This is a genomic window from Kaistia geumhonensis (assembly GCF_030815145.1).
Lineage (GTDB): Bacteria > Pseudomonadota > Alphaproteobacteria > Rhizobiales > Kaistiaceae > Kaistia > Kaistia geumhonensis.
In genome coordinates this window covers 3,582,482-3,697,824 of the sequence record NZ_JAUSWJ010000001.1, presented here as the reverse complement: position 1 = coordinate 3,697,824, position 115,343 = coordinate 3,582,482, and the positions used below count along the sequence as shown (strand labels likewise).

102 protein-coding genes, 1 tRNA gene and 3 pseudogenes (2 of these 106 running past the window's edge) are annotated in these 115,343 nt (G+C 67.9%); 39 read left to right on the top strand and 67 right to left on the bottom strand.

Annotated elements, in window-relative coordinates; all coding sequences use genetic code 11:
- The 10 genes from QO015_RS17430 to QO015_RS17385 form a co-directional block, all read right to left on the bottom strand.
- On the bottom strand, positions 1-319 hold the start of the coding sequence (locus QO015_RS17430) for a URC4/urg3 family protein (protein WP_307290705.1). 905 nt of this gene lie to the left of the window's left edge; only the first 319 of its 1,224 coding nucleotides appear in the window; it begins with the start codon at positions 317-319; the stop codon falls past the left edge of the window.
- A 200-nt stretch (positions 320-519) separates the two neighbouring features.
- On the bottom strand, positions 520-948 hold the full coding sequence (locus QO015_RS17425; RefSeq protein ID WP_266282671.1) for an NUDIX domain-containing protein: 429 nt from the start codon (positions 946-948) through the stop codon (positions 520-522).
- A gap of 19 nt (positions 949-967) precedes the next feature.
- Positions 968-2,224 (bottom strand): GTP cyclohydrolase II, encoded by a 1,257-nt coding sequence (locus QO015_RS17420; protein ID WP_266282672.1) that lies wholly within the window; start codon positions 2,222-2,224, stop codon positions 968-970.
- A gap of 109 nt (positions 2,225-2,333) precedes the next feature.
- The gene (locus QO015_RS17415) at positions 2,334-2,840 is read right to left on the bottom strand and encodes a hypothetical protein (protein ID WP_266282673.1); all 507 of its coding nucleotides are present in this window, start codon (positions 2,838-2,840) and stop codon (positions 2,334-2,336) included.
- Between the two features lie 76 nt (positions 2,841-2,916).
- Positions 2,917-3,927 carry an aldose epimerase family protein gene (locus QO015_RS17410; protein ID WP_266282674.1) on the bottom strand — a complete coding sequence of 337 codons (1,011 nt, stop codon included), beginning with the start codon at positions 3,925-3,927 and terminating at the stop codon, positions 2,917-2,919.
- Positions 3,928-4,014: 87 nt separating this feature from the next.
- On the bottom strand, positions 4,015-5,514 hold the full coding sequence (locus tag QO015_RS17405) for a phosphomannomutase/phosphoglucomutase (RefSeq protein ID WP_266282676.1): 1,500 nt from the start codon (positions 5,512-5,514) through the stop codon (positions 4,015-4,017).
- Between the two features lie 116 nt (positions 5,515-5,630).
- Positions 5,631-6,131 carry a retropepsin-like aspartic protease family protein gene (locus QO015_RS17400; RefSeq protein WP_266282678.1) on the bottom strand — a complete coding sequence of 167 codons (501 nt, stop codon included), beginning with the start codon at positions 6,129-6,131 and terminating at the stop codon, positions 5,631-5,633.
- Between the two features lie 117 nt (positions 6,132-6,248).
- On the bottom strand, positions 6,249-7,157 hold the full coding sequence (locus QO015_RS17395) for a polyprenyl synthetase family protein (protein ID WP_266282680.1): 909 nt from the start codon (positions 7,155-7,157) through the stop codon (positions 6,249-6,251).
- Between the two features lie 68 nt (positions 7,158-7,225).
- Positions 7,226-7,753, bottom strand: coding sequence for an alkylhydroperoxidase, AhpD family (gene ahpD / locus QO015_RS17390; protein WP_266282681.1), 528 nt, complete (start codon positions 7,751-7,753; stop codon positions 7,226-7,228).
- A gap of 71 nt (positions 7,754-7,824) precedes the next feature.
- Positions 7,825-8,376, bottom strand: a complete 552-nt coding sequence (locus QO015_RS17385) for a peroxiredoxin (protein ID WP_266282682.1) — start codon at positions 8,374-8,376, stop codon at positions 7,825-7,827.
- A 177-nt stretch (positions 8,377-8,553) separates the two neighbouring features.
- Here QO015_RS17385 and QO015_RS17380 point away from each other — a divergent pair, with 177 nt between their 5' ends.
- Both QO015_RS17380 and mtgA read left to right on the top strand, forming a co-directional pair.
- A complete protein-coding gene (locus tag QO015_RS17380; protein ID WP_266282683.1) occupies positions 8,554-9,471 on the top strand; it encodes a hydrogen peroxide-inducible genes activator in 918 nt (305 codons plus the stop codon).
- 56 nt (positions 9,472-9,527) lie between these two features.
- Complete coding sequence (gene mtgA / locus QO015_RS17375) at positions 9,528-10,283, top strand: monofunctional biosynthetic peptidoglycan transglycosylase (protein WP_370877467.1); 756 nt, start codon at positions 9,528-9,530, stop codon at positions 10,281-10,283.
- 35 nt (positions 10,284-10,318) lie between these two features.
- Here mtgA and QO015_RS17370 read toward each other — a convergent pair whose 3' ends face one another.
- The 15 genes from QO015_RS17370 to QO015_RS17300 all read right to left on the bottom strand — a co-directional run bounded on the left by QO015_RS17370 (position 10,319) and on the right by QO015_RS17300 (position 23,641).
- The gene (locus tag QO015_RS17370) at positions 10,319-10,810 is read right to left on the bottom strand and encodes a hypothetical protein (RefSeq protein WP_266282685.1); all 492 of its coding nucleotides are present in this window, start codon (positions 10,808-10,810) and stop codon (positions 10,319-10,321) included.
- A gap of 76 nt (positions 10,811-10,886) precedes the next feature.
- Complete coding sequence (locus QO015_RS17365; protein WP_266282686.1) at positions 10,887-11,513, bottom strand: hypothetical protein; 627 nt, start codon at positions 11,511-11,513, stop codon at positions 10,887-10,889.
- Between the two features lie 154 nt (positions 11,514-11,667).
- Positions 11,668-12,345 carry a GntR family transcriptional regulator gene (locus tag QO015_RS17360; RefSeq protein ID WP_266282687.1) on the bottom strand — a complete coding sequence of 226 codons (678 nt, stop codon included), beginning with the start codon at positions 12,343-12,345 and terminating at the stop codon, positions 11,668-11,670.
- Complete coding sequence (hpxZ, locus tag QO015_RS17355) at positions 12,342-12,743, bottom strand: oxalurate catabolism protein HpxZ (RefSeq protein WP_266283263.1); 402 nt, start codon at positions 12,741-12,743, stop codon at positions 12,342-12,344. The genes QO015_RS17360 and hpxZ overlap by 4 nt, the downstream gene beginning before the upstream one ends.
- A 16-nt stretch (positions 12,744-12,759) precedes the next feature.
- Positions 12,760-13,539, bottom strand: a complete 780-nt coding sequence (locus QO015_RS17350; protein ID WP_266282688.1) for a 5-formyltetrahydrofolate cyclo-ligase — start codon at positions 13,537-13,539, stop codon at positions 12,760-12,762.
- Positions 13,540-13,547: 8 nt separating this feature from the next.
- On the bottom strand, positions 13,548-14,951 hold the full coding sequence (locus QO015_RS17345) for an AtzE family amidohydrolase (protein WP_266282689.1): 1,404 nt from the start codon (positions 14,949-14,951) through the stop codon (positions 13,548-13,550).
- On the bottom strand, positions 14,948-15,130 hold the full coding sequence (locus tag QO015_RS17340; RefSeq protein WP_266282690.1) for a DUF4089 domain-containing protein: 183 nt from the start codon (positions 15,128-15,130) through the stop codon (positions 14,948-14,950). The genes QO015_RS17345 and QO015_RS17340 overlap by 4 nt, the downstream gene beginning before the upstream one ends.
- Before the next feature lie 14 nt (positions 15,131-15,144).
- Positions 15,145-15,810, bottom strand: a complete 666-nt coding sequence (locus QO015_RS17335) for a cysteine hydrolase family protein (protein WP_266282691.1) — start codon at positions 15,808-15,810, stop codon at positions 15,145-15,147.
- Between the two features lie 2 nt (positions 15,811-15,812).
- Entirely contained in the window at positions 15,813-17,357 is a 1,545-nt protein-coding gene (locus QO015_RS17330) for an ABC transporter ATP-binding protein (protein ID WP_266282692.1), read from the bottom strand.
- Complete coding sequence (gene atzD / locus QO015_RS17325) at positions 17,354-18,499, bottom strand: cyanuric acid amidohydrolase (RefSeq protein WP_266282693.1); 1,146 nt, start codon at positions 18,497-18,499, stop codon at positions 17,354-17,356. The genes QO015_RS17330 and atzD overlap by 4 nt, the downstream gene beginning before the upstream one ends.
- Before the next feature lie 97 nt (positions 18,500-18,596).
- Positions 18,597-19,283 (bottom strand): biuret amidohydrolase, encoded by a 687-nt coding sequence (gene biuH, locus QO015_RS17320; RefSeq protein WP_266283265.1) that lies wholly within the window; start codon positions 19,281-19,283, stop codon positions 18,597-18,599.
- A gap of 44 nt (positions 19,284-19,327) precedes the next feature.
- Positions 19,328-20,344 carry a formamidase gene (locus QO015_RS17315; RefSeq protein ID WP_266283267.1) on the bottom strand — a complete coding sequence of 339 codons (1,017 nt, stop codon included), beginning with the start codon at positions 20,342-20,344 and terminating at the stop codon, positions 19,328-19,330.
- A 27-nt stretch (positions 20,345-20,371) separates the two neighbouring features.
- On the bottom strand, positions 20,372-21,298 hold the full coding sequence (locus tag QO015_RS17310; protein WP_266282694.1) for an ABC transporter permease: 927 nt from the start codon (positions 21,296-21,298) through the stop codon (positions 20,372-20,374).
- The gene (locus tag QO015_RS17305) at positions 21,295-22,413 is read right to left on the bottom strand and encodes an ABC transporter permease (RefSeq protein ID WP_370877429.1); all 1,119 of its coding nucleotides are present in this window, start codon (positions 22,411-22,413) and stop codon (positions 21,295-21,297) included. Before QO015_RS17305 ends, QO015_RS17310 begins: the two co-directional genes overlap by 4 nt.
- A 112-nt stretch (positions 22,414-22,525) precedes the next feature.
- Entirely contained in the window at positions 22,526-23,641 is a 1,116-nt protein-coding gene (locus QO015_RS17300; RefSeq protein ID WP_266282695.1) for a BMP family ABC transporter substrate-binding protein, read from the bottom strand.
- A gap of 435 nt (positions 23,642-24,076) precedes the next feature.
- Between QO015_RS17300 and QO015_RS17295 the strand changes: the two genes are divergently transcribed.
- Positions 24,077-25,252 (top strand): fumarylacetoacetate hydrolase family protein, encoded by a 1,176-nt coding sequence (locus QO015_RS17295; RefSeq protein WP_266282696.1) that lies wholly within the window; start codon positions 24,077-24,079, stop codon positions 25,250-25,252.
- A gap of 158 nt (positions 25,253-25,410) precedes the next feature.
- Here QO015_RS17295 and QO015_RS17290 read toward each other — a convergent pair whose 3' ends face one another.
- The gene (locus QO015_RS17290; RefSeq protein WP_266282697.1) at positions 25,411-27,279 is read right to left on the bottom strand and encodes an ABC transporter ATP-binding protein; all 1,869 of its coding nucleotides are present in this window, start codon (positions 27,277-27,279) and stop codon (positions 25,411-25,413) included.
- 179 nt (positions 27,280-27,458) lie between these two features.
- Complete coding sequence (locus QO015_RS17285) at positions 27,459-28,853, bottom strand: glycoside hydrolase family 1 protein (RefSeq protein WP_266282698.1); 1,395 nt, start codon at positions 28,851-28,853, stop codon at positions 27,459-27,461.
- 192 nt (positions 28,854-29,045) lie between these two features.
- Here QO015_RS17285 and QO015_RS17280 point away from each other — a divergent pair, with 192 nt between their 5' ends.
- The 4 genes from QO015_RS17280 (at position 29,046) to QO015_RS17265 (ending at position 34,856) form a co-directional block, all read left to right on the top strand.
- The gene (locus QO015_RS17280; RefSeq protein ID WP_266282700.1) at positions 29,046-30,005 is read left to right on the top strand and encodes a ring-cleaving dioxygenase; all 960 of its coding nucleotides are present in this window, start codon (positions 29,046-29,048) and stop codon (positions 30,003-30,005) included.
- Positions 30,006-30,076: 71 nt separating this feature from the next.
- Complete coding sequence (locus tag QO015_RS17275; RefSeq protein ID WP_266282702.1) at positions 30,077-30,742, top strand: alpha/beta hydrolase; 666 nt, start codon at positions 30,077-30,079, stop codon at positions 30,740-30,742.
- A 164-nt stretch (positions 30,743-30,906) separates the two neighbouring features.
- Positions 30,907-30,996: transfer RNA gene (locus tag QO015_RS17270), tRNA-Ser, on the top strand.
- Between the two features lie 509 nt (positions 30,997-31,505).
- Positions 31,506-34,856 carry an autotransporter outer membrane beta-barrel domain-containing protein gene (locus QO015_RS17265; protein WP_266282704.1) on the top strand — a complete coding sequence of 1,117 codons (3,351 nt, stop codon included), beginning with the start codon at positions 31,506-31,508 and terminating at the stop codon, positions 34,854-34,856.
- A gap of 308 nt (positions 34,857-35,164) precedes the next feature.
- On the opposite strand, the gene QO015_RS17260 is transcribed toward QO015_RS17265, so the two are convergent.
- Both QO015_RS17260 and QO015_RS17255 read right to left on the bottom strand, forming a co-directional pair.
- Positions 35,165-36,577, bottom strand: coding sequence for a UdgX family uracil-DNA binding protein (locus tag QO015_RS17260; RefSeq protein ID WP_266283270.1), 1,413 nt, complete (start codon positions 36,575-36,577; stop codon positions 35,165-35,167).
- Entirely contained in the window at positions 36,574-37,788 is a 1,215-nt protein-coding gene (locus QO015_RS17255) for a putative DNA modification/repair radical SAM protein (RefSeq protein ID WP_266282705.1), read from the bottom strand. Before QO015_RS17255 ends, QO015_RS17260 begins: the two co-directional genes overlap by 4 nt.
- A 289-nt stretch (positions 37,789-38,077) precedes the next feature.
- On the opposite strand from QO015_RS17255, the gene QO015_RS17250 reads away from it, so the two are divergent.
- On the top strand, positions 38,078-39,679 hold the full coding sequence (locus QO015_RS17250) for a serine hydrolase (protein ID WP_266282706.1): 1,602 nt from the start codon (positions 38,078-38,080) through the stop codon (positions 39,677-39,679).
- Positions 39,680-39,845: 166 nt separating this feature from the next.
- On the opposite strand, the gene QO015_RS17245 is transcribed toward QO015_RS17250, so the two are convergent.
- From QO015_RS17245 to QO015_RS17225, 5 genes are all read right to left on the bottom strand, one after another.
- A complete protein-coding gene (locus QO015_RS17245) occupies positions 39,846-40,805 on the bottom strand; it encodes a nucleoside hydrolase (RefSeq protein ID WP_266282720.1) in 960 nt (319 codons plus the stop codon).
- 81 nt (positions 40,806-40,886) lie between these two features.
- Entirely contained in the window at positions 40,887-41,801 is a 915-nt protein-coding gene (locus QO015_RS17240; protein ID WP_266282722.1) for an ABC transporter permease, read from the bottom strand.
- Positions 41,798-42,889, bottom strand: coding sequence for an ABC transporter permease (locus QO015_RS17235; RefSeq protein ID WP_266282724.1), 1,092 nt, complete (start codon positions 42,887-42,889; stop codon positions 41,798-41,800). The genes QO015_RS17240 and QO015_RS17235 overlap by 4 nt, the downstream gene beginning before the upstream one ends.
- Complete coding sequence (locus QO015_RS17230) at positions 42,886-44,412, bottom strand: ABC transporter ATP-binding protein (RefSeq protein ID WP_266282726.1); 1,527 nt, start codon at positions 44,410-44,412, stop codon at positions 42,886-42,888. The genes QO015_RS17235 and QO015_RS17230 overlap by 4 nt, the downstream gene beginning before the upstream one ends.
- Positions 44,413-44,420: 8 nt before the next feature.
- Complete coding sequence (locus tag QO015_RS17225) at positions 44,421-45,542, bottom strand: BMP family ABC transporter substrate-binding protein (RefSeq protein ID WP_266282728.1); 1,122 nt, start codon at positions 45,540-45,542, stop codon at positions 44,421-44,423.
- 270 nt (positions 45,543-45,812) lie between these two features.
- Here QO015_RS17225 and QO015_RS17220 point away from each other — a divergent pair, with 270 nt between their 5' ends.
- Positions 45,813-46,814: a LacI family DNA-binding transcriptional regulator gene (locus QO015_RS17220; protein ID WP_266282730.1), complete on the top strand. Its 1,002-nt coding sequence runs from the start codon at positions 45,813-45,815 to the stop codon at positions 46,812-46,814.
- A 44-nt stretch (positions 46,815-46,858) separates the two neighbouring features.
- Here QO015_RS17220 and QO015_RS17215 read toward each other — a convergent pair whose 3' ends face one another.
- Positions 46,859-47,710: an isopenicillin N synthase family dioxygenase gene (locus tag QO015_RS17215; RefSeq protein WP_266282732.1), complete on the bottom strand. Its 852-nt coding sequence runs from the start codon at positions 47,708-47,710 to the stop codon at positions 46,859-46,861.
- A 379-nt stretch (positions 47,711-48,089) separates the two neighbouring features.
- Here QO015_RS17215 and QO015_RS17210 point away from each other — a divergent pair, with 379 nt between their 5' ends.
- The 10 genes from QO015_RS17210 to QO015_RS17165 all read left to right on the top strand — a co-directional run bounded on the left by QO015_RS17210 (position 48,090) and on the right by QO015_RS17165 (position 60,027).
- Positions 48,090-49,751: an ABC transporter substrate-binding protein gene (locus QO015_RS17210; protein WP_266282734.1), complete on the top strand. Its 1,662-nt coding sequence runs from the start codon at positions 48,090-48,092 to the stop codon at positions 49,749-49,751.
- Positions 49,752-49,826: 75 nt separating this feature from the next.
- Complete coding sequence (locus QO015_RS17205) at positions 49,827-50,858, top strand: ABC transporter permease (RefSeq protein WP_266282736.1); 1,032 nt, start codon at positions 49,827-49,829, stop codon at positions 50,856-50,858.
- Positions 50,842-51,750: an ABC transporter permease gene (locus tag QO015_RS17200; RefSeq protein ID WP_266282738.1), complete on the top strand. Its 909-nt coding sequence runs from the start codon at positions 50,842-50,844 to the stop codon at positions 51,748-51,750. Before QO015_RS17205 ends, QO015_RS17200 begins: the two co-directional genes overlap by 17 nt.
- 1 nt (position 51,751) lies before the next feature.
- Entirely contained in the window at positions 51,752-52,717 is a 966-nt protein-coding gene (locus QO015_RS17195) for an ABC transporter ATP-binding protein (protein ID WP_266282740.1), read from the top strand.
- A complete protein-coding gene (locus QO015_RS17190; RefSeq protein ID WP_266282742.1) occupies positions 52,714-53,730 on the top strand; it encodes an oligopeptide/dipeptide ABC transporter ATP-binding protein in 1,017 nt (338 codons plus the stop codon). The genes QO015_RS17195 and QO015_RS17190 overlap by 4 nt, the downstream gene beginning before the upstream one ends.
- Positions 53,727-54,734 carry a DUF6282 family protein gene (locus QO015_RS17185; protein WP_266282744.1) on the top strand — a complete coding sequence of 336 codons (1,008 nt, stop codon included), beginning with the start codon at positions 53,727-53,729 and terminating at the stop codon, positions 54,732-54,734. The genes QO015_RS17190 and QO015_RS17185 overlap by 4 nt, the downstream gene beginning before the upstream one ends.
- 11 nt (positions 54,735-54,745) lie before the next feature.
- Positions 54,746-55,741, top strand: coding sequence for a DUF6282 family protein (locus tag QO015_RS17180; RefSeq protein ID WP_266282746.1), 996 nt, complete (start codon positions 54,746-54,748; stop codon positions 55,739-55,741).
- On the top strand, positions 55,738-57,126 hold the full coding sequence (gene allB / locus QO015_RS17175; RefSeq protein ID WP_266282748.1) for an allantoinase AllB: 1,389 nt from the start codon (positions 55,738-55,740) through the stop codon (positions 57,124-57,126). The genes QO015_RS17180 and allB overlap by 4 nt, the downstream gene beginning before the upstream one ends.
- The gene (locus QO015_RS17170; RefSeq protein WP_266282750.1) at positions 57,126-59,399 is read left to right on the top strand and encodes a GAF domain-containing sensor histidine kinase; all 2,274 of its coding nucleotides are present in this window, start codon (positions 57,126-57,128) and stop codon (positions 59,397-59,399) included. The genes allB and QO015_RS17170 overlap by 1 nt, the downstream gene beginning before the upstream one ends.
- Positions 59,380-60,027: a response regulator transcription factor gene (locus tag QO015_RS17165; protein WP_266282752.1), complete on the top strand. Its 648-nt coding sequence runs from the start codon at positions 59,380-59,382 to the stop codon at positions 60,025-60,027. Before QO015_RS17170 ends, QO015_RS17165 begins: the two co-directional genes overlap by 20 nt.
- 25 nt (positions 60,028-60,052) lie before the next feature.
- On the opposite strand, the gene QO015_RS17160 is transcribed toward QO015_RS17165, so the two are convergent.
- From QO015_RS17160 to QO015_RS17140, 5 genes are all read right to left on the bottom strand, one after another.
- Positions 60,053-61,225 carry a serine hydrolase domain-containing protein gene (locus tag QO015_RS17160; protein WP_266282754.1) on the bottom strand — a complete coding sequence of 391 codons (1,173 nt, stop codon included), beginning with the start codon at positions 61,223-61,225 and terminating at the stop codon, positions 60,053-60,055.
- Between the two features lie 23 nt (positions 61,226-61,248).
- A complete protein-coding gene (locus QO015_RS17155) occupies positions 61,249-62,016 on the bottom strand; it encodes an ATP-binding cassette domain-containing protein (RefSeq protein ID WP_266282756.1) in 768 nt (255 codons plus the stop codon).
- Complete coding sequence (locus QO015_RS17150; RefSeq protein WP_266282757.1) at positions 62,016-63,053, bottom strand: ABC transporter permease; 1,038 nt, start codon at positions 63,051-63,053, stop codon at positions 62,016-62,018. Before QO015_RS17150 ends, QO015_RS17155 begins: the two co-directional genes overlap by 1 nt.
- A gap of 101 nt (positions 63,054-63,154) precedes the next feature.
- Entirely contained in the window at positions 63,155-64,132 is a 978-nt protein-coding gene (locus QO015_RS17145; RefSeq protein WP_266282758.1) for a substrate-binding domain-containing protein, read from the bottom strand.
- Between the two features lie 113 nt (positions 64,133-64,245).
- On the bottom strand, positions 64,246-64,896 hold the full coding sequence (locus QO015_RS17140) for a GDSL-type esterase/lipase family protein (protein WP_266282760.1): 651 nt from the start codon (positions 64,894-64,896) through the stop codon (positions 64,246-64,248).
- Positions 64,897-65,035: 139 nt separating this feature from the next.
- On the opposite strand from QO015_RS17140, the gene QO015_RS17135 reads away from it, so the two are divergent.
- The 5 genes and pseudogenes from QO015_RS17135 to QO015_RS17115 all read left to right on the top strand — a co-directional run.
- Positions 65,036-65,809, top strand: a complete 774-nt coding sequence (locus tag QO015_RS17135; protein WP_266282761.1) for a FadR/GntR family transcriptional regulator — start codon at positions 65,036-65,038, stop codon at positions 65,807-65,809.
- Positions 65,810-66,279: 470 nt separating this feature from the next.
- A pseudogene (locus QO015_RS17130) lies at positions 66,280-66,540 on the top strand (con-10 family general stress protein); the annotation flags it as partial.
- Between the two features lie 39 nt (positions 66,541-66,579).
- Positions 66,580-66,639 (top strand): annotated as a pseudogene (locus QO015_RS17125) (KGG domain-containing protein); the annotation flags it as partial.
- A 335-nt stretch (positions 66,640-66,974) separates the two neighbouring features.
- Positions 66,975-67,754 (top strand): endonuclease/exonuclease/phosphatase family protein, encoded by a 780-nt coding sequence (locus QO015_RS17120; protein ID WP_266282762.1) that lies wholly within the window; start codon positions 66,975-66,977, stop codon positions 67,752-67,754.
- Positions 67,751-68,629, top strand: a pseudogene (locus tag QO015_RS17115) (lysylphosphatidylglycerol synthase transmembrane domain-containing protein); the annotation flags it as partial. The gene QO015_RS17120 and the pseudogene QO015_RS17115, both read left to right, overlap by 4 nt.
- 76 nt (positions 68,630-68,705) lie before the next feature.
- On the opposite strand, the gene QO015_RS21795 reads toward QO015_RS17115, so the two are convergent.
- Genes QO015_RS21795 through QO015_RS17100 form a run of 3 tightly spaced genes read right to left on the bottom strand, consistent with a single transcriptional unit; the run spans position 68,706 to position 70,876 of the window.
- Complete coding sequence (locus QO015_RS21795; protein WP_370877428.1) at positions 68,706-70,172, bottom strand: phospholipase D-like domain-containing protein; 1,467 nt, start codon at positions 70,170-70,172, stop codon at positions 68,706-68,708.
- 50 nt (positions 70,173-70,222) lie between these two features.
- Positions 70,223-70,681, bottom strand: a complete 459-nt coding sequence (locus QO015_RS17105) for an NUDIX domain-containing protein (RefSeq protein ID WP_266282766.1) — start codon at positions 70,679-70,681, stop codon at positions 70,223-70,225.
- Positions 70,682-70,876: a DUF2188 domain-containing protein gene (locus QO015_RS17100; RefSeq protein WP_266282768.1), complete on the bottom strand. Its 195-nt coding sequence runs from the start codon at positions 70,874-70,876 to the stop codon at positions 70,682-70,684.
- Positions 70,877-71,005: 129 nt separating this feature from the next.
- Here QO015_RS17100 and QO015_RS17095 point away from each other — a divergent pair, with 129 nt between their 5' ends.
- On the top strand, positions 71,006-71,872 hold the full coding sequence (locus QO015_RS17095) for a mechanosensitive ion channel family protein (RefSeq protein ID WP_266282770.1): 867 nt from the start codon (positions 71,006-71,008) through the stop codon (positions 71,870-71,872).
- Between the two features lie 73 nt (positions 71,873-71,945).
- Here the strand turns inward: QO015_RS17095 and QO015_RS17090 are convergent, their stop codons facing one another.
- Positions 71,946-72,803 (bottom strand): glucose 1-dehydrogenase, encoded by an 858-nt coding sequence (locus tag QO015_RS17090; protein WP_266282771.1) that lies wholly within the window; start codon positions 72,801-72,803, stop codon positions 71,946-71,948.
- An 82-nt stretch (positions 72,804-72,885) separates the two neighbouring features.
- Complete coding sequence (locus tag QO015_RS17085) at positions 72,886-74,637, bottom strand: B12-binding domain-containing radical SAM protein (protein WP_266282772.1); 1,752 nt, start codon at positions 74,635-74,637, stop codon at positions 72,886-72,888.
- A 186-nt stretch (positions 74,638-74,823) separates the two neighbouring features.
- On the opposite strand from QO015_RS17085, the gene QO015_RS17080 reads away from it, so the two are divergent.
- The 12 genes from QO015_RS17080 (at position 74,824) to QO015_RS17025 (ending at position 87,767) form a co-directional block, all read left to right on the top strand.
- Positions 74,824-76,752, top strand: coding sequence for a DUF5054 domain-containing protein (locus tag QO015_RS17080; RefSeq protein ID WP_266282773.1), 1,929 nt, complete (start codon positions 74,824-74,826; stop codon positions 76,750-76,752).
- Positions 76,753-76,914: 162 nt separating this feature from the next.
- On the top strand, positions 76,915-77,844 hold the full coding sequence (locus QO015_RS17075; protein WP_266282774.1) for an aldo/keto reductase: 930 nt from the start codon (positions 76,915-76,917) through the stop codon (positions 77,842-77,844).
- 374 nt (positions 77,845-78,218) lie between these two features.
- On the top strand, positions 78,219-79,514 hold the full coding sequence (locus tag QO015_RS17070; protein WP_266282775.1) for an ABC transporter substrate-binding protein: 1,296 nt from the start codon (positions 78,219-78,221) through the stop codon (positions 79,512-79,514).
- 106 nt (positions 79,515-79,620) lie between these two features.
- Entirely contained in the window at positions 79,621-80,517 is an 897-nt protein-coding gene (locus tag QO015_RS17065; protein ID WP_266282776.1) for a carbohydrate ABC transporter permease, read from the top strand.
- Complete coding sequence (locus QO015_RS17060) at positions 80,514-81,377, top strand: carbohydrate ABC transporter permease (RefSeq protein ID WP_370877427.1); 864 nt, start codon at positions 80,514-80,516, stop codon at positions 81,375-81,377. Before QO015_RS17065 ends, QO015_RS17060 begins: the two co-directional genes overlap by 4 nt.
- Before the next feature lie 113 nt (positions 81,378-81,490).
- Positions 81,491-82,744 (top strand): extracellular solute-binding protein, encoded by a 1,254-nt coding sequence (locus tag QO015_RS17055; RefSeq protein ID WP_266282777.1) that lies wholly within the window; start codon positions 81,491-81,493, stop codon positions 82,742-82,744.
- 117 nt (positions 82,745-82,861) lie between these two features.
- Positions 82,862-83,761 carry a carbohydrate ABC transporter permease gene (locus QO015_RS17050; protein WP_266282778.1) on the top strand — a complete coding sequence of 300 codons (900 nt, stop codon included), beginning with the start codon at positions 82,862-82,864 and terminating at the stop codon, positions 83,759-83,761.
- Entirely contained in the window at positions 83,758-84,588 is an 831-nt protein-coding gene (locus QO015_RS17045; RefSeq protein WP_266282780.1) for a carbohydrate ABC transporter permease, read from the top strand. The genes QO015_RS17050 and QO015_RS17045 overlap by 4 nt, the downstream gene beginning before the upstream one ends.
- A complete protein-coding gene (locus QO015_RS17040) occupies positions 84,585-85,325 on the top strand; it encodes a PIG-L deacetylase family protein (RefSeq protein ID WP_266282781.1) in 741 nt (246 codons plus the stop codon). The genes QO015_RS17045 and QO015_RS17040 overlap by 4 nt, the downstream gene beginning before the upstream one ends.
- Complete coding sequence (locus tag QO015_RS17035) at positions 85,322-86,200, top strand: ROK family protein (protein WP_266282782.1); 879 nt, start codon at positions 85,322-85,324, stop codon at positions 86,198-86,200. The genes QO015_RS17040 and QO015_RS17035 overlap by 4 nt, the downstream gene beginning before the upstream one ends.
- Complete coding sequence (locus QO015_RS17030; RefSeq protein WP_266282783.1) at positions 86,193-86,939, top strand: GntR family transcriptional regulator; 747 nt, start codon at positions 86,193-86,195, stop codon at positions 86,937-86,939. The genes QO015_RS17035 and QO015_RS17030 overlap by 8 nt, the downstream gene beginning before the upstream one ends.
- Positions 86,940-86,972: 33 nt before the next feature.
- The gene (locus QO015_RS17025; RefSeq protein ID WP_266282784.1) at positions 86,973-87,767 is read left to right on the top strand and encodes a sugar isomerase domain-containing protein; all 795 of its coding nucleotides are present in this window, start codon (positions 86,973-86,975) and stop codon (positions 87,765-87,767) included.
- Positions 87,768-87,806: 39 nt separating this feature from the next.
- On the opposite strand, the gene QO015_RS17020 is transcribed toward QO015_RS17025, so the two are convergent.
- The 15 genes from QO015_RS17020 to QO015_RS16950 form a co-directional block, all read right to left on the bottom strand.
- Positions 87,807-89,021, bottom strand: a complete 1,215-nt coding sequence (locus QO015_RS17020) for a nucleotidyltransferase family protein (protein ID WP_266282785.1) — start codon at positions 89,019-89,021, stop codon at positions 87,807-87,809.
- Positions 89,014-91,389, bottom strand: coding sequence for a glycosyltransferase (locus QO015_RS17015; protein ID WP_266282787.1), 2,376 nt, complete (start codon positions 91,387-91,389; stop codon positions 89,014-89,016). The genes QO015_RS17020 and QO015_RS17015 overlap by 8 nt, the downstream gene beginning before the upstream one ends.
- A complete protein-coding gene (locus QO015_RS17010; protein ID WP_266282789.1) occupies positions 91,386-92,456 on the bottom strand; it encodes a phosphoenolpyruvate carboxykinase (ATP) in 1,071 nt (356 codons plus the stop codon). The genes QO015_RS17015 and QO015_RS17010 overlap by 4 nt, the downstream gene beginning before the upstream one ends.
- The gene (locus tag QO015_RS17005) at positions 92,453-93,094 is read right to left on the bottom strand and encodes a glycosyltransferase family 2 protein (protein ID WP_266283274.1); all 642 of its coding nucleotides are present in this window, start codon (positions 93,092-93,094) and stop codon (positions 92,453-92,455) included. Before QO015_RS17005 ends, QO015_RS17010 begins: the two co-directional genes overlap by 4 nt.
- A gap of 34 nt (positions 93,095-93,128) precedes the next feature.
- Positions 93,129-93,563 (bottom strand): PqqD family protein, encoded by a 435-nt coding sequence (locus tag QO015_RS17000; RefSeq protein ID WP_266282792.1) that lies wholly within the window; start codon positions 93,561-93,563, stop codon positions 93,129-93,131.
- A gap of 186 nt (positions 93,564-93,749) precedes the next feature.
- Positions 93,750-94,658 (bottom strand): S1C family serine protease, encoded by a 909-nt coding sequence (locus tag QO015_RS16995; protein ID WP_266282794.1) that lies wholly within the window; start codon positions 94,656-94,658, stop codon positions 93,750-93,752.
- 130 nt (positions 94,659-94,788) lie between these two features.
- Positions 94,789-95,901: a Gfo/Idh/MocA family protein gene (locus QO015_RS16990; RefSeq protein ID WP_266282796.1), complete on the bottom strand. Its 1,113-nt coding sequence runs from the start codon at positions 95,899-95,901 to the stop codon at positions 94,789-94,791.
- Positions 95,902-95,911: 10 nt separating this feature from the next.
- A complete protein-coding gene (locus tag QO015_RS16985) occupies positions 95,912-97,006 on the bottom strand; it encodes a Gfo/Idh/MocA family protein (protein WP_266282798.1) in 1,095 nt (364 codons plus the stop codon).
- Between the two features lie 28 nt (positions 97,007-97,034).
- Complete coding sequence (locus tag QO015_RS16980; protein ID WP_266282800.1) at positions 97,035-98,024, bottom strand: ABC transporter permease; 990 nt, start codon at positions 98,022-98,024, stop codon at positions 97,035-97,037.
- Entirely contained in the window at positions 98,021-98,995 is a 975-nt protein-coding gene (locus QO015_RS16975) for an ABC transporter permease (protein WP_266282802.1), read from the bottom strand. The genes QO015_RS16980 and QO015_RS16975 overlap by 4 nt, the downstream gene beginning before the upstream one ends.
- Complete coding sequence (locus QO015_RS16970; protein ID WP_266283276.1) at positions 98,992-100,503, bottom strand: sugar ABC transporter ATP-binding protein; 1,512 nt, start codon at positions 100,501-100,503, stop codon at positions 98,992-98,994. Before QO015_RS16970 ends, QO015_RS16975 begins: the two co-directional genes overlap by 4 nt.
- An 83-nt stretch (positions 100,504-100,586) precedes the next feature.
- Positions 100,587-101,627 (bottom strand): ABC transporter substrate-binding protein, encoded by a 1,041-nt coding sequence (locus tag QO015_RS16965; RefSeq protein ID WP_266282804.1) that lies wholly within the window; start codon positions 101,625-101,627, stop codon positions 100,587-100,589.
- A gap of 69 nt (positions 101,628-101,696) precedes the next feature.
- Positions 101,697-102,611, bottom strand: coding sequence for a sugar phosphate isomerase/epimerase family protein (locus QO015_RS16960; protein ID WP_266282806.1), 915 nt, complete (start codon positions 102,609-102,611; stop codon positions 101,697-101,699).
- Between the two features lie 46 nt (positions 102,612-102,657).
- On the bottom strand, positions 102,658-104,154 hold the full coding sequence (locus QO015_RS16955; RefSeq protein WP_266282808.1) for a mannitol dehydrogenase family protein: 1,497 nt from the start codon (positions 104,152-104,154) through the stop codon (positions 102,658-102,660).
- 138 nt (positions 104,155-104,292) lie between these two features.
- Positions 104,293-105,210, bottom strand: a complete 918-nt coding sequence (locus QO015_RS16950; RefSeq protein WP_266282810.1) for a MurR/RpiR family transcriptional regulator — start codon at positions 105,208-105,210, stop codon at positions 104,293-104,295.
- Between the two features lie 153 nt (positions 105,211-105,363).
- Here QO015_RS16950 and QO015_RS16945 point away from each other — a divergent pair, with 153 nt between their 5' ends.
- Positions 105,364-106,548 carry a Gfo/Idh/MocA family protein gene (locus QO015_RS16945; RefSeq protein WP_266282812.1) on the top strand — a complete coding sequence of 395 codons (1,185 nt, stop codon included), beginning with the start codon at positions 105,364-105,366 and terminating at the stop codon, positions 106,546-106,548.
- Positions 106,549-106,554: 6 nt separating this feature from the next.
- Here QO015_RS16945 and QO015_RS16940 read toward each other — a convergent pair whose 3' ends face one another.
- Genes QO015_RS16940 through QO015_RS16915 form a run of 6 tightly spaced genes read right to left on the bottom strand, consistent with a single transcriptional unit; the run spans position 106,555 to position 113,630 of the window.
- Positions 106,555-107,679 (bottom strand): zinc-dependent alcohol dehydrogenase family protein, encoded by a 1,125-nt coding sequence (locus QO015_RS16940; RefSeq protein WP_266282814.1) that lies wholly within the window; start codon positions 107,677-107,679, stop codon positions 106,555-106,557.
- 27 nt (positions 107,680-107,706) lie between these two features.
- Positions 107,707-108,474, bottom strand: a complete 768-nt coding sequence (locus QO015_RS16935) for an SDR family NAD(P)-dependent oxidoreductase (protein WP_266282816.1) — start codon at positions 108,472-108,474, stop codon at positions 107,707-107,709.
- Between the two features lie 3 nt (positions 108,475-108,477).
- Positions 108,478-109,785 (bottom strand): histidinol dehydrogenase, encoded by a 1,308-nt coding sequence (gene hisD, locus QO015_RS16930; RefSeq protein WP_266282817.1) that lies wholly within the window; start codon positions 109,783-109,785, stop codon positions 108,478-108,480.
- Positions 109,786-109,845: 60 nt separating this feature from the next.
- A complete protein-coding gene (locus QO015_RS16925; protein WP_266282818.1) occupies positions 109,846-110,877 on the bottom strand; it encodes an ABC transporter permease in 1,032 nt (343 codons plus the stop codon).
- Entirely contained in the window at positions 110,878-112,464 is a 1,587-nt protein-coding gene (locus tag QO015_RS16920) for a sugar ABC transporter ATP-binding protein (protein ID WP_266282819.1), read from the bottom strand.
- A 47-nt stretch (positions 112,465-112,511) separates the two neighbouring features.
- Positions 112,512-113,630, bottom strand: a complete 1,119-nt coding sequence (locus QO015_RS16915; RefSeq protein ID WP_266282820.1) for a sugar ABC transporter substrate-binding protein — start codon at positions 113,628-113,630, stop codon at positions 112,512-112,514.
- Positions 113,631-113,897: 267 nt separating this feature from the next.
- On the opposite strand from QO015_RS16915, the gene QO015_RS16910 reads away from it, so the two are divergent.
- A complete protein-coding gene (locus QO015_RS16910; RefSeq protein WP_266282821.1) occupies positions 113,898-114,974 on the top strand; it encodes a LacI family DNA-binding transcriptional regulator in 1,077 nt (358 codons plus the stop codon).
- On the opposite strand, the gene QO015_RS16905 is transcribed toward QO015_RS16910, so the two are convergent.
- Positions 114,971-115,343, bottom strand: the end of a protein-coding gene (locus tag QO015_RS16905) for a 3-hydroxyacyl-CoA dehydrogenase (RefSeq protein WP_266283278.1). It continues 554 nt past the right edge of the window; the window shows 373 of its 927 coding nt (coding positions 555-927); its start codon lies off the right edge, out of view; the stop codon is at positions 114,971-114,973. The genes QO015_RS16910 and QO015_RS16905 overlap by 4 nt on opposite strands.

The window sequence follows — 115,343 nt, the reverse complement described above, 5'->3', positions numbered from 1 at the left end:
CGAGCAGCACGCTGACGATGGCGAGATCATAGGCGGCGCGGCCGAAGCGGAGCGGATGCTCGGCAAGGCCCGAGGCATCGACGAGACCGCCCCAGCGGTTGATGTCGCCGGCCTCGAAATGGCGCCAGCGCGAATGATAGGGGATGTCGAGATCGGGATAGGCCGCGCGCATCGTCGAAAGCACGAAGTCGGCCGTCGCCGGCAGCCGGTCGAGCCGCACGTCGAAATGCTCGAGCTCGCCCTCGATGCCGAGTTCGTAGAGCCGATGCGCCCGCTCGCGCACGGCTGCCGCGGAAAGGAGCGAGGAAGCTGTGGCCAAGATAGAATTCCCTGAACTGAGCGACCCGGGCCTCATTGCACTACAGGCCGAGCCTGTAAAGGCGTCACTCGGTCGAAGACGGAAATGCGAGGACCGTGAAAACAGCAGTTGTCCCGGGTTGTCCTTTGCATCGCGAAGAGTCGCCCCTCAAGCTGACGCACCCGCAAGGCAGCGAGAGGATAAGCCAGCTCAATCCCCTCTCAAAGAGCGAGCCCCCTGAACACAGAACGGTATTCACTGAGCGCCAGGTCGGTCAGGTCACACGCCTCCGCCACCGTGAACCAGCGCAGCGCTGAATGTTCGTGGTTCGCGATTCTCGGCTGGCCGCCGGTCCAGCTGCGAACGGCGAACATATGGTAGATGACCGGCTCTTGTGTATCGAGGAGACTGCCGAGATTGTCCCAATTGACGGGCATGATCCCAAGCTCCTCGCGCAATTCGCGCGCAAGGGCATCCTCGAGCGCCTCACCGTCCTCGACACGGCCCCCGATCAAATCCCACTTGCCGGCATAGGCCTTGCGATGCGGTGCGCGCTTTCCGAGCAGAAGCCGATCGTCTTGGACAAGCATCGCGCAAGCGCAGATGCGCATAACCTTCACTCCACCCTGTTCGGCAAACCTGCCGATCATGGCCTTACGTCTGGCGAGCCTAGTATTTCTCCAGCGGCCGGCCGACCGTCTTCGTGAGGTCCTCGGTCGAGGGTGGCGGCGCGGCGCTGAAATAGCCGTGCGCCTTCTTGGCGTCGATCTCGACGCGGGCGTCCGGCGGGATCAGGTCCTCGGGGATCGGCACGCGCTCGACGATCTCGATGCCCGAGGCGATGATCGCGTCGTATTTCATGTCCGACATCGAGATGAAGCGGTCGATGCGGGTGATGCCGAGCCAGTGCAGCACGTCGGGCATCAATTGCTGGAAGCGCGCGTCCTGGACGCCCGCGACGCATTCCGTCCGCTCGAAATAGGTCGCCGCCTGATCGCCGCCCTCCTGACGCTTGCGCGCGTTGTAGACGAGGAACTTCGTCACCTCGCCGAGGGCGCGGCCTTCCTTCCTGTTGTAGACGACGAGGCCGACGCCGCCCTTCTGCGCCTCCTTCACCGCCTCCTCGATGCCCTGGATGAGGTAGGGCCGGCAGGTGCAGATGTCGGAACCGAACACGTCGGAGCCGTTGCATTCGTCGTGGACGCGGCAGGCGAGCGTGCGCGTCGGATCGGACAGCGCCGCCGGATCGCCGAAGACGTAGATCGTCGTGCCGCCGATCGGGGGGAGAAACACGTCGAGATCGGGCCGCGTCACGAGCTCGGGATACATGCCGCCCGTCTGCTCGAACAGCGTCCGCCGCAGTTGGTCCTCGGCGACGCCGAACCGCGCCGCAATGCCCGGCAGGTGCCAGACCGGGTCGATCGCCGCCTTCGTCACCGAGACATCGCCATTGTCGCGGACGATCGAGCCGTCGATGGCAAGGCGCTTCAGCCTGATCGCCTCGTGCAGCTCGGCCATGGTGAGCCGCGCCTTGGTGATGGCGATGGTCGGGCGGATATCGATGCCCTCGGCGATGAGACCGGCGAAGATCTCTTGCGCGCGATGGCCGAACGGATCGAGCGAGACGATGCGGCCGGGCTCCGACCATTGCGGATGCGGACCGATCTCGACGACCGGCGCCGTGTTGCGGAGGTCGGGCCGCTGGATCGGGTTGAGCGCGCCGGACGAGACGGCGAGCGCGCGATAGAGCGAATAGGAGCCGCCATGCGTGCCGATCGCGTTGCGGTCGGCCGGATTGGCGACACTGCCGATCACCGGACCTCGCTTCTGCGGGTCGCTCGCGCCCCAGCGGATCGGAAAGCGCACCGGCGCCTGGGCGCCGGGATGCGAGGTGAGGCGGATATGGGTCGAGCGGTTCGTGCTCATGCTGCGTGCGGCCCTTCCAAAGCCGACCGGCGCCCCGAAGGGAGCGCCGATCACCTAGAAATGCGCACTTTCGAACGAATTGCAAAGGCCGTGCGGCCGGCCTTCCGCCTCAGCAGAAATCGTCGTCCTTGGACGCGACGGCCTTCTGCCAGTTGGGGCCGAGCGTCGTACGGGCGGAGATCGCGCGCTCCGAGCCCGGATCGCCCATCCGGAACATCTGCACCGTCAGGACCTGATCATAGGAGCCGCCGATGATCGCCTGACCGCCGGTATAGGTCGTGGTCGAGCGGCCGGAGACGAAGGCCGTGTTGCCGGCGGTGGTGCCGAAACCGTCGGTCTGGGTCTGCGCCTGGACCGGGGTATAGCCGGTCACGCGGGTATTGTTGGCCTGCTGGATGCCGACGATGACGAAGTTGTCGAAGCCGCGGCGCAGCGTCTCGACGGCCGCTCGCTTGAGCGCCGCGGTCTGGGCGCCGGACGGGCCGCAATCGGGATCGGCCTGCGCGGTGACCTGGATCGTGTCGGCCGAGAGCGGCATCACGGAGGTACTCGCGCAACTGGCGAGCGAGACGATGGCGAGGAGGGAAGCGGCCACGCGGCCGGCGCGGTTCATCATGATTTGCCCCTGTTTATCTGGAAGGTGACTTCACAATCGACGTCGTGGCCGCGTCCCCGCGCGCGGCCCGCGCGCCTCACGCACGCGAGAAGACGAACAGCGTCTCCTGGCGGTAGATCTCGCCCGGCCTCAGCACGGCGCTCGGAAAGCCGGGCTGGTTGGGCGAATCCGGATAGATCTGCGGCTCGAGGCAGAGCCCGGCATTCGCGCCGTGCAACTCGCCGGTGAGACCGGGATCGCGGCAGGCGATCATCTGCCCGCCATAGAACTGGACGCCCGGCTCGGTGGAATGAACCTCCAGCGCCACGCCGCTTTTCGGCGAAACGAGCCGCGCCAGCAGATGCGGGATCGCCGTGCGGCCTTCGGTGACGTTGTAGTTGTGGTCGTAGGTATCGACGACGGCATCCGGATCGGTTCCGACCGGGCGCTCGGCCCGGAAATCGAACGGCGTTCCGGCGACCGGCCGGCGCTCACCGGTCGGGATCTTGGCGGCGTCGATCGGGAGATAGGTCTCGGCGGGGATCGTCAGGAGATGGTCGCGGATCGTGCCGCCGCCGGCGAGATTGAAATAGCTGTGCTGGGCGAGATTGACGATCGTCGGCGCGTCGGTCGTGGCGCGGATGCTGGTCCTCAGCGTCCCCGGCTCCTCGACCGAATAGGTCAGTTCCGTCTTGACGCGCCCCGGATAGCCGCTCGTGCCGTCCGGATCGTCGAGGCCGAGCGTGACACTGGCTTCGTCGATATCGAGGATCGACCAGACGCGCGCGCCATAGCCGTCGGTGCCGCCATGAAGATGGTTCTGGCCCTCGTTCTGCGAGAGCTGGAAGCTCTTGCCGTCGATCGAGAAGCGGCCGCCGGCGATGCGGTTGGCATAGCGGCCGGCTACGGCACCGAAATAGTTCGGATTGTTGAGATAGCCGGCGAGCGTCGGGAAGCCGAGCACGAGCGGATGCGGAACGCCCGCGAGCCGCACGTCCTGGATGATCGCGCCATAGGTGATGATCCGCGCGGACAGACCGCCCGCGGCGATCGTCACGGCCTCGACCCTGGTTCCGTCGGGCATGGTGCCGAAGGGCGTGGCGTTCATGATGGGCGTCTCCCGGTCCTGTTCTCTTCGAATGTCCCGCACACGGCTCACCGTCCGGCGGAGCGCCGCATGCGGTCTGCGCGGCCGTCAGATGGTCTGGTTGTAGGCGCCGACCTCGGGATTCTCGCGCAGCACGCCGTCGACGGCGTGGAACATCTCGCGCATGCGCGCCTCGGAGACCGGGCTCTCGACGACGACCACCAGTTCCGGCTTGTTCGACGACGCGCGGACCAGACCCCAGGTCCCGTCCTCGTTGGTGATGCGGACGCCGTTGACGGTCACGAGATCGACGATGGTCTGGCCGGCGACGGGCTCGCCCTTGGCCTTCATGTCCTCGAAGCGCTTCACGACCTTGTCGATGACGCCATACTTCACCTCGTCGTCGCAATGCGGCGACATGGTCGGCGAGCCCCAGGTCTTGGGCAGTGCGTTCTTGAGCTCGGAGAGCTTCTTGCCCGGATTGCGGTCGAGCATGTCGAGGATCGCGAGGGCGGAGACGAGGCCGTCGTCATAGCCGCGGCCGATCGGCTTGTTGAAGAAGTAGTGGCCCGACTTCTCGAAGCCCGCCAGCGCGTTCAACGCATTGACCCGGCGCTTGATGTAGGAATGCCCGGTCTTCCAGTAGTCCGCCTTGACGCCGTTCGCCTTCAGGATCGGATCGGTCGCGAACAGGCCGGTGGACTTCACGTCCACGACGAAGGTCGCGTTCGGATAGAGACCCGAGAGGTCGCGCGCCAGCATGACGCCCACCTTGTCGGCGAAGATCTCGTCGCCGGTATCGTCCACCACGCCGCACCGGTCGCCGTCGCCGTCGAAGCCGAGCCCGACCTCGGCGCCATGCTCGAGCACCGCATCGCGGATCGCGTGCAGCATCTTCATGTCTTCGGGGTTGGGATTGTAGCGCGGGAAGGTGTAGTCGAGATCGGCATCCATCGGGATGACATCGGCGCCGATCATCTCAAGGACCTTGGGCGCGAAGGCGCCGGCCGTGCCGTTGCCGCAGGCGGCGATGACCTTGATCGGCCGCGTGAGCTTCGGACGGTTGGTCATGTCGGCCATGTAGATGGCCGGGAAATTCTCGTGGAAGACATAGGAGCCGCCGCCCGAAAGATCGAAGGCGGCCGACAGCACGATCTCCTTGAGCCGGCTCATCTCGTCCGGGCCGAAGGTCAGCGGCCGCGCCGCGCCCATCTTGACGCCGGTCCAGCCATTCTCGTTATGCGATGCGGTGACCATCGCCACGGCCGGCACGTCGAGCTCGAACTGGGCGAAATAGGCCATCGGCGTCACGGCGAGGCCGATATCGTGCACCTTGGCACCGGCCGCCATCAGGCCGGTCACGAGCGCCAGCTTGATCGCCGAGGAGTAGGACCGGTAGTCGTGGCCGGTCACGATCTCCTTCTTGATGCCCATCTCGCCGAGCAGCGTGCCGAGGCCCATGCCGAGCGCCTGGACGCCCATCAGGTTGAGCTCGTCGTTGAAGAGCCACCGCGCGTCGTATTCCCGGAAGCCGGTTGGCTTCACCATCGGCTTCGATTCGAAGTCGTAGGTGTTGCGGAGCAGCTTGGGGACGGGCTTTGGAAACATACGGGAAGACTCCTTCGGGATGGCAAGCGAGAGATTTGCGCGGAAGCGGGCCGCAAAGCAACTCCCGCTTCCTCTAGAGGGCGCTCGATCACAGAATCACGACGGCGGGCGCGAGATCATGGCGAGAGCACCATCTGCCGGCCGCTGACGCGGATGCCGCCGAGCCGCGACAGGAAGCTCATGCCGAGGAGATCGACGCCGAGCGCACCCTCGGGCATCACGAGCGCATCGACGTCAGCGATACGCACCCCGCCCACCCGCACCTCCCCGAGCCGGACAGGAGCGGCCGAGACGGTGCCGTTGGCCGTTCTGGTGAGAGCGGTAAAGGCACTCCGATCGACAGAAAGACCGATGCGACGCGCTGTCTCCGCCGAAAGCGCGACACGCGTCGCACCGGTATCGACGACGAAACGGACGGGTCGGCCATCGACGGACCCGTCCACGAGATAGTGCCCGCTCGCATCCGCCTCGAGCACGACCGGTCCCCGCTCCGGCGTCGGCTCGGGAGCCGCCGCCCCGGTCAGCGCAGGGGCGAGCCGTTCCAAGAGCCCCGAGCCGGACAAGGCCCCGACGGCCACGAGGACGACTGCGGCCAAAATGACGACGCGCGCGAGCATGGCTTCCCCGGTTGATGCCCGAGGGATGGCGGTTCAATCCTAAAGCCGTGTGAAGAGCGCCGTCTTTTCGCCGGGAGACTGAACGAGTCGTGAAGACGCGACGGCGCGCCCGGCGCCTCAGCTCTGGCGCAGCGCCACGAAGCGGGCGGCGTCGGCCAGCGTGGCAGCGGCGGGGCCGAACGGCGCGAGCAGGGCCTCCGCCTCGGCGACGAGCGCATCGAGCCGCGCGCGGGTCGCCGCGATCCCGTAGAGAGAGACCAGCGTCGCCTTGCCCCTCCCGGCATCCTTGGCCGTCGCCTTGCCCATCGCCTCCGGCGTCGCAGTGACGTCGAGCAGGTCGTCGGCGAGCTGGAAGGCGAGGCCGACAATCTCGCCATAGCGGCGGATGCGGGCGCGCGCCTCGGCATCGGCGCCGCCGAGGATGGCGCCGGCCTCGCAGGAGAACCGGATCAGCGCGCCGGTCTTCATCGCCTGCAGCACGAGGATGCCGTCCTCGCCCGGCGCAGCGCGCTCGGCTTCGAGATCGAGCATCTGGCCGCCGGCCATGCCGCCGAGACCGGAGGCGCGCGCGAGGCCGAGCACGAGTTCGGCGCGGATGGTGGCGTCCGCGTCGGTCGCCGGATCGGCGAGGATGTCGAAGGCAAGCGTCTGCAGGGCGTCGCCGGCAAGGATCGCCGTCGCCTCGTCGAAAGCCTTGTGGACGGTCGGACGGCCGCGCCGCAGATCGTCGTCGTCCATGGCCGGCAGGTCGTCATGGACGAGACTGTAGCCGTGCAGGCATTCGATGGCGGCGCCGGCGCGGGTGACCCCCTCGTCGCCCCGGCCGAAAAGCCGCGCCACCTCGCGGGTCAGCGCCGGTCGGAGCCGCTTGCCACCGCCGAGCAGGGCATAGCGCATCGCTTCCCTGAGGCGCGCCGGCCGGGCGATCTCGCCCGGTGCAGGGTTGGCGGCGAGGAGACCGTCGAGACAGGCCTCGACGGAGCGGGCGGTCTCGGCGAGGCGGTCGGAAAAGAGGGTGGCGGGCAAGTCAGGCTCCGGCGTCGCCGGCCTCGGGGCCGGGCCAACGCCGGAATAGGCGGCGCGAGACCGGGCCGTCAAGCAGCCTCGGCGGCCTCGAGCGCGATCGCCGCCGACTGGATGATGGCGGCGTAGCGGACCGCGGTCTGCACGGCCTCGGTCGGGACCTCGGCCTTCTTCAGCACGGCCTCGTGGCTGTCCATGCACATGCCGCAGCCATTGATCGCCGAGACGGCGAGCGACCAAAGCTCGAAATCGGCCTTGTCGACGCCGGGATTGCCGATGACGTTCATGCGCAGCTTCGCCGGCAGCGTGCGGTACTCGCCGTTCGAGACGAGATGCGTGAAGCGGTAATAGACATTGTTCATGCCCATGATCGCGGCGGCAGACTTGGCGGCGGCGAGCGCGGCGGGCGAAAGGTGCGGCGTCGCCTCGGCAACGAGCGCCTCGCGGACGGCCGGATTGCGGCTCGCGATTCCGCAGGCGACCATCAGGCCGTATTTCTGCTGCGGCGTCAGCGTCTCGTCGCCGGCGAGCGTCGACAGGTTGAGGCGGACATCCTTGGCGAAATCGGGGATGCGAGACTTGAGGCTGTCGATCGACATGGCGTGTTCGGACTCTCTTCGGAGGAAGCGCCCCGGATAGTCCGGGGCGCCGATCGTCGGATGATGCGGGATCAGGCCGCGAGCGTGGTGCCGCCGACCTCGCGGTTGCAGGCGCAGAGCTCGTCGGTCTGCAGCGCGTCGAGAACGCGCAGCGTGTCCTTCGGATTGCGGCCGACATTGAGGTTGGTCGCGTAGACGTGCTGGATCTCGCCATGCGGATCCACGATGAAGGTCACGCGGTAGGCGACGCCGTCCGGCGAGCGCACGCCGAGGCCGTCGACGAGCGAGCCGTTGGTGTCGGCGAAGGACCAGATCGGCAGCCGGTCGAGGTCCTTGTGGTCACGGCGCCAGGCGAGCTTCACGAACTCGTTGTCGGTCGAGCCGCCGAGCACCACCGCGTCGCGATCCTCGAACTCGCCGGCGAGACGGGCGAATTCGGCGATCTCGGTCGGGCAGACGAAGGTGAAGTCCTTCGGATAGAAGAAGATGACCTTCCACTTGCCAGCGAAGCTGTCCTTCGTGATCGTCTCGAAGGCGCTCTCGCCATTTTCCTCGTGCTTGTTGAAGCCGGGCTTCACGCCGGTAACCGAGAAATCAGGCAGCTTGTCGCCGATGCCGAGCATGTCCTACTCCTGTCATGTCGAGACGGATGATTTCGCAGCGCACACAGAATGCCTGTCGGGCTGCTGCATGAGCGAGAAACTGCCATGCTGCAGCGCATCGGTCAAACCGTAAAAAACGCAGACCTTGATCGGTTTTACCGATTGCAGGCGGCGCCATCGCTCTTTAGTGCAGGGGGCATGCAACTTCCGACGCTCCGCCAGATGCAGTATTTCGTCGCCCTCGCCGAGACCGGGTCGTTCAGCCGCGCCGCGGCCTCCTGCGGGGTCACCCAGTCGACGCTCTCCGATGCGGTGCGGCAGCTCGAGGAGACCATCGGCGTCAGCCTCGTCGAGCGCGCCAACCGGCTCGTCGCACTGACGGCGGCCGGCGAGGCGAGCCTGCCCCGCATGAAGGCGCTGCTCGTCGATACGCGGGAACTCATGGACGCAGCGCGCAGCTCGCATGCGCCGCTCGCCGGCCGGATCCGCCTCGGCGTGATCCCGTCGATCGCGCCCTATTTCCTGCCACGCGTGCTGCCGCAGCTCCGGCAGGCCTATCCGGGCCTCAAGCTGCATCTGCGCGAGGATCTGACGCGGCCGATGCTGGACGACCTGCGTGCCGGTCGGCTCGACGCGGTGTTGATCGCCCTGCCCGCGCCGGTCGACGGCCTCGTGGTCGAAAAGGTGGCCGAGGACAGCCTGCTCGTCGCCGTCCCGGGCGAGCACCCGCTCGCCGGACGCCAGGTGGTCGGCGCGCGGGAACTGGCAGCGGAAACGCTGCTCCTGCTCGAGGACGGCCACTGCCTCAGCGATCACGTCCGCGCCGCCGCGCCGGAACTCGCGGCGCGGGAGAGCGACGAGATCCGCGCCTCCAGCCTGACAACGCTGGTCCAGATGGTCGACAACGGCCTCGGCATCACCTTCCTGCCCCGCATCGCCACCGAGGCGGGCATCCTGTCCGGAACGCAGATCGCCCTCATGAGCATCGAACAGCGCGAGGCGCGCCGAAGCCTCGCCCTTTGCTGGCGGCGCGGCACCAGCCGCGACCAGGATTTTCGCCTGCTGGCCGATCATCTCGGCCGCTTCGCGCTCGAACCGGTGCGGGCGGCGTCATGACGGAGGCGTCGGAGAACCGGCCAGGCGAGGCAGCGGGCACCGGCGTCGCGGCGGTGATGCCCCTCCCCGCCTATGCCGGCGAGCAGGTTCCGCCCGAGACGATCGAGCCGGTGGCGGCCCCGACCGCCATCCCCGAGGCCGACGCGAGGCAGCGCTGGAAGCGCTATGCCGTCCTCGCCGCGAAGATCGCGCTCGTCATCGTCGCACTGCCGCTGGTGCTGACGCCGATCTACTGGATCGTGCCGCCGGTCTCGACGCTGATGCTGTGGTCGGCGATCACGTTCCAGGGCATGGACCGCGACTGGGTGTCGTTCGACGACATCTCGTCCAATGTCGTCAATGCCGTGACGATGTCGGAGGATGGCCAGTTCTGCGCCCATTCGGGCGTCGACTGGAACCAGCTCGAAACCGTTCTGTCGCGCGAGGGCGGGCCGTCTCGAGGCGCGAGCACGATCCCGATGCAGACGGTCAAGAACCTCTATCTCTGGCCCTCGCGCAGCTATCTGCGCAAGGGGCTGGAGATTCCGCTCGCGCTCTATGCCGATTTCATATGGTCGAAGCGCCGGCTGATGGAGATCTATCTCAACATCGCGCAATGGGGCCCCGGCCTATTCGGCGTCGAGGCGGCCGCGCAGCACTATTTCAAGAAGCCGGCGAAGGCCCTCACCGCCCGCGAGGGCGCGCTGCTCGCCGCGGCGCTGCCCAACCCGATCCTGCGCAATCCCGGCAAGCCGTCACGCGCGCTTCAGGCGCATGCGCGCATCATCCAGCGCCGGGCTGCGCAGGCCGGACCCTATGTCGACTGCATGTGAGGCAACGCCGCCGCCGAGGACGGCGCCGGTCCGGCTCAATTGCCGGTGATCGCCTTGTCGACCTCGGTGGCGATCCAGGCCTGCGGCGTGATCTTCGCGGCACTCGCCTGCGACGTCACCTGATTGGCAATGGCAGCGGGAAGCGCCACGTCGAAAATGATCGTGTCCTCGCTTTCGAGCCCGAAGACGATGCGCGTGACGCGCGAGGCAAAGGCACGCATGCGGTCGGTCTTCTCGGCGTCGGAAAGCCAGCTCTCCTTGGCCATCACCGGGCAGTAGCGCGACACCAGCACATCGATGACCACGGCGCGCGAGACGCCGGAGGCGGTCATCGCGTCGATCGCGGCATTGAGCTTGGCGACATCCTCGAAGGCATTATCGGGCGGCAGCAGGGCGGCGAGCGACGCATCCACGGTCGCGCCGGCATCGGGAACCGGGCATTCGAACGCTGTGGCAGCCTCGGCCTGCATGGCCGGGAGGGCGGCCGTGACGGCCGCGGCGAGAAGGAACGAGCGAAGCTTGATCATCGGGGGACTCCGGGGATTCGCGGGTCCAGCCCCGCGCCGCGGGACTGGACGATCGAACGAGCTTTCGCCGCGGCGACTACTCGCGGACCAGCGGATCGGGATTGAAGTCGTGCAGCGGCACGTCGTCGACACCCCAGCTGCGCTTGATCGTATGCTGGTGGATGTCGCGGGCGCCGTGCTTCGCGACGATATCGACGATGCTGGCGTCCGCACCCTTGTCGGCCGAATGCACCCAGAGCACGAGGCCGCCGGCCTCGATCTGGCGGCCGATGAAGTCGGCATGGCGATGACCGAAGAAGCGCGCGAGCAGCATGCCGGCGCCGCCGCTGGCCAGCGTGCCGCCGACGGTCAGCGCCAGCGTCGGGATCAGCGAAAGGCCGGCCGTGCCAGCCGCCAGCGCCGCGCCGAGGCCGACGATCAGCGCCGGCGCGCCGACGAGCGCGGTCGCTTCCTCGGCCCGTGTCTCGGACGGCATATAGGCGGCCCGCGCGGCCTTGGGATCGTCCTCGATGCCGGAGACCGGCACGCCGAGCTCGGCGAGCTTGCCCGGATCGGCGAGGACGCTCATGTCCTCCCGCTCGAGACCGGCGGCGATGAGGTCGTCGACGGAGGCCTGAAGCGCCTTCTCGCTGTCGAAGACCGCGACGACCTCGCGGACCTCGTAGCTCGTCTCGCCGTCATCGTCGCGCACTTCAGACGCCATCCTCGCCTCCCGTGATTCGGTTTCTGGCCCCGGCCAACCGCCGTGCCGTTCCGGCTCCTACCATAGGTAAGGCGGGCTTCAACTCAACAGTCGGGAGAGGGAAAACAAAACGCGACGGATCGCCGCCCGCGCGCCGGGCAGGACGGGGCGAGGGTCAGCGCCCTTCCATGAAGCGGTCGAAGGCTTCCTTGACCGTGCCGATATGCTCGCGCATCGCCCGCGTGGCGAGATCGCGATCGCCGCGCAGGATCGCCTCGACCACCCGGTCGTGCTCGTCGAAGGAGAGCGCCAGCCGGCCGATGCGGCGGAACTGCGCCCGGCGGAACGGCGCCAGCCGCGCGCGGGTCGCGAGCGTCAGTTCGGACAGATAGCCGTTATGCGCGCCGGCATAGATCGCGCTGTGGAAGCGCTCGTTGGCCTCGGCATAGCGGGCGGGATCGCCGGACTTCACGAGTTCGCCGAGCGCCCGGTGCAGACGTTCCAGCTCGCGCCGCTCGAGAAGGCTCATCGCCTCGGCCGCCAGCCCGGCGCAGAGGCTCTCCAGTTCGGCCATCACGATGAACATTTCCATCAGCCGCGCCTCGGACGGGCGCGTGACGATGGCGCCGCGATGCGGGCGGATCTCCACGAGCCCGCTCGACGACAGCTGGCGCAGTGCCTCGCGCACGGGTGTGCGCGAGACGCCGTAGCGCGCGGCAAGGCCGCTTTCGTCGAGGGCGTCGCCGGGCGCGAAGACGCCACGGACGATCTCGTCGGCAAGTTGCACGCGCAGGTCTTCGGTCCGCGTGCGGCGGACGGGCGCTTCCCTTGTCCCGGCCGCCCGCGCGGTCACGTCTTTTCCCCGCCGGCCGGATCCGGAATGATGCTCACATGCGCCGCGGCGACGCGCCAGCCGGCGACCGTCTTCACCCAGGTCTGCATCTGGCGGCCCACCTTGCCGGGCGCGCTGTCGCGGTAGAACAGCGTCGAGGCGACGCCGAAGTCGCGGCCATAGGTGGTGATGACCGTGCGATCCAGCCGCCGCGCGAGGCCCGCCGGCGACCGCGCGGATCGGAAGGCGGCGATCTCGGCATAGCCGTACAGATTCTCGCCGCCGCCGTAGCGGATCGTGGTGGGTGCGACGAGGAAGAGCTCGTCGAGCACGGCGACATCGTTCTCGACCAGCGCCGTCTCGTAGCGCATGAACGCCGCCTGGAGCTCGGCCCTTGTCTCGGGATGATCGATCTCGATGGTCACGCCGCCGCCCTCACGCCTGCCTGGCCTCGATCCGCGCCCGAAGATCGTTCAGGAACGGGATCGATGCGTACTGGTCGGCCTGCACGAAGTCCCAGGCGACACCGGTCGGCCGCGTCATCGCCGTCTTCGTCTCGATGACGCCCTGCTCGGTCGCGATGTAGTCGAGCGGGGAATCATGGGCGAGCATCGGCAGCAGCACGTCGTCGACGAGCTGGACGGTGTGAACGGTCGTCGCCACGGGGGTGGTCGGCGTCACCTTGCCGAGCTCGCGGAAAATGCCGAGCTCGAGATCGGCGAAGCCGCCGCCCTTCCCGGTGCGGCCACCGGCCCGGCTGACCGCGACGCAGCCGACCACGACGAAATCGAGCGGCTCCATCTCCTCGAACTCGACCGGCTGGCCATGCTCGACGAAGCCCTGCGACGTGGCAGCGAGCTCGAACTGGACGCCCCTGGCCTCCAGCACGGCCGGATCGAGCCGCACGAAGGGGAAGCCCTTGGTCAGTTCGGGGACCGGGGCGTAGAGGATCTTGCCGTCATAGAGGGCGCGCAGGCGCACCGGGATCTGCGGCGGATCGGGATTGCACTTCACGACCTTCGCATTCTTCCACGCGTCGAGCCGCGAGAGATGCAGCGCGGCGAGATCGGCGCCGGCGAAATTCGGGATGCGGCTGTCGACGGGGCCGACATTGACGCCGTCGCTCATCAGCTTGCCCCAGATCCGGTCGCGAAGCCGGTCCTTGTCGTTGTTGCGGCCCGCCCAGCGGGCGCTCGTTTCGGTCTCGTTGATCATTCGCTCGTTCACGTCAGGGCGGCGACCGGCGCGGAGGTCGCGCCGGACTGGTGCAGGGCTTCGGCGACGCGCAGCGCGATATCCTCGCGCCAGGCGGGGGCGACGACCTGCACGCCGATCGGCAGGGCGGCGCCCGGCAGCCACACCGGAACCGCCACCACGGGCAGCCCGACGAAGCTGATCGGCTGGGTGAAGATACCGATATTCGGGCGCGCGGGCAGCGTCGCGCCGCCGATCTCCACCATCCGCGTGCCGGACTTGAGCGCCGGGAACGGCGTCGCCGGCGCGAGGATCACGTCCACCGTCTCGAACAGCGAAGCGAAGGCAGCCTTGGCCGCCGCGCGGAGACGCTGCGCGGCGAGATACCAGGGCGCCGGAACCATGGCACCGGAGAGGAAGCGGTCGCGCGTGTCGGGGTCGAAATCGCCCGCGCGGCTACGCAGGCGATCGAGATGCAGCGCCGAGGATTCGCTCGTGGTGATGAGATAGGCCGCCGACCGCGCCGCCGCCGCGATCGGAATATCGACCTCGCGCGTCGCCCCCAGGGCCTCGGCGACATGGGCGACGGCGGCGAGCGCCTCCGGCCCCGCGCCGGCACGGAAATAGCCACCCGCGACGGCAATACGGAGATCGCCGGTTCCCCCATCCAGCGCGTCTACGGCAGCAACGGGCGGGCGGTCGATCAGCGCCGGATCATCGGCGTCGGGCCCCTGAAGCGCATCGAGCACCAGCGCGAGATCGCGCGGGCTGCGCGCCAGCGGCCCCAGATGATCGAGGCTGTGCACGAAGGGAAAGGTCCGCGCCCGCGACAGGCGGCCGAAGGTCGGCTTCAGTCCGTAAAGGCCGCAGAAGGAGGCCGGGACGCGGATGGAGCCGTTGGTATCGGAACCGAGCGAGAGCGCCGCCATCCCGGCGGCGACCGACGTACCCGAGCCACCCGATGAGCCGCCCGACATCCGGCCCGGATCATGCGGATTGCGCGAGGCGCCGTCATGCGCGTTCTCGCCGGTGAAGTCATAGGCATATTCGCCCATATTGACCGCGCCGACGAGCACGGCGCCGGCCACCGTCATCCGCTCGATGAGGGCCGCGTCGCGGGCCGCGGGCGGCCGGTCGCGATTGATCTTCGAGCCCGCTCTCGTGGCGATGCCTTCGACGTCGAAGAGGTTCTTGACGGAATAAGGCACACCGGCGAGCGGCAGGCTCTCGCCGGCCGCGACACGCGCATCGACGCGGTCGGCCTCGGCGAGCGCGCGTTCGGCCGTGACGTCGGTGAAGGCGCCGAGCGCCTCGTTGCCCGCTGCGATCGCGGCGAGCGCCGCCTCGGCGACCGCTCGGGCCGAGAGACGCCGCGCATTCACGTCGTCGGCGATGGCATGGCCCGGACGGGCCAGGATGTCGGAGGTCGTCACGGCTCGAACACCATGGCCGGCTCGACGGTCTCGTCGAGCGGAACGGCGGCGACGATCCCCGCCATGCGCGCGGTCGCCGCCATATTGGCGACGACGCCCTCCTTCCAGGCCGGATCGATGGCGAGGCCGAGCAGATCGGCCATATGCTCGACATGCGCGGCGGCGTCGAATTCCTTCATCGGCATTCCTTCGCTCATGGCCCGACAGCCGCCTCGAGGGCGGCGAGCGGCGCCGTCCAGCCGACGATCGCGCCCTGCGCGCGGATCATGTCCAGCGTCGCCTGCTTGAAGGCCGGGAAGTAGCTTTCCGTCGCGTCCTCGATCAGCAGGCACTCGTAGCCGCGATCGTTCGCCTCGCGCAGCGTCGTCTGCACGCAGACCTCGGTGGTGACGCCGGCGACGACGAGATGGGTGATGCCGTTCGCCTTGAGATGCGCCTCGAGCGGCGTGTTGTAGAACGAGCCCTTGCCCGGCTTGTCGATGACGAGTTCGCCCGGTACCGGCTCGTTCTCGGCGATGATGTCATGGCCCGGCTCGCCATGAACGAGGATGCGACCCATCGGACCCGGATCGCCGATCCTGAGGCTCGGATTGCCGCGGTCGCGCTTGGCCGGGTGCAGGTCCGAGAGGTCGGGCTTGTGGCCTTCGCGGGTGTGGATGACCATCCAGCCCTTGCGGCGGAAGAGATCGAGCAGAGCGGCGACGGTCGGGACGATGGCCTGCAGCAACGACACGTCGTTGCCAAGCGTCTCGCCGAAGCCGCCGGGCTCCACGAAGTCACGCTGCATGTCGATCACGATGAGCGCCGTCTTGCCCGGCGGGAAACTGTAGGCGAACGGCTCGGCGGCGACGGTGATCATCCTCAATGCCCCGCCATGGCCTTGCCGATCGCGTTGCGGTCGGCTTCGGCGATCGGGACGACGTAATGGATGCCGCCCCCCGACATGACCGCGACGCGGTCGGAGAGTTCGAGCACCTCGTCGAGATCCTCCGAGACGAGCAGCACCGCGGCGCCGCGATTGCGCTGGTCCATGATCTGCGAGCGGATTTCCGACACCGAGGCGAAGTCGAGACCGAAGCAGGGATTGGCGACGATCAGCACCTCCACCTCGCCGGAAAGCTCGCGAGCCAGGATCGCGCGCTGGACGTTGCCGCCCGAGAGGTTCTCGATCGGCTCCTCGGTCGACGGCGTCTTGACGCGATAGGCGGCGATGAGTTCGCGCGCCTTCTTGCGCATCGGCTTCGGTGACATGAATCCGAAGCGCGAGGCGATCGGCGGCTCGTCGAAGGAGCGGAAGGCGATGTTCTCGGCAACCGTCATGCGCGGCACGGCGGCATTCTTGAGCGGCTCCTCGGGCAGGCCGAACACCTTGTATTTCGCCATCTGCTGGCGCTGCGGCACGAAATCCTGACCGTCGATGAAGAGCTGGCCCTCGGACATGTCGCGCTGGCCGGATAGAACCTCGATCAGCGCCGACTGGCCGTTGCCCGAGACGCCGGCGATGCCCACGATCTCGCCGGCATGGACCTTCAGATTGACGGCATCGACCGCCGGCAGCCCGGCATCGTCGAGCGCGCAGACGCCGGCGAGTTCCAGCGTCACCTTGGAGGCCTCGAAGCTCTTGCGCGCCGCACGTTCACGGATCTTGGTGTCGCCGATCATCATGCGGCTCATGTCGTCGACGGTGAGTTCGCCGACGCGCCCACCCCCGATCATGCGCCCGCGCCGCAGCACCGTGACGTCGTCGGCATAGGCCGTCACCTCGCGGAACTTGTGGCTGATCATCAGGATGGTGAGATCGCCCGCCTCGGTCATGCCGCGCAGGAGGCCCAGCACCTCGTCGGCCTCGCCCGGCGTCAGCACCGAGGTGGGCTCGTCGAGGATCAGGAAGCGCTGGTCGAGATAGAGCTGCTTGAGGATCTCCAGCTTCTGCTTCTCGCCGGCCGAAAGGCTGGCCACCGGCACCTGCAGCGGCACCTTGAACGGCATCTTCTCGAGGAAGGCCTCGAGCCCGGCGATCTCCTTCCGCCAGTCGATCACCGCCGGCGGATGGGCGCGCGAGATGACGAGGTTTTCCGCCGCCGTCAGCGAGGGGACCAGCGTGAAATGCTGGTAGACCATGCCGATGCCGTGCGCATGCGCATCGCGCGGGGTGGCGATGATCTCCTCCTTGCCGTTGATGAGCACGCTGCCGCGCGTCGGCTGGTAGAAGCCCATGATGCATTTGACGAGTGTCGACTTGCCGGCGCCGTTCTCGCCGAGCAGCGCATGCAGCGTCCCGGGCCGCACATGGATCGAGACATCCTCGAGCGCCACCAGCGAGCCGAAGATCTTGGTCATGCCGATGGTCTGCAACTCGATGGCGCGTCGGCCGGACGCGGCATGAGGATCGGGCAGCGCGCTCATGATTGCGGACCTCCTGATGCGGGGAACGAGGGAACGAGGCGGCGGTCGACGATGACGGCGACGGGGCCGCCGCCGTCGGGGCCCTGATGCTCGGCGCCGCCCGAGACATAGATGCCGGCATGGCCGACAAGCGAGCCGAGGCTGCCGGCGACGAAGGCGCGGGCATGGCGGGTGGACGAAATGTCGGAATCGTCGAGCATGGTGTGGCGGAGCCCGCGCAGCCGCCCCGTCGACGGCGCCTCGGCCTTGGCGAGCAGCGCCACCAGCGCCGGGCGCTCGGCGGCCGAGAGCTGGCCGTCGGCGGAAAGCCCGAGCCTCCGCAGCGCCGCGCGCACCGGCTCGATGTCGATGCCGTCGGCCATCACCGCATGGTCGATGGCGAGCGGCCCAGACCATTTCGCGCTCATGCCCATCACGACGATCTCGTGGTTCATGAGCTCGACCCCGGCCGAGGTCGAGGCCCGCGACGACCACAGCGACGGGTCACGGCCGATCACGGCATCCGTCATGGCCGCCGGCTCGATCTCGCCGAGCGCGAGAGCGACGCCGAGCGCCGAGGCGCCGCGCGACAGGCCCATGGATTTCAGCGTGTCGCGCACCGCGACGCTGCCGCCGCGCGCATCCACGGCGGCGATCCGCTCGGCGGTCAGCAGCGGGCATTTGATCTGCACGAAATGCACGTCGGCCGGATCGTCGATGCCGGCGTCGCGCATCGCGGCGCGCACGCCCTCGGCGACGAGGCGCACCTGGCCGAGGCGTCCGAGATCCTCGAAGGCCATGTCGGGCGTATGCGCGCCGCCGACGGCGAGTGCGGGCGACGATCCCGCAGCGGCCGCTTCGCCGCGGCCGAAGACGACGAGGTGGGGCGACATCGCACCTTCCGTACCGCCGGACATCACATAGGAAACCGCCTCGACCTCGGACGGCGACAGATGCGGCCGCAGCGCATCCTTGAGCGCTCGAACCGCGAAGGCCCGGGTGAAGTCGTTGACATTGCCGTTGCCCTCGGTCTTGCCGAGAATGGCGACGATGCCTCTTGCGTCGATGCTGCCATCGCCGAGCGCGGCTTCGAGCGCCGAGACATCGTCGGGCGCGGATGTGGCGAGGCGATGGACGAAGGCGGTGCGGGTCACGAGAGGCATCTCCGCGCAAGCTCCGGGAGCGCTCCGATCCGTGTCACGGCCGGACCTGACGGCCGGCTGGATCGGGGAGCAGGGAGAGCATTTCCGGACGAGCGCATCACAGCCCCGCGATCAGGGCGTCGGAGGTGGCGACGGCACCGAACACGCCGCCCTGCATCTTGATCATGTCGATCGCCGCGAGGTGGTTCTCCCGCTTGGTCGCGGCCGTGCAATCCGAAAGCAGCACGCATTCGTAACCGAGATCGTTGGCGTCGCGCATCGTCGTGTGGACGCAGACATCCGTGGTGACGCCGGTCAGCACAATGTTGCGGATGCCCTTCTGGCGCAGAACGAGCTCGAGGTCGGTGGCGACGAAGGAGCCCTTGCCGGGCTTGTCGATGATCGTCTCGCGCGCGATCGGCTGCAGCTCCGGGATGATCTCCCAGCCCGGCTCGCCACGCACCAGGATGCGGCCGCACGGTCCCTGGTCGCCGATGCCCGCGCCGATCCGCTGCGAGCGCCAGCGCTTGTTGGCGGGCAGGTCGGCGAGGTCGGGCCGGTGCCCCTCGCGGGTGTGGATGACGTGATAGCCCCTGCCCCGCATCGCATCGAGCACGCGGCGGATCGGCTCGATCGGCTCGCGTGTCTGCGAGATGTCGTAGCCCATCGAATCCACGTAGCCGCCCGGCGCGCAGAAATCGACCTGCATGTCGATGACGATCAGCGCCGTGTTTTCGGGCCGAAGGTCGCCGTCGAACGGCCAGGGGTAGGGATCGGAGGCGATGGTGCGCCCGCCCGGCTTCATGGCCGCGGCGACGCGCTCGTCGAGAGTTTCGGCCGTCATGATCCCTACTCCGCAGCGTCCCTGAATTTCTCGCCATAGCGGCGCGTCGGCGCCGGGAAGCCGCAGGACGTGCCGTCGGTGTGGACGACCTGATCCTCCCAGGGCAGGCGGTAGCGGCCGGCCGCGAGGTCGGTCATGTAGCTGTAGGGGCAGTCCTGCGCCCCGCCCTTCACCGCGACATAGGCGCGGTGGCCGAACTGGTAGATGTTGTTCTCGACGCCCCAGTTGATGCGCGCCTCGCGCACCAGATCGGGACGGACCTCGGCGGTGATGATCTCGTCCGGGCGCCCGCTGGTGCCCGAGGCGAGGATCTCGCCGTCGAAATTGACGATCATCCCCTCGCCCATGGAATCGAACGTGCCGTCGGAGCCCGACATGCAGACATTCGCCGTCACCATGAGGTTGCAGAAGGAATTGGACTGATTGGTGAAGCGCCAGGCCGAGCGGATCGGCGCTGTGTAGCCGGCGGTGCGGATCATGATCTCGGCGCCCTTGTAGGCGCATTCGCGCGCCATCTCGGGGAACATGCCGTCATGGCAGATGATGAGCGCGAGCCTGGCACCCTTCGGGCCGTCGATGACCGGAATGCCGAGATCGCCCGGCTCCCAGGGCTCGACCGGGACCCAGGGATGGAGCTTGCGATAGTAGAGCTTCAGCGCGCCGGTATCGTCGATGACGATGCCGGAATTGTAGGGATTGCCGCCCGGATTCCGCTCCATGATCGAGAAGCAGCCCCAGATGCGGTGCTCCGCGCAGGCCGCCTTGAAGGCGGCGACCTCCGGCCCGTCGAGATCGCACATGATCTCGGGATTGGTGTCCATCGAAAGGCCGTGCAGCGCATATTCCGGGAAGACCACGAGGTCCATGCCGGCATTGTTGCGCCGCGCCTTGCCCACGAGTTCGACGACCCGCGCCGTCTGGCGCTCGAGATCCGCCTTCGTGACCGTGACCGGCAGCTGGAGCTGCACGAGGCCGATGACGACGCCGTTCGGCGACTTGTTGAGACCGCCGAGACCGCTCACAGGCAAACCCCGCTCATGGCTGTACTCCTACTTGGTGATGGAAAGCTCGCCCGGCGCGCCCTTCAGCGAACGCTTGGGCGAGACCGAGGCGATCATGATGAAGAGCGTCAGCAGGTAGGGGGCGGCGTTGAAGAAGTAGTAGCCCTGCGTGATGCCGACCGATTGCAGCGCCGGCCCGAGCGCTCCGGCCGCGCCGAAGAGCAGCGCGGCACCGAAGCAGGCGAGCGGGTTCCATCGGGCGAAGATGACGAGCGCCACCGCCATCAGCCCCTGGCCCGAGGAAAGGCCCTCGCTCCAGGCGCCGGGATAATAGAGCGACAGGAACGCGCCGCCGACGCCCGCGAAGAAGCCGCCGACCGTGGTGGCGAGGAAGCGCACGAGATCGACCGAATAGCCCATCGCGCGCGCCGCCGCGGCGCTGTCGCCCGTCATGCGCACGATGAGGCCCCAGCGCGTGTTCTTGAACGCCCACCACATCACGACCGCGAGCAGCACGCCGATGAAGAACAGCGGGTTGATCTCCAGCGCCGACTGGACCTGCGGCAGGCTGGACCAGCCGCCGAGCGAGATCGAGGGAAGGTGCGGCGCCTGCGGCTGGATGAAGGGCTTGCCGAAGAAGAAGGCGAGGCCGGTGCCGAACAGCATCATCGCGATGCCGATCGCGATATCGTTCACCTTCGGCAGCTTGCAGATATAGCCGTGCAGCGCGCCGAAGAAGCAGCCCGAGATGCCGGCGGCCAGCACGCCGAGCCAGGGCGAGCCGGAAAGATAGGCGATCGCATAGCCGGCCATCGCGCCGAACACGAGCGTGCCCTCGAGGCCGAGATTGATGCGACCCGACTTCTCGGTGAGGCATTCGCCGAGCGAGACGAACAGGAAGGGCGTCGAGACGCGGATCGCGCCGGCGAACATGGCGAGCGGCACGCCCCAGAAGCCGATATCGGTCTCGTTCATCGGCGGTCTCCTTTCGGGCGGAAGAAGGGAAGGCGGCCATAGAGCGTCTCGCTCACTAGGAGCACGACGAACATGAGCCCCTGCAGCACCTGGACCGTGGCGTCGGGCATGCCCATGCGCCGCTGGATGAGGCCGCCGGCCGCCGCGATGCCGCCGAGGAAGATCGCGACCGGCACGATCGCGAGCGGGTTCTGGCGGGCGAGGAAGGCGACGAGGATGCCGGTGAAGCCGTAGCCGGCGGCGAGCGAGGCATTGGCCTTGCCCTGGATGGCCGCGACCTCGAAGAAGCCGGCAAGCCCGGCACAGGCCCCGGCGATGGCGCAGGCGGTGACGATCAGCTTGCCGACCGGAAGGCCCTGCGCCCGCGCGGCGCGGACATTGCCGCCGGTGACGCGGGCGGCGAAGCCGAAGGTCGTCCGGTTCATCAGCACCCAGAGGAGCACGGCGACGACAATGCCGACCGGGAGACCCCAATGGACGCCAAGACCCGGCACCTCGCCGATCATGTTGGCCTCGCCGATCGGCTGCGTCGACGGCTTGTTGGGATTGCCGGGATCGCGCAGCGCGCCCTCGACGAAGAAGTTCATGATCGCGATGGCGATGTAGGACATCAGCAGCGAGGCGATCGTCTCGTTGATGCCGCGATAATGGCGGAGCGCCCCGACGATTCCGATCCATACGGCACCGGTCACCACCGAGGTCACGAGCATGCCGCCGAGCACGAGAAAGGGCGGCGCGCCGGCATTGACGAGCGGAATGGACGCCACGGCGCCCGTGAACGCGCCAAGCACCAGCGCGCCCTCGCCGCCGATGATGACGAGGCCGAGACGGGCGGGAATGGCGACGCAGAGCGCCGTCAGGATGAGCGGCGCCGCGCGGACCAGCGTGTTCTGCCAGGAAAAGGCCGTGCCGAAACCGCCCTTCCACAGCAGCGAGAAGAACATGGCCGGCGACTGGCCAAGCGCGAGGAGGAAAAGGGAAAAGAGAAGACCCGCCACGACCAGCGCGAAGAGCGGGATGACGACATATTCCGAGGATCGTCGGAGCCGGTCCATCGTCTCGGCGAGGCCGCCGGCCATCGCCGGTACGCCATCCTGCTGTGCGATATCCGCCATCGAAGGATCTCCAGTCGCGCTGTCGCCGCGGCGCCCATGCCGCGGGGGGCTGCCGCCCCGGCCGGAGCCGGAGCGACGATGCGAGGGCGGGTATCGGCCCGCCCGGATTCGCTCAGGTGATGGAGCCCGTCACGCCTTCGACGAGGAAGTTGATCTGGTCGATCCACGGGTCATAGGGCGCGTGCTCGGCGCCGGCCGCGATGACCTCGTTGCCCTTGTTGTCCTTGAGCGGACCGACATAGATCGCCTTCTTGGCCTTCATATCGGCCTTGGCGGCATCGGCCGCCTTGATCGCCTCGGGCGTCGCGCCGGCGCCGTAGGGCGTGTTCTGCACGAAGTCGAGATCGTAGCCGCCGGCGAGGAAGTTCGGCAGCGTGCCACCCTTCGAGAGCGTATCGGCGAACTGCTTGTAGATCGTCTCCCACTTGTATTCGGCGCCGGTGATGAAGCCCTTCGGCGCGAGATCGGCCTGCGAGGCGTTGTGGCCGCAGCTCTTCACGCCGCGCTGCTCGGCGGTCTGGATGACGGTCTTCGGGCTGTCGACATGGCAGGTAATGACGTCGCAGCCGGCATCGACGAGGGCGTTGGTGGCCTCCGCCTCGCGGACGGGCATCGACCAGTCGCCGGTGAAGATCACCTGCACCGTCGCGTTGGGGTTGACGCTGCGGGCGCCGAGCGTGAAGGCGTTGATGTTGGAGAGCACCGTCGAGATCGGCTTGGCGGCGACGAAGCCGAGCTTGTTCGACTTGGTCGAGAGGCCGGCGGCGACGCCGTCCACGTAGTGCGCCTGGTCGAGATAGCCGAAATAGCTGCCGGCATTCTTCGGGTCGCCCTCCTTCCAGAGCGGCGCCGCATGGCGGAACTGGACGTCCGGATACTTCTTCGCCGCATCCAGCATGAAGGGCGAATAATAGCCGAACGAGGTCGCGAAGATCAGGCCGGCGCCGTCGAGCTCGACCATCGATTCCATCGTCTTGGCGACGGCGATCGTCTCGGGGACGTTCTCCTCCTCGACGACCTTGACGCCCGGCACCTGCGCCAGCGCCTTGGCGGCGACCGCATGGGCCTGGTTCCAGCCATAGTCGTCGCGCGGGCCGACATAGATGATGCCGATGGTGAGATCCTCGGCAAAGGCAGGGCGCTGCGTCAGCAGGCCGGTGGTGAGACCGAGCGAGCCGATGGCGGCGCTCTTCAAGAGGGTTCTGCGGGACAGCAGGAAGCTGGACATGGACGATTCCCCAATCGCAAAGGTCTCGGCGCCGCGTGTTCGCGCGCCGGGGTTCTCCCGGGGATATCTTCGCAACTGCTGTGCCAAGCGCGCCGTCGGAGCCAGACGATTTCGCACATCTCTTCGCAAGCGATTGGTACCGCTTACGAAATTCGAACGTCTGCTCAGGCGGTTGGGGCGCGAGCGATGCGACCCGCCCGAAGCGGACAGCAGCGCCGCTGCGCCATTGCATACAATTCTGCTCGATTGCATACAATTTAGCCAGACATGGCATCACGCGGCCACGGACGACCAGAAAAGCGGCAGCCGTCCCGCCGCGAACTTGTCAGATGAGTTGAGGCGCGCATTGGCACGGGCGGACAGGCGCTATACGCTGCCGGTCCCGACTTTCCGGCCATGCGTCGGCTCCCAAGAAACGAACCGAGGAAACATTCGATGCCGCTCGACACGACCCCTGCTTTCGCGCTGCCCCAAGATGCGGGCGAGGCAACGCTGGTCGGCCGCGTCTTCCGCCCCGATCTCGACGGCCCGTCCGTCGTCGTGCTGCGCGGCGACGCCGTGATCGACATCACCGGCGAAGTCCTGACCATGCGCGACCTCTGCGAGGCCGAGGATCCTTCCTACCGGGCGCGCGGCGCCGAGGGCGAGACGATCGGCACGCTCGCAGACCTCCTCGCCAACACCCCGCGCGCGACGCGTGACCCCTCGAAGCCCTGGCTGATCTCGCCGATCGACCTGCAGGCGGTGAAGGCGGCCGGCGTCACCTTCGTCGTCTCCATGCTGGAGCGCGTCATCGAGGAGCAGGCCCGCGGTCTGCCGGAACGCGCCGCGGCGATCCGCTCGGAAATCCAGACCACGATCGGCGACGACCTCGCGAAGCTCAAGCCGGGCTCGGAGCAGGCGATGGCGCTGAAGGCGCTGCTCATCGAGAAGGGCATGTGGTCGCAATATCTCGAGGTCGGCATCGGCCCCGACGCGGAGATCTTCTCCAAGGCGCAGCCGATGTCGAGCGTCGGCCATCTCGCCGAGGTCGGCATTCACCCGATGTCGACCTGGAACAATCCGGAGCCGGAAGTGGTGCTGGTCGTCTCGTCGAGCGGCCGCATCGTCGGCGCCGCGCTCGGCAACGATGTCAACCTGCGCGATGTCGAAGGCCGCTCGGCGCTGCTGCTCTCCAAGGCCAAGGACAACAACGCCAGCGCCTCGGTCGGCCCGTTCATCCGCCTCTTCGACGCCTCGTTCTCGCTCGACGACGTGCGGGCGACCGAGGTGAGCCTCACGGTGACCGGCGAGGACGGCTTCCGCATGGAAGGTTCGAGCGCCATGTCGAAGATCAGCCGCGATCCGGAGGACCTCGTCCGCCAGACGGTCGGCAAGAACCACCAGTATCCGGACGGCTTCGTGCTTTATCTCGGCACGATGTTCGCACCGGTGCAGGACCGCGGCGGTCCCGGCCAGGGCTTCACGCACAAGATCGGCGACATCGTTACCATCGGCGCGCCGAAGCTCGGCCAGCTCTCGAACCGCGTCGTGCTGACCTCGGACGCCGAGCCATGGACCTTCGGCACCACGTCGCTGATGAAGAACCTCGCCGGCCGCGGCCTGCTCTGAGCGGCGGCGGACCCGTCAGCTCTCCCGCCTCGCGGGAGAGCGATGGGACGGGGACCGACACGACGAGGGGCAGCGGAGACGAGCTGCCCCACACAGGCCCGCCCCCTTCTGGAGGAAAGACGGGCCGGAGAGCGATGGAGAGGGGGGTGAATCCCCTCTTACGCGCTCTGGCGCTCCAGCGTCGGGTCTTCGGCGAACTGGTAGCGGTAGAGCTTCTCGTAGAGCCCCGCCTTGCGGACGAGCTCGGCATGAGTGCCGCGCTCGAGCACGCGGCCATGCTCGATCACCGCGATCTCGTCGGAATTCAGGATCGTCGCCAGGCGATGGGCGATGACGATCGTGGTGCGGCCCTCGACGAGCCGGTCGAGCGCCGCCTGGATCATGCGCTCCGACTCCGAATCGAGCGCGGAAGTCGCCTCGTCCAGCAGCAGGATCGGCGCGTTCTTGAGGATCGCGCGGGCGATCGCGACGCGCTGGCGCTGGCCGCCCGACAGCTGGACACCATTCTCGCCGACCGTCGAGTCATAGCCGTTCGGGAGAGCCGTGATGAACTCGTGCGCGAAGGCGTCGCGCGCCGCCGCCTCGACCTCGGCATCGGTCGCATCGAGCCGGCCGATGCGGATATTGTCGCGCACCGACCCGGAAAACAGGAACACGTCCTGGCTGACGAAGGCGATGTGCTGGCGCAGCGAGCCGATCGAGACGGTGCGGATATCCTGATCGTCGACGCGGATCGCGCCCTTCTTGACGTCGTAGAAGCGCTGGATCAGCGACAGGATGGTCGACTTGCCGCCGCCAGACGGGCCGACAAGGGCGAGGCGCTTGCCCTGGTCGACGCTGAGCGTGATGCCGTGCAGCACCTCCTCGTTGGCCCGGTAGCCGAAGGAGACGTCGTCGACATCGATGCGGCCGCGCTTCAGCACCAGCGGGGGATGCTCGTCCGCCTCGGTGACGCTGATCGGATGGTCGAGCACGCCGAACAGGGCCTTCACTGCGACGAGGCTCTCGGCAAGGCCGACCTGGACGCGGGCGAGGCGCTTGGCCGGCTCATAGGCGAGCAGCAGCGCCGTGATGAAGGACATGAACTCGCCCGGCGTCTTGCCGGCCGCGATCGTGCTCCAGCCGGCATAGAAGATGACGATACCGATCGAGATGCCGCCGAGCGTCTCCATCAGCGGGCTGGTCCGCGCCTGCAGCTTGGCGATCTTGTTGGCGCGCGTCTCGACGGCGTGAACCGCGTCCGACATGCGGCCGCGCATATGGTCGCCGAGGCCGAAGGCCTTCACGATCTTGGCGCCATGCACCGTCTCCTGGATCATGGAGATGATCATGATGCTGGAGGTGAATTCGGCGCGGGCGATGCCGCGGATGCGCTTCACGAGCTTGGTGATGCCGATGATGGCGATCGGCGCGATCAGCAGCGCGAACACCGACATGATCGGCGCCTGGTAGACCATCACGAAGACGAGGCCGATCAGCGTCACGAAATCGCGGCCGACGCTGAGCACGATCGTGTCGATGACGCTGCGGATGCCGTTCGCGCCCGCGGTGATCGACATGATGAGCTCGCCCGAGGCTCGCTCGTTGAAGAAGTTCAGGCCGAATTTCAGGACGCGGTCATAGAAGCGCTTCTGGTTCTCCGCGACGATGCGGTTGCCGATGCGGCTCTGGATGACGATCTGCCCGTAGGTCGCGAGCCCCTTCACGACGAAGATCATCATGACCGCCGTCGAGAGCACGACCAGCATCTCGCGGTCCTGCTTCACGAAGATCTGGTTGACGACGTCGCTCATGATCCACGCGGACAGCGACGTCATGCCGGCGACCACGAACAGCAGCGCGAAGGAGACGGAATAGCCCTTCCAGTGCGCCTTGTAGTTGCCGCGCAGGATGCGCGAAATCATCGCGACGGTGCCGTCCGGGTCCGCCATCGAGGCCCGGAAATTCTGCCAGCGCTTCGCGAACCCGCGGGGGACGATCGCGGCGGCCGGCTTGTCGGCGTCGGCCTTCACTTCGGTTTGTGCCATAGAAACATGAGTCCGTCGCCTCGATGTGCAACGCGATCGGACACTGCTCCGCTTGTTGACGATGGGGTCCTTGTAGCGATTGCGCGCCGCGGTGTCCATGGAAGCGCCTTGCGGCGAATTCGAGCAGCGCCCGGCCCTTGCGCCAGAGTAACCGCGACACCAGACGCCGGCCGGCCGCCCTATGCGGCCTCGCCGCCGCCGGCGCCGCGCGCGATCAGCCGGCGATAGGCGGCAAAGCTCTCCTTCGGCGTGCGCTTCTGCGTCTCGAAATCAACATGGACGATGCCGAAGCGCCGCCCATAGCCCCATAGCCACTCGAAATTGTCGAAGAGGCTCCAGACCATGTAGCCGCGGAGATCGACGCCCCGCGCCCGCGCCTCGAGCGCCGCCTCGACATGGCGCTCGATGTAATCGGCGCGAAGCGGATCGGCGACGATGCCGTCGCGAAACACCTCGTCGCCCTCGCCGAAGCCGGCGCCGTTCTCGGTGATGTAGACCGGCGGATTGCCGTAGTCGTCGCGGATCCGCTCGAGCAGCGCGGTGAGATATTCCGGCCGCACCGGGCCGTTGAAGGCCTGCGGCGCGGGATCGGGGTTGGTGTCGTGCCAGCGGAAGCCGAACGGCGCCGACGCATCGTGCTCGACATAGGTCGGCGCATAGAAATTGACGCCGAGGAAATCCGGGCGGTTGGCCGCGAGCACCGCGAAATCCTCCTCCGCGATGCGGAAGGCGGGATCGAGGCCGCCGATGATGCGCATCACGGCCTCCGGATAGCGGCCCTTGAACATCGCATCGAGGCACCAGCGATTGATGATCGCGTCAGCCCGCTCGGCGGCGGCCGCGTCCTCGTCGGTGCCGCGCGCATTGAGCGTCGGCATCAGCGGCAGAGCGAGCCCGATTGTGCCGTCGAAGCCGGCGGCGCGGAAATCGCCGATCGTCATCGCACTGGCCATCATCCAGTGATGCAGCGCGAGGCCCTGCCGCGCCATCATCGCCTCGGTCACCGTCCCGCCCGACTTGATCGCGGCGATCATCGGCCGGAACAGCATCAGGTCGATGAAGGGCTCATTGAAGGTGATGTATTTCGAGACGCGGGCGCCGAGCGCCTCCCGTACCACGCGGGCATAGCCGCGATACCAGTCGACCGACTCGCGCCGGTGCCAGCCGCCCTGCTCTTCCAGCGCCTGCGGCAGGTCCCAATGGAACAGCGTCACGACCGGCTCGATGCCGGCGGCGATCAGGTCGTCGCAGAAGCGCTGATAATGCGCGATGCCGGCCGGATTGACCGCCCCCGTCCCCTCAGGCAGCACGCGCGACCAGGCGATGGAGAAGCGGTAGCAGTCGAGGCCGAGCTGCTGCATCAGCGCGATATCGGCGAGATATTGCGTGCGGTCATAGGCGTTGATCGCGACATTGCCCGTCTCGACCTTGCCGGTCAGCGGCAGCGTGACCTTGTCGTCATTGGTCCAGACGTCCCAGTTGCTGAGGCCCTTGCCGTCGGCGCGCCAGGCGCCCTCGACCTGAAAGGCGGCGCTCGCCGCGCCCCACAGGAAATCCTTGGTTCCCACCGCCATCGCCGTCTCCCTCGCGCGTCGCCCCGCTTTCCGATCCATGCCATGATCCGCCTCGCGGCGCGATGGAGGACTGGATCGCCGCGGCGATTGTCCACCTGGGGTAGACAACCTTGTTCCGGGAGGCCGATTGTCAACCGGCGACGCTATGACGATCTTTGCGTCAGACATTCGACGCATGGGGAGACAAAAACCATGACCGACCTGACGCTCGGCGGCTTTCACCATTTGACCGCCATCACGGCCAACGCGCCCGGCAATCTCGACTTCTATACCCGCGTGCTCGGCCTTCGCCTCGTCAAGAAGACCGTGAACCAGGACGACACGACCGCCTATCACCTGTTCTACGGCGACGGCGACGCGACGCCCGGCTCCGACATCACCTTCTTCGACTGGCCGGCCGCGCCTGCCCGCCGCGGCACGCATTCCGTGACCCGCACCGGCTTCCGCGTCTCGCCCGCCAGCATCCCGTGGTGGCACGCCCATCTGGTCGCGTCCGGCGCCAAGGTTTCCGAGCCGAGCGAGGCGAGCGGCCGCCTCACGGTCGCCTTCGAGGACCCCGAGGGCCAGCGGCTGTCGCTGGTCGCCGACGAGCGCAATCCGGCGCCGCATGTCTGGTCGAAGAGCACCGTGCCGCCGGAGCACCAGATCCTCGGCCTCGGCCCGATCACGATGAGCGTGCCCGATCTGGCGCCGACCGAGATGGTGCTGACCCGCGTCATGAACATGCGCAAGGTCCGCGACTATCCGGTGAGCGCGATCTCGGCGGACACCGTGCATGTCTTCGAGATGGGCGAAGGCGGCCCCTCGGCCGAACTCCATGTCGCGGTCGAGCCCGGCCTCGCCCCGGCCCGCGAGGGCGCGGGCGGCGTGCACCATGTCGCCTTCCGCACGCCGGATCACGCCGGCCTCGCGGCCTGGGCGGAGCGGGTGCGCGGCTTCCGCATCCCCTCCTCCGGCGAGGTCGAGCGCTTCTATTTCCGCTCGCTCTATTTCCGCGAGCCGAACGGCGTCCTGTTCGAGATCGCGACCGACGTTCCCGGCTTCACGGCCGACGAGCCGCTGGAGACGCTCGGCGAGCATCTGTCGCTGCCGCCCTTCCTCGAGGCACGTCGCGCTTCGATCGAGAGCCGGCTGCAGCCGCTGGGGGACTAGGCGACGACCCGATCAATGCGCGGCGGCCAACCCGGCCGCCGCGTCCCTCCCCTCTTCCGGATGATCCGATCATGAGCCTCACCACGACCAGGGCCGGCGCTCCGCATGGCGGGCGCCCCGTGCTCGCAGCCGGCGCCCCGCTCGAGGCGGCGCGCGGCGCCGTCGTCATGCTGCACGGCCGCGGCGGCAGCGCCGCCGATATCCTCTCGCTCTCCGCCTATTTCCGTGCTGGCGACATCGCCTTCCTGGCCCCGGAGGCGGCGGGCAATGTCTGGTATCCGCAGCGCTTCATGGAGCCGCGCGCCGTCAACGAGCCGGCGCTTTCCTCCGCGCTCGCCACCGTCGCGACGCTCGCCGACGATCTCAACGCCGCCGGGCTCGGCGACGACCGCATCGTGCTGCTCGGTTTCTCGCAGGGCGCCTGCCTGGCGCTTGAATCGGCCGCGCGCCGGCCGCGCCGCTATGGCGGCGTGGTCGCGCTGTCCGGCGGGCTGATCGGCGCCGACGCGGAGCTCTGGCAGGGCGACGCCGCCCTCGCCGGCACCCCGGTCCTCTTCGGCTGCTCCGAGCGCGACGCCCATATCCCGCTCGCCCGCGTCGAGGCTTCGGCCGACCGCTTTGCGAAGAGCGGCGCTCTCGTGACGAAGCGCATCTATCCCGGCTCCGGCCATGGTGTGAACGACGACGAAGTCGGCCTCGTCCGCGCGATGCTCACCGGCCTCGGCGCAGCGGCCTGAGGCTCCGCGGGCCGAAACGGATTCGGCCTGCCGAGAGCCGCTGTGGCCAACAGGCGAAGGCGCCGCGCCGCCTTCGCCCCGAATGGCTGGGGAAGCAGCGCGGCGGGCCTTGCAAGAGCCGCCGCGTCCATGTATTCACCCCATCGCGCGAACGGCGCCACCGCGGAGAGGTGGCAGAGTGGTCGATTGCACCGCACTCGAAATGCGGCATACTCGCAAGGGTATCGGGAGTTCGAATCTCCCCCTCTCCGCCACTTTCATTTTCCAAGACCTGGAAATCGCTTGAGCCTTGCCGGGGTTAGGCAGGGCGCTGGACGATCGCCCCCCCTTTTTCGCCCTGGTTGATCCTCCCGACTTCAGGCCGCGCGATCGACCGTACCAATGCGACCGAAGCCCCGTTTCAGGCGCTCGCCCTCTGGCAAGTCAGCGAGCCGGCCGACGCGTTCTTTGCCGCCTCGCGTTCCCATCGCGATACACCGATGTTGCGCCGATGTGACGATCGCATCGTTTCGTCTCGATGCGATTGCGTGTGCTCTCCTCCTCCCGGACAGTCGGACGAGATGGCCTGATTCCCGTGCATCCGGCCGAACGGTCTTTTTCGTAACTGACGAACTGCGTTCGGCCTTCGTGCAGGCGCGGCGTGTGGAAGGGCACCATGGCATCGCATTCCATCCCTCCTTGCTCGGAGGCCCTCCTCCCGCGGCGGCTGTCCCTCCCTGTCGCATCGGGCGCGCTGGCCCTTCTCGGTCTGACGGCGCCGGAGATGGCACTGGCTGCGGGCTGGAGCCTCTACGACGGCTACACGCAGTCCTACTCGGTCGAGTACAAGAACTCGCTGCAATCGGCGCTCGCCCAGGAAGGCACCCTGCTCGTCGGGCTCAATGTCAGCGGCAGCCCCGTCACGGTCACGATGGATACCGGTTCGGTCGGGCTCGTGCTTTCGGCCAACTACTTCCAGAGTTATTCGACGGCCGGAACGCCGGGCTGGGAATACTACAATAGCTCGGGGCTGCTCCTCACCGGCTATTTCAACGATTTCCAGGTCGAGCTCGACAACGGCAGGGACGCGAACGGCAACCCGACGAAGGTCAGCGCGACACTGCCGGTTCTCGTCGTCACCGAGGCCTATTGCCTCGGCGTCGGCGCCGATCCCTGCGATGCGGAATACGCGGTCAACCATGTCAGCATGATGGGCGTCGGCTACGACCGCAACACGATGGGAACGGGCACGCTCGACCTCTCGCTGACAGGCAAGGAACTCAACAAGCTGCTCAAGGCCGCGCCGACGACGTCGGAGGCCTACAACCTCTTCCTCAATATCGACGGAATGGCGGAAGGCGCGCTGCGCCGCGGCTACATCATCACGCCAAATGGCGTCGAGCTCGGCCTCACCGCGGCCAACACCTCGGCTTCGGCCTTCACCTATTCGCAGCTCGTTCTCCAAAGCGCCGGCGTCGATGGCGCCGCTCCCAACTGGCAGTCGGTCGTCGCCGATGTCACGCTCGCCGGCACGTCGAGCAACGCCAATCTCCTGATGGACACCGGCATTCCCGGCTCGTTCTTCGAGGTGCCGGGCGGCAACAAGGGCCCTGCCCCCGCCGGCACCGAGATCACCATCAGCCTCGCCGGCGGCAGCGCGACCTACAGCTTCATCGTCGGCGACATGAGCAATCCGCAGACGCCGTCCTTCGTCAGCATCGGCTCGCCCGAAAGCGGCTTCGTCAATTCCGGCCTTCACAGCTATGCCGGGCTGAATGTCCTCTTCGACGCCGATGGCGGCTTCCTCGGCGTAGCGGCGAACGGCTTCAGCGACGCGACCAATGTCAGCGTCAACCAGCTGATCGCCGCCACCGGCCCGCTGGTGCTGACGCAGGACTTCGCGACCGACCTGCCGGTGCTGCTCGTCGGCGACAGCACGATCACCACCGCCGACACCGCTACCTTCGACGCCGCCATCTTCGGCCCCGGCAGCCTGACGCTCGCCGGGGGTACGGTCATCCTGAACGGCGCCGTCACCAATGACGGCGGCGTGACGGCAGCCTCGGGGACCACGATCCTGAACGGGTCGATGACAGGTGACCTCACGGTGGCGACCGACGCCCGCTTCGCCGATTACAACAATGGCTATGCCGTCGCCGAAGGCAGCACGCTCGTGAACGACGGCGTCTTCGTCGGCGCGGGCTCCGGGGCGGCCTTCGTCAATGCCGGAACCGTGGAGAACGCGGGAACGGTTCTTGCGGCCGTCGACAACAGCGGCACCTGGACGAACGAAAACGGCGCCAGGCTCTCCGGCGCCGTCGTCAACTCGGGCACGCTCACCAATAGCGGCGAGATCGACACCGGCAGCGCTGCGACCTTCGTCAACACGGGCACGGTCGACAATTCCGGGACGGTCACCGCCAGCGTCGACAACAGCGGGACCTGGACGAATGGCGGAACCCTGATCGGCGCGCTCGCCAATTCAGGGAGCTTCACCAATAGCGGCCTTGTCGAGGGCACGGTCACCAACACGGGCACCATCACCAATACCGGCACGATCGACGGCGACGTTACCGCCTGGGGTCCCTTCGCCAACCAGGGCGCGGTGTCCGGAACGCTGACGCTCTATGGCGCACATCACGGCAATGGCAGCGTCGGCGGGCTCGTCGTCAAGGCGGGCGGCATCGTCTCGCCCGGCAACTCGGTCGGCGCCATCGCGGTGTCGGGCGACGCGGTGTTCGAACCGGGCTCGTATCTGGCGGCCGAGATCGGCCCGAACGGCGTTTCGGACCTCCTGAGTGTCGGCGGCACACTGACCGCCGGCGGCGCGACGCTCCTTCTGCTGCCGACCAACGACTTCCTGCCCTCGCTCGGAAACACCTATGCCGTCGTCGAGGCGGGGTCGATCGCATCCGCCTTCACGGTCGCGTCGCCGCTGTTCGGCACCGCCGATGCGCCCCTCCCCTTTCTCGGAGCAAGCCTCGACGAGAACGGCGTGCTGACGCTCGGACGCAGCGCGGTGAGCTATGCCGACTATGCGACGACACAGAACGCCCGCAGTGCCGCGCTGGCGGCCGACAGCCTCGGCCTCGGATCACCGCTCAACCAGTCGCTGGCCCTGATGGGGGCAGCGGAGGCGCCGGGCGTCCTCGCGAGCCTGTCGGGCGAAGTGAGCGCATCGGCCGAATCCACGCTGCAGCAACAGTCGATCTATCTGCGCGACGCCGTATCGCGCCGCGTCCGGCAGGCCTTCGCCGATACCGACGGCGCCGCCGGCACGGGCAATCAGACCGCGCGTCTCGCCCCGGGCCTCGATGCCACCGCCTGGTCGCAGGCCTATGGCGGATGGGGAGATACCTCCTCCGACGGCAATGCCGCGGCGCTGTCGCGATCGATCGGCGGCTTCCTGCTCGGCGCGGATGCCGCGCTCGGCGCGGACTGGCGCGTCGGCGTCGCCGGTGGCTATAGCCGGTCGGATTTCTCGCTGGGCGGCATCGGCGGCGGCGGATCGAGCGACAATTACGACGTCGCGCTCTATGGCGGCACACGGCAGGGCGCGATGAGCCTGCGCTTCGGCGCCGGCTACAGCTGGCACGACATCGCCACGTCGCGCGCAGCGCTGACGCCGGAGGCGGAGTTCCTTTCCGCCGATTATGGCGGTGGCACGGCCCAGGCCTTCGGCGAGGCGGCCTACGGCTTCAGCGTCCAGAACGGCACGATCGAACCCTTCGCCAATCTCGCCTATGTCGATCTCGCCGTGGACGGCTACTCGGAATCCGGCGGCCCGGCGGCGCTCGCCTTCGGCGAAGGCGGCATGTCGACCACTTACGGCGTGGTCGGCATCCGCATGGCGCAGAGCTACGACATCCAGGACGGCATGAAGCTGCTCGCGCATGGCGGCATCGGCTGGCAGCATGCGTTCGGCGATGTCGTCCCGGAAGCGACGGCAGCCTTCGCGGGCTCTTCGAGCTTCACGGTCGCCGGCGCTCCGATCGCCCGCGACGCGGCGCTGATCGATGCCTTCCTCGGCCTGCGGCCGAGCAGCCAGCTCGATCTCGGGCTGCGCTATTCCGGGCAGATCGCCGACGCCGCGACCGACAACGCCGTCGAGGGCACGCTCGAGGTTCGCTTCTGAAGCCGGCGAATCAAGGGGATTCGATCCCGCCGGTCGGAGCCGCACGGCGTTCCAGCGCCCGATCGAAGAGAGCGCCGGGCAGCCGGCGACGATATCAGCGAGGCGCGGATTGCGCCGCAATCCCGGGCGCCCGCCATGCCTGTCATCGGCGGCGCAGCTCGGCGCGCGCGATGCCGTTCGGTTCGTTCAGGATTTCGGCCGCCTGCATCGGATCGGCGCTGAAATGGCGAAAGCCTTGCCTCAGCTCGCGGCAACTATCTTGGGGCCGTTGGGCCCCGCACGTCTCGATTTCCTCTGCCTATGCACCCTCACCGCTCTACCTCCGCCGACAGCGCCCTCACGGCGCTGAGGTCGTCGAGGAATTGGGCGTAGGCGGCTTCTTTGGCGGAGGGGTCGGGGATGCGCAGCAGGTAGGACGGGTGGACGGTGATAAAGCCCTTGTGGCCGCCGAGCTCGTGAGGACCGCGCATCCTGGTCACTGGCAACGCCTTTCCCGTCAGCGCGAGGACGGCGGTCGCGCCGAGCGCCACCACCAGCTTCGGCTCGACGAAAGCAAGCTCGCGCATCAGCCACCAGCGATAGTGCTTCACCTCGCCGGCCGTCGGGGACTGGTGCAGCCGCCGCTTGCCGCGCTGCTCGTACTTGAAATGTTTCACCGCATTGGTGACATAGACCCTGGAGCGAGCGATGCCGACCTCACGCATCGCACGATCGAGCATCACGCCGGCCGGCCCCACGAACGGCCGCCCCTCGATATCCTCCTGATCGCCCGGTTGCTCGCCGACAAAAGCGATGTCGGCCCCGATCGGCCCCTCGCCGAGCACGGCGCGCGTCCCGCCCTTTACCATTGGTTCGGAAGCTGCGATCAGGCTGTTGAGCGCCTCGAGCGTCTTGGGGTCCTGGTCCGACATGGCTGCCACCGCCTTTTCCGGATTGCGCTTGGCGGAGGGCACGGCCGCGCGCTCCGTCATCTCCCCAACGCGTGAGGCGGCCGATCGGACGAGGCCCGGGATGAGGTTCGCCTCCGGCAGGTTGCGCCAATAGCGCTTCGGCATCTCCGCTCGCATCAACGCCGGATTGACCCGGGCCGGGTTGAAGGCGCTTTCGTAGTAGCCGCGCCAGCTTTCCTCGATAATGTCCCCGCCCGCCGCATCGCGCCGATCCGCCGCCGGGCCGATCGCCAGCGCGACGGTGTCCCAATGCAGCGAGCCCACGGGGGTCAGGATCGACCAGCGCATGCCGCGGAAGCGATCGACGAAGAAAGGCGCGGCGAGCGCGAGAACAAAGTGATCGGGCTCGAACCAGGCGACGAAATGCTCCCCGCCATCGGCCGGGACGGCGCGGAAGCGGACGAAGGCATGCATCTTGTGCACATCGCGCCGGATCGTCTTCGCCATCATCGCCAGGCGATGGACGAGAGGATCGCTCGCGAGTGTGAGCAAGTCGCGCTCTCCGTGCAGCACCCGCCAGATGAGCGCATAGAGGAGCGCATACCGCTCGGGATCGCGATGACAGACGACGAGACCGACGAGATCGGCGACCGCGCGCGGAAGCGCCAACCGCGGCGCCTCGGGTACCTGTCCCTCGCCAAACAGGGCCGGAATGCCGCCTGTGGTCCATACGATGTCTTCAGGCGGCACCTGCCCGGCGAAGAGGGCCCGGGCGGCGCGCCGGAACCCGTCGAGATCGGCGCCCTCCTGAAGCTCGACGCGCCGCTTCATTCGAAGAGGTTCAACTGCCGCGCCGGCGGCGTCAGCCGGTCGCGGAGATCCGCCCGGTCGATCAGTCGGGCGGGATGATGGTCGGCCGTCACCAGGAATACCCTGGCGCGGCGGAGGCCGCCGCTGAGCCGCGCGACGTCCTCCCATCTGAGCCGGGTCTGGCGCCGGCTGGCGATGATCTTATCAACCGCGCGGCTGCCGAGCCCGGGAACGCGCAGGAGCAGTTCGCGATCAGCGCTGTTTACATCGACCGGAAAGCGCTCTCGATGCTTGAGGGCGTAAGCCAGCTTCGGGTCGATGCGCAGATCCAGCATACCCCCCTCGCCGCCGGCCGCGATCTCCTCGACTGTGAAGCCGTAGAAACGGAGCAGCCAGTCGGCCTGGTAGAGGCGGTTCTCGCGACGAAGCGGCGGTGCCTTGACCGGCAGATTCGGGCTCGCTTCGGGAATCGGGCTGAAGGCGGAATAATAGACGCGCTTCAATCGGTATTCCGAATAGAGCGTGGCGCTGGTGCGCAGGACCGCCTCGTCGGTGGTCTCGTCGGCGCCGACGATCATCTGCGTGCTCTGGCCGGCCGGCGCAAAGGAGCGCCGCTCCTCGCGCGCCTCGGCGATGCGCTCGCTCATCTGGCCCATGGCCGAGCTGATCGAGCGGCTGTCCTTCTCGGGAGCCAGCCTCTTCAAGCTCACATCGGATGCGAGTTCGATGTTTACGGACATCCGGTCGGCAAAAAGGCCGGCCTGTTCCAGAAGCCAGGGGCTCGCTTCAGGGATGGCCTTCAGATGAATATAACCGGCGAAGCCATGGTCGCGACGCAGCTTCCTCGCCACCAGCATCATCTGCTCCATCGTATAGTCGGGCGAGCGTATGATACCGGAGGACAGGAAAAGCCCCTCGATATAGTTGCGCTTGTAGAAGCCGAGCGTCAGATCGACGACTTCGTCGACGCTGAACCGCGCCCGCCGCACATTCGACGAGCGGCGGTTGATGCAGTACGCGCAGTCGAACAGGCAGTAATTGGTGAGCAGGATCTTGAGGAGCGACACACAGCGTCCGTCCGGCGTGTAGGAATGACAAATGCCGCTGCCTGTCGTCGAGCCGATACCGCCGGGCTTCGCGATCCGCTTCTCCGCCCCCGACGAAGCGCAGGAGGCGTCGTATTTCGCTGCATCGGCGAGGATGCGGAGCTTGTCGAGGCTGCTCTGTGCCATCGGCCCACCTTTCTATGTTCATGTTTTGTTCTAACAGCCTCGCGCGTCGGTTTGGAGTCACTTGTGAACAGAGAGACGACAAGCTTTCGGTCGGGTGCCACCGGCATGGGACACCATCGTCTAAGCACGGCTGATTGCCGGCGCGTGTATCCGGAGCGTCTGACCTGATGGCCGAGTCTTGTCGGCGCAGGCGTATTTCGCGCTAGAGTTCCGATCGCGACATGTCGTCGAATGCACCGATAGACCGGTACGGGCGCTTCGCATGATGACCACCGGGGGAGGACCTGACATGATGAATGACCGCGCCCCAGGTTCGGACGGATTTGCGTCGCGCGCCATCGATCGGACGCTGAAAGCGTCCCTCGTAGCGCTCGCCCTTCTCGCAAGCCCGGTGCTCGCTGCTGCGGTTCTTGCCGATGTGCTGCCGCCGCAGATATCGGCCGTTCCCATTCCCGACGGACAGATCGATAAGGCGGTCGCCGGCCTCGACGCGATTGCTCAGTCGATCATGAGCCGCACCGGCATTCCGGGTCTGGCCATCGCCGTCGTCCATGACGGGCGAACCGTCTACGCCAGAGGCTTCGGCGTGCGCAAGGTCGGCGACCCGGCTCCCGTCGATGCCGACACGGTCTTCCAGATCGCCTCGCTGTCGAAGTCGCTCGCCGGCAGCGTGGTCGCCCACGCGGTCGGACGTGGCGTCGTCGCATGGGACACGCCGGTCGTCACCCACCTGCCCTGGTTTGCGCTGAAGGATCCATGGGTGACGCAGCATGTCACGATCGCCGATCTCTTCAGCCACCGCTCGGGTCTGCCGGATCATGCCGGCGACGATCTGGAGGATATCGGCTTTGATCGGCGAGCCGTCCTCGAGCGTCTGCGCCTGTTGCCGCTCGACGGCTTTCGCGACACCTATGCCTACACGAATTTCGGACTGACGGCGGCCGCTGAATCGGTTGCCGCCGCGGCGGGGAAGCCATGGGAGGATCTCGCCGAGACCGCCCTCTACGAACCTCTCGGCATGACCTCGACGAGCTCCCGTTTCGCCGATTTCGAGAAGCGGCCGGATCGCGCCTTCGGCCACGTGAAGGTGGGCGACGTCTACCAGCCGAAATACCAGCGACAACCGGATGAGCAATCGCCTGCCGGCGGCGTCAGTTCGTCGGTGAACGATCTGGCGCGCTGGATGGCGATGATCCTTCAGAAAGGCGAGTTCGGCGGCCGGCGGATCATTCCCGAGGACGCGCTGCTTCCCGCGATTACGGCTGAAATGATCTCGTCGCCGTCCTACGCCGTCGACGCGCGGCCAGGCTTCTATGGTTACGGTTTCGGAGTGGGGATCACGCCGGCCGGCCGGACGCTGATCAGCCATTCGGGCGCCTTCGCGCGCGGAGCCGGCACCTATTATGCCATGCTGCCCTCGGCCGATGTCGGCATTGTCATCCTGACCAACGCGGCATCGACCGGCGCGGCCGAGGCCATCGGCGCATCGTTCATGGATCTCGTCCAGTTCGGCGACATCACGACGGACTGGTTCGCCCTGTACGGGCCGCGTCTCGGCGCGCTCTCGAAGCCGGTGGGCGATCTCGTCGGAAAGCAGCCACCGGAACATCCGACCGCGGCCGCGGCACTCTCGAGCTATGTCGGCGTCTATGCCAATCCCTATTTCGGCGAGGCGACGATCACGGAGGTCGGCGATCGTCTCGAGCTCTCGATCGGTCCAGCGCGCCAGACCTACCCGCTGCGCCATCGGGACGGCGGGACGTTCGCGATCAGCCCTTCCAGCGAAAACGAGCCGGACGGCTCGCTCTCGTCGGTCGCCTTCGGGCCGGCGGGCGAAATGAGGATCGGCTATCTCGGCGGGAACGGCTTCGGCCTGTTCATCCGGCGCTGACGGACTCGGGGTCCGCGGACCGGGAGGATATGACGGTCGCCGAGAGACCCCTTCTCACCTCGCCCGGGGGTGCCGGGGACGACGCGCTGCGCTTGCTCGATGCCCGAATTGCAGCTTCCGAAAGCAGAAGAGGCCGGCCGGGATCACCGGCCGGTTGCCGCCGTCCTCAGGCTGCGGTGATCGTGTCGCGGTAGAGCGACAGCAGCCGGGCCGTATCGACGTCGATGCAGACGGCGTGCGAGGGGCGGTCGTCCCAGGGCCCGGGCGGGAAATTGTACTCGTCCGGCTTCAGCATGGTCTGGCCGGTCGCGATCCCATCGGTGACGACGCGGATCGATCCGCGCCGCGTCGTGAAGAGCGACGGATCGATGAGATAGGCGACGGCGGAGGAATCGTGGACGAACATGTCCGCGACGCCTGCCGCGTGATGGAACGCCACGTAGAAGCGCGTGATGTCCCAGATGAACCGCCCCGCCTCGCCGCCATCCCGCGCGAGCGCACGAAGATAGTCGGTCGTCATCTGGGTGCGCTGCGTGACGTCCAGCCCGACCACGGTGATCCGCCAGATGCCGCCGAACACCTCGTCGGCGGCGAGCGGATCCCCATGGATATTGGCCTCGGCCACCGGCGTCACATTGCCGTGGAAGCCGTTATGGCCGAAGGCGCCACCCATGATGACGATCTCGCGGACGAGGCCGGCGATCGCAGGGTCCTCGCGAAGCGCCAGGGCGAGATTGGTCATCCGCCCGACCGCGACGATGGTGATTTCGCCCGGATGGGCACGGACCGTGTCGATGATGAAGCGATGTGCCGGCCGCGGGTCGGCTTTCCGGCGGAGAGTTGCCGGCAGCGGGATGTCGCCGAGGCCGTTCGCGCCGTGGACGAAGTCCGTCGGCGGCGGCGCCGGCCCGACCAGGGGCGCCGCCGGGCCGCTGGCGACCGGTGCGTCGATGCCGAAGCGCTCCGTCAGGTAGAGCGCGTTCCAGGTCGTCGTATCGATCCGGCCGTTGCCGAAAGTGGTCGTGACGCCGACGATTTCCACCTGCGGTGCGCGATGCAGGAAGAGGAGCGCCATGGCATCGTCGACGCCGGGGTCCGTGTCGAAGATGACCTTGATCGTTTCCATCAGCGAAGCGTCCTTTCTGTCCGCCGCGGCCGGGGCCCGGCGATGCGTATGAATCTTGGGTAAGGTGGGGATCGCGGCGGGTCAGGCTCGCGCGAGAAGGCGCTGGCGGCGCCTTGCATAGACGACGAGCGCGACAACCGGCACGACATAGGGCACGGTCTGCATCAGTTCGCTCGGTAGCCCCCTGCCCTGCAGCGCGACGGCGATGGCCTCGGCCGCACCGAGAAGCAGCGAGGCGAACATCGTTCCCGAGGCCCCGCCATGCCCCATGACCTCGGCGGCCAGCGCGATGAACCCGCGACCTGCGCTCATGTCCTGCGAGAACCAGCTGACATAGCCCATGGAGAGGAAGGCGCCGCCCGTTCCGGCGAAAGCCCCGGACACGATCAGCGCCATGACCTGAACCCGAACGACGTTGATTCCCGCGATGGCCGCCGATTCCGGGCTCTCGCCCACGGCGCGAAGGCGAAGGCCGAGGGGCGTGCGCGTCAGGAAGATGCCCACCCCCGGAACCGCCAGGAAGGCGGCATAGGTGAGGACGTGATGGCCGGACAGAAGCGTGCCGAGAACGGGTACGTCGGCGATCCAAGGAATGGCGACATTCGGCAGGACCTTGCTCGCCAGCGAGCCCGACATGCCCTTGTCGCCGGTCATCAGGAAGAGGAGCAACGTGGTCCCCGCCGCAGCGGCGATGTTGAGGGCGATGCCGGAGAGGATGAGGTCGGACTTGAGAATCTGCACGGCGGCGGCGAGCACGGCGCCTAGCAGGCCGCCGGCAACGATGGCCGCGAGGAGGCCCGCCGTCGCGCTGCCGGTGGCCGCGCTCGCGACGACGCCCGCGAAGGCGCCCGACAGCATCATGCCCTCGACGCCGATATTGAGGACGCCGGCGCGGTCGGAGATCAGCACCCCGAGCGCGGCGAGGAGGATCGGAGTCGTGACGCGGAGGACCGCCGGGACGAAGTCGACGAGGCCCATGAGATCGAGCTCGGTCATGCGGGGCTCCGTTCGGCGGCCTTCGGCTCGCCCGTCTTGGTCGCAGCATTGCTGCGTCCCTGGATGAAGCGCATGAGGCGTGGATTGCGCATGATCGCCGAAGAGGTGACGACCAGCAGCACCAGCGCCTGGATGAGGCCGACGGCTTCGCTCGGCACGTCGAAATTGCGCGCGATGAGGTCGCCGCCTACCTGGAGGTAGGAGAGGAACAGCGCCGCGGGGATGATCAGGATCGGGTTGTCGCGGGCGAGGATGGCCGCCACCACGCCCGTCCAGCCATTGCCGGGCAGCGATTGCCACGAGAAGCGCTGATAGATCCCGAGCATCTCGATGCCGCCGGCGCCGGCCGCGATCAGGCCGCCGATCAGCTGCGCGCGCAGCGTGATCCAGCGGATGGGCAGGCCGAGATGCGCTGCGAAGCCGGGATTGAGGCCGACGATCCGCGATTCGAAGCCGCCGCGCGTCATGAAGAGATAGACGGCCCCGATCAGGCAGGCGGCCACGGCGACAATCGTGCCGAGATGAATGCGCGTTCCGCCGACGAGGCGCGGCAGTCGCGCGTCCACCGGGATCTTGTAGGAGACCATGGCCCCGGCCGCCGGATCGCGCAGGAAATAGTTGACGATGAAGAGCCCCAGGAAGAGCGCCGCGAAGTTCAGCATCAGCGAGGAAACGAGTTCCGAAGCCTCGTAGCGCGCCTTGAGATAGCCGGGCACCGCGCAGATGCTGGAGCCGACGACGGCGCCGACGAGGAGGCCGACCGGCGCCATCGCCCAGCCGGGCAGCGGCACGACCAGCACCGTCGCCACCGTCGCGAGGCCGCCAAGGAAGAAGGCGCCCTCGACGCCGAGATTGAACATGCCGGCTCGGAACATGATCGCCACGGCGAGGCCGCACATCATGGCCGGCGTCGCCATCTCGACGATGTTGCCGGTATGGCGCGGATTGCGGAACGGGCCGAGCACGAACATGTCGAGCACCGCGAGCGGATCCGGCAGGCGCATCGCGATCGGCACCAGCACGACGCCGACGACGAGCACGAGCAGGAGGGCGGTGAGGACGAGGGAAGCGAAGGCGGAGCGGATCATGCCGCAGCCTCCAGTCCGAGCATAGAGGGGCCGAGCCGCTCCGGCGTCAGGTCGGGGCCGTTCACCATGCGGGCGACGATCCTGCCGGCATGGAGCACGACGATCCGGTCCGAAAGCTTCAGCAGTTCGTCCAGATCGGCGGTGATGAGGAGGATGGCGCAGCCTCTTCCGGCGAGTTCCGACAGCCGCTCGTGCAGGAATGCCGCGGCGGCGACATCGATGCCGCGTGTCGGCTGGTCGGCGATCAGGAAGCGCGGCTCCGTCGCGAACTCACGCGCCGCGATCAGCTTCTGCGCGTTGCCGCCGGATAGCGCCGAGAGCGGCGCCCTCGGTCCCGGCGCGCGGACATTGTACTGCTCGATCATCTCGGCGGTCCGCGCCTCCATCGCATGACGCTTCAGAAAGGGGCCCGCTGAAAAGGCTGCGAGGCGGTGCGCGCCGGCCATGGCGTTCTCGACCAGCGACATCCGCTTCGATCCGCCGTCATGGAACCGGTCGGCCGGAAGATGGGCAAGCCCGCGCCGGCGCAGCGCCGCGGTCCCAAGGCCGGCGATCGGAAAGCCGTGATAGGCGATCGCGCCGCCGCTCGGCTGCAGACGGCCGGTCAACAGCGAGACGAGGCCGCGCTGGCCGCTGCCGTCGACGCCGGCGACGCCGAGGATCTCGCCGGCATGGATGGCGAGTTCGATGCCGTGCAGGCGGTCGGCCGCGTCGCGGGCGGCAAGGGAGACGCCGGCGAGCGTGACGGTGGCGGCGCCCGCCGCGCGGCCGCCGCGCTTCGGTTCCGGCCGCGCCGCCTGGCCCATCACGAGGCGGGCGATCGCATCGTCACCGATCGCGGCGAGCGGGTCGTCGCCGGCAAGCCGGCCGGCCCTGAGCACGGTGACATGGCTCGCGAGCGCCCGCACCTCGCGCAGCTTGTGCGAAATGAACAGGATGGTGAGCCCGGCCGCGCGGAGGTCGCGCAGCCGCTCGAAAAGCTCGTCCGTCTCGGGCGGCGTCAGGACAGCGGTCGGCTCGTCGAGGATCAGCACGCGCACGTCGCGCGACAGCGCCTTGAGGATCTCGACCTTCTGCTGCGCGGCGACCGAAAGCGTGCGGACGACGGCGTCGGGATCGACGTTGAGATTGTAGCGTTGCGCGAGATCGACGACCCGCTGGCGCGCGCCCGCCCGGTCGATGAAGGCGCCGCGGCGCGGCTCCTGGCCGAGCACGATGTTCTCGGTGACGGTCAGCGAGGGCACCAGCGAGAAATGCTGGTGCACCATGCCGATGCCCCTGGCGGCGGCGATGCGGGGCGACGTGATCGCCGCCACCTCGCCGTCGATCATCACGGTGCCCGCCGAAGGCTGCTCGAGCCCGAACAGGATCTTCATGAGGGTCGACTTGCCCGCCCCGTTCTCGCCGCAGATGGCGTGGATCACGCCAGCCGCGATCGAGAACGAAACCGCGTCGAGCGCGAGTGTGCCGTTGCCATAGGTCTTCGAAACGCCTGCGAAGGCGACGACGGGCGGGCTGGTCATTGCGAGGCTCAGGGACGGACGCTGTCGCGCAGCGTGTTCAGCGTGTCGGTGTCGAGACCGAAGCCGGACGTCACCTTGATCGAGCCGTCGATGATGCCGGCCTTCGCGGTCGCAATCTGCTCCTTCAGCGCCGGAGAGGCGAGCTTCGCCATATTTCCGGTCTCGACCAGACCGACCGCATCCTCGGCGAGGCCGAGCGCCTCGACCTTGCCCACCGGCAGCTTGCCTTCGACATAGAGGTCATAGGCCCGCAGCATGGCGACATCGACCTTCTTGACCATCGAGCTTGCCACCCAGGCGGCCATGGCCGGATCACTGTCCTTGAAGATCGCCTCCTGGTCGGAATTGACGCCGAGCGCCCACTTGCCGACTTCCTTCGCGGCCGCGAGTTGGCCGAGGCCGGTCTGGCCGGCGACGTTGAAGCCGATCGCCGTCCCGGACCGGTACTGCGCCAGTGCGAGTTCCTTGCCCTTGGCCGCATCGTCGAAGGTGCCGGCATAGGAGATCGCGACCTTGATATCCGGATTGACCGAACGCGCGCCCTCGATATAGCCGGTCAGGAAGTCGTTGATGCCGGGAATGTCCATGCCGCCGAGAAAGCCGATCGACGTGCCCTGGTCGGCGGGAATGGTGCCGTCGTTCAGGAGGCCCGCCGCGAGGATTCCCGCGAGGTAGGAGCCTTCGTTCTGCTTGAACGAGACGGCGTAGATATTGCCGAGATCACCCTGCTCGAAGGGTACCACGGCGTCGATCACGGCATAGGTCTTGTCCGGATGGTTCGGCGCGACCTCGGCGAGGATGTCCGAGATTTCGTAGGTGCACGCGAAGATCAGGTCCCAGTCCTGTTCGGACACGTCCTCGAAGGCCGGCTGCCACTTGGTCTGGTCGGTGCCCATCTCGAGGATCTTCGTCTCGACGGCATCGCCATATTTGGCCTTGATCGCCTCGATTCCGGCGGCGCCGAGATCGAAATAGGACTTGTCGCCGAGCGTGCCGTTGACGAGGAAGATGACCTTCTTCGGCTTGTCCGCGGCGGCGGCGGGGCCGCTCGCGACCGCGAGGCCGACGGTGGCGATGCTGGCGACGCCGAGGAGGAGGGTCGCGAGACCCCGGCGGGTGATGGTCGACATGGCTGTGACTGTTCCCTGAATCACTGGTTGCTGATCGCTCTGGATGGACGCGCCGTTTGGCCAGGCCCTTTCGGGGGGCGAGAACGTCGACGCTGTTTTCGTTGGCTGGTTAAACGTTTTCCATTACCTTAGTCGGCGCCGCTCCGGCGTCAAGACCGTTTGATGGGCGGAGCGTGATGTGGAATGAGGCGGCGATCGGCCCTCGGGATCGGCGCGGGCGCTGGACAGGCGCCGCCGCGCCTGCAAGATCGCGGCAGGGAGCAGGACGGTATGGCGACGATCAAGGACGTCGCGGCGCTGGCGAACGTATCGATCGCCACGGTGTCGCATTACCTCAACAAGACCAAGGCCGTCAGCACCCCGACGGCCGAGCGGATCGGCAAGGCGATCGCGGCGCTCGACTATCGCAAGGACAGTCTCGCGGCCTGGTTCAAGACGGCCGAGGTTCCCGTCATCTTTCTCGCCACGCCGCACGCCGACACATCCTTCTTCGACGACCTTTCGGCCGCGATCGAGAAGGGATTTGCCGATCGCGATCTGAACGTGCTGCGGGTGCAGCTCGCGACGCTCGAGCGCATGCGCCAGGGCGGGCCGCTCGCGTCGTTCCTGCAGCGCGCCGCCGGGGTTGTCGTGCTCGGCCACTCGGACGAGTGGATCGCCGACGAGGCCGGACTTGCCGCCCGGATGCCGAGCGTGCTGCTGAACTGGGACAGGCCGGGCGAATTCCGCAAGCAGGGCGTCGTCGAGCATCTCGAACGCGGGGCCGAGATGGCGCTGACCTATCTCGCCGAACGCGGCCATCGCGATATCGGCCTGATGACGGGACCGATGCTCCAGCGCGCGCAGGGCCTGCTGGCAGGAACCCGCCAGACGGCGGCCCGTCTCGGCCTCAACATCGATCCGCGCTGGACCGTCGAGACCAGCTATGCGTTCGGCGACGCGCGCGACAAGGCGCTGGCGATGCTCGAACGGCAGCCGCGGCCGACCGCGATGTTCACCTTCGGCACGCAGTTCAGCTTCGGCGTCCTGCAGGCGGCGTATCAGCTCGGCATCGACGTTCCGGGCGAATTGTCGGTGCTGAGCTACATCGAATGCAAGCAGGCGGAGTTCTGCGCGCCGCGCATGACGACGGTCTCCCCGTCGATCCCCCAGGTGGCGGCCCATGTCGTCGACCGCATCCTCGCGCTGATGGCCGGACGCAAGGTGCCGCTCGTGACCTCGCTCGGCGTGGAACTCATCGAGCGAGACAGCGTGCGCACGCTGGAGTCCTGACAGGCCGCCTGGAGCCTCGGATACCTGTCAGCGCTCCCCCGCCCTCAGCGCCCACGGATTTCCCGCAGCCTTTCGTCGAGATAGGCGCCGGCCGTGTAGCGCGCGGAGAGCACAACATCGGCGCGCGGCTGCAGGAAGAGCGGAATCGAGACACGCGAGCGTCGTGCGCCTTCCCCCGCGGGGTTCACCACGCGATGAGTCGTGGATGTGTAGTAGCCGCCGGACGCTTCCTGCAGCATGTCGCCGACATTGATGACAAGCGAGCCGAAGTCGGACGGCACATCGGCCCATTCGCCCTTCTTCGTCAGGAGTTGCAGGCCGCGCTCGTTGGAAGCCGGCAGAACCGTCAGCAGATTGATGTCCTCGTGCGCCGCGGCGCGGACCGCGCCCGGCTCCTCCTCGCCGGTGAGCGGGGGATAGCGCAGCACCCTCAGCAGCGTATCCGGGCTGCCTTCGATCATGCGCGCCAGCGGCATCGAGAAGCGGTCCCGGACGTCGGGCGGCGTATTGGCCTCGACCCAGGACAGAAGTTCCCCGGCGAGCGCACTCGCCAGATCGTAATAACGGCGCGCAGCGTCGGACAGTTCGGCCGGATAGCGTCCCCACGGGAAGATATGGAAGAACTCCTTCAGATCGCGCTTTGAATTGCCCTTGGCGATTTCGGACACGGAGGGCGAGAAGAAGCCGTCATGGCTGCCGGCCCCCGACGCATAGGCATGCTTCGCATCGCTGTCGAAGAAGGCGAGCCATTCGGCGTAGATCTCCTCGACCAGCGCCTGCGGAATCGGATGATCGCGGATCACGCCGAAGCCCGTGCGGCGGAGCGAATCCGCGAAAAGCGCCGGCGCCGCCGGATCCAGATAGGAAACGGCGGCCACGCCGCTCGCTGCACTCATTTCATCCCTGGCCAAGCTCGAGCCCTCCGATGGTAATCGTTTCACCTCCGGCATGCGGCAGCATTTTCGGACGATTTGCAAGGGGGCAGAGGACGAGCCGAGGGGTCTTGCGGGCCGATCCCGGCGCGAAGGCCCACGAGTCACCTTGTGGCGGTCCCGCGTCGGCGCGCTGGCTTCGGCGTCCTCCCGGGAAGGCGGCTGGAGGCGCGCCTTCGATACGTTCGTATCCGCGTTTGCGCCGAAGGTGAACTTGTGAGGCGCGCCGCGCGAAACCTACCCTCGACCCATCACAAGACAGGGTCCGGACGCATGGTCCGGGCCGTGCCGACGGCACGGCGACACCTGCCAATCCAGAGGGTGACGAATGCCAGGATCAATCATGAAAAGAGACCGGGGGCCGACGCGCCGGGAGACGGCGAGGCATCGCCTTTCCTTGCTCGCAGCCGTGATGACGGCCGCGGCGCTTTCAGGACCGGCGACCGCCGCGGAGCCCGTCTTCGCGCCGAAGCCGCTCGCGGCCGACCAGATCGGCGCCGGGCCGCGGCTCATCTACCTGCACCACGAATATCCGGCGACGCTGGATCCCCAGAACACCTCGGCTTTTGTCGGCCAGATGGCGATGGAGCTGTTCGACACGCTGGTCACCTACGAGATCGACCCGGCGACCGGCATCGCCGACCAGACGAAGATCGTCCCCCGCCTCGCCACCTCCTGGGACATCTCGCCCGACAACAAGACGCTCACCTTCCACCTGAACCCCGCCGCCAAATTCTGGGACGGTACACCCGTCACGGCCGATGACGTCTACTGGTCGATCCAGCGGGCGCTCGAGGGCCGCATGGGCTGGGGCACGACGCAGATCGAGACCGGCGGCATCTTCAAGACCGATCAGATGAAGGTGATCGATCCGCACACGATCGCGATCACCTATCCCGATGGCATGGGACGCTACTCGCTGCGCAACTTCGCCTCTATGTCGCTGACCGTGATGTCCAAGGCCGCCTGCGAGAAGGGCCGCGCCGAGGGCGACACCTGGTGCGTCGACTGGATCAAGAAGAACGCGATGGGCTCCGGCCCCTACAAGCTCGGCGAGCAGCAGAGCGGCGAGGCGATCACCATCACGGCCAACAAGGACTACTGGGGCGACGCGAAGCCCTATTACTCCGAGGTGATGTTCCGTGTCGTTCCGGATGCGCAGACGCGCGCGCTGCTCATGGAGAGCGGCGAGGCCGACTTCGCCTTCGTCACCGCCAACGAATATGCGACGCTCGCGAAATCCGGCGCCGTCAAGGTGTTCAGCGTCCCCTCGCAGCAGGACGTCACCGTGCTGCGCTGGAAGCCGGACATTCCGCCCTTCGACGACGTGAAGATCCGCGAGGCCGTGATCAAGGCGATCCCCTATGACCGCCTCGTCAAGGAAGTCTGCAAGGGCTTCTGCACACCGGTGCAGAACCTCGTCGGCGTGACGACCCCCGGCTATGTCGCGGATCCCTATTTCACCACCGATGTCGAGGCGGCCAGGAAGCTCGTCGCAGAGAGCAAATATGCCGGCAAGGTGCCGCCCTTCGAGGTGCCGGTGGTGCAGGGCTCGACCAACATGGCCGCGGCCGTCATCATCCAGGATGCGCTGCGCGGCATCGGCGTCGACATGCAGATCAAGCCGCTGACCCAGAACGCGTTCGACGACGCCGCCTGGGGCAACCGCGATCTCAAGGTCTCCATCCACGCCATGGGGCCGTGGTGGAACGACTTCATGTACTGGGCCTACTGGATGTATCGCAGCGACAGCGCGACCAACCACATCCAGTTCGCCAATGCGACCCTCGACAAGGACGTCCTCGCGGCACTTCTGATCCCGCAGAGCGACGAGGCCAGCTACATGAAGCTGCAGGACGAGGTCCTCGGCATCCTCAACGGCGAGCATCTCGCGGCGCCGCTCTTCCAGGTCAACTGGAACGCCGCCGTCTCCAGCCGCGTCTGCGACGTGAACAAGTTCCCCTGGGGAACGATCGCCTTCTCCTGGCTCCGTCCCTGCAACTGACGCGCTTCCCCGCGCATCGCCGCGCGCCGCCTCCCCGGCGCGCGGCTCCCTTCTTTTAGGAAATCGACGAGACCGATGCGGCTTCCTCCCGTCCTCGCCTATGTCCTGCGACGCATCGCGATCAGCGCGGTGGTGCTCCTCGGCATCAGCGCCGTCGCCTTCTCGATGGCCTATCTGTTGCCGTCGGACCCGGTGACGAGCCGCTATCCCGACATCACCAACGAGCAGCGCGCCGAGATGCGCCGCCAGATGGGCCTCGACCAGCCGCTCATCGTCCAATATGCGCGCTATATGGGCTCGGTGTTCAGCGGCGAATTCGGGCGCTCGCTCGGAACCGGAAACAGCGTCGGCGAGGACCTCGCCCGCCGCATTCCGGCGACGCTGGAACTCGCGATCTATGGGATCCTGCTCGGGACAGCGATAGGCATCCCGCTCGGCATGGTGGCCGCGATCCGCCGCGGCCGGCCGACAGATCATCTGCTGCGCATCGTCAACATCGCCATCCAGTCGGTTCCCGCCTTCTGGCTCGGCATCGTCCTGATCTTCGTCCTCTTCTATCAGCTGCGCTGGGTGCCGACGCCGGTCGGCCGCCTCTCGCCACTCTATTCGCCGCCGCCCTTCGTCATCGGCTTCTATACGATCGACGGCCTGCTCGCGGGCAAGCTCGACGTCGCGCTCGCCGCCGCGCGGCAGCTCGTCCTCCCCGTCCTCGTGCTCGGCCTCGGTGTCGTGTCGCCGCTCGCCCGCATCACGCGCGCCGCGATGGGGGAATCGCTCGGCGAGGACTACGTCACCTTCGGCCGCGCGCTCGGCCTCAGGGAGCGGCAGGTCGTTCTCGGCGATGCGTTTCGCGGCGCGCTGGTTCCGATCGTGACGACGCTCGGCTTCGTCATCGGCAATGTGCTGGCCGGCGCCGCCATCGTCGAAACGGTGTTCTCCTGGCCCGGCATCGGCCGCTACGCCGTCACCGCGATCACCACTTCGGACATGGCGCCGGTCTCGACCTGCATCCTGCTCGTCGCCTCCGGCGTCGCGCTCACCAATCTTCTGGTCGACCTCTCCTATGCGCTGATCGACCCCAGGATCCGTCATGGCTATGGCAAGTGAGACCGTCGTGACGAAAGAGCGCGCGACCAAAGCCCCAGCCGGGCGGGCGGCAGGATGGCGCGCCTTCTACGTGCGCGTCTTCGCCGGCGATCCGCTCGGGCTCGCGGGCGTCACGATGCTGGCGGCTCTGCTGCTCGTCGCGCTCTTCGGGCCGCTGCTCGTCACGCATGACCCCATCCTGACGACCCCAGGCACGCTGCTGCCGCCCTCGGCCGAGCACTGGTTCGGGACAGACGATTTCGGCCGCGACGTCTTCTCGCGCACCCTGGTCTCGCTCCGGATCGATTTCATCGTCGCCGGCGTCGGCGTTACCGGCGCGATCCTCATCGGCTCGCTGATCGGTCTCGTCTGCGGCTATCGCGGCGGCTGGCTCGACGACACGCTGATGCGCTTCGTCGACATCATCCAGTCCTTCCCGCTGATCCTGGTCGCGATGGTGCTCGTTCTCGCCATCGGGCCGAGCGTCGGCAGCATCGTGATCGTGACGGTGCTGATCAATATCCCGCTCTATGCGCGCGTGATCCGTGGCCAGACGCTGGCGGTGAAGCATCTCGACTATGTCGACGCAGCCCGCTGCTCGGGCGCGACCGAGTTCGGCATCATGTTTCGCCATGTCCTGCCGAACACGCTGAACCCGATCGCGATCCACGCGAGCCTCAACCTCGCGGCGGCGGTCGGCAATGTCGCCGTGCTCTCCTTCCTAGGCATCGGCATCCGCCCGCCCACCCCCGATCTCGGCGTCATGGTGGCGGAGGGCACGAGGTTCCTCGTGCAGGGCGCGTGGTGGATGAGCGTTTTCCCCGGACTCGTCCTCTCGGCGACGATCTTCAGCCTGAACCTGCTCGGCGATGCGCTGGAAAGCGGGCTCGATCCGCGGCGGCAGGAGCGTTGAGATGAGCGATCCGGCCCTGTTCGAGATACGTGACCTGACGATCGAGACCGTGCGCGAGGGCCATCGCCGCCGCATCGTCGAGGGCATGAGCCTTTCGGTGCGGCACGGCGAGATCGTCGGCCTCGTCGGCGAGAGCGGCTCCGGCAAGTCGATCTCGATGATGGCCAGCGTCGGCCTCGCCGCCGCGAGCCTCGACATCACCGCCGGCGAGGTCGCCTTCGCCGGCCGCCGCTTCGCAGCATCCGACCGGAGGGCGCTGCGCTCCAATCTCTCGCACGGCGTCTCGCTGCTCTTCCAGAACGCCAAGGGCGCCCTCAGCCCGTTCCTCACCGCCGGCGCGCAGGTCGAGCGCGTGCTCGCGGGGAGACTGCCGAAAGCGGCGCGGCGGCGGGAGGCGATCGAACTCTTCCGCGTCTGCGGCCTCAACCATGCCGATCTCGCCGACAAGTTTCCGCACCAGATCAGCGGCGGCCAGGCGCAGCGCGTCGCCATGGCCTGCGCCCTGGCGACCGAGCCGCGCCTCCTGATCGCCGACGAACCGACGACGGCGCTCGACGTGACGACCGAGCGCGAGCTGCTGCGCTTCCTGACGCGTCTCTGCCGCGAGCGGGACCTCGCCATCGTGCTGATCGCGCATAATCTGTCGCTGGTGGCGGAATACTGCTCCGGCCTCACCATCCTGCATGCCGGCCAGATCGTCGAGCGTGGGCCGCTCGCCTCCGTCTTCGCCGAGCCGCTTCATCCCTATACGCAGGGCCTGATCGACGCCGTGCCCGACATTGACGATCCCCACGAACTGGCGCCGCTCGCGGGCAGCGTCTGGGGCGGACGAAGCGACATCGAGCGCTGCCGCTTCTCGCATCGCTGCCCGTTCGCGCGGCCGGACTGCGAGGCTGGTGTTCCCGCGCTGCTGCGACGAGCGGGGCATGAGGTGCGCTGCGTGCTCTACCAGGAGGATGCGGCATGAACGCTCACGTCATGAATGCTCCCGCTCTGTCCGTGCGGCGGCTCATGCGGCTCTTCCACAATGCTGCCGAGCCCGATGCGATGCCGGTCGGGGTGCGCGACGTCTCGCTCGAGATCGCCCCCGGCGAGGTCGTCGGGCTGATCGGGGAGAGCGGCTGCGGAAAGACGACGCTCGGTCGCTGCATCGTCGGGCTCGAGCGCCCGGACAGCGGCGACGTGCTGGTCGGCGGCGCCGACTTCACCGCCCTCGCGGGACGGAAAAAGCGAGCCTTCCGCCGCAACGTCCAGGTCGTGTTCCAGAAGCCCGAGACGTCGCTCAATCCGCGCATGACTGTGGCGCGCTTCGTCGGCGAGGCGCTGGCGAATTTCGAGATCGTGCCGCGTGCCGCCCGCCGCGAGCGGCTGGAAATGCTCGCCAGCCTCGTCGGCCTCCATGCCGCGGCGCTCGACCGCTATCCTCACCAGCTCTCCGGCGGCGAGCGGCAGCGGGTCGCCATCATGCGCGCCCTCGCCTCCGAGCCGCAGGTGATCGTGCTCGACGAGCCGACCTCGGCGCTCGACGTTTCGGTTCAGGCGCAGGTGCTGCGGACGCTGAAGGCTCTGCAGGCCGAGGTCCGCACGGCCATGCTGTTCATCAGCCATGACGTGGCGGTGGTCCGCTATGTCGCGAGCCGCGTTCTCGTCATGTATCTCGGCGTCATCGTCGAGGAAGGGCCGGCGGATTCCGTGTTCGCATCGCCCTCGCACCCCTATACGCGCGCCCTGCTGGCAGCGGCGCCACGGCTGAAACCGCGTCGCGACACGGTGCCGCCGATGCGCGGCGAACTCGATCTGCGCGCCGTCAGGCCCGGCGAGTGCCCGGTGCGACCGCGCTGCCCGCTGGCGCATGACCGCTGCCGCGCGGCGCCGCCGATGATCGATCTCGGCACCGGCCACAGGGCGGCCTGCTGGCTCGCCGAAGACCTCGAGACACAGAATTCCCAACAGACAGACCGGGAGAAAACGGCATCATGACCGTGAGCGAGAGTTTCTACGACCGATCGATGGAGCTGCCGTCGGAACTTCTGGTCGGCGCCATCGACAGCCACGTCCATGCCGGGCCCGTGCTGCGCTCCAATCCCGGCCACCAGGATCCGTTCGAGGTGGCGATCGAAGCGCGCGAGGCGGGCATGCGTGCGATCGTCTATTACGACGTCTTCGGCTGGGCCTCCGGCACGGCATGGATGGTCAACCGCCATGTGCCGGGCATCCGCACCTTCGGCGGCTATCTCATGAACTCCTGCCATGGCGGGATCAATCCGCGCTCGGTGCGCACCGCGCTCTACATGGAGGAAGGCTGCCGCTTCATCTCCTTCGGCTCGCACTGCACCTATTTTTCCGCCTCGCGCGAGTCGACGCTGATCGACGGCGAGCTTGTGCCGTTCAAGGACGCCTTTCCGGAATTCGAGCGCGAGGAGCTGTCGCGCGCCGTGCGCATTCCGACGGAAGGCCCCATCTCGGACGACCTTGCCGAAATCCTGCAGATGGTCGCCGACCATCCCGACGTCTATCTCAACACGGGCCATGTGTCGGGGCCGGAGGTGATGCGCATCCTCGACCTCGCCGAGGAGTTCGGCATCCGCAAGGTGCTGATCGCCCATCCGGCGCGCCAGCAGCTTTCGATCGAGCAGCAGAAGGACGCCGCCCGGCGCGGCTTCTTCCTCGAAGGCTGTCTCGTCGACTGGCTCTATCCGCATGCGCCGCGCACGCATTACTACGTCGAGAAGAAATACATGGACCGCTCTGGCGACGTACCGCGACCGCGCCGGACGGCGGCGCAGTGGATGGCCGATATCCGCGAGGTCGGGCCTGAGCATTTCGTGCTCGGCACCGACTACGGCATCCGCGCTGCCTCCACGCCGGTACAGGGCATGCGCACGCTCATCACGACGCTGCTCGACTACGAGTTCAGCCCCGACGAAATCCGCACCATGACGGCGCACAATCCCGCCCGTCTCATCGGCCTCGACCCGGTCTAGGAGCAAAGCCCGTGGCAACCTACGAGCCCTTCTACAACCGCACCATGGAACTGCCCGAGGAACTCCTCGTCGGCGCCATCGACAGCCATGTCCATGCCGGACCGGTGCTGCGCTCCAATCCCGGCCATTTCGACCCCATCCAGGTCGCCGAGATGGCGCGCGCCGCCGGCATGCGCACCATCCTCTACTACGACGTGTTCGGCTGGGCGTCCGGCACGGCCTGGATGGTCAACCGCTACATGAAGGATTTCCGCACCTATGGCGGATATCTGATGAACTCCTCGCATGGCGGCATGAACCCGCGCGCGGTGCGCACGGCCCTCAATCTGGGCGAAGGCTGCCGGATGATCTCGTTCGGCTCGCACTGCACCTGGCATTCGGCGACGACCGAATCGACGCTGGTCGACGGCAGGCTCGTCCCCTTCAAGGACGCCATCCCCGGCTTCGCGGAGAAGGAGCTCTCCCGCGCCATCCGGATTCCGCTCGACGGGCCGGTGCCGGACGCGCTGAAGGAAATCCTCGACATGGTCGCCGAGCGGCCGGAGGTCTATCTCAACACCGGCCATGTCTCGGGACCGGAGGCGATGCGCGTCGTGGAGCTCGCCGAAGAATGGGGCATCCGCAAGGTGCTGGTCGCCCATACGGCACGCGCGCTGCTCACGGTCGAACAGCAGAAGGACATCGCGCGGCGCGGCTTCTTCCTCGAAGCTTGCGCCGTCGATTTCGGTGGGCCATGGATGCCGCAGACGCACTACTATGTCGAACGCGAGCTGATGGACATGAGTTCGCTGGTGCATGGCCGTGCAATGAGCTGGCTGCAGGGCATCCGCGATGTCGGACCGGAACAGTTCGTGCTTGCGACCGACTATGGCGTGCGGGTGCTCCCCTCGCCGATCGAAGGCATGCGGATGATGATCTCGATGCTGCTTTATTTCGGCTTCTCGATCGAGGAGGTTCAAATGATGACCGCGACCAACCCGGCGCGCCTGATCGGGCTCGACGGATGACGGAGACGTTCGATCTCGTCATCCGCAATGCCCGCGTCGTCGGCGAGGATCGCGACGTCGCGGGCGGCCTCGCCGTGAGAGAGGGGCGGATCGCGGCTTTCTTCGAAGGCGGGACTGCTCCTGAGGCGACGGAGACCATCGATGCGGCGGGCCGCGTGCTGATGCCCGGCCTCGTCGATGGGCATGTCCACTTCTCCGAGCCCGGCCGCGGCCATTGGGAGGGTTTCGAGACCGGCAGCCGCGCCGCGGCGGCAGGCGGCATCACCACCTTCGTCGAGATGCCGCTCAACGCGCATCCGCCGACCATCCATGCCGAGGCGCTGCGTCTCAAACAGGCAGAAGCCGCGAAGAGCATCGTCGACTATGCGCTGTGGGGCGGCCTCGTCGACGACAATCTCGCCGATCTCGAGGACCTGCAGGCGGGCGGCGTCGCCGGCTTCAAGGCCTTCATGTGCACGGCGTCCGATTTCCCGAGGGTCGATGCCCGCCTGATGCGCGCCGGCATGACGACTATCGCCGGCTTCGGGTCCTTTCTCGCGGTGCATGCCGAGGACGAGGTCATGACCGGGCGTCTCGCCGCGGCGCTCAGGGCCGCCGGCCGGCGGGACCGCGCGGCCTGGGGCGAATCCCGGCCGATCGCGGCCGAGCTCTCCGCGATCGACGAGGCGATCGGCCTCGCGGAGGAGACGGGCGCACGCCTCCACATCGTCCATGTCTCCTCGGCGGCCGGCATCGACCGGATCAGTGCCGCCAAGGCGCGGGGTGTCGCCGTTACCGCCGAGACCTGCCCGCACTACCTCTTCTTCGACGAGACGGATCTTGAGCGCCTCGGGCCGGTCGCCAAATGCGCGCCGCCGCTGCGTGCCCCGTCCGAACGCGAGGCGTTGTGGGATCGCGTCCTTGCTGGCGCCGTCGATGTCATCGCGTCCGATCACTCGCCCTGCCTCTGGTCGGAAAAGGCGGCCGGCGAGGACGATATCTTCGCCGCCTGGGGCGGCATCTCGGGTCTCCAGTCGACGCTGCCCGTTCTGCTCACCGAGGGGCCACGACGGGGCCTTTCGCTCCCGGACATCGTCCGCATGACCGCGTCCAATCCGGCCCGCCTGTTCGGCCTCCATCCGAGGAAGGGCTCGCTGGCGATCGGCAGCGATGCCGATCTCGTGCTGGTCGATCCGGAAGCAAGCTTCACGCTTCGTGAGGACGACCTCTTCTATCGCAACCGCCACAGCGCCTATTGCGGTTCGGCCTTCCGCGGCCGCGTCGACCTGACGATCTCGCGCGGGACGGCCGTCTATCGGGACGGCGACATCCTCCCGCATCGCGGCGCGCGGCTCGACGGCGCAGGTCTCGGGCGCGTTCGCCAGCCGCTGGGCGAGACGGCCTGATGGGGTTCCCGGTCGGCGATCTGGCGGAGACGGCGGACCAGCCTCTGGCGCGGCCGCTCTATCGCGACGATGACGGCACGCACATGCTGCGCCTGCAGCGCATTCTCGCAGTCGATCTCGCCCCTGCCGATCGCGGACGCCTCGACGAGAGGCTCCAGCGCGCGCTCGCCGTCACCGGCGCCGGCTGGGCGGCCGTGCTGCTCTCCAGCGATCGCGGCGCGGAGATCCTCGTCGCCGGCGACATCCCGCCCCTGATCCACCGCCATCTCGGCGATCTCCGCCTCCAGGCCGCTGGCGCCGTCACCATGCCGACCTTCATGGTCAACCGGGCCGCCAGCCAGGGCTTCGCGGTCGAGGCGGCGCCGCTCGCAGGCCGCGACGGGCCGCGCGGTCACGTGCTGCTCGGCTTCCCGCGTTCGGAACGAGCCCGGCCCGAACGCGCGGAACTGGTGCGCCTCGTCGCCGACGATCTGGTCGGGTTCCTCGACAGCAACAGCCTCGCGGCGCAGATCGAGCGCATCAGGAGCCATCTGGCACTGGTGCACCGGCTCGGCCAGCAGGTGACGTCGATCCATGATCGAACCGAGCTGTTCGGTGAGATCACGCGCCTGATCCATCATTCGCTCGGCTACGACCATATCCAGCTGCTGCTGGTGGACGAGGAAACGCACCGGATCGAACTCGTCCACGCCTCCGGGCCCTTCGCCGACCAGCTCCTCGCCGCCGGATTCAGCGAGGCGGCCGGCCGCGGCATCATCGGCCGCGTCGCCGAGACGGGCCAGTTGCGCATCTCCGCCGACGTGACGCAGGACAGCCACTTCGTCTCGCATGTGATGCTGCCCAACACGCAGTCGGAGCTGGCGCTGCCGCTGCGCCTCGGCCAGCGGGTCATCGGCGTGCTCGATATCCAGAGCGACCGCCGCGATACCTTCCGCCGCGATGACGTCATCCTGCTCCAGACGATCGCCGACCAGATCGCACCGGCGATCGAGCAACACCGCCTGTTTGCAGCCGAGCGGCACGAGCGGGCGCTGGCCGACACGCTGGCCGATGTCTCGCGCATCATCTCGTCGAGCCTCGATCCGGATCAGGTGCTCGAGGCCGTGCTGAAGGAACTGGAGCGCGTCGTGCCGCATCGCGGCTGCCGTGTGACACTGCGCGGCGAGGACGGACTGATGCGCGTGGTGGCCGCCAAGGGCTACCCCGACAACGACACGGTGCGCGCCGTCACCTTCGACCCCGCCGAGACGCCGCTGTCGCGCCCAGTGCTGGAGGAGCACCGCACCATCATTCTCGCCGATGTCACCCGCGAGGCGGACTGGGTGGTGCAGGCCGGAACCGAGCAGGTCCGCTCCTGGTGCGCCGCGCCGCTGGTACTCGGAGGCGAGTGCCTCGGCTGGCTGTGCATCGACTGGCCTGAGCCCGGATTCTATGGGCCCGAGAGCGGCCGCATTGTGCGCACCTTCGCCGATCAGGCGGTGGTCGCGATCGCCAATGCCCGCCTGTTCGCCCGCGTCCGAGACCTCTCGGAGGCGCTGGAACAGAAGGTCGCCGACCGCACCATCGAGCTGCGGGCCGCGCGCGACGAGATCGAGCGCAAGGCGGTCGAGCTGCGGGCGCTGCTGCGCCGACTCGTCGGCGTGCAGGAGGAGGAACGGCGGCGCATCGCCTATGACCTGCACGACAGCGTCGCCCAGTCGATCCTCGCCTCGACCTACGAGTTGCAGGCGCTGCGCCGACGCGTCGTCGACCGCCCGGATCTCGACGCGCGGCTGAACGAGTGCCAGCGCATGCTCGACACGACGCTCCGCGAGATGAAGCAGATCATCTATGCGCTGCGCCCGACGGTCCTCGACGAACTCGGCCTCATCCCGGCGCTCGAAAACTATCTCGCTTCGCTGCCCTCCAACGTGCCGCTCAATGCCGAGATCCGCGTCGACGGAACGCCCTTCGCGCTGGGACCGGAGGTCGACCTCGCCATCTACCGGATCGTGCAGGAAGCCTCTCAGAACGCGGTGCGCCATGCCGGCGCGCGCAATCTCAACCTGACGCTCGCCTTCGGCCCCTCGCGCCTCGACGTCGCCATCCGCGACGACGGACGCGGCTTCGCGCTCGACGCGGCGGAGCTCGGCCTCGGCCTGGTCGGCATCCGTGAGCGCGCCCATGCCGTGGGCGGCGACGTCGCGATCGAAAGCCGTCCCGGCGGCGGCACGTCGATCCTGATCGGGGTCGGGGGCATCATCGGAGCATCGGATGGAACAGCCGCGCATTAAGGTGATGATCGTCGACGATCACGAGATCTTCCGCCGCGGCGTGAAGAGCCTGCTCGGCGACGAGGAGGACATGCGCGTCGTCGCGGAGGCCGGCAACGCATCCGACGCCCTCGACGAACTGGCGCGGCGGCGCCCGGATGTTGTCACCATCGACATCCGCCTCGGCACCATGGACGGCATCCAGCTGACGCGGATCATCAAGGCGCGGCCCGACGCGCCGAAATGCATCATCCTGTCCACCTATGACGACCGGCAATATCTCGTCGGCGCGCTCGAGGCGGGCGCCGACGCCTATCTGCTCAAGACCAATTCCTACGAGACCCTCGCCAAGGCGATCCGCGCCATCCATGGCGGCCAGCGCATGCTCTCGGCCGAGCTCATCCCGACCATGATGGAGGAATATCGGCGTGTCGCCGCGCAGCAGATCCAGCGCGACAGCGGGTTGACGGCACAGGAGGTGCGCATGTTGCGCCTTCTCGCCGATGGCGGCCGCACGCAGGACATCGCCGAGGAGATGGCGCTGACCGAGATCACGGTGAAGCGCAAGGTCCAGGAGATCACGACCAAGCTCAATGCCAGCAACCGCGTCCAGGCGGTGGCCGAGGCTGTTCGCCGCGGCGTGATCTGAGGGCTTCGGCCTTGCTGTCGGGCGACTAGCCGACGATCTCGTGGAGGCGCTTCAGGATATGGCGCGTCCTGAGGTCTTCGACGTCGGCGCGCATCTCGTTCATCACATAGCTGAATCCGACCTTTTCGGTCGGCCAGGCGCCATGGATCGAGCCGCCCGCGCCGGCATGGCCGAAGGCGTCGCGCGGCGGGCCGAACCGGCCCTGCGGAGTTTGCAGCGCCCAGCAGACGCCGAAGGCCATCGCCTCGGCGATATAGGGGTCCATGAAACGCGAGCGCTCCGCCCGGCCGAGCGCGACCGTCTCGGGCTGGAGAACGGTGACGCCGTCGATCGAACCGCCGAGTGCCATGCAGCCATAGTAGCGCGCCATCGAGCGGGCGGTGGCGATGCCGCCGGCGCCGGCGATCTCGGCCGCGTGATAGGCGCGGCTGTTCCAGGGAAGTTCGTCGGGAAAGAGCGGCGGGTTGCCCCAGGCCGAGACGAAGGTGGGATCCTGCCGGGTGGCGGCGGAGAATGCCGTTTCGTAAGGCAGCATGTCGGCGCCGACTTCCAGCCTGCCGACGCGATGCTCCTCGCTCTCGGGCAGGCCGATACAGGCGTCGAGCCCGAGCGGGCCGGCGAACTCCTCCGCGAAGAAGCGGCCGATCGTGCGCCCGTCGATGCGCCGGACGAGCGCGCCGACCAGCCAGCCGATCGTCACAGGATGATAGCAATGGAACGCGTTCGGATCGGGCGGCAGCGGCTGCGCCGCGAGCAGCGCCTCCATCTTTTCATAGTCCGTATAGTCGGCCGAGGTCAGCGGAGCGACAACGCCGGGAAGGCCCGCCGAATGCGAAACGACATGGCGGACGCGGACGCGCCCCTTGTCCGCCGCGCCGAATTCCGGCCAGTACTCGGCGACCGGCGCATCGAGATCGAGCGCTCCACGCTCGACGAGCTTCAGCACGCAGGCGGCCATGAGCCCCTTGGTGCCGGAATAGATCACCTGAAGCGTATCCTCGACCCACGGTCTGCCCGGCGCGGCGCTCCCGCCCCAGACATCGACGACCGTCTGCCCGTGATGGGTCGCGGCGAAAGCCGCGCCGAGATCGCCGCGGATGGTGAAGTTGCGCGCGAACTCCTCGGCGACCGCCTCGAAGCCTGGCGCGACGAAGCCCTGCGCCGGCGCGCTCTGCGAGTTCCAGTTGATCGTGCTCACGTCGAAGTCCTCAGTCGCCGTTCTCAGTCGCCGTGGCCGATCGCGTCGAATTCCTCGCCGCCCGCCATCAGGTTCAGCACTTCCTCGCGTGTCTTCTCGCCGCGCCGGAACTGGCTGGCGATCCGCCCCTGGATCAGCACCGTGAAGCGGTCACCGACCTGCAGCGCATGCGTGGCGTTGTGGGTGATGAAGACGAGCGCGATGCCCTGCGCCCGCGCCTTGATCATCAGGTCGATGACGATCTTGCTCTCCTTGACGCCGAGCGCGGCGGTCGGCTCGTCGAGGATCAGCAGCCGCGCGCCGAAATAGAGCGCCCGGGCGATGGCGAGGGCCTGTCGCTCGCCGCCCGACATCGTCCCCACCAGTTGGCCGGCATCGTTGATGCGTCGGATGCCCATCTCGCGGATCTGCTCGAGCGCAATCCGGTTTGCGGTCGCGTGGTCGAGCCGGCGGAACGGCCCCCAGCCCTTGGTCGGCTCGTTGCCGAGGAAGAAGTTGCGCGCCACCGAGATGAGCGGGATCGAGCCGACATCCTGGTGCACGGTGCCGATGCCGTACGCCTTGGCGTCGCGCGGCGAGCGGAAGGCGACCGGACGGCCGTCGAAGGTGAGGGTTCCCGAGCTCGGCGGGGTGACGCCCGACATGATCTTGATCAGCGTCGACTTGCCGGCACCATTGTCGCCGAGCAGGCAGTGCACCTCGCCGGGATAGGCCTCGAGGCTGACATCGTCGAGCGCGAGATTGTTGCCGAAGCTGCGCGATACGGACTGAAGGGTCATCAGCGCGGGCATCAGGACTTCCTCTTTCCGCGATTCAGCGCCAGCTCACGCACGAAATTGTTGGTGAGCACGGCGATCACGAGCAGCGCGCCGATGAAGGTCGCGAGCCAGTCCGTGGGCCAGCCGGTGTAGAAGAGGCCGAGGCTGACGATGCCGTAGATGAAGGTGCCGAGCACGATGCCGGTCACCGAGCCGAAGCCGCCCTGCAAGAGCACGCCGCCGATCACCGCGGCGATGGCGCTCTGGAACACATAGCCCTGGCCCTGCGCGGCATTGCCCTGATTGTACATCACCGCGCTCATAACGCCGACGAAGGCCGAGGAAACGGCGGTCCAGATGAAGAGAATCAGCTTGACCCGGGCGACCGGCACGCCGGCCCGGCGCGCCGCGTCGACATTGCCGCCCGTCGCGAAGATCCAGTTGCCGAACGGCGTCTGCTTCAGCACCCAGGCGGCGATGAAGATGGCGACCGCGTACCAGAGCACGGAGACGTTGAAGAACATCCACTTCGAGCCGAACACCACCTCGGCCCATCCCGCGTCCTTGAGCGATACGTTGGAGGAGCCCGAGATCAGCCGCGACAGGCCGAGCGAGGTGCCCGCGAGGATGAAGTTCGACGCCAGCGTGACGATGAAGCTCGGCAGGCGCGTGACGCTGACAAGCAGCGCATTGAAGCAGCCGACGGCGATGCCCATCACCAACGCCATGCTCATGGTGAGCGCGATCGGCAGGCCGTAGAAGCCGGTTCCGAGGGCGACGATGATCGCCGCCGCGCCAACGACCGAGCCGGTGGAAAGATCGAACTCGCCGGCGATCATCAGGAGGCCGATCGGCACGGCGATGATGCCGAGTTCGGCCGCCGTGTTGAGCCAGCCGGCCGTGCCGGGGATGGACAGGAAGCCGGAGGCGCCGCCGACGATGACGAAGAAGATATAGATGACGACCGCCGCGATCGCGGGACCGATCCAGACGATACCGAGCAGCCGCTCGATCAGGCCGTGGCGCCGCGCAGGGCCGGCGGGCGTCGAAGTCTCAAGGGTTGCTGTCATCGGCAGGTTTCCGGACGCGATGCGGGACGGCAGACGCAAGAAGAACGGTGAACATGGGGCAGCAAGCAAAGGCGGCGGCGCCTGGCCGCCGCCTCGCGCCGTCAGTTGGCGCCGCGCGAGCCGGGAATGGTCTTGTTGACCTCGAGCACAGCGGCGGCATTGTCCTTGGTCACCATGTAGGGACCGACGCCGATCGCCCCCGACGGCGCCATCTTGTACTTGTTGTACATCATCGGGATCATCACGCCGTAATATCCCTGCAGGAACGGCTGCTGGTCTGACGCGAAGCTCATGTCGCCGGCCGCGACGGCCTCGAGCACGGTGTTGCCGAGATCCATCGTGCCGAGATCGACCGAGCGGCCGGTGGCACGAACCTGCTTGATGGACTCGAGCGCGTCGACGCCGACCGCGACGCCCAGCGTCACCACGCCATCGACGGTCGGGTCCTGCATCAGCATCGCCGAGACCGCCGCCTGCACCTTCTGCGAATTGCCGATGTCCTCGGAAGCGAGGATCACCATCTTGGCCTTGCCACCGGCTTCCGTGACGGCGTCGATATAGCCCTGGCAGCGCTGTTCGAGCACGGGATTGGCCGCGATCTGGTTGATGCAGAGGCCGTTCTTGACGCCCTTGCCGACGGCGACCTTCCCGCCCTGATAGCCCATCTGGTAGCTGTCCTCGCCGATGAAGGCGATGGCGCCGAGATCCTTGTACTTCGCGCCGCCCGAATTGATGATGACGACGGGGATGCCCTCGGCGGCAGCCTGCTTGATCAGCGGCTCGGTCGGCTCGGGGAAGAAGTTCCCGACGGCGATGGCGGCCGGCTTGCGGGCGATCGCGGCCTCGAACATCTTCGTATAGACGGGCACGATGTCGTTGAAGTCGGCCGGCGCCGACCACTGCGTCTTGACGCCGAAATCCTTGGTCGCTTGGTCGAAGCCCTGCTGGACCGCGCCCCAGAAGGGGTCGGAGCTCGGGCCGCCGAGCATGATGATCACGTCTTCCTCGGCATGCGCCGCGAACGGCGCAGCCGCCATCATGGCCGCGAACGCGAGCGCGCCCAGCTTCTTGATGCTCATAGCTTCCTCCCACTGCGAAGGCGTTGCGCGTCCTCCCGACGTGCATTTGCCCCTGGGGCGCGACTGACGCCCTCAACAGGATTATTATGTAATATGTATGATGTAAAGAGGCGCTATCGAACGTTCCGCAACGCGAGCATCGCGCTGACCTTGCGTGCGAGCGCGCGACCGAGAATCTCGTGCGCCGCCTCGTCGAGATGGATGCCGTCGATGCCGGCCGCGACCACCTTGTTGGCGTCGAAATGGAAGCATCCGGTGCGGTGCGCCACCTGCTCGAGGTAATAGGCATGGTCGCGGCAGCGCCGGTGACCGTCGCCCCAGATCGCCGGCTCGGCCGCCTCCGTGATCGCGGGCGGCGTGACGATCAGCACCTCCGGCGGATGCTCGACCATCGCGTAGTGGCCCTTGACCATCTGGATCAGGGTCAGCATGCCGCGCGCCGAGTTGTAGGCGCTGATGGAGAGCTGGTCCTTGAAATCATTGGTCCCCAGCATCAGGATCAGCACGTCCATCGGCGCATGCGACTCGAGGATCGGGATCAGCGTGCGCGAGCCGTTCTTGTGGATGCCCTCGATCGGGTCGTCGAACACGGTCGTGCGGCCAGAGAGGCCCTCCTCGACGATCCAGGTGGCCGGACCGAGCGCGCGACCCATCACATTCGCCCAGCGACGCGCGGGCGCGATCCGGTCAGGCGTCTGCGCGATATTGGCGAAGGGCGGGCACCCCCAGGTGTTCGAATCCCCGAAGCAGACGATGGTGGCCATGTGAAGGGCGGTCCCGGAGACAGTGGCGCAGAGTTGCGCTTGCGCCTGTATCTGAGGTATAAGTCCTACATATCCCCTATTGCAATCCGGCGTCTTGGTCGAACAGCGCGAAGTGCCGGCTCGCAGCTGGAGCAGTACCGTGACCGTTTATCGCCGCCCAGACCCGATCCCGCTGCGCAGCGCTACGGCGACGCCGAGGGTGGCGGGCCTGGTGCCGGTCCGGGCCGAGCCGGACAGCCTCAACCGCCTCGTGGCGCGCGATATCTTCCTCGCGATCGTCGAAGGCCGGTTTCCGGCGGGTAGTATCCTGCCCAACGAGCACGAACTCGCGGCCAGCCTCGGCGTAAGCCGCACGGCGCTGCGCGAGGCGGTCAAGGGCCTCGCGTCCAAGGGCCTGCTCGAGACGCGTCGCAAGCGCGGGACCCAGGTGCTGGAGCGCGAACACTGGAACCTGCTCGACCCTGAACTCATCGCCTGGTCGCGCCGGGAAAACAGCGCCCGGACAAGCCGCGAGCTCTGGGAAGCTGCCGCCGCCGTCCAGGCTTCGCTGGCCTCCGACGTCGCGCGGGCTGGCCACGGCGCAGCGCTCTCGGACGCCGCGGAGCGGCTCCAGGCCGCGAGCGGCACCGAGCAGCGGCGGACGGCGTTCTGCCAGCTCCTGTTCGCCGTCGCGGCGGCGGGCAACCCCTATCTGCGTGCGCTGAACGCCGCCTGTCTCGGCAGCCTGATGAAGGAGGATCCCGCCTTCCTCGACGGGCAGATCGGCCGCATCCGCGGCGAGACCGTGCGCGCGCTCACCGACGCCATTCGCGAGCGTCGCCCCGACGCGGCATCCCGCGCCATGCAGCGCCTCTTGTCGAGAGGCGAAGAACTCGCGGGGGAGTTCGCATCCGACCGGGTGCTCGGCGCCTAGCAGCCCAGTCCCGGTCGCAAGATCCAGTTTGCGCCTCCTTCTTGAGGGGCCCCGGAGCTGGCTTCCGGACCCAAGCCTCATCTTCCGCAAGCGCCGGCGAACGCGTGAACACATCGCAGGTTCGGGTGTTGTCAGAGTGTGGCCGGTCCCCCTCCGGCCACAGGCGGCGGAGCAATCCGTCGGGGGCGTCGGCCATGCCGCGTCCTGCTGCCCGGCGCGGCCCCCAACAACCAGCCGGGCAGTCCGCCGGCCGCGATCACGAAAGCGAAAAACTTCTTGTCGCAGCGACCGATAGCCCCCACGGCCTTCGCAGAGGAACACGTCCGAAGGGAACAAGTTCCGATTGTCGAAGTTTGTCGGCCTTCAAACAAAAGCCAAGCCTAAGCTGATTAAAATCAACAAGTTAATATGAAACCCGACATGGCGTCAGTCGTTGTCCGGTCGTCCCGTCCCAAAGGAGGATGACAACAATGGCCAACAATCAGGATACCTCGAACCGCGGCTTCGCATCGATGGACGAAGGCAAGCAGCGCGACATCGCCTCGAAAGGCGGCCAGAGCGTGCCGGACGAAAAGCGCAGCTTCTCGAAGAACCGCGAACTCGCCGCCGAGGCCGGCCGCAAGGGTGGGCAGAGCGTACCGGACGAAAAGCGCAGCTTCTCGCAGGATCGCCAGCTGGCCGCCGAAGCCGGCCGCAAGGGTGGCGAGGCCTCACATGGCGGGCAGCAGCAGGCTTCCGGCAGCGGCGGATCACAACAGGGCGGCGGCGGCAACTTCGCCAACGACCGCGAACGCGCGTCCGAGGCTGGCCGCAAGGGTGGCCAGAGCTGAACCTGACGCAAGCTCCGGCACGTAGCGACCTCCCGGCAGGAGACGGCGAATGGCGACCGGAAGAACGAGCGGCGGCACGCATGACCGTCATGTGAACGCTGGACGGCAGAGCGCCCGGAGCTCCTGACCAAGCATTTCACAGACAAGGACGAGGATCGGCCGGTCGACACGGCGCGGCCGATCCCGAAGCCCTAAGGGCCGTGTGCCGACCATCCGGCGCCCGGCCGACAATTGGAACCTCGCCTCGACCCGGTTGCGGCGGGGTTCTTTCGTCTGGAACGTGGCGCGCCGGGCGACGTTGGCTCGACGTCTTCCGGCCACCGAACGGCAGAGATTTGCTCCGCGTCCTCACCTACAACGTCCATTCCTGCATCGGCACCGATGGTCTCCTCTCGATCGAGCGCATCGCCTCGGTGATCGCGGCCGAGGCGCCGGATGTCGTCCTGTTGCAGGAGATCGATGTCGGCCGCCTGCGCACCGGGCGCCACGACCAGGCGCACCGGATTGCCGAGGCGCTCGACATGACGCGCCATTTCCACGCCGCGCTTACCTTCGCCGAGGAAAGCTATGGCGATGCGATCCTCTCCCGCCTGCCGATGACGCTGGTGAAGGCCGGCCCGCTCGTCGGCCCCCGTCACTTCACCGGGGAAAGACGGGGCGCGCTTTGGGTACGCGTCGAGACGGAAGGGCGGCACATCGATGTGCTCAACTGCCATCTCGGACTGCTGCCGCACCAGCAGGCGGCGCAGACCGCCGATCTCTCCGGCCCCGACTGGTCGGCCTCGCCATCGCTCTCCACCGCCGCCGTGCTCGGCGGCGACTTCAACGCCCCGCCCGGCACGCCGACCTATCGGCGTCTTGCCGCGAACTGGACGAACGCCTTCCGGGGCGAGCCAGGCGACCGGCGAGGCGCGACCTTTCCCAGCCGCAGGCCGTTCCTGCGGATCGACCATCTATGGCATCGCATGGGACTGCGCGTGACGGGCTGCCGTGTGGTGCGAACGCCGCTCGCCCGCCTCGCCTCGGACCATCTGCCGCTCGTCGCCGAATTCGCCTTCGCCGACCACGACGGGGATGGAACGCTCGCGCCCGCTGCGCCGTTCAGAGGATCATGACAAAGCCCGCCGCCGCCGATTCCCGCCCGAGCCGAGTTCCAGAGACCGAAGCGCGGCGGAAGCCGCGCATCAATCCCGACATCAAGCGATGGATCATGCGCGCCTTCTGGCTGCTCGGCCTCGTGGCGGCGGGCGTGCTCGTCTGGCTGACGCTTCGCAACTACAGCCTCGGCGAGATCGTGGCGGCGATGAAGGCCGTTCCGCCGGCGAGCATCGCGCTCGCCCTCCTGTTCGCCGCGGCGAGCTATGCGACGCTCACGCTTTCCGACCGGATCGCGCTCCGCCATCTCGGCCACCGCATCCGCTATCCCTCCGTCGCCCTCGCCTCCTTCGTCAGCCTGTCGATCGGCCATACGGTCGGCTTCTCGGGGCTCAGCAGCGGCGCGATCCGCTATCGCTTCTATCGCCGGCACGGCGTGCATCTCGCCGATCTCGCCAAGCTGACGGCGCTCTGTGGACTGACCGTCGCGCTCGGGCTTCTCTCTTTGTCGATCGCGCCCCTCCTGATGCATGGCGAGCTCTCCGCGCGGCTGCTGGGCAGCGCCACGCTCGGGCGCACGGTCGCAGCGCTGGCAGCCCTGGCGGTGGCGGTCTATCTGCTGCTGGCCTGGCGCTTCGGCGGCCGAACCATCACCCGCTGGAAGATCGGCGTTCCCCACCTTCGCACCGCGGTCGCGCAGACGCTGGTCGGCGCGGTCAATTTCGCGCTCGTCTCGGCCTGCCTCTTCGTTCTGGTGCGCACCGCCGGCGATGTCGACTATCTCGATGTCGCGGCGATCTTCGTGCTCGCCAATATCGCGACGCTCGTCACGCATGTTCCGGGTGGCATCGGCGTCATCGAGAGCGTGGTGATCCTGCTGCTGCCGGGCGAAGCCGTTGTCGGCCCCGTCCTCCTGTTCCGGATCGTCTATTTCCTCGTGCCGCTGGCGATCGGCGCCGTGCTGCTCGCCGTCACCGAGCTGGCAGCAGCCCGGGCGCGCGACGGCGATACGCGCCGAGACGGAGCAGCCAACCCGGCTCGAACGGCGCCTCGGGATCGAGAAAGCGCGTCCCCCAGACGAAATGAGCGGGTCCCGGCGTCACCGGGAACGGCCGCAGTCCGCGCGGGGAGCGGTTGAGCCTCTCGATCGCGCGGATGAGCGATCCGGTCTCGGCGACGACGGCGGAGACCGCCGCGGGCTCGACACCGAGATGCTCGGCGAGAAGGCCGTGGCGGATCGCGGCGATCCGTTCTCGGTCACCGTCATCCGATGCCTCGAGCGCGAGGTCGCATTCGGTGTCGAGACCGACCGATCGGTTGTTGAGATTGGCCGATCCGATGCGGATCACCTGATCGTCGGTGATGATGAGCTTCGAGTGGACATGCACCGGCTCGTCGCCGTTTTTGCCCGGAACGACGGGGTAGAAGATCGCGAGACGGCCATAGCGATCGGCCTTCTTCAGCGCGCGCACCATGCGCATGCAATTCTCGCCCATCACCAGCCGCTCGACGAAGACATCGGGCATGCGATTGAGGACGATGACGATTTCCGGCCCCGTCTGACGGCGCAGCAAGCGGCGCAGCGCGGTGCGCACATAGCGCGCACTGAGATATTGCGCCTCTATATAGAGGTGCCGCTTCGCCGCCATCAGCATGTCGCGGATCATCGCCTGGCTCTCATAGGCCGGCGGGCGCGTGCGCCAGCGCGGCCATGTGCGGGCGATGGCGACGGGAAGCCCCGCGAACTCGGCGGGAAGTTGCGGCGGCCAGAGCGCGTCGAGATCAGCGGCATCCATCGGGCGCGGCAGGCTCTCGCCGGTCGCCACCAGCCAGCGATCGCGCGCGATGACGCCGAGCGCCGCGGCGGCCGGGCCGCTGACGGCCATGTGGACGTCATGGACCGGCTCGGCCGGCTTGCCGTCGGGTCCGGCGCGGCGGGGTTCGTCAGGCCGGTGCTCCGGCGTGTCGCGCCGGCCATTGGTCATGTCGATCCCGCCGACAAAGGCGAGCGCATCGTCGATGACGACGATCTTCTGGTGATGCGCGGCATAGAAGGGGTGCGCGGTATCCAGCCGGACGCTGATGCGCGGATGCTGCTGCCAGGGCGAACCGAACAGCAGCGGCATCACCGGGCTCGGCGCATGCAGCACCGCGACGCTCCAGACGAGCACGCGCACCTCGAGAGCCGGCTTGTCCTCGACGAGGCCGCGCAGCAGCTCGCCGAGCGGCGGCCCGTCATCGGTGAGACGGATCGAATCGTCGAAATCCCAGCCGATGACCATGATCGAGCGCCGGGCGCGACGAAGCGCCTCTTCGAGATGCCGGAAATAGTCGAAGCCGTCGACGATCACCGCCGTGCGTGCCGAGATCTCGCTGCGCCAGGCATTGCGTCCCGGCGCGAGAAGCCCCGTGGCGACCGGATGAAACCGTGTCGACACTCCTTCGGCCGCCTCATTCGCAGCGGCGACCCGTTCACTCGTCAGCGTGGTCAATTGCGATCGAACCCCTTGTCGGCGCCATCGCCGAGCATCGCGTCTGTATCGGCGGCGAATTCCTCGACCAGTGGCGCGAGATCGCGCGACACCAGCCGCGATACTTCCTCGGCCCGCGCCCAGCGGCGACGGCGGCGATCGGACTCAGGCCAGGCCGCAGCCTCCTCGGCGACGCCGAGCGGATAGACGAGGACGTGTTCCGTCCCGCCCTCCCCGGCATGGTCGAAGCCACCGATGGGGAGCACGTCGATCGAACCCCGGACACCCGCCTCCTCCCAGGCCTCGCGCTCCGCCGCCTGAAACGGGGCTTCGCTCGGGCGCATATGGCCCTTGGGAAGGATCCATCGCCCGGCGCGATCCGTGATGAGAAGGATTTCGACGTGATCGCTGCGCAGCCGATAGGGCAGCGCGCAGCAAAGCCTGGCCGGAGGATCGGAGCCCGGAGGAATGGTCATTCAGGCAGCGCGCCCGTCGGCGCCGGAGGCCACCGTCAGCTCCACGGCGTAGCCTTCGGCCATGGCGCGGCCCGCGGTGCTCACCGCGGCGTCGAAAGCGGCCTGCTTGGTGATGTACGGCCCGGCGACGTCTTCGTCGTGACGAACGACCCAATGGTCCTCGCGCGGCAGAACCTGATATCTGGCAACAGTCATGACCCGCCCTCCGACGATCGGTTGCGATATGCAGCCAACATCGTCACCGCCGGCTGGTTCCCGCCGGAGGCGGGATCGATCGCGGCCATGCTGCGTTGCGGGATAATCCACGCAGCGGAGCTAGAACCCTTGGACCCGATCGTCACACCGCCTGATCTCAATGCCGGCGCCGCCATGGCCTGGACCTGGAGCGTCGCCTTCCTTCCACGCCTGCTCACCGCGCTCATCGTTCTCGTCGCCGGCATCACCCTCGCCCGCTTCGCCGGCCGCTTCGTTTCCGGCTATGGCGGCACCGTCGCCCATATCGACCGCACGGTCCGGCCGGTGCTGGGCGCCGTGGTGCGCTATGCGATCATCGTGCTGACCGCGATCGCGACGCTTGGCCAGCTCGGCGTGCAGACCGCCTCGCTGCTCGCCGTGCTCGGCGCCGCCGGCCTTGCGATCGGCCTCGCGCTTCAGGGCACGCTCACCAACATCGCCGCCGGCATCATGCTCCTCTGGCTGCGCCCGTTCCGGGCCGGCGACTATATCGAGCAGGTCTCGGGCAACATCGCAGGCACGATCGAGGAAATGGGCCTCTTCGCCTGTCGCCTCGTCACCTATGACGGCGTGGTGATCTTCGCGCCCAATTCGACCATCTGGAACGTGGCGCTGCGCAACCACAGCCAGTCGCGGGCGCGATTGATCGCCTATCAGGTCAACCTGCCGGCCGGCGCCGATGTCGAACTCGCCCGCGCGACGCTGCGCGAGGCGACGCTCGCGGCGCCCGACGTCAGCCAGCAGCCGCCGCCCGAGGTGGCGCTCGACAAGGCGACGCAGTCCGGCCTCGTCCTGCTCTGCCGGTTCTGGGCCGAGCGCGGCAAGGCGGGCGCGGTGCAGCGGTCCTGGCCGGAGCTCATGCGCGAGAAACTCTCGGCGCGCCTTGCAACCGAGAAGCCGGTCGAGATCGTCCGCATCCTGCCGACCGACGCCGATCCGTCGCGGCTGATCGCCTGACGGCGCCCGCGCAAAATGAAAGGGCCGCCGCACCCGTTCAGGGATGCGGCGGCCCGGCCGAGGCGATCGGCGGTCAGAGGATCGGCTTGCCGCCCGTCACCGCGATGGTGGCGCCCGAAACATAGCTCGACTGAGGATCGGCGAGCATGACATAGGCGGTCTGCAACTCGGCCGGCTGGCCCGGCCGCTGCATCGGAACCTGCTTGCCGAAGTTCTTCACCTTGTCCTCGGGCATGGTCGATGGAATGAGCGGCGTCCAGATCGGCCCCGGCGCCACGCAGTTGGCGCGGATGTTCTTCTCCGCGAGCATCTGTGCGAGCCCGGCGGTGAAATTCTGGATGGCGCCCTTGGTCGTCGCATAGGCGAGGAGATGCGGGCTGGGCGAATCCGAGTTGATCGAGGCGGTGTTGATGATCGACCCGCCCCTGGTCATATGCGGGACCGCGGCCTTGGTCAGGTAGAACATCGCGTGGATGTTGACGCGGAAGGTCAGGTCCCATTCCTCGTCGCTGATCTCCTCGATCGAGGAGAAGCTCGCCTGATGGGCGGCGTTGTTGACGAGGATGTCGATGCCGCCGAGTTCCTTGACCGCCCTATCGATGATCGCCCGGCAATGGGCCGGATCCTGGATGTCGCCCGCGACGAGCACGGCCTTGCGCCCCTCCGCCTCGACCAGCTTCCGCGTCGCTTCCGCGTCCGCATCCTCGTTGAGATAGGAGATGAGGACATCGGCGCCCTCGCGTGCATAGGCGATGGCTACGGCGCGTCCGATGCCGCTGTCGCCGCCGGTGATCACGGCCTTGAGGCCCTTGAGGCGGCCGGAGCCCTTGTAGCTCTCCTCGCCATGGTCGGGGATCGGCTTCATGGCGGCGGTGGTGCCGGGCATGGGCTGGGGCTGCGTCTCGAAGGGGGGAGTGGGTCGCTCGTTCATGGGAAGCCTCTTTCGTCGGGGATGGGTCACGGACGTAACCCTCCCGGGAGAGGCATGTTCCAGAGCGCGTCGCCCGGCGGCGTCAGCCGTGCTGCGTCACCTCGGCGAGGTGGTGCGCGTGGCGCACGGCATTGCGCGCCGCGTCGTTCTGGTTGAACAGCTCCAGAACCTCGGTCTCGTCCTCCGCGACCGGCATCAGCGCCTGGTCGCGATACGCCCTGCGCTCCGGATCGGCCTCGATGCGGCGCCTGACGCGATCGAGCCGGGCATAGAGGGCGAGGAGCCGCGCCGATTTCGTAACGATCCCCCACGCCTCGCGCGGATAGAACCGCCAGGCCGGCTCGAGGCCGAGCGCCGGGCGGCGGTCGCTCCGATGGCGAAGGCGCAGGACCCCGCCCTGCAGCGGATGGACCTTCTCGACCGCGACCGAGGTCGAGAACCACATCAGGAGCTTGGCGATGCTGCTGGTCTTGACCCCGGTCGCCGCGGCGCGTCTCAGGATCGTCGTCATGTGCTCCGGCGTGTAGAAGAGCGACCAGGCTTCGCCATAGATGCCCTCCCACTCCGCCTGGCTCATGCGCGGATGGGCCGTCACGGCATGTTCGAGGTCGTATTTGTTGAGATCGGCGTCCATCGCAACGCCCTTGCGATGCAAGGTCTGGTGATCCTCCGAGCCCGGCAGCGGCGTCAGGAAGAAGAACTCCAGGATATCGAGCGGCAGTTCGCGCTGGATGATGCCGATGTCGCGGCGGATGCTGTCCGGCGTGTCGTTCGGGAAGCCGAGGATGTAGCCGGCATAGGTGATGATGCCCTGCGCCTTCCAGGCGAGCAGCATCGTCCGGTATTCGGTGATCTTGTTCTGCCGCTTCTTGGCGGCCATCAGGTTGTCGGGGTTGATGTTCTCGAGCCCGATGAAGACGCGCGTGACGCCCGCCCGCTTGCATTTCTCGATGAAGTTCGGAATGCGGTGGCAGAGCGTATCGACCTGGACCATGAGGCCGATCTTGAGACCCTGCTCCTCGCGCATCTTGATGATGCGGTCGAGGATGATCTCCCAGTCGCGGTTGCGGGCGAAGTTGTCATCCGTAATGAAGTAGTTGTGGATGCCCTGCGAGAGGTTTTCGCGGATGAGGGCCTCGATGTCGTCCGGCGAGCGGCGGCGCGACTTGCGGCCCTGCACGTTGATGATCGTGCAGAACGAGCACTGAAAGGGACAGCCCCGCCCGGCATCGAAGCTGGTGTTCCCGCCGAGGGTCTTCGTCACATAGCTCGCCGGCAGGAAAGGCGGCGGCGTGCCGTCGATGCCGGGAAGATCGTCCATGTGGTTGTAGAGCGGCTCAAGCGTGCCGGCCGCCGCGTCGAGCAGCACGCGATCGAGCCGGTCTTCCGCCTCGCCTGCGAAGAGGCTGACGCCGAGATCGAGCGCCGATTGGAGGTCGACATGCAGGTCGGGCAGCATCGCGAGGCAGCCCGAGACATGAAAGCCGCCCATGGCGACCGCGATCCCGGCTTCGCGCAGCGGCCGCGCCAGGTCGAGCGCGCGCGGATACTGGTTCGACTGCACGCCGACGAGGCCGACCAGTCCGAAATTGCCGTTGGCCGCGAAGTCCCTGACGATCTCGTCGATACGGACGCGCGTATTCGTCTCGTCGATGGCGGTAATGGCAATCGAGACATCGTCGCCGAGCACGCCGCGCCGGTCGCAATCGAGCGCGAGACCGTAAAGGCTCGCGAGCGAATTGGACGGGATCATCGAGCGGTACCAGCGGATGACATAACCGTCGTCGTCGTAATGCGACGGCTTGATGAGCACGAGCCTGAAGACGCGGCTCATCTGCAAAGTACCGAAGGGTGTCGCGCCAGCATTGTCGCGTTCTCCCCGAACGAGGCGCCAGAGCTTAACAGGCGGGCGGAACAACCGATACCGAATAGTGCAGTACCGTTTCCCGGCCACTGGACAGGCATCGGCGGCCATGCTTGGTCACCGCCGACCACGCCAGCGCGCAAGATCGGCCGGACCATGACCGCTCCCATCATTCATCTCGTCTTCAAGACCCATCTCGATATCGGCTTCACCGACCACGCCGCCCGCGTGCGGCGCCAGTATCACGAGCAGTTCATCCCGCAGGCGATCGCGACGGGCGAGCATTTCCACCGCGAGGCGCCGGAGACCCCCGCCTTCATCTGGACGACCGGCGCCTGGCTGATCTTCGATCATCTGGAGACGCAGCCGCTGGAGAAGGTGAAGCGGCTGGAGGCGGCCATCGAGCGCGGGCTCGTCACATGGCATGCGCTGCCCTTCACGACCCATACCGAGCTGATGACGCCCGCGCTCTTCCGGGCCGGCCTCTCCTATGCCGAGATCCTCGACCGCCGCTTCGGCCGCAAGACGACCGCGGCCAAGATGACCGACGTGCCCGGCCACACGATCGGCATGGTGCCCCTGCTGGCCGAGGCGGGCGTCCGCTTCCTGCATCTCGGGGTCAACACGGCGAGCCCCGTTCCGGACGTGCCGCCGATCTTCCGCTGGCGCGCCGGCGACGGCTCCGAAGTCGTCGTCATGTATCAGGGCTCCTATGGCGCCACGGACTTCCCGGCAGGACCGGATGTCGGGCTCAGCTTCGCGCACACCAACGACAATATCGGCCCGCAGAGCGTTCCGCAGACCGTGGAGACACTGCGCCATTTGCGGCACGAGAATCCCGGCGCCGTGATCCGCGCCTCCACGCTCGACGCTTTCGGCGAGATCATGTGGGCGCGCCGCGCCGAGCTTCCGGTCGTCGAGAAGGAGATCGGCGACAGCTGGATCCACGGCACCGCCTCCGATCCATCGAAGCTCGCGCGCTACCGCGCTCTTGCGCGCCTCTACGACCGGTTCGAGGCCGAGCCGACGGCGGAGCGTCGCGCCTTCGGCCGCGGCCTCACCATGATCGCCGAACACACCTGGGGCGTCGACATCAAGAGCTATCTGCGCGACGAGACCGCGTGGGACCGCGCCGATTTCGATGCGATGCGCGCCGCCGACTATCGGTTCGCCTTCACCGAGCAATCATGGGCCGAGCAGCGCGGCTATCTGGAGGCCGCGCTCGGCCATCTGGTTCCCGCCGACCGCGCAGCGGCGGACGCCGCGCTCGCCGAGACCGAACCGGCGCCGGAGCCTGCGAGCGTCGCCGCCGGCACGCGCCTCTCGGACGGCGGCTGGACGGCCGAACTGGACGGCGAGACCGGCGACATCGCGGCGCTGGTGGCGCCGGATGGACGGCGGATCGAGGGCGTTGACGGCTGCCTCTTCGGCTATCGCCACGAGAGCTACGATGCCGCCGAACTGCAGAAGCACCTCGATGCCTATCTCCAGCATCGCATCGAATGGGCGATCCTCGACCATGACAAGCCGGGCCTCGCCTCGGCGCGGACGGCCCGCACCGCGCGCTTCGCCGGGCACCTTTCGGGAATCGCGCAGGATCGCACCGCGCTGGCCGAACTCCCGGACGAGGCGCGGCAGCTTCTCGGCGGCCCGCGCCGTCACGCCCTGCGGCTGACGGCGCTCGGGCCTGATCGGGTCGAGATCGCGCTCGTCCTGTACGACAAGCCCGCCAACCGCATGCCCGAGGCTGGGTTCCTGCTCGTGACGCCGCGCGACGGCCATGACTGGAGCTTCGAGAAGCTCGGACGGACGGGCGGCGCCGGCGATGTCGTGGCGCGGGGCGGCGGGCAGTTGCAGGCCGTCCAGTCGATCGCCTGTGCCGTCGGCGACATGCGTCTCGCCATCGAGCCGCTCGACAGCATGCACGTGGCCCCGGCCGACATTGCCTTCATGCCGTTCCATCCCGCCCCGCCATCCTTTGCCGCCGGCGTCGCGATCAATCTCTACAACAACAAGTGGGGGACCAACTTCCCCATGTGGTGGGAAGGCAGCATCATGAGCCGGCTCATAATATCGCTGGCCTGATCTGCCGGCTGCTGCGTTTTCAACACGTCCGCATCGCGTCTTGCGTCGGGGGCGTTGCCGGGGGAGAAAGGGCGGAACGGGACGCGGCCACGCCGTCGCGCCCGCTCCATGCCGCGCGGACGAGCGCGGACCGTGGCTCCCCTCCACCACGAGGCCCCTTTCATGAAGACCTACACCATTCCCGGGATCGATTTCCCGGTCTCCAGCGTCATTCTCGGCCTGATGCGCATCGCCAGCATGGATGCGGCGGCGATCCGCACCCTCGTCGATACGGCGCGCGACGCCGGCATCAACTTCCTCGATCATGCCGATGTCTATGGCGACCGGCCGCATGGCGCCGAGGAGCAGTTCGGCGAGGCGGTGCGCTTCACGCCGTCCGAGCGCGAGCGCGTCGTCATCCAGACCAAGGCCGGCATCCGCAAGGGCGCCTTCGACTTCTCCAGGGAACACATCCTGAAGACGGTCGACGAGTCGCTGGCGGCGCTGCGCTGCGACTACATCGACGTGCTGCTCCTCCATCGCCCGGACGCGCTGGTCGAGCCGGACGAGGTCGCGAGCGCCTTCGACACGCTGGAAAGCGCCGGCAAGGTCCGCCATTTCGGCGTCTCCAACCAGACGCCGGGCCAGATCGCGCTGCTGAAATCGGCGGTGAAGCAGCCGCTGCTGTTCAACCAGGTGCAGCTTTCGATCACCCATGCTCCGCTGATCGCCGCCGGCGTCGCGACCAACATGAAGGGTCTCGACCAGTCCATCGACCGCGACAACGGCATCCTCGACTATTGTAGGCTGCACGGCATCACGCTCCAGGCCTGGTCGCCGTTCCAGAAGGGCTTCTTCGACGGCTCCTTCATCGGTGACCGCGAGGCCTATCCGGAGCTGAACACGGTGCTCGACGAGCTTGCCGAGACGCACAAGGTCACGCCGACCGGCATCGCACTCGCCTGGATCACCCGCCATCCGGCGAAGATGCAGGTGGTGCTCGGCACCACGCGCCCCGAGCGCGTCAAGGAAGCGGCGGCGGGCGCCGATGTCGAGCTCTCGCGCCACGACTGGTACCGCCTCTTCACGGCAGCCGGCTACATCCTGCCGTGACCGAGGTCCGGCCCTCGGCCGGACCCTGAAGATCGGCCGGCGCAGCCCTGGCGGACGCGCCGGCCCGGGCTTCGCACAGCTTTCGGCGGCCCCGACCGCCGCGCGACGCGACCAACCGGCCGCGCCGGCTGGTCGCGTCGCTGCATCCCTCGCGAGGGGGGGGCGCCCCTCCATTCCCTCGCTGCCAGATCGGCTGCATGACAAGGCGCGCGGAAGCCGCTCCCGGCATGCCCGTGGCAGGCGCCACCTTGCCCCGTGATACCCCGCGCCGACGGTGGCAACGCCCTCGCAAGCCTCTTGCGCCGAAGTCGTTATAACGTCATAACTCTCAGTGTCAGCCGGCGCCAAGCCGGATCGCGCAGGGAGAATTCAACATGCAGATGTTCCGGACCATCGCGCGTGCCGCCGGCACCGCGGTCCTCCTGCTTTCGGGCAGCGTCCTTGCCCATGCGGTGGACGTTTCCTTCCTTACCCACTGGTCGCCCGAGACGGTCGCGAAGCTCGAGGCCGCGGCTGCCACCTATGCCAAGGATCACCCCGACACGACCATCACGGTACGGGCCGTGCCGTTCGGCGATCTCCTGACCACGCTGCGCTCGTCGGGCGGCGGCTCGGGCGGCGCCACCATCGCCGGCATCTACGACGCCTGGCTGCCGGATCTCGTGAAGGACGGGCTCGTCGCGCCGGTTCCGGAGGCGATCGCCACCGAAACCAAGGCCAACTGGCCGGCCGGCGTCATCGGCGCCGCCTCGATCAAGGGCACGCTCTACGGCATCCCGAACGAGATCGACGTCTACGCGCTCAACTACAACAAGAAGATGTTCGAGGCGGCCGGCATCACCGAGGCCCCCAAGACCTGGGACGAGTTCCTCGTCGCGGCCGAGAAGCTGACCGACAAGTCGAAGGGCCAGCAGGGCTTCGGCATGATCAATTCCTGGGCGGCGGGCGTGCTGCATCCCTTCGCCTCGCTGCTCGTGTCCAACGGCGGCGAGCTGGTCGTGGACGGCAAGCCGGCGCTCGACTCGAAGCAGGCGGCCGAGACGTTCGCCCTCTACGAGAAGCTCATCAAGTCGGGCTGGAGCGACCCGGCCATGGCGACGGCCGACGCCAACACGACCGGTCCGTTCCTCGACAGCTTCGTCTCCGGCAAGACCGGCATGATCATCATGGCGAACTGGTGGGAATCGGCGCTCAAGGCCGGCATGGGCGACAAGTTCGCCGACATCGCCACCGCGCCGATCCCGGTCGGCCCCTCGGGCGACAAGGCGCGCTCGATCTCCTATTCCTGGATGACCGTCGTCAACGCCAAGGCTTCGGCCGAGGAGCAGAAGGCGGCCTGGGACTTCCTCGCCTGGCTGAACGGCCCGACCTCGGGCCCGAACGGCGCCTCGGCGATGGGGGACATCCTGATGTCGATGGGCATCCTTCCCTCGCGCACCTCCGACGGCGCCGCCTTCGCCGACCGCCTCGCCTCCGACCCGTTCCTGAAGGGCTATACCGAGACGCTCGCCGACGCGAAGCCGTTCCCGGTCGTCCTCGGCGGCCAGGAATTCTCGGAAGCGCTGCAGAAGACGCTGGAGGCCGTGCAGTTCGGCCAGCTCAGCGCAGCCGACGCGCAGAAGACCGCGCAGTCCGACGCCGTCGAGATCCTCGGCCGCGCCGCGCAGTAGCCGTCCGTCCAGGGACGGCGACGTCCCCACGCTTCGTCATGGCCGGGCGCGGCCCGGCCATGACCATCCTCCAGCGCCCGGCGACCTTCCGCAACAAGCGATCTTCATGCACAGCCAGTCCCTTCGATCGACCATCACCATGCTCGCGCCGGCGACGGGGCTGATCGCGGTCTTCGTGCTGGCGCCGATGGTGCTCACCATCCTGCTCGCCTTCACCGCCTGGTCGACGCAGACCGGTTTCGAGACGGCCCGCTATGTCGGCCTTGCCAATTTCTTCGACATCTTCTCGCAGAGCTCGGTCGGCCGCGACTTCAAGGCGGCGCTCCTCAATACCGCGCTCTACACCCTCGGCTCGGTGGTCCTGATCCTGCCGCTCTCGGTGCTGTTCGGCCTGCTCGTGCACCAGAAGCTGGCGCCGGGCGGCATCCTGCTGCGCACGGTGCTCTTCTCGAGCTACATGGTCCCGATGATCGCGGTGGCGCTCGTCTTCTCGAAGCTCTATTCGCCGACCGAAGGCCCGATCAACCAGATCATCGGCTGGATCGGCATCCCGCCCCAGACCTGGCTTTCCTCGCCGAAGACGGCGCTCTTCTCGATCGTCCTGCTCAATGTCTGGCAGCAGGTCGGCTATTTCACGGTGCTCGTCGTCGCCGGCCTGACGCAGATCCCCGGATCGCTGCACGAGGCGGCGCGGATCGACGGCGCCAATGCCCTTCAGCGCTTCCTGTTCGTAACGCTGCCTCTGCTCGGCAATACCCTGCTCTTCTCGGCCGTGATCGCGGTGATCAACGCGGTGCAGGTGTTCGAGCCCGTCGCGCTCATCACGCAGGGCGGACCGGTCAATTCCACCAATGTCCTCACCTATCACATCCGCCGCGTCGGCATCGAACGCGCGCAGGGCGGTCTCGGCTCGGCCATGGCGGTCACGCTGATGATCTCGCTCGCCGTCGCCGTCGGCGCCCTCTTCGCCTTCGCCAAGGCCCGGGAGGCGCGCACGGCATGAGCACCGCACACGCCCTCCCCCGCATGTCGCGATCCTGGACGCCCGGAAAAGCCGCGCTGACGCTTCTCATCGTCGCAATCGCCGTCGCCGCCGCCTTCCCGCTCGCCTGGATGCTGCTGACGAGCCTGAAGACGCCGCAGGAGACGATGCAGGTGCCGCCGGTCTGGCTGCCGGCCTCGCCGAGCCTCGATGCCTATGGCCAGGTCGCCGGCGTCATCAATCTCGGCCGCTCGATCGTGAACTCGGCGCTGATCGCGACGCTGACGACGGCGGCAATCATCGTCACCAGCCTGATGGCCGGCTACGGCTTCGCGAAATACCGCTTCCGCCATCGCGACAAGCTGTTCGCGGTGCTGATCGCCACCATGTTCCTGCCGCCGATCGTGACGCTGATCCCGCTCTACCGGATCGTCGGCTATCTCGGCCTCAACGCCTCGCTCGCCGGCGTCGTGGTGCCGAACCTCGCCAACGCCTTCGGCATCTTCCTGATGCGCCAGTTCATCCGCGGCGTGCCGGACGATCTCATCGAGGCGGCGCGCATCGACGGCGCCTCGGAGCTTCGGATCGTCTTCCAGATCGTCGCGCCCTCCGTCCTGCCGGCTATCGCCGCGCTGACGCTGTTCGCCTTCGTCTATCACTGGAACAGCTATCTCTGGCCGCTCACGGTCCTGCAGGGCAACACCGACGCCTATCCGATCGTGATCTCGCTCTCGCGGCTGCTTTCCTACAACCGCGGCGCCATGAACACCGGGCTCGTGATGGCCGGCAGCACGCTCGCCGTCCTGCCGCCGGTGGTCCTCTTCATCTTCCTTCAGCGCTTCTTCGTCGACAGCGTCGTCGCCTCGGGCGTCAAGGGATGACCTCGCCGGTCACATTATTACGATATGACGTTATAACCTATTTACACCCTGGGCAGGGTCTGTTTGGAATAGGTGGCCGGAAAGGGACCGGCCTCATATCCGCAGGGAGTACAATGATGGTGCGAGCACGCAGCCTGGTCGCCTTCGGCGCGGCGATCCTCGTCGGCGTTTCAGCGGCGGGAGCCGCCTTCGCCGAAGAGACGGTAACGATCTGGAGCTGGCGGACCGAGGACGAGGCGGCGATGAACCGCATCTTCGATACGTTCGAAGCCGCCAATCCGGATATCAAGATCAACCTGCAGTTCACGCCCGACGCCGACTACCAGAACCGCCTGTCGACGGCGCTGCGCGGCGGCAAGGGCCCGGACATCGCCCAGCTCAAGGCCTATGGCGAGCTTCAGCCGCTGGTCGAAGGCGGCTATCTAGAGCCGCTGAACGACCGCGTCCCGGCGCTGGCCGAGATGCCGGCGACGGCGACCGGCGGCGCGACCGCGGTCTCCGACGGCAAGTTCTACGGCGTGCCCTATTCGGTGCCGGTGCTCGGCGTCTTCTACAACACCGACATCTTCGCCGCGAACGGCATCGCGGTTCCGAAGACCTATGCCGAGTTCGTGGCCGCCGCCGAGAAGCTGAAGGCCGCCGGCGTCACGCCGATCGCCAGCGGCGGTGCGCAGGGCTCCGCCTGGGCGCTCGAGATCGGCGTCGGCATGATCGGCCCGACCATCTACGGCGCCGGCTTCTACAACGAGATGATGAGCGGCAAGGCGAATTTCGAGGATCCGCGCTACATCGCGACCCTGAAGCGCTTCGCCGATCTGAAGCCCTATTACTCGGAGGGCTTCGCCGGCGTCGACTACACGACCTCGACCCAGCAGTTCATCAACGGCAAGGCCGCGATGTTCTTCGGCGGTTCGTGGGAGAACGGCAGCTTCAAGGCGCAGAATCCGGACCTGAAGTTCTCCGTCTTCCCGTTCCCGGGCGACGAGGCGACCGACAAGCCGCTGGTCGCCGCCTTCTCGGACGGCTCCTACGGCCTCGTCGCGGAAAGCCAGAACAAGGACGCCGCGACCAAGGTCCTCAACTGGATGGCTTCGCCCGAATTCGCCCAGCGCTTCGCCGATGAACTCGGCTGGCCGGCGGCCCGTCCGAACGTCACCTCGAACGATCCCGTCCTCGAGGAGATGATCGCGATGCAGGCGAACACCACGCCCTACCTGTCGCTGGTCGGCTTCCGCTGGCAGGCGCCGACCGCCTCGTCCGTCATCCAGGCCGAGGTGATCGACATGGTCGAAGGCAAGATCACCCCGGAGAAGCTCGCTTCGGACGTGCAGACCGCGGTCGACACCTGGTTCAAGCCGAAGCCCTGATCGGCCTGAAAAGACGACAAGGGGCGGGTCCGCCCGCCCCTACCCTTCTCATCCCCCGCCGCATCCCCGAAGGCGCCGAACATGACCGGTTCCGGCCGATATTCAGACAAGGCTCCGATGTCGCGGCACGCGCTGGCACTCGCCTTCGTCCTGCCGGCGCTGGCGCTCTACGGACTGTTCGTCCTCTATCCGCTGCTGACCTCGCTCTGGGGCAGCCTGTTCCAGTGGCGCGGCCTGCGCCAGATGGGCTTCATCGGCCTCGGCAACTTCGTTCGCCTGTTCGAATTCCCGAATTCGGACCGCATGTTCGGCGCGCTCGGCCACAATGTGCTGTGGTTCGTCGGCATCATGGTGCTGCAGAACGGCATCGGCCTGTTCTTCGCCTATCTGCTGTTCTGGAGCCGCAAGGGCGCAGCGTTTTTCCAGTCCGTCTTCTTCTTCCCGGCCATGCTGAGCCCGGTCATCGTCGGCGCGCTCTGGCGCCTGCTGCTCGCGCCGAACGGCGCCGTCGAATGGGGGCTCAACACGCTCGGCCTGCACGAGGGCCGGCTGACGGTGCTCGGCGACTCGCAATGGGCGCTGTGGATGCTCATCGCCATCGACGCGTGGAACTGGATGGGCCTGCCCGTCCTCATCTTCACCGCCGGGCTCCGGCAGATTTCCTACGAGGTCTTCGAGGCGGCGCGCCTCGATGGCGCCGGCTATGGCCGCATGCTGTTCACGATCGCGCTGCCCTTGCTCGTGCCCTCGATCTCGTCGGTGACGACGCTCTCCTTCATCAACACCTTCAACCAGTTCGACATCGTCTATGTCATGCAGGGCGTTCAGGGGAATCCGAACTATTCCACCGACACGCTGGTCACCTGGTTCTATCGCCTCGCCTTCGGCGCCGAGGGCTCCGTGGGCATCACCGATATCGGCCTCGCACTCGCCCTCGGCACGCTGCTCTTCCTGCTGCTGTCGGTCGGCTCCGTCCTGATGCTGCGCGGCTTCGACCGGCTGAGCGTGCGCCCATGACGATGTCCCGCTTCTTCGCCACCCTGCCGCGCTGGCTGGTGCTGCTGCTCTGGACGGCGATCGTGATGCTGCCGCTCTATGTGCTGGTGGTCTCCTGCCTCAAGACGACGCAGGAAATCTATGCGGATCCGCTCGGCCTGCCGGCGCGGTTCACGCTCGACAATTTCGTTAGCGCATGGGAGCGCGCCAATCTCGGCCGCAACCTCGTCAACAGCTTCATCGTCACCGCGGGCGCGGTGATCATCACACTGGTCGTCTCCGCGATGGCGGCCTATCCGCTCAGCCGCTTCCAGCTCGGCTGGGGCACTTCCATGCTGGCGCTGTTCCTCGCCGGCATCATGCTGCCGATCCGACTCGCATCGGTCGAGCTCTTCACGCTGATGCGCGCGCTCGGCCTTCTCGATTCGCTGTTCGGGCTGATGCTCGTCTATGCGTCGATCCGCATCCCGTTCGCCGTCTTCATCTTCGCGAATTTCATGCGCGTCCTGCCGCGCGAACTCGAGGAGGCGGCGCGCATCGACGGCGCCGGCGAACTGCGCATCCTCTTCAGCATCATCGTGCCGATCGTCGCGCCAGCCGTCGCCATCGTCGCGATCTTCACCACCATCGCGGTGTGGAACGACTTCTTCTTCCCGCTGATCCTGATCTTCGACAACGATCTGAAGACGGTGCCGCTCGCCATCACCAATTTCGTCGGCCAGTTCCGGACCGACTGGGGAATGGTGTTCGCCTCGCTGGCGATCTCGCTCGCACCCGTCACGGCGATGTATCTGGTTCTGGCGCGGCAGATCCGCGAGGGCGCAGGCATTCAGGGAGCCGTGAAGTGATCGAGACGCAGATCTATGCCGCACGGCGCATCCTCGTGGTCGGCGCCCATGCCTTCGATGCCGAGGTCATTGCCGGGCCGATGGCCTTCGTCGCCGCGGCCGGCGGCGCGGAGGTCACGTTCCTCCACCTCACCATGGGCGAGCAGGGGCACCGCTGCCTCGCGCCGGCGCTCTACGCCGAGCAGAAGCGGGGCGAGGCGGGCGAAGCCGCGGCGCTGCTCGGCGCCCGCTGGCGGGGGCTCGATCTGCCGGACGCCTTCCTCCCCGACGACGAGGCGACGGCGCTCAGGGTCTGCGACGTGATCCGCGAGCTGCGGCCCGAGGTGGTCGTCACGCACTGGAAGGGGAGCTGGCACAAGGACCATCGCGCCGCCTGCGAGCTCACCAAAAACGGCGTTTTCTACGCCGCGCTGCCGACGCTCGAACGCGCCCTGCCCGCCCATAGTCCCGGCCTGCTCCTGTTCGGCGAGAACTGGGAGGACGACGAGGGCTTCGAGCCGCAGCATCTGGTCGACGTCACGCCGGGCTTCGCCCCCTGGCGCGCGGCCGCCGAGAAGTACGAGCTGGCGCGCGGGCTGAGCTCCTTTCCCTACATGGACTATTACGCCTCGCTCTATCGCCTCAGAGGCTGCCTTCGCGGGAGCACCTATGCGCAGGCCTTCATGACCATGTCGCATTCCTGGAATGCCGGTGCCGGCCTCTTCATGCCGCCGGTCGGGAGCGGTGCGCAGCGATGAGCCGGATCCTCGCCATCGACCTCGGCGGCACGCATTATCGCGCGGCCACGGCCTTCACGTCCGATCCCTCGCTGGTCGCGACGCTGGAGACCGGTCCCGCGCCGCGCGACCGGGCGACCTTCCTCGCCCTTGTCGAGCGACTTCTGGCGGAAACGCAGGCCGATCGGCTCGGCCTCGGCGTACCGGGGCTCGCGCGCGGCACGCTCTGCCGCTGGGTGCCCAACCTGCCGTGGCTCGACGGTCTCGATCTTTCGGTCGCGCTGCCTGCCGTCACGGTCGGGCTCGGCAACGACGCGCAGTTTGCCCTGCTCGCGGAGGCGAAGGCCGGCGCGGCGCTGGGCGCCGGCGACGCGCTGCTCGTCGCGATCGGCACCGGCATCGGCTCGGCCGTGCTGGCGGGCGGCCGCATCATCGCCGGGGCCGGCGGCGGGGCCTGCTCCTTCGGCTGGGCCGCCGCCGACCTCGAAGACCCGGGCGAGGACGTCTCCGGCTGGCTGGAACGGCACGCCTCCGGGCGGGCGCTCGATGCCGCAGCCCGATCGATCGGCCTTCAGGCCGGCGAAGAGCTGATCGCCGCGGCGCGCGGCGGCGACGCCCGTGCGCTCGCGGCCCTCGATGCGCCGGCCGCGGCGCTCGGCACCGCGCTGGCCGGCGCCGTCGGGCTGCTCGATCCGGCGGTCGTGATCTTGGCGGGCGGGGTCGCCCGCGCGCTCGACATGCTCGGACCTAAGATCTCCGCGGCACTCGACCGGCAGCTGCCGCCGCATCTGCGCGGCGTTCCGCTGCGGGCCGCCCATTTCGGATCCTCGGCCGGCCTTGTCGGCGCGGCCTTCGCCGGCGCGGCGGGCAGCGACTGGAGAAGCATGAATGACTGACATCGTGACTCTGGAAAAGCCCGATCGCCGCCGTCCCGAACCGCTCTGGCACCAAGCCGAAACGGCGCTGCGCGGCCTCATCGAGCGCGGCGAATGGACGGCGGGGATGCAGATCCCCAACGAGGACCGGCTCTGCGAACTGCTCGGCATCTCGCGCATCACTGTGCGCCACGCTCTGCGCAATCTCGAGGAGGCCGGCTTCCTGCGCCGCGAGCATGGCAGGGGCACCTTCGTGCGCGCCGCGACCATGGTGGCCGGTGTGCGCGGCCTCACCTCCTTCACCGAGGAGATGAAGACGCTGGCGCTTTCGCCCGGCACACGGCTTCTCGAGGCGCGGCTGCTGGCCGCCGACCAGGAGGTGGCCGACGCGCTTGAGATCGCGGCCGGAGACACGGTCGTCCAGCTGCGCCGCCTGCGCCTCGGCAACGGCATGCCGATCGGCATCCAGACCGCGCACCTCCCCGAGGCGCGGGTCCCCGGTCTCTACGAAGCCGCGCACGAAGTGCAGTCGCTCTACACCTGGCTCAAGGAAAACTGCGGCATCACGCCCGTGAAGGCGAAGGAAGTCTACCGCGTCGGCCGCGTCGCCGAGGCCGATGCCGAGCTCATCCAGCAGGCCGCCGGCACACCGGCCTTCGAGGTGGAGCGCATCGCCTATGACCGCGGCGGACCGTTCGAATACGCCATCTCGACCATGCGGGCCGATCGCTACGAGATCCGCTCGACCCTCCACATCTGACCCTCAACCCCACCGAAAGAAGAAGGGCTTCCCATGTCCACGCTCTATATCAGCCGCCTCGTGAAGATCGCGGAACAGGCCGCCGAGGCCAATGCCGAGGCCTTCGCCAAGGCATCCTCGGCCGTGGCCGAGACGCTCGCCAATCGCGGCCTCGTGCACCTCTACGGCTCGGGCCACTCGGTGCTGCCGGTGCAGGAGACCTATCCGCGCTATGGCTCCTATCTCGGCTTCAACCCGCTGACCGATCCCCGCGTGATGTGGCACAACATCCTCGGTGCCGGCGGCGTGCGCGAGCTGCTCTGGCTGGAGCGGACCGAGAATTACGCCGACAAGTTCCTCGACCATCAGCCGCTCAATCCCGGCGATACGCTGGTCGTGTTCGGCCATTCGGGCAGCAACGCCTCGGGCATCGAGGCGGCGCTCTATGCCAAGAAGCGGGGACTGACGGTGATCGCGATCACCGCCAAGTCGAACATGGACAAGCCGGCCTCGCACTCCTCGGGCAAGCGGCTGCCGCATGCGGCGGACATCGTCATCGACACCGGTGCACCGATCGAGGACGCCATCGTTCCGATCAAGGGCTGGAGCCGCCCGGTCGCGGGTTCCTCGACCGTCCTCGCCATGATGATGATGCACGAGCTGCTCGCCGAGAGCGCGCAGAAGCTGGCCGACCGCGGCATCGAGCTGCCGGTCTTCGCCTCGCCGACCATTGCCGGCGTCACGCTGCACGACACCGACATCATCTATGGCCAGTATCGCGAGCTGATGCTCGAGGCGCAGCAGAAGCACCTGCCGCACTTCAAGAAGTCGATGGCCAAGGAAGGCTGAGACATCCGGGGCCGCGCCAGGCGGCCCCCACCCCCGCGATCAGCGCCGACGCGGTCCAGCCGGTCGGAGGCATTGCGGCAGGCGGCGGCGATATTTCGCGACCGCGAAGGCCAGGAGGCCCTGTTCGGGCGGCAGTTCCCACTGCCGCCTGAGATAGCCGGGAAAGTTCTTCAATCGGCCGGCCAGGCTGCCGCCGCGATGCGTCTTCCAGTAGGCGTACCAGATCAGCGGCAGTTTCCCGAACAGCGACGGGCGCCCCATGCGGCCGGTCCTGTAATAGTCCTGCACCTCTGGCTTCGAGACCGGGACCGCGTCGAGCGCGGCCATGGCGGCGGGCGGAACGGCGATGTCCATTCGCTCCGACAGATAGCGGCAGGCGACGCGCGCATGGATGGCGAACGGTGTCGAGGCCGCGATGGCCGCGAACCGATCGAAGTCGAAGCCAGGCGTCGCGATGATCGCCGACGCGTCGAGCACCCAGCGGAACGGCCGGTGCGCATTGGCGCGGGCGCCATGCTCGATCGTATGCAGCAGCATGTCCTCGAGCGACTGGAGCAGGACGGGCACGCCCTTGAGGTGTCCATGCCGCGCCCGTGCCCAGATGCCGGAGGCGATATCGGGCGCCGGCGAGGGATCGCGCAGCATCAGCAGCCTCACGGGGTGGTCGATCGCGCTGTTGTGGTAGGGCTGCCAGTGAAGGTCGAGCGCCACGCCGCCGGGAAGCTCGAACGCGACGGCATGGCTGAAGGCGAGATGCGCCTCGGCGAAATCGTCGGTCTCCGCAAGGGCGAGCGCCCGGCGCCTGCCACCCTGCACGCGCATCAGGTCGACGGCCTTCAGGACGTCGCGCTCATGCACCATGAGGTCGGCATCGTCCGTCATCCGGGCCCCGGCGCTGGGAAAGACGTCGGTCATCATCGCGACGCCCTTGAGCAGCATGACCGGAATGTCCGCCGCGTTGAACGCGACGGCGATCTTCGCCGTCCGGTCGAGCAGCATCTGGTTGCGGAACCAGGCCTGGCGATAGACGCCGCGGATGCGCCCCGTGAGTTCGTCGTCCTCGATGCCGAGCGCCGCCAGACGCAGATGCAGCATCGGCAGCGTCCGCAGCACCGCGAACGGAATGTCGTCGAAGACGGTCGCCCGCTTCCAGCACTCCCAGCGCTCGCGGAACGCGCTGTCAGGCGCGAGGACGAGACGCAGGAACGCCTCCTCGACCGGATCGGGAAAGCTCTCGGGATAGAGATCAGTCATCGGCCGTCGCCTCGAGCTCGGCCCGGCGACGCAGCGCATTGCGCACGACGCGCACATAGTCCGCGTAGCTGGCACGGTCCACGACGCCCTTGTTGGTGTCATGGATGCGACGCCTGAGATGGACGCCCGGCTCGAGCCGCCAGGTGAAGCCGGCGGCCTTGGCGCGCGCGAACCAGTCGATGAATTCGCCGACCTTGAGGCCGGTGTCGAAGGGTCCGGTCGCCTCCACAACGCTCTTGCGCGCGAGCGCCGTCCCGCAGACGATGCCGGCCTGCGGCTCGGCCGGGCATGCGCGCATCGCCTTCACCGCGTCCGGCAGCTCGGGGCTGATGAAGCACTGCATATGCGTGAAGGAGATGCCGAGTTCCGGCTCGCGCGAGAAGCTCTCCATCTGCCGTTCGATCTTGTCGCTCGTCCAGATGTCGTCGGCGTCCATGAAGGCGATGAACTCTCCCCCCGCCGCAGCGATCCCGCGATTGCGTGCGTCGCTGCTGCCGCCGTTGGCCGGGCTGTCGATGACGGTCAGCCGGTCGCCGAACCCGCGCGCGATCTCGCCAGTTCGGTCCGTCGAGCCGTCATTGACGACGATGAGTTCGATGCGCGGATAGCTCTGGCCAAGGACGCTCGCGATGGCCTCCACGATGTAGCGCTCGGCATTGAAGGCCGGCATGACGACGCTCACGAGCGGCCTCTGGCCCGCGGCTGCGGCGGAGGCGAGTCCAGTCTCGATTTCCATCACGCTCCCGGATCTCACCTCATAGGCGCGGTCGATGAGGCCGATGAGGCCGCGATTGTGACTGACCAGGAGTGTCGTGGTGCCGCGCGCGCGAATGCCGGAAAGGATGTCGGCGATCATCCTGTCGTCGAGATGATTGTCGGGCTCGTCCAGCAGCAGGATATCGGGCGCGCGCAGGAAGGCGCGGGCGAGCGCGATGCGCTGCGCCTGCCCACCCGACAGACGCATCCCGCGCTCGCCGATGACCGTGTCGTAGCCGTCCGGCAGGGAAGCGACGAGATCGTTCACGAACGCTTGCCGGCACGCCTCGTCGAGCGCCGCGTCCGTCACGCCCTCGAGGCCGAAGACGAGATTGTCGCGGATCGTGCCGGGAAAGAGCAGCATCGTCTGCGACAGGACGCCGACGCGGCGCCGATAGCTGCCAAGGTCGAGGCTCTCGATGGCTCGGCCGTCGACCGTCAGCCTGCCCCCGCGAAGCGGATGCACGCTGAGCAGTGTCGAAAGCAGCGTCGTCTTGCCGGAACCGGACGCACCGAAGAGGCCGACGATCTCGCCCTTGCCGAGCCTGAGCGCGCCGCCCTCGATCAGGGTCGCTCCGCCCATGGCGATGCTGGCGCCGGTCAGCTCGATCCCGTCGCGGAGACCCTCGAACGGCACTCCCTCGGCGGCAGGGGGCGGCGGCACGAGATGGGGTGCCATCGCCTCGGCGCAGGCGACGCCCTCGCTGACGACCGGCAGCGTTCCGATCACCGAGCGCGCCTGGCCGGTCAGGATGTTGAGGCAGATATAGAACGAGAGGAGCCCGCCGATGCTGATCTGGCCGGCGATCACCTGCAAGCCGCCGATGAGAAGCACCACCACGGCGCCGAACGACAGCACGTAGTTCTGAAGCACGGTGTGCGCGGTGCCCATCCAGGCCAGACGCTGGCCGGAACGGCGCATCGCCTCGGCGGCGCCGTCCATCCGATCGAGCGCGGCGGGCTCGGCGCCATGCATGCGGATCAACTCGCTGAAGCGCAGCAGGAAGGCCACGACCTTGCCGTAGTGGTCGTAATCCCCATGGAACAGCGCGACCTGCCGGCGCATATGGCCGCGGAAGATCTGCGTGAAGACATAGCCGGCAGCCATCGGCACCGCCGTGGCGAGGAAGAGCAGCGGATTGATCGCGAGGAGGACGCCGAGCAGCACGGCCGAGACCATCAGACCCGGGACGACCTGGGTGAACAGCGCCGTCACGAGCCAGTCGACGCGCTCGCTGTTGCGCACCATCGCGGTCTGAAGCCGGTCGATATCGGCGGTGGCGAAGAAGGACGGCTCGCGGGCGAGCAGATTGCGTGCCGCATCGGATCGCATGCGCCGGATACCCGGCTTGATGATGCCGAGCGCGACATGCCGGGTGGCGACCGTCGCCAGCGCGTTCAGCGTGAAGAGGCCGAGGACCGCCCCGAGCGTCAGGACGAGGCCTCCCGTGTCGCCTCCGCCGAGCGTGCGGTCGAACACATGCTGGACGAGCCCCGCGATCGGCAGCATGGCCGCCGCCTGGACGATGATGAGCAGGATCGCGGCGGCGGCCCGCAGCGGCTGGCCCGAGAAATAGGGAAGGAGGCGCCGCAGCACCGCCAGATCGGTCACGCCCCCCTCCCGTCGACAAAGGCGGCGATCGCATCCGCGATCTCGGCCGGCTCGCGGCCGAGCATCAGCCGGTAGCAGGGGGCCGTCCCGACGAGATGGCGCAGCGCGCGCATCAGCTGCGGTCCGCCCTGGAGCGACACATGCAGCATCGAACTCGGCGCGAGGGCGAGGAAAGCGCCCCTGGCGTCCAGCCTCTCGAAACGGGTCCGCCCGGCGTGGTCGATGACCGGCACCGCGATCCCGATCAGGGGAGCCGCCGGGATGATCACCTCGGGCATGGCCTCCGCCATGAACAGCACCGATTTCAACCGGTCCCCGACATCGCGCTCGCGGACGAATGCGCGATAGAATGACTGGCGGGCGAGACTGGCATCCGTCAGCTTGGCCGAATTGTAGAGGCAGTGGAGTTCGGGCGGGGTTCCCTCGCTGATCGCAACATAATCGTCGCCGAGATAGCTGAGCCCGTGCGCGGCCGCGGCGAGCGCCGTGCTCGACTTGCCCGATCCGCCCCGTGCCGTCACGAGCAACGCGCCGGCCGGCCGGCCGATGGCGGCGCCATGAACGAGATGCACGTTCCGCGTTGCGAGGAACCATTGCAGAATGCGCCGGAACGGCGCGGCCGGAACCCAGCCGGGCATCGCGTCGAGCGAGGGCAGCCAGAAATAGGCGTGGCCGCGTTCGAGATCGATGAGGTTTAGCGTCTCCTCCTTGCTGACGAATCCGGCCAGCAGCCCGCTCTCCTCGCCCCCCTCGACGAGGTCGGCCGCATCCTGGACGGGGAGACTGTGCGCCGGGGGCGGAAGGGCGTTCGACGCCGAATCCCAGGCATGGATGACGAGGTCGGGTGTCGCGTCGCCCGATAGCGCCGCGTGGCTGAAGGCCCGCCCGAGGCGTTCGGCCAGAGCGCGCCCCGCATATTCGACCCGGATCACGCAGCCGGCGACGCGAAACGTCTGGGCGACGGTCGGCGAGCGCGCGGAGGCGAGCGCCAGCGCAGGGCCGACGACCCTCTCGAGAAATCGTCGCCGCAGTCCCGCTGTCTTTTCGCTGTGCGCGATGAGGCTCAAGCCGCTGTTCCCCGGCGCAGACGATTCCGAACGCACGCCAGATGCCCACGAACGATCGCACCGCCTTCGGCGGCGACCGAGTTCGCGTGGCGCCGGTAGACGAGCACCACGTCCTCGGTCTGCGCGACGACGGCGCCGGCCTCGATCATCCGTGCCGCGAAATCGAAATCCTCGCCGAGCCTCAGCTTCGGGTCGAACCAGCCGATGCGCTCGAAGAGGGACCGTCTGTAGAGACCGGCTCCAAGAAGGATCGGCTGATAGGCCACCGAGCCCGCACCTTCGGGATCGGCGAGGGCGACGGTGCGGGTGAAGCCCCGCGCGCAGTCGGCGGATCCGTCATCGAGGCGCCCGAGCAGGGCCTCGAGATGGCGCACGGTCCACAGGTCGTCGGCATCGAGAAAGCCGATGAGATCGCCGCGTGCCGTCGCCAGCCCGTCGTTGCGCGCAACGGCGACGCCGGCGTTGCGATCGCGGCGGACGAGGCGCACCCGATCGCCGAAGCGCCCGACCACGGCGACCGTCTCGTCGGTGCTGCAATCGTCGACGACGATGATCTCCGGATCATGGCTGCCGGGCTGCGCCAGGATCGACCCGATAGCCTCCGCGACGAAGCCGGCGCCGTTGAAGACCGGGACGATGACGGAGATCAGGGCGCGCTCCTCGGCCGAAGGCTCAGGACGGTGGCAGGTGGGGCCAGCCGGCGAGCGTCACGTCATGGATCGGGTCGGCGAGCAGCAGTTCCTGCATGTCGTCGAAACGCTCGACGGACGGCGATGCATAGGGAAGCCGCGCCTCTACCCCGGCGGGCGGCGTCTCGGCCGCGGCGGTCGGCTCGGCGGCGATGACGAGACGGTCACGGACGAGGGTCTCGACGAATGTCGCGATATCGGACGCGGCGTCCTCGGCGGCAACGTCGAAATGGGCAGCGACGACCCCCGCAAAGGCGGCGGACGGGTATCCAGCGAGGATGAGATTCCAGACGACCGAAGCCGCAGGGTTCATGCTGAAATAACTGCCGCTTTCGAGATCGATGGCGATCGTTTCGCCGTCCAGCGTCTCGCTGACCACCTTCGGCTCATTGACGCGATAAGCGCCCGAATCGGCCATTCTTCCCCCCCACGAGGCACACACTGGTCGAGTCATCTAGGGCAGGCTCAACTCGGCCGTCAATATTAGCCAGACTTCAAAAGCCCCGCCGAACCCTGTTATTCGGCGGCCGAGGCCGATGGGGTGGCTCTTCCTGACAGACTGTGAGAATTTGGCCGATAGCGCGAAGGTTCGGGAGGCCCCCCTTCAGTGAAGGCGCGGCTTCTTGAGGAAGTCGGCGCGATCGGCGGAGGTGACACGGATCGTCCGCTCCCGGCCGTCGCGGCGGATATCGAGGGCGATCTCGGTGCCGGCGGGACCAAGACTCCAGAGCGTACGGTAGAACTGCGCGAGCGTGCCGACCGCCTGGCCGCCCACGGCCTCGATCTGGTCTCCCGGCCGGATGCCGGCGAGCGCGGCCGGGCCGCCATCGGAGAGGCTGACCACGGCGATGCCATCCTCGCTGTCGGCCGAGAACATGCCGAGCCAGGGCCGTGCCGGCCGCCTGACCTGGCCATAGGCGAGAAGATCGTCGAGGATCGGCGGCAAGAGGTCGATCGGCACGATCATGTTGGCGTCGCGCGTCTCGCCCTCCTCCGTCATCTGCTGCACGAGCAGCGAGCCGATGCCGATCAGCCGACCATCCTCCGAGAGGAGACCGGCGCCGCCCCAGACGGGGTGCGGCGGCGATGTGAACAGCGCCTCGTCGAGCAGATATTCCCAGTATCCGGCGAATTCCTGCTTGGCGACGACGCTGGCGCGGACATACTGTCCGGCCTCGCCCCCGGCCAGAACGACGGGATCGCCGAGCCGGATCTCGCTGGCACGGCCGAGATCGAGTGCCGGCAGGTCGAGCCGCCCGAGCGACTGGACGAGCCCGAACCCCGTCTCCTGGTCATAGGCCAGCGCATGGCCCTGCACGACGCGCCCGTCGGAGGTCCGAAGCCACAGCCGATCCGCCTCCGTGATCAGATAGCCGATGGTGAGGACCAGCCCCTCGCCGATCACGACGCCGCTGCCGGCGCGCTCCGTGCCGAGCGTTTCGGCGGTGAAGCCGTCCTCGGGAATGAAGGCATGAATGCCGACGATGGATTTCAACGCGTTCGGAAGGTTCATCTCACTCTCTGCCAATCCACCCCGTCGCCGCGGCGGCTGAGGGGCGCGGTCCGGCCGCAGGGCGCAGCCGCGCTTTTTCTCAAAGCTAAGGCCGCGCCGGCGCAGCGCAAGACCGCCGGCAGAAATCGTTTTAAAGGCGGACGGGCTGGCCGCGCCGGACGCTCTCGATCGCCGCGTGGCCGAGCCTCAACGAGGCGAGATTGGCCCTGGCGGCGTGGATCGGCGGCTGCCCCGTCTCGATGGCCACGAGCAGCGCACCCATGGTGCCGGCGAAGCCGTCGTTGAACCAGGTTCCCTCCAGCGCCGGCCGCGCCACCCCCGCCTCGGTGTGGAGGGTCACGGTCTGGCGACCGAGATCGGGCCCCTCGCTGCGCAGCGTGCCGGCCGTGCCGGTGATCACCGTGCCGTCGGCGGAGCCGAAGCGGGTGGCGCCGTCGAAGACCAGCGAGGCCTGGCCGCCGTCGAAGGCGACGAGCGCCGAGCCGAGCAGCGGCGCGCGCGCCGACTGCCCCTCGGCCCGGCCGGCGATCGCATAGACGGATCGCGCTCCCGGGCCGATCACGCTGACGAGGAAATCGAACCAGTGGATGCCGAAATCCTCAAGGATCAGGTCGTCCATCGCGTCGAAGGGCGTGCCGGCGACCCAGCTGTGATCCCACTGGATCGAGACATGCACCGAGGTGACCGTGCCGACGAGGCCGCGCGCCACCGCCTCGCGCATCCAGGCCATATGCGGTGACCAGCGGCCGTTCTGGTTGACCGCGAGGTGGAGCCCCCTGGCATCGGCGAGATCGGCGAGCTGCTCGCCGAGCGCAAGATCATGCACGAAGGGCTTCTGCGACAGTACATGCTTGCCCGCCTCGAGCGCATCGCGGATGAGCGGCGCCCTGCTTTCGGGATGCGGCGTCAGGTCGAGGACGCGGATCGACGGATCCGCGATCACGGCGGCGATGTCGTCGGTCGCCAGCGCCTCCGGGAAATGCTGGTCGCGCCGGGCCTTCGCCCGGTCGAGATGGCGGTCGGCGATCGCGACCACGTTGAGCCCGTGCCGCCTGTAGGCGTCGAGATGGGCGAAGCTGATGCCGCCGGCCCCGACGAGGCCGATGGGGATCGACCGGTCCTTCGGCATCGGCGGACGGAAGTCGATGACGGGCGCCTCGACCTCGGCGGCCTCGCGCGAAACCAGCGCATAGGCGTCCTCGGAGGGCATGCCTTCCGGCTGGCTGTCGGCAGCGGTGCTCATGCAAGGCCCTTCACGGCAGGAGTTCGAGCGTCCGGCCTTCCTCGGCCGACCGATAGGCGGTGTCGACGATGCGCTGGCCGATCCGGCAGAGCGCCGGCGACAGCGGCCCTTCGACATCGAGCCCGGCCCCCCAGCGCGCGATCACATATTCGACGGGCTTGCGATGCGGCGCATGCAGCGTGTCGACCGGGACCGGGTGGATGGCCGGGTGCTGGCGCGTCTGGAGATGCAGGTGATGCTCGTAGTCGTAGCTGGAAATGGTGCCGTCGGTGCCGACCAGGACGAAGCCGCATTTCGGCTGCGGCTGCAGGGTCCACGGATCAGTGAACGTGCCCCATCGCGTCTCGAGCCTGGAAAGCCCGCTCTCGTAGCGCAGAACCGTGATCGAATGCTCGTCGACCTCGAGCCCGGCCGGCCGGTCGACGACGCTCGTGACGGTGAGCGGCGCACGACCGTTCATGTACCAGGTGCCGAGCGTCGCCCCGTAGCCGAGATAGTCGAGCAGGCTCCCGCCGCCCGAGGCGCGTTTGTACCACCAGGAGGTCGGCTTGGCCGCCTTCACCTCGGCGTCGGAGACCTCGACCTTGTCGGCGAGATGATAGAGCGGGCCGCGATTGCCGTCGTAGAAATGCACTTCGAGGAGATCGCCGATCACGCCCTGGTCGATCAGCCGCTTGGCCGTGACATGCGGCGGATACCAGGCGAGCGGCCAGTTGATCGCGAGACGGCCGCCGCCGGCCCCGGTCGCGGCGATCATGCGGTCGGCGTCGGCGAGCGAGGCGGCGAAGGGCTTTTCGAGAAGGATCGGCTTGCCATAGGGCGCCACCTCCTCGACCGCGCGGGCATGATCGGCCGTCGCGGGGCAGAGGATGACGAAATCCGGCTCCGCCTTCGCCATCAGGCTCGCGACGGAGGTGAAAACGCGATCCTTGGGGATATGGAAGGCCTCGATGGCGCCCGTCATCCGCGCCGGATCGGCATCGCAGATCCCCGCGATCTCCGCATCCGGATGCTCGAAGACCTCGCGCAGCAGGTCGCCCATATGCATATGGTCGAAATTGATGCCGGCGACGCGCCATTTCCGCGCCGGGCTCTTGCGCTCCATGGTGGTTTCCTCCCTTCGCGACCGTTCTTCAGCGGTCCTCGATGATCCTGAGATAGGCGGCCGTGACGCCGAGCACGATGACGCCGAACAGGATCTGCCGCGCCCCCTCCGGCATCTGCAGGATCGTGAGCAGCGTGATCAGGACGCGCAGGATGAGCGCGCCGACGATCGAGCCGAGATAGCCGCCGCGCCCGCCGAAGATCGACGTCCCGCCGATGACGGCGGCGGCGACGGAGGGCAGCACCAGCGGCTCGGCCAGCGACAGCGAGGCGGACTTGATCAGGCCGATATAGAGAAGCCCCGCGATGCCCGCGAGCAGGCTGCAGAGGACATAGAGAACGAGGATGACCTGCCAGTACTGCACGCCGGAGAGTTTCGCGGCGCGCTCGTTGTCGCCGACGGCATAGAGCAGCCGGCCGAAGCCGGTGCGGTTGAGCAGGAACAGGATGAACGCGGCGGCGGGAATGAACAGGAGCAGCGCGTTGGGGATGCCCCAGGTCAGCCCCGTCCCGAGCCAGGCGAGGCCTGGCGGGACCGCCGTGCCGGTCGCGATCACGGTCCGCTGGTAGACCTGCAGGAAGCCGGTGCCGATCAGGCCGGTGCCGAGCGTCATGATCAGCGGATGCACGCGAAAGACGCCGATGCCGATGCCGTTGGCGAGGCCGATGACGAGCGCCGGCGTCAGCGCGATGGCGATGGCGACGGCGGGATCGTGATAGACGCCTTGCGTCGCCACGATGAACGCCGCCATGGTCGCCACGGTGCCGACCGAGAGATCGATGCCGCCGGTCAGCATGGCCATGGTCTGGCAGCCGGCGAAGATGGCGAGCGGGATGGCGAACTTGATGGTCGTCGCGATCCAGGCCGGGTTGACGATGCCGGGCCGCAATATCTGCAGGGCGACGACGAGCGCAACCAGCAGCAGGATGAGCGGGATCAGCGGCTGGTCGCTCATCAGCCGCTTCAGGCGGCGTCCGAACGGCTGAGGCGGGACGGCGGCGGTCGCGCTGTCGCTCATGATCTCTTTTCCCGCATCGCGAGGAAGGCGCCGAGCATCACGACGATGACCATGATGACGCCCTCGATGATGGTGGTGACGTTCGGGTCGACGGCGAGCAGCGTCAGATCGGTGCGCACGAGGCGCAGCACGAAGACGGCGACGATCGGGCCGAGCAACCCGCCGCGTCCGCCGCCGAGCGTAACGCCGCCGAGCACCACCGCCGCCACCGAGGCGAGGAGATAGGGTCCGGGGATCGGCGCACCGATGCCGGTGCTCATGGTGAGCGAGAGGCCGCCCATGGCGCCGAACAGGCCGGACAGCGCATAGGCGAGGATCTTGGTGCGGGCCACCGGAACGCCGCTGCGGAAGGCGGCGAGTTCGGAGGAGCCGATCGCATAGAGCGACAGGCCGGTCCTCGAGCGCTTGAGCGGAATCCAGACGACGGCGAGGCAGACGACGAGGAGAAGCAGCGCCTTGGGCAGATAGGCGTCGACGGAATCCGGCAGGAACGGGATCGGCACCGGGCCGATGACGAGGGCCTTCAGCCATTCCGCCGCCCCGCCGCCGGGCGCGTTCAGGACCAGCAGCGCCGCGCCCTGCAGCATGAACAAGGTCGCCAGCGTCACGACGATGTCCGGCACGCGGCTGACGACGATGAGGATGCCGTTGAGGGCGCCGAGGCAAAAGCCCATCAGCAGCACGAACGGCACGACGAAGAGCGCGTATTCCTCGCTCGCCCCCGCCATCATGACGGCGGCGGTGACGCTGGTCAGCGCCATCATCGAGGCGACCGAAAGATCGATGCCGCCGGCGATGACCACCACCGTCTGCGCCGCGACGGCGAAGGCATAGGGCAGCACCGCCCGCGTCAGCGAGACGAAATCCGCCGCTCCGTAGCCGGGCTGGATCAGCTTCGTCACGACGAAGAGCAGCGCGAGCAGGACGACGAGGCCGGTGACCCAGGCGTGCCGGCGAAGAGTTCTGATCACGGCGCCCCCGCTCCGTTTGCCGGTCCGCTCTCCGCCTCGCGCGCCAGACCATAAGCGGCGCGGGTCAGCGCCGCCTCGTCAGCGATCGCGACCGGAAGGATGTCCACGACACGGCCGCCGAAGATGACGATTGCGCGGTCGCAGACGAGCTGCACCTCCTCGAGTTCGGAGGTGTAGTAGAGGACCGAATGCCCCTGTGCCGCGAGCTCTCGCAGCAGCCGGTAGATCTCGCGCTTCGTTCCGACATCGATGCCGCGCGTCGGGTCGAAGCAGAGGATGGTGCGGGCATCGGCCGCCACCCAGCGGGCGATCGTCACCTTCTGCTGGTTGCCGCCGGAAAGGCGCAGAACCTCGCGCTGGGCGCGGGTATCGATCTGCAGCCGCTCGATCGCCCTCTCAACCGTCGCCTGCTCGCGCCGCATGTTGATCGGTCCCCAGTCGCGCAGCCTTGCGCTGAAGGGGAGCGCGATGTTCTCGCGCACCGAGCGATGGCCGAGCAGCGCCTCGCTGCGATCGCCGGGCACATAGGCGATGCCGCGCCGGATCGCGTCGGCGGGATGGCTGAAGGCGACGCGCTCGCCGTCGACCTCGACCGTGCCGCCGGAGGGTCGGATCGAGCCGGCGAGAACGCCGAAGAGCTCGTCCTGGCCCTGCCCCTCGAGGGCGACGAGGCCCGCGACCTCGCCATTGGCGAGATCGAAGGAGACGTCGGCGAGCTTGGTTCCGACGGCGAGATTGCGCACCGCGATGCGCGGCGGGCCGGCCTGCTGCGACACTGCGGCGTCGGGTCCGGCAATGCGGGTCTTCTCGACCTTGGCACCCAGCATCAGCTCGACGATCCGCTCCTCGATGCCCGGCGCGATATCGACGACGCCGACCGTGGCGCCGTCGCGCAGCACGGTGGCGCGGTCGCAGAGCGCGGCGATCTCGACGAAACGGTGCGAAATGAAGATCACGGAGCGGCCGCCGCGCGCCTCGCGGCGCACGACCTCGAGCACGCGCTCGGCAAGGTTGGCCGGCAGCGCCGCCGTCATCTCGTCGAGCAGCAGCACGTCCGGCTTGACGGCGAGCGCGCGGGCGAGATCGAGCACGCGGAGGATGGCGAGGGGAATGTCGCGCGCCGTCTCGGACAGGTCGAGATCGGGAACGCCGAGCTCCTCGACAAAGGCGCGGAACGGCTCGACCGGGGTCCCCGTCAGGCGGAGATTGGCCGCGACGTCGAGATCGGGGATGAGCGAGGGTTCCTGGTAGACCGGCACGAGGCCGGAGCGGCGCGCCTCGGCGGGCGAATGCATGCGCCGCGCGGTCCCGCGGATGCGGATCGTGCCGGCGCTGGCCGCAACCGCGCCGGTCAGGATCTTGACCAGCGTCGACTTGCCGGCGCCATTGGCGCCCATCAGCGCATGCACTTCGCCCGGCAGGACCGACAGCGACGCGTTGCGCAGCGCCGCCACGGCGCCATAGTTCTTCGCGACGCCGGTGGCGTCGAGCAGCGGTTCGGTCGTCACGACGGCGCGCACGGCCTCACGATCGGGGTCAGGGGATGCGGGAGCACGGCAAGCCGCGCCCCCGCGCAATCACCGTCGAGGCGTTACTCGCCCGGGCCCTTGCAGGCGACGATCTGCTCCTTGGTGTAGTCGGTCCAGCCGGGGATCATGATCGAAACCGGCCATTCCGGCGACAGCGACGGATCGGCGGCGGCCTTCAGCTTGGCCTTGCCTTCCGCGGTCGCATTCTCCCAGAGCTGCGGCTCGACGAGCACGACCTTCTCTTCCGGCTTCTTGCCGTCGAGGATGTCGACCGCGAGCTTCACGCCGGCGGCGCCGATCGAACCCGGATTGGTGACCGCCGCGCCGGTGAAGCCCTGGACATTGTTGAGCTGTCCGACGAAGCCGGCATTGTCGGCACCCACGACCGGCACCATCGTGGCGCCGGATTCGACGAGCGCGTCAACGATCACGTTGTCGATGCCCGAGGTCCAGATGCCGTTGAACGGCGTGCCGGTGGCGATGAAGTCGAGGATCTGCTGCTTACCCTGATCCTGCTGCCAGCCGGTGAACACCTCCTGCGCGACCTTGACGTCCGGGAACTCGGCGAGGGCCTTCTTGAAGCCCTTGTCGCGGTCGCTGTCGGCCGAAGCGCCGGCGGCGCCGCGCATATAGACGACATCGCCCTTGCCGCCCATCTGCTGGAACAGCCACTTGGCGCCGAGATAGGCGTATTGTTCCTGGTTGTTCGAGATGATGTAGGCCGAAGGCTCGGTCACCGCCTGGTCGACCGCGATCACGACGATGCCCTTGTCGGTCGCTTCCTTGAGGGCGGCATTAATGCCCGAGGGATCGGCCGGGTTGACGACGATCGCGTTGACGCCGGCGCTGATCAGGTTGCGGATGTCTTCCGACTGGCCGGCGGCGTCGGTGTTGCGGTGGGCGATGTTGAGCTTCGCCACCTTGCCCGAGGCGAGCGCCTGCGCCTTCATCGCGCAGATCATTTCCTCGCGCCAGCCATTGCCCTGCACGGTGTTCGAGATGCCGATCGTGTAGGTGCCCTGCGCCAGCGCGCCGGCCGCCGAGAGAACGAGCGCCGCGCCGGCCAGCAGGCCGATCCGGGTCGCACGCATGGTCCTGGTCATGTCATTCCTCCACTTTTGTCGTTGTTCGACGTTCTTGTGTTCCCGGTGCCGAGTGTGACGCTCCGCGGCCTACTTGACCAGCGGTCTCAGCACGTCGCGCGCGAGCAGGAAGCCGCGCTTGACCTTGTCCTCGCTGCCTTCGAAGCGGCGATCCTCATGCTCCACCACGACCGGACCGTCATAACCGGCGCGATAGAGCCCGGAGAAGATGACCGGCCAGTCGACTTCGCCGAGGCCGGGCATGCGCGGCACCTGCCAGCCAATACCGGCCGAGAGGATGCCGTGTTCGTAGAGGCCGTCGCGGTCGATCATCAGGTCCTTGGCATGCACATGGAACATGTGCGGCCCGAACTCGCGGATGAACCGCGCCTGGTCGATCATCTGCCAGACGAGATGCGACGGGTCGTAGTTCATGCCGACCGCGCCGTCGAAGGCCTCGATGATCCGCCGCCAGACGAGCGGCGAATAGGCGATGTTGTGACCGCCCGGCCATTCGTCATGGCTGAAGATCATCGGGCAGTTCTCGATGGCGATGCGCACGCCATGAGCCTCGGCGTGGCGGACGATCTCGGGCCAGACCGTGAGCGCGTTCTCCCAGTTCTGATCGACCGTCTTCGAAGCGTCGCCGCCGAGGAAGGTGTTGACGAGCGGCACGCCGATGCGGCCCGCCGCGGCGATGACGCTCTTCAGATGCTCGATCACCGCCTCGCGATGGGCGGGGTCGGGATGGAGCGGGTTCGGATAGTAGCCGAGCGCCGAGATCGTGACGCCGGCCCCGGCCAGCGCCGCCTTCAGTTCCTCGCCCTCCGAAGCCGAGATCGCCACGACATCGAGATGCGACGTGCCGGCATAGCGGCGCGTCTCGCCGCTCGTGCGCGGCCAGCAGGCCACCTCCAGCACCTCGAAGCCGGCCGAGCCGGCCCAGTCGGCCACCGCCTGGAGCGGCAGGTCCGGGAACGGCGCCGTCAGCAATCCGAGCTTCATGTGATCCTCCCTCGCCTCAGAATTGTTTGCTGTCGCCCGCGCATTTTCAAGCGCCCGCCGTGCCGGTGACGCGCGCCAGATGCGCCATCGGATCGGGTCCGATGAAGCCGGCGAGATGCCAGGCGACCGACGCCGTAAAGCGCGGATTGCCGGAAAGCTCGGGCGTGAAGATGGCGTCGATCGCCGTGATGCCCGCGACCAGCTGCCGGGGATCGGCGCCGGCGGTGTCGGCGATCGCCGCCACCCGTCCCGCGAACGGGTCATCGACCGTCCAGCGCCGGCCGAACCGCTCGGAGGCGAGGACGAGATAGGCCATCCAGCCGGCGACCGCGGCGGCGAGCAGATCGAAGGACGCGCCGGCTCGGATGCGGTCGCGGATCGGATTGAGCAGCCGCTGCACGATCTTCTGCGAGCCGTCGGTCGCGATCTGGTGGTTGCGATGGCGGATGGCGGTGTTGCGGAGCCGCGAAAGGCTCTCGTCGACATAGGCGAGCGGCGCGATGCCCGGCACCGGCTCCAGCGTCGGAACGCTTTCCTCGACCAGCATGCGGCGGACGAAGCGGGCGAGCAGCGGATCGGCCATGTCGTCGAAGGTGTGCTCCAGCCCGGCAAGGACGCCCTGGTAGCAGAGCGCCGTCTGCGCGCCGTTGAGGACGCGCATCTTCAGATGCTCGAAGACCTCGACATCCTCGACCAGTTCCGCGCCAACGCGCGCAAAATCCGGGAAGCGGCCGGCGAAGCGGTTCTCGATCACCCACTGGCGGAACGGCTCGCCGACGACGACGGCCTCGTCGCGGTAGCCCAGCCGCTCGACGACGAAGCGGCGGTCGAGCTCGGTCGGCGCCGGCGCGATGCGGTCGACCATGGTTCCGGGAAAGGCCGCATTCGCCTCGATCCACGCCGCGAGGCCGCCGCCCCGATGATCGGCGAGCGCACCGACGACGGATTGCAGGATCGCGCCATTGGCGGGGATGTTGTCGCAGGAAACGAGCGTCAGCGGCCGTCCATGGGTGGCGCGGCGCATCTCGAGCGCGCGCAGCAGGATGCCCGGCAGCGAGACGGGATGCTCCGGATCGGCGATGTCGTGAGCGATCTCCGCGCGTCCGGGATCGAGCGCTCCCGTGGCCGGGATATGGCAATAGCCCTTCTCGGTCACCGTCATGGTGACGACGTCGATCTCGGGCGCAGCGAGCACGGCGAGCGCCGGCGCGGCGTCCTCCGCGCTGTCGACGACCCTGACGATGCTGCCGATCACCCGCGCCTCGACGCGGTCGTCCTCGCGCAGCAGCCTCGTATAGAGCCCGTCCTGCGCCCCGAGCGTTTCGGCGAGCAGCGGCGGGCGGATGTTCACGCCCACGATGCCCCAGCGGTCGAAACGGTCGGCAAGGAGGTCGTCGGCGAACTCGGCCTGGTGGGTGCGATGGAAGGCGCCGACGCCGACATGCGCCATGCCGGCCTGGAGCGCCGCGCGGTCATAGCGTGGCGCCGTCACCCCGGCCGGCAGCGAGCCGAGCATGGATACGCCAAGCCGCGGCGGCGTCATGCCGGCCTCCTCTCGGCGCGGCGCACGCCGGCGCATGCTGCGGCCCGCTCGCGCAGGCTCGCTCCCCCCTCGTTCACGGCTCTCCTCCCGAGAACTCGATTTCTATAATCGAAAATATGGAATGGAATTTCCCTGTCGTCAATCGCTTCCGCGGCCCCGCGCGGCGCGGCGCGCGGCGACGCCATGCACCAGCGCCATGCCGACCGAGAGCGAGGCGGCGAGCGAGCGAAAGCCGGCGAAGTCGGCCTCGATGACTTCGATGGAATGGCGCGCGAGCGGGATCAGCGGCGAAAACGTGCTGTCGGTGATCGCGACGATGCCGGCGTCGCGCTCATGCGCCACGCGCACGAGGTCCGGCGTGATCGAGTTGTAGGGGCTGAAGCTGACCGCGAGCAGCCCGTCGCGCCGGCCGATGCAGCCGATCTGGTCGAAGGCGGTGGAGCCGACATTGTCGACGAGCACGTTGCGCACCCCCTGCTGCGACAGCGTGAGCGACAGATAGGTGACGACCGGGAAGGCGCGCTTGCTGCCGACGAGATAGATGAGATCGGCCTCGGCGAGCAGCGTCACCATCGCCTCGAAGCTGGCGACGTCGATCGTCTCGCCGATCCGGTCGAGCGAGGTGCGCGCGGCGCCGATCATGCCGGAGAGGAAATGCAGGCTCGCCCGCGTCTCCTCCGTGGCAGCCGGTTCGACCTCGCGCGCGCGACCTTCAGGCCATGTCCCTTTGACATGATCCTTGAAAAGACTCTGGAACTCGGAAAAGCCTGAAAAGCCGAAGCTCTTGGCGAACCGCACCAGCGTCGATGGCTGCACGCCCGCCTGCTCGGCCACCTGCACGATCGTTCCGAGCGCCACATCGTCGGGATGTTGCCAGAGGAAGATCGCGACCTGGCGCAGCCGCTTCGGGAAATGGATGGTCCCCGAGGCGAGAACCGCGCGCAGCTCCTCATAGGTGCGCGGCCGCGTATGGCCGAGGGCCGATTTGAGGCCGCTTTCCTCGCCCTCGCCTGCTTCGTCGAGCGAGGCGGCGTCCGCCTTGGCCACGATCCGCATCCTCCCCGCCCGGATTGCGCCCTTCTCAGAGGGCCGGCAGCGCCACGGTAGCGCGGCACGATCATTTCGCAATCCGAAAAATGGAAAACCTCTTCGAATGCGCGAAGGGAGCCGCTATCCTGCGGTGAAAGCGGAACGAAACGGGAGGACAACATGGTCTATGCGACGGCGGACGGCGCGGCCGGCAGGCGGCTGCGGGTCGGCATGGTCGGCGGCGGGCGCGGCGCCTTCATCGGCGCGGTGCATCGCCTCGCGATGCGGCTCGACGACCAGATCGAGCTCGTGGCGGGCGCCCTTTCCTCCGACCCGTCCAATGCCGCCGCCTCGGCGGCCGAACTCGGCATCGACCCGGCGCGCAGCTATGCCGACTACCGCATGATGGCGGAGACCGAGGCGACCCGCGAGGACGGCATCGAGGCTGTCGTCATCGTGACGCCGAACCATCTGCATGCGCCGGTCTCGACGGCCTTCCTCGAAGCCGGCATCGACGTGATCTGCGACAAGCCGCTCTCGACGACACTCTCCGAGGCGGAGGCGCTGGTGGCGCTGACGGCCGAGCGGCGGCGGCGCTTCCTCGTGACGCTCAACAACACCGGCTATGCCATGGTCCGGCAGGCGCGGGAGATGGTTGCGGCAGGCGAGATCGGCGACATCGTCGCCATCCACGCCGCCTATATCCAGGACTGGCTGACCCTGCCCATCGACGCCGACGGTCAGAAGCAGGCCGAGTGGCGCACCGATCCGGCGCGGGCCGGCGAATCCGCCGTTCTCGCCGATATCGGCGTCCATGCCTTCAACCTCGCCGCCTTCATCTCGGGCCGGACAGCCGAGGCGATCTCGGCCGACCTCTTCACCGCGGTGCCCGGCCGCCGGCTCGACGACAACGCCCATCTCCTGATGCGCTGGAGCGGCGGCGTGCGCGGCACGCTCACCGCCAGCCAGACCTCGCCCGGCCACTACAACGACCTTTCCGTCCGCATCCATGGCTCGAAGGGCAGTCTCGAATGGCGCGGCACGGCGCCGGAGGAACTGCGGCATGCGCGCTATGGCGAGGAGGCGCGGACCATCATCCGCGGCGGCTTCGGCGCGACGGATGCCGCGAAGCGCGTGTCCCGCATGCCGGCCGCGCATCCGGAAGGCTATATCGAGGCCTTCGGCAACTACTACCGCGACGCGGCGACGATCATCCGCGCGCATCGCGCCGGAACGCCAGTCGATCCCGCGATCGCGGCGCTGGTTCCCGACGTCGTCGACGGCGCGCGCGGCGTCAAGTTCGTCGCTGCCGCCGTTGCCTCGTCGAAGGCGGGCGGTGCCTGGACGCCGGCCTCGTTCGGTTGAGCGCCCTCAGGCCGGGATGACGACGCTGCGCACCGCTTCGCCGGTGCGCAGGAGATCGAAGCCCTCGTTGATGGCGTCGAGCGACAGGCGGTGGGTCAGCAGAACGTCGACCGGCAGGATGCCGCGCCGGAACATGCGGACGAAGCGGGGGATGTCGCGCGCGGGAACGCAGCTGCCGAGATAGGAGCCGCGGATCGTCTTCTCCTCCGCGACCAGGCTCACCGCCGGCAGGCTCAGCATCGCGGTCGGCGCGGGCAGGCCGCCGGTCGTCACGCTGCCGCCGCGGCGCGTGATCCAGTAGGCGAGTTCCAGCGCCGGCGCCGCACCGGCGAGCTCGATGGCCTGATCGACCCCGCCGCCCGTCATCTCGCGGATGCGGCCAGCCGCCTCGGCATCGGCGATCACGGCATCGGTCGCGCCGAACTGGAGCGCGAGGTCGAGCTTGGCGGGCACGCGGTCGACGGCGATGATGCGCTCCGCCCCGGCCGCCCGGGCGCCGATGAGCGCGGCGAGGCCGACGCCGCCGAGGCCGATGACCGCCACGCTCGAGCCCGGCTTCACAGCAGCGGCGTTGAACACCGCGCCGACACCGGTCAGCACCGCGCAGCCGAACAGCGCCGCATGCGCCGGATCCAGGTCGCGGTCGACCTTCACCATCGAGCGCCGCGAGACCGTCGCATGCGTGGCGAAGGCCGAGACGCCGAGATGGTGGTTGACCGGCTCGCCGTCGCAGACGAGGCGACGCGCGCCCGACAGCAGCGTTCCGGCGCCGTTCGCGCCGGCGCCCGGCTCGCAGAGCGCCGGCCGCCCCTCGGCGCAACTCAGGCAGGCGCCGCAGCTCGGCACGAAGACGCAGACCACCTGGTCGCCGGGCCGAAGGTCGTCGACGCCCGCGCCGATCTCGATCACCGTGCCGGCCGCCTCGTGGCCGAGCGCCATCGGCAGCGGCCGCGGACGATTGCCGTCGATGACCGACAGGTCGGAGTGGCAGAGCCCGGCGGCGTCGATGCGGATCATCACCTCGCCGAGACCGGGCGGCGCCAGCTCCAGCTCGCGGATCGCCAGCGGCCGGCTCTCGGCATAGGGCGCCGTCAGGCCGGATCGTTCGAGAACGGCGGCGCGGATCTTCATGTCATCCTCCTGCGGGAGCCGAAGCGGTCACTCCGCCGTCCAGCCGCCGTCGACGACGAGCGCGCTGCCCGTCATCAGCGCCGACGCATCGGAGGCGAGGAAGACGATAGCTCCCATCACATCCTCGATCCGGCCGAGCCGGCCGAGCTTGATCTTGGAAAGCACCGAGGCGCGGAAGGCCGGCTCCTCGAAGAACGGCGCGGTCAGCGGCGTCTCGATGAAGGTCGGCGCGATGGTGTTGACGCGGATCCCGAGCGGCGCCAGTTCGATCGCCATCGCCTTGGTGAATCCCTCCATCGCATGCTTGGACGCGCAGTAAGCGGTGCGGTTCGCCGCCCCGACCTGGCCCATCTGCGAGGAGACGTTGATGATCGAGCCCGGCCGCTTCGCCTCGGCGAGTCCGCGCGCCACCGCCTGCGCCACGAAGAAGGCGGCGCGCACATTGAGGTCGAGGATCGCGTCGAAATCCGCCTCGCTCACGGCGAGGAACGGCGCCGGCCGGTTTGTTCCGGCATTGTTGACGAGGATGTCGAACGGACCCTCAGCAGCGATGGCCGTCTTCACGGCCGCCGTGTCGAGCACGTCGAGCGCCAGCGGCCGCGCAGCGAGGCCGCGCGCCACCAGCGCAGCGGCCACCGCCCCGATCTCCTCGCCGCTGCGGGCGACGAGCGTCACCTCGGCCCCCGTCTCGGCGAGCGCCGCCGCGGCCCCGAGGCCGAGACCGCGCCCGGCACCGGTGACGAGCGCCCGGCGGCCGTCGAGCCGGAACGAGGGCGTCGCAGGCAAATTGTCCATCGCCTATTCCGCCGCCTCGCCATAGCCGACATTGCGGCCGCCATAGCGTCGCACGCGGATATTGGCCTGCTCGGCATGGCCGACAAAGCCTTCGAGCATCGAGAGGCGCGAGCAATATTCGCCGACCAGCGCGCTCGCCGCGTCGGTTTCGACGCGCTGATAGGTGCAGGTCTTCATGAACTTGCCGACCCAGAGCCCGCCGGTGAAGCGCGCCGCCTTCTTGGTCGGCAGCGTGTGATTGGTGCCGATCACCTTGTCGCCGAAAGCGACATTGGTGCGCGGCCCGAGGAACAGCGCGCCGTAATTGGTCATGTTGTTCAGGAAATAGTCCGGGTCGCGGGTCATGACCTGCACATGTTCGGAGGCGATGCGGTCGGCCTCGGCCACCATCTCCGCCTCGTCGTCGCAGAGGATCACCTCGCCGTAATCGCGCCAGGCGGCGCCGGCGAGATCGGCGGTCGGCAGCTTGCCGAGCAGCGTCTCGATCTCGGCCATGGTGTCGCGCGCCAGCTTCTCGGAATTGGTGATGAGGATCGCCGGCGATGTCGGCCCGTGCTCCGCCTGGCCAAGCAGGTCGGTGGCGCAGATCTCGCCATCGACGCTGTCGTCGGCGATCACCAGCGTCTCGGTCGGACCGGCGAAGAGATCGATGCCGACGCGGCCATAGAGCTGGCGCTTCGCCTCGGCGACGAAGGCGTTGCCAGGTCCGACCAGCATGTCGACCGGCGCGATGCTCGCCGTGCCGAGCGCCATGGCGCCGATCGCCTGCACGCCGCCGAGCACGAGGATCTCGTCCGCCCCCGCGAAATGCATGGCGGCGACGATCGCCGGATGCGCCCCGCCGCGATAGGGCGGCGCGGCGGCGACGACGCGCTTCACGCCCGCCACCTTGGCGGTGAGCACGCTCATATGCGCCGAGGCGACCATCGGATATTTGCCGCCGGGCACATAGCAGCCGACGGCGTTGACCGGGATGTTGCGATGGCCGAGGAAGACGCCCGGCAGCGTCTCGACCTCGATGTCGACAAGCGCCGCCTTCTGCTTCTCGGCAAAGCCGCGCACCTGCGTCTGCGCGAAGCGGATATCGTCGAGGACCCGCTTCGGCAGCGAGGCGACCGCCGCCTCGATCTCGGCCTCGGAGAGGCGGAACGACGCCGGCGACCAGTTGTCGAACTGCTCGGACAGCGCGCGTACCGCTTCGTCGCCGCGCGCCTCGATATCGCCGAGGATGCGCTCGACCGTGGCGCGCACCTTCTGGTCCGCCTCGGCGCGTTCGGCAGCGCCCTTCGCCGTCTTCAGATGACGTGCCATGTCAGCAAGCTCCAGCGCGGCGCGGGCAATGCGCCGCCAAGTCATGGGAAAGGGTGCGGTTCAGCCGATATCGGTGGCTTCGCGGCCTCGGGTCAGCTGCGAGATCGTGACCGCCAAGATCAGTGCCCCGCCATTGAACACGTTCGTCACCCAGAGCGGAATGCCGAGCATGGTGAGGCCGGTGATGCCGGTGGCGAGGAAATAGACCGCGACGATCGCGCCCCACGGGTTGAACCGCCCGGGCAGGATCGTCGTCGCGCCGAGAAAGGCGGCGGCGAAAGCGGGCAGCAGGAAGTTCAGCCCGGAATAGGGATCGGCCGAACCGAGCACGCCCGCATAGATGATGCCGGCGGCGGCGGCGAGCACGCCCGACGTCACCAGTGCTCCGAACCGCACATGATCGACCGCGATGCCGTTGAGGCGCGCCACCTCGCGGCCGCGGCCGACGAAGAGCAGCTTTCGGCCGAGCGGGGTGTAGTCGAAGACGTACCACATCGCGACCACGACGATCATCGCATAGTAGAAGGCGTAGGGAACGCCGAGGAGGCGCCCGCCGACCACCGCCATCACCAGCGCATTGTCGATGCCGCCGATGGTCGAGGAATTCGTCATCCACTGCACGATGCCGGTCATCAGCGAGGTCGTGCCGAGCGTGACGACGAGAGAGGGAATGCGGAAATAGATGATGAACAGCGCATTCACCATGCCGACCAGCGCGCCGACGCCGAGCGCGATGACGAGCACGAGGCCGATCGGCATATGGTGCCAGACATTGAGCACGCCGATGAGGCCGGAGGAGAGCGTCAGCGTCGCGCCGACCGAGAGGTCGTAGTCGCCCGCCGTCAGCGGCACGATGATCGCGAGCGCCAGCACCGCGGCCGGCGCATAGGACGCGAACATGATGGAGAAATTGCCCCAGTTCAGGAAGGACTGCGGCATCAGGGCGCCGAAGAAGGCGATCAGCAGCAACCAGACGAAGATGAGGGCAATCCGCTCGATGAAGCGGCCGAGCCGGAAGGCGGGCCGATGGCCGGCGGAGGGCGTCGCGGGGGAAGGCGTCGCGGGGATTGGGCTTGCGGCTTCGGTCATCATTCAGCTCGCATGAACGGACGGGGACGCCGCGCCGACATGGCCGGCAAGATCGATCGAGGCATAGCATGCTTCCGCGATGCCATCCTTGGTGAGGTCGGCGCCGGTGATTTCGGTGAGGATGCGGCCGCGCGCGAAGATGAGCACGCGGTCGCAGATTTCCGCCAGCTGCTCGGCATCGGACGACGCGCAGACCACCGACATGCCGGACGCGGCGGCCGCCTTGAGGGCGGCGAAGATCTGCACCCGCGTCCCGACATCGACGCCCTGCGTCGGCTCGTCGAGCAGGAGAAGGCGCGGATTGCGGTTCATCCAGCGCGCGATCAGCACCTTCTGGGCATTGCCGCCCGAGAGCGCGGAGAGCTTCAGCGACGGATCGTTGGGCCGCACTTCGTAGCGCACGCCGAGGTCGAAGGCCTCGCGCAGCATGGCGCCGCGGCTGAGCCGGCCGCCGCGGAAGAAGCGCGCGACATCCGGCAGGAACATGTTGTCGACGATGGGCAGGCTGTCGACGCCGCTCGCGCCCTGGCGGTCGCCGGGAAGAAGCGCGAGATCGAGATCGATCGCCCGCTTCGGCGTCATGGCCGAAAGCGCGATCGGCTCGCCCCCGTCGAAGGCGATGCTGCCCGACCGGCAGGGCCGCGCGCCGAAGACGAGATAGGGAAGTTCCTCGTAGCCGGAGCCGATGAGGCCGGTGACGCCGAGGATCTCGCCCTTGCCGATGGTGATGTCGGAGGGCTCGAGCGTCGCGCCCGCCGCAGCGGTGATCCGGGCAAAAGCCGGCCGGGCCACGGCCGGGCCGGCGTGGCTGGCAACGCCGAGCCGGGCGATGCGCCGCCCGACGATCGCCTCGACGACCTGCTCATGCGTCGCCCCGCGCGTGACGAGCGAGCCGGCGAGCTGGCCGTCGCGGAGCACGGTGATGCGGTCGGTGATGGTCATCACCTCGTCGATGTCGTGCGAGATGAAGATCACGCTGGAGCCGGTCGCGGCGATCGAGCGGACGAGGCCGAACAGCTTCTCGACGCCCTCGCGCGGCAGGAAGGGCGTCGGCTCGTCGAGCAGTACGAGGCCCGGCCGGCCGGTCGCCGCGCAGGCGACGCGGATTTCCTCGAAGGCCCGCACGATCGCGAGCAGCGCCCGCTCGACGGGGCTGAGCCGGTCGATGCGTTCTTCGGTATCGATGGCGAGACCGAAACGGTCGAGCGCCTCGCGCGCCGTGGCCCGCTCGCGCCGCCAGTCGATGAAGCCGCTCTTCGCGGTCGTCAGATGGGCGAAGCGCAGATTTTCGAGCACCGTCAGCGAGGGCACGAGACCGAGATTCTGATGCACGAAGCTCATGCCGAGGCGGCGGAAATCGCCAGGCTTCAGCGGCAGATCGACCGCCTCGCCGTTGAAGTCGAGCCGCCCGCCGGGATCGGGGGCATGGAAGCCGGCCAGGATTTTGACGAGCGTCGACTTGCCGGAGCCGTTCTTGCCGAGGAGGCCATGGACCTCGCCGGGCGCGACGCTGAAGGAGACCCCCGCCAGCGCACGCGCGCCGCCGAAGGTCTTGGCGATCCCATCGAGTTTCAGGACGGGAAGCGCCATGGGCGCCTCCCTTTTGTCGATGGGCGCATGGTCGATGGGCATCGGCCTTACTGCAGCTTCCAGAGCTTGCGGAAGCCTTCGACATAGGCGTCGCCATAGCCCTGGTCGTAACCGGCCGGCGTGCCGGCCTCGGCGGCGTTGTTCTTGTCGAAGATATAGAACGGCACATTGAGCGCCGAGGGAACCGGCAGGCCGCAGAGATCGCGCAGATGGCCGTCAATGGTCGCATAGGCGATCCAGTCGAGGCTCTCGCCGATATCCATGTCGACCGTGCCCTGCTGGATATAGTCGAGCACGAAGGGCGTGCCGTTGAAGGTCGCGACCTTCACCTGGCCGGTCTTGCCGGTGAGGCGGAGGGCCGGGACGACGAACTGCGACATCGAATCGTAGATCGGGATCACGACGTTGATATCGGGGTTGGCCTGGAGCGCCGCCTGCACCGACGGCTGGATCTTGGTGCCCCACTCGGTGACGCCGACATTCACTTCCTGCACGATCTTGCAGTTCGGGCAGTTGGCGGCGAGTTCGCTCTTGAGTCCGGCGACGAGCGGCTTGGTCGGCGGCACTTCGTCGGAGACGATGAGCAGGATATTCGCCTTGCCGTCGGTCGCGACCGTCGACCAGTTGGCCAGCACGGTGCCGATCTCGCCGAAGCCGATCGTCAGCGAGGACGAGACCAGCGGGTTCTGCGCGTCGCTCGGATCGTAGAAATGCGAGGTCATCACCTTGACGCCGGCATCCTTGGCAGCCTTGACCTGCGGCTCGATCGTCGAGGGATCGATGCCCGAGATCAGGTCGATGATGTCATACTTGTCGCGGATGGCATATTCGACGCCCTGGACCCACTGGCTCGGCTGGCCCTGGTTCTCCCACTCCTTGACCTCGAGGCCGACTTCGGCGCCGACCTTCTTCATCCGGTCGATGATGCCCTTGAGGAAGGGATTGGCGGAGGAATTGGGGATCGAGAGCTGCTTCTTGCCGGCCGCGCAGGCCTTGGCGTCGAAGGCCTCGCCCGGCGCCACGAAGACGGGCTTCTCGGTGTATTTCTGAAGCTTCGCCTTGGCCGCGGCCAGCCCGTCGGCGGCCGCGTCGGCCGAGGCGGAGGCCGTGAATCCGGCCATGACGGCACCCGCCACCAGCGTGGCGCCCAGCACATGTCTGATCATGATGTCTCCCTCTGGTCGCCGCCGCCGAATTTTCCCTGCTCGGCAACGCGACTGTGAATGCGCATTCAATGATTGCGCATTCAAGACGGCGAGTCAACGCGATCCTGACCGCCGAAGGGCGGCGATCGGCGAATGAAAAGATGAGCGACGGATTGAAGAATCTGCGGCGATCCGGCATGCTCTCGGATCGAAAAACCCACTCACCGCGCACGGGCCACCGTGGCGCGCCGGGACTTGAATGCGTAGTACTCGCCCCGTTCGTCTGACATGAAACGCATCAGCTCAAGGGCCACGTCCTTCGACGTCGCCGCGCTCGCCGGCGTCTCGCAGTCGGCCGTCTCGCGTGCCTTCACCCCGGGATCGAGCATCGCGGAGGAGAAGCGCGCCAAGGTCCTGGAGGCGGCGCGCAAGCTCAACTACGTGCCGAACTCGATCGCATCGAGCCTCACCACCAAGCGTACCAATATCATCGCGCTGATCCTCGGCAACATGGGCAACCCGTTCTATGTCCATGTGCTGCACGAGTTCAGCCGCCGCCTGCAGGCGCTCGGCCGCCAGGTGCTGATCTTCACCGTCGATCCCGGCTCGGAGAGCGACGAGGCGATTCTCCGGGCGCTGCAATACCAGATCGACGGCGTCATCCTGACGGCGGCCCAGCTCTCGACGCGGATGACCTCGCTCTGTCACGACCGCGGCATCCCGATCGTGCTCTTCAACCGCTATATCCCCGGCAGCGACGCGTCGGGCGTGCGCTGCGACAATGTCGGCGGCGGGCGCCTCATCGCCGAGGCCTTCCTGGCCGCCGGCGCGAAGAGCTTCGCCATGATCACCGGCGATCCCAAGGGCACAACCAGCCAGGATCGCGTGCGCGGCTTCGTCGAGCGGCTGATGGAGGAAGGGATCCGCCGCAGCGAGATCGAGGAGGTCGGGGGCCAGTCTTCCTATGACGGCGCGGCGCGGGCCGCGCTGACGCTGTTCGGCGACCGTGCGAAGCCCCGGCCGGACGCGCTGTTCGGCATCAACGACATCATGGCCATGGGCGCGATCGACGCGCTGCGCTATCGCCTCGCGCTGAAGATCCCGGATGATCTGATGGTCGCCGGCTTCGACGACATTCCCGAGGCCCGCCGCGCGCCCTACAAGCTGACGACGGTGCGCCAGCCGATCAACCAGATGGTCGAGCAGACGCTGGCGCTGATGCATCTCGACGAGCCGGACCGCCCGATCGAGCGCGGCATCGACATGCCGCTGGCGAGCCGCCTGATCTGGCGCAGCACCATCCCGGTTCCGCCGGCCTACCGCTCCGACGTCGCCGACGACGCCGGCATGGACGAAGCCGGCTAATCGCCCTTCTGCAGCCGGCGCGTCGCGAGGATGCGGCGGTCGCGCCAGGCCTGGCGCGCGGGGATCCCAGCGACGGGCACCTGCTTCTCCAGCTCGGCATGGATCGACGCGACGAGATCGTCGGACCAGTCGTAGTCGGTCCTCGCCCCCTGCCCCATCGCGCGCATCATGCCGCCGAGGCGGGCGACGAAGCCGGCGAACCCGTCCACGGCATTGAGATGCGCCACCTCGAACGGACCGATCGAGGCCCAGCGCGGCGCGAGCCCCTCGGTGACGACACGGTCGATGTCGGCCGCCGAGCAATAGCCTTCGCCGACGAGATGCAGCGCTTCGGCGACGAGCGTGTATTGCAGGCGGTTCAGAATGAAC

Bases quoted from the DNA above. Each gene is read 5' to 3' on its own strand.
- QO015_RS17425 (WP_266282671.1), bottom strand. From the start codon at position 948: ATGATCGGCAGGTTTGCCGAACAGGGTGGAGTGAAGGTTATGCGCATC.
- QO015_RS17420 (WP_266282672.1), bottom strand. From the start codon at position 2,224: ATGAGCACGAACCGCTCGACCCATATCCGCCTCACCTCGCATCCCGGC.
- QO015_RS17415 (WP_266282673.1), bottom strand. From the start codon at position 2,840: ATGATGAACCGCGCCGGCCGCGTGGCCGCTTCCCTCCTCGCCATCGTC.
- QO015_RS17410 (WP_266282674.1), bottom strand. From the start codon at position 3,927: ATGAACGCCACGCCCTTCGGCACCATGCCCGACGGAACCAGGGTCGAG.
- QO015_RS17405 (WP_266282676.1), bottom strand. From the start codon at position 5,514: ATGTTTCCAAAGCCCGTCCCCAAGCTGCTCCGCAACACCTACGACTTC.
- QO015_RS17400 (WP_266282678.1), bottom strand. From the start codon at position 6,131: ATGCTCGCGCGCGTCGTCATTTTGGCCGCAGTCGTCCTCGTGGCCGTC.
- ahpD (WP_266282681.1), bottom strand. From the start codon at position 7,753: ATGTCGATCGACAGCCTCAAGTCTCGCATCCCCGATTTCGCCAAGGAT.
- QO015_RS17385 (WP_266282682.1), bottom strand. From the start codon at position 8,376: ATGCTCGGCATCGGCGACAAGCTGCCTGATTTCTCGGTTACCGGCGTG.
- QO015_RS17380 (WP_266282683.1), top strand. From the start codon at position 8,554: ATGCAACTTCCGACGCTCCGCCAGATGCAGTATTTCGTCGCCCTCGCC.
- mtgA (WP_370877467.1), top strand. From the start codon at position 9,528: ATGCCCCTCCCCGCCTATGCCGGCGAGCAGGTTCCGCCCGAGACGATC.
- QO015_RS17370 (WP_266282685.1), bottom strand. From the start codon at position 10,810: ATGATCAAGCTTCGCTCGTTCCTTCTCGCCGCGGCCGTCACGGCCGCC.
- QO015_RS17365 (WP_266282686.1), bottom strand. From the start codon at position 11,513: ATGGCGTCTGAAGTGCGCGACGATGACGGCGAGACGAGCTACGAGGTC.
- QO015_RS17350 (WP_266282688.1), bottom strand. From the start codon at position 13,539: ATGATCAACGAGACCGAAACGAGCGCCCGCTGGGCGGGCCGCAACAAC.
- QO015_RS17340 (WP_266282690.1), bottom strand. From the start codon at position 15,130: ATGAAGGAATTCGACGCCGCCGCGCATGTCGAGCATATGGCCGATCTG.
- QO015_RS17335 (WP_266282691.1), bottom strand. From the start codon at position 15,810: ATGATCACCGTCGCCGCCGAGCCGTTCGCCTACAGTTTCCCGCCGGGC.
- QO015_RS17330 (WP_266282692.1), bottom strand. From the start codon at position 17,357: ATGAGCGCGCTGCCCGATCCTCATGCCGCGTCCGGCCGACGCGCCATC.
- atzD (WP_266282693.1), bottom strand. From the start codon at position 18,499: ATGCCTCTCGTGACCCGCACCGCCTTCGTCCATCGCCTCGCCACATCC.
- biuH (WP_266283265.1), bottom strand. From the start codon at position 19,283: ATGAAGCCGGGCGGGCGCACCATCGCCTCCGATCCCTACCCCTGGCCG.
- QO015_RS17310 (WP_266282694.1), bottom strand. From the start codon at position 21,298: ATGAACGAGACCGATATCGGCTTCTGGGGCGTGCCGCTCGCCATGTTC.
- QO015_RS17305 (WP_370877429.1), bottom strand. From the start codon at position 22,413: ATGGCGGATATCGCACAGCAGGATGGCGTACCGGCGATGGCCGGCGGC.
- QO015_RS17300 (WP_266282695.1), bottom strand. From the start codon at position 23,641: ATGTCCAGCTTCCTGCTGTCCCGCAGAACCCTCTTGAAGAGCGCCGCC.
- QO015_RS17295 (WP_266282696.1), top strand. From the start codon at position 24,077: ATGCCGCTCGACACGACCCCTGCTTTCGCGCTGCCCCAAGATGCGGGC.
- QO015_RS17290 (WP_266282697.1), bottom strand. From the start codon at position 27,279: ATGGCACAAACCGAAGTGAAGGCCGACGCCGACAAGCCGGCCGCCGCG.
- QO015_RS17285 (WP_266282698.1), bottom strand. From the start codon at position 28,853: ATGGCGGTGGGAACCAAGGATTTCCTGTGGGGCGCGGCGAGCGCCGCC.
- QO015_RS17280 (WP_266282700.1), top strand. From the start codon at position 29,046: ATGACCGACCTGACGCTCGGCGGCTTTCACCATTTGACCGCCATCACG.
- QO015_RS17275 (WP_266282702.1), top strand. From the start codon at position 30,077: ATGAGCCTCACCACGACCAGGGCCGGCGCTCCGCATGGCGGGCGCCCC.
- QO015_RS17265 (WP_266282704.1), top strand. From the start codon at position 31,506: ATGGCACTGGCTGCGGGCTGGAGCCTCTACGACGGCTACACGCAGTCC.
- QO015_RS17260 (WP_266283270.1), bottom strand. From the start codon at position 36,577: ATGAAGCGGCGCGTCGAGCTTCAGGAGGGCGCCGATCTCGACGGGTTC.
- QO015_RS17255 (WP_266282705.1), bottom strand. From the start codon at position 37,788: ATGGCACAGAGCAGCCTCGACAAGCTCCGCATCCTCGCCGATGCAGCG.
- QO015_RS17250 (WP_266282706.1), top strand. From the start codon at position 38,078: ATGATGAATGACCGCGCCCCAGGTTCGGACGGATTTGCGTCGCGCGCC.
- QO015_RS17245 (WP_266282720.1), bottom strand. From the start codon at position 40,805: ATGGAAACGATCAAGGTCATCTTCGACACGGACCCCGGCGTCGACGAT.
- QO015_RS17240 (WP_266282722.1), bottom strand. From the start codon at position 41,801: ATGACCGAGCTCGATCTCATGGGCCTCGTCGACTTCGTCCCGGCGGTC.
- QO015_RS17235 (WP_266282724.1), bottom strand. From the start codon at position 42,889: ATGATCCGCTCCGCCTTCGCTTCCCTCGTCCTCACCGCCCTCCTGCTC.
- QO015_RS17230 (WP_266282726.1), bottom strand. From the start codon at position 44,412: ATGACCAGCCCGCCCGTCGTCGCCTTCGCAGGCGTTTCGAAGACCTAT.
- QO015_RS17225 (WP_266282728.1), bottom strand. From the start codon at position 45,542: ATGTCGACCATCACCCGCCGGGGTCTCGCGACCCTCCTCCTCGGCGTC.
- QO015_RS17220 (WP_266282730.1), top strand. From the start codon at position 45,813: ATGGCGACGATCAAGGACGTCGCGGCGCTGGCGAACGTATCGATCGCC.
- QO015_RS17215 (WP_266282732.1), bottom strand. From the start codon at position 47,710: ATGAGTGCAGCGAGCGGCGTGGCCGCCGTTTCCTATCTGGATCCGGCG.
- QO015_RS17210 (WP_266282734.1), top strand. From the start codon at position 48,090: ATGAAAAGAGACCGGGGGCCGACGCGCCGGGAGACGGCGAGGCATCGC.
- QO015_RS17205 (WP_266282736.1), top strand. From the start codon at position 49,827: ATGCGGCTTCCTCCCGTCCTCGCCTATGTCCTGCGACGCATCGCGATC.
- QO015_RS17200 (WP_266282738.1), top strand. From the start codon at position 50,842: ATGGCTATGGCAAGTGAGACCGTCGTGACGAAAGAGCGCGCGACCAAA.
- QO015_RS17195 (WP_266282740.1), top strand. From the start codon at position 51,752: ATGAGCGATCCGGCCCTGTTCGAGATACGTGACCTGACGATCGAGACC.
- QO015_RS17190 (WP_266282742.1), top strand. From the start codon at position 52,714: ATGAACGCTCACGTCATGAATGCTCCCGCTCTGTCCGTGCGGCGGCTC.
- QO015_RS17185 (WP_266282744.1), top strand. From the start codon at position 53,727: ATGACCGTGAGCGAGAGTTTCTACGACCGATCGATGGAGCTGCCGTCG.
- allB (WP_266282748.1), top strand. From the start codon at position 55,738: ATGACGGAGACGTTCGATCTCGTCATCCGCAATGCCCGCGTCGTCGGC.
- QO015_RS17170 (WP_266282750.1), top strand. From the start codon at position 57,126: ATGGGGTTCCCGGTCGGCGATCTGGCGGAGACGGCGGACCAGCCTCTG.
- QO015_RS17165 (WP_266282752.1), top strand. From the start codon at position 59,380: ATGGAACAGCCGCGCATTAAGGTGATGATCGTCGACGATCACGAGATC.
- QO015_RS17155 (WP_266282756.1), bottom strand. From the start codon at position 62,016: ATGCCCGCGCTGATGACCCTTCAGTCCGTATCGCGCAGCTTCGGCAAC.
- QO015_RS17150 (WP_266282757.1), bottom strand. From the start codon at position 63,053: ATGACAGCAACCCTTGAGACTTCGACGCCCGCCGGCCCTGCGCGGCGC.
- QO015_RS17145 (WP_266282758.1), bottom strand. From the start codon at position 64,132: ATGAGCATCAAGAAGCTGGGCGCGCTCGCGTTCGCGGCCATGATGGCG.
- QO015_RS17140 (WP_266282760.1), bottom strand. From the start codon at position 64,896: ATGGCCACCATCGTCTGCTTCGGGGATTCGAACACCTGGGGGTGCCCG.
- QO015_RS17105 (WP_266282766.1), bottom strand. From the start codon at position 70,681: ATGACCATTCCTCCGGGCTCCGATCCTCCGGCCAGGCTTTGCTGCGCG.
- QO015_RS17100 (WP_266282768.1), bottom strand. From the start codon at position 70,876: ATGACTGTTGCCAGATATCAGGTTCTGCCGCGCGAGGACCATTGGGTC.
- QO015_RS17090 (WP_266282771.1), bottom strand. From the start codon at position 72,803: ATGAACGAGCGACCCACTCCCCCCTTCGAGACGCAGCCCCAGCCCATG.
- QO015_RS17085 (WP_266282772.1), bottom strand. From the start codon at position 74,637: ATGAGCCGCGTCTTCAGGCTCGTGCTCATCAAGCCGTCGCATTACGAC.
- QO015_RS17080 (WP_266282773.1), top strand. From the start codon at position 74,824: ATGACCGCTCCCATCATTCATCTCGTCTTCAAGACCCATCTCGATATC.
- QO015_RS17075 (WP_266282774.1), top strand. From the start codon at position 76,915: ATGAAGACCTACACCATTCCCGGGATCGATTTCCCGGTCTCCAGCGTC.
- QO015_RS17070 (WP_266282775.1), top strand. From the start codon at position 78,219: ATGCAGATGTTCCGGACCATCGCGCGTGCCGCCGGCACCGCGGTCCTC.
- QO015_RS17065 (WP_266282776.1), top strand. From the start codon at position 79,621: ATGCACAGCCAGTCCCTTCGATCGACCATCACCATGCTCGCGCCGGCG.
- QO015_RS17060 (WP_370877427.1), top strand. From the start codon at position 80,514: ATGAGCACCGCACACGCCCTCCCCCGCATGTCGCGATCCTGGACGCCC.
- QO015_RS17055 (WP_266282777.1), top strand. From the start codon at position 81,491: ATGATGGTGCGAGCACGCAGCCTGGTCGCCTTCGGCGCGGCGATCCTC.
- QO015_RS17050 (WP_266282778.1), top strand. From the start codon at position 82,862: ATGTCGCGGCACGCGCTGGCACTCGCCTTCGTCCTGCCGGCGCTGGCG.
- QO015_RS17045 (WP_266282780.1), top strand. From the start codon at position 83,758: ATGACGATGTCCCGCTTCTTCGCCACCCTGCCGCGCTGGCTGGTGCTG.
- QO015_RS17035 (WP_266282782.1), top strand. From the start codon at position 85,322: ATGAGCCGGATCCTCGCCATCGACCTCGGCGGCACGCATTATCGCGCG.
- QO015_RS17030 (WP_266282783.1), top strand. From the start codon at position 86,193: ATGACTGACATCGTGACTCTGGAAAAGCCCGATCGCCGCCGTCCCGAA.
- QO015_RS17025 (WP_266282784.1), top strand. From the start codon at position 86,973: ATGTCCACGCTCTATATCAGCCGCCTCGTGAAGATCGCGGAACAGGCC.
- QO015_RS17020 (WP_266282785.1), bottom strand. From the start codon at position 89,021: ATGACTGATCTCTATCCCGAGAGCTTTCCCGATCCGGTCGAGGAGGCG.
- QO015_RS17000 (WP_266282792.1), bottom strand. From the start codon at position 93,563: ATGGCCGATTCGGGCGCTTATCGCGTCAATGAGCCGAAGGTGGTCAGC.
- QO015_RS16995 (WP_266282794.1), bottom strand. From the start codon at position 94,658: ATGAACCTTCCGAACGCGTTGAAATCCATCGTCGGCATTCATGCCTTC.
- QO015_RS16990 (WP_266282796.1), bottom strand. From the start codon at position 95,901: ATGAGCACCGCTGCCGACAGCCAGCCGGAAGGCATGCCCTCCGAGGAC.
- QO015_RS16985 (WP_266282798.1), bottom strand. From the start codon at position 97,006: ATGGAGCGCAAGAGCCCGGCGCGGAAATGGCGCGTCGCCGGCATCAAT.
- QO015_RS16980 (WP_266282800.1), bottom strand. From the start codon at position 98,024: ATGAGCGACAGCGCGACCGCCGCCGTCCCGCCTCAGCCGTTCGGACGC.
- QO015_RS16965 (WP_266282804.1), bottom strand. From the start codon at position 101,627: ATGACCAGGACCATGCGTGCGACCCGGATCGGCCTGCTGGCCGGCGCG.
- QO015_RS16960 (WP_266282806.1), bottom strand. From the start codon at position 102,611: ATGAAGCTCGGATTGCTGACGGCGCCGTTCCCGGACCTGCCGCTCCAG.
- QO015_RS16955 (WP_266282808.1), bottom strand. From the start codon at position 104,154: ATGACGCCGCCGCGGCTTGGCGTATCCATGCTCGGCTCGCTGCCGGCC.
- QO015_RS16950 (WP_266282810.1), bottom strand. From the start codon at position 105,210: ATGCGGATCGTGGCCAAGGCGGACGCCGCCTCGCTCGACGAAGCAGGC.
- QO015_RS16945 (WP_266282812.1), top strand. From the start codon at position 105,364: ATGGTCTATGCGACGGCGGACGGCGCGGCCGGCAGGCGGCTGCGGGTC.
- QO015_RS16940 (WP_266282814.1), bottom strand. From the start codon at position 107,679: ATGAAGATCCGCGCCGCCGTTCTCGAACGATCCGGCCTGACGGCGCCC.
- QO015_RS16935 (WP_266282816.1), bottom strand. From the start codon at position 108,474: ATGGACAATTTGCCTGCGACGCCCTCGTTCCGGCTCGACGGCCGCCGG.
- hisD (WP_266282817.1), bottom strand. From the start codon at position 109,785: ATGGCACGTCATCTGAAGACGGCGAAGGGCGCTGCCGAACGCGCCGAG.
- QO015_RS16925 (WP_266282818.1), bottom strand. From the start codon at position 110,877: ATGATGACCGAAGCCGCAAGCCCAATCCCCGCGACGCCTTCCCCCGCG.
- QO015_RS16920 (WP_266282819.1), bottom strand. From the start codon at position 112,464: ATGGCGCTTCCCGTCCTGAAACTCGATGGGATCGCCAAGACCTTCGGC.
- QO015_RS16915 (WP_266282820.1), bottom strand. From the start codon at position 113,630: ATGATCAGACATGTGCTGGGCGCCACGCTGGTGGCGGGTGCCGTCATG.
- QO015_RS16910 (WP_266282821.1), top strand. From the start codon at position 113,898: ATGAAACGCATCAGCTCAAGGGCCACGTCCTTCGACGTCGCCGCGCTC.